Source organism: Bacillus mesophilum (genome assembly GCF_008923265.1).
In the GTDB taxonomy this organism is placed as follows: Bacteria; Bacillota; Bacilli; order Bacillales; family Cytobacillaceae; genus Cytobacillus; species Cytobacillus mesophilum.
The window spans coordinates 173,015-288,357 of record NZ_WBOT01000003.1 but is presented as its reverse complement, the minus strand read 5'-3'; the positions used below and the strand labels follow the sequence as shown (position 1 = coordinate 288,357).

At 38.5% G+C, this 115,343-nt stretch carries 85 protein-coding genes and 2 pseudogenes (1 of these 87 cut by a window edge); 28 read left to right on the top strand and 59 right to left on the bottom strand.

All coding sequences use genetic code 11. The features are described 5' to 3' along the window. The 3 genes from F7732_RS11065 to F7732_RS11055 all read right to left on the bottom strand — a co-directional run. Positions 1 to 959, bottom strand: partial view of a plasmid pRiA4b ORF-3 family protein gene (locus tag F7732_RS11065; RefSeq protein ID WP_151573924.1) — the 5' portion only. The gene continues 145 nt to the left of window position 1, outside the view; only the first 959 of its 1,104 coding nucleotides appear in the window; it begins with the start codon at positions 957 to 959; its stop codon lies beyond the left edge, outside the window. Between the two features lie 197 nt (positions 960 to 1,156). Further along, entirely contained in the window at positions 1,157 to 1,810 is a 654-nt protein-coding gene (locus F7732_RS11060) for a hypothetical protein (protein ID WP_151573923.1), read from the bottom strand. Positions 1,811 to 2,227: 417 nt separating this feature from the next. After that, positions 2,228 to 2,524 carry a hypothetical protein gene (locus F7732_RS11055; RefSeq protein WP_151573922.1) on the bottom strand — a complete coding sequence of 99 codons (297 nt, stop codon included), beginning with the start codon at positions 2,522 to 2,524 and terminating at the stop codon, positions 2,228 to 2,230. A gap of 379 nt (positions 2,525 to 2,903) precedes the next feature. Here F7732_RS11055 and F7732_RS11050 point away from each other — a divergent pair, with 379 nt between their 5' ends. The 3 genes from F7732_RS11050 to F7732_RS11040 all read left to right on the top strand — a co-directional run bounded on the left by F7732_RS11050 (position 2,904) and on the right by F7732_RS11040 (position 5,890). Beyond that, a complete protein-coding gene (locus F7732_RS11050; RefSeq protein WP_151573921.1) occupies positions 2,904 to 3,950 on the top strand; it encodes a tetratricopeptide repeat protein in 1,047 nt (348 codons plus the stop codon). Positions 3,951 to 3,965: 15 nt separating this feature from the next. Then, positions 3,966 to 4,856 carry a hypothetical protein gene (locus F7732_RS11045; protein WP_151573920.1) on the top strand — a complete coding sequence of 297 codons (891 nt, stop codon included), beginning with the start codon at positions 3,966 to 3,968 and terminating at the stop codon, positions 4,854 to 4,856. A gap of 191 nt (positions 4,857 to 5,047) precedes the next feature. Further along, a complete protein-coding gene (locus tag F7732_RS11040; RefSeq protein ID WP_151573919.1) occupies positions 5,048 to 5,890 on the top strand; it encodes a YwqG family protein in 843 nt (280 codons plus the stop codon). 151 nt (positions 5,891 to 6,041) lie between these two features. Here F7732_RS11040 and F7732_RS11035 read toward each other — a convergent pair whose 3' ends face one another. The 5 genes from F7732_RS11035 to F7732_RS11015 all read right to left on the bottom strand — a co-directional run bounded on the left by F7732_RS11035 (position 6,042) and on the right by F7732_RS11015 (position 10,516). Continuing rightward, complete coding sequence (locus F7732_RS11035; protein ID WP_151573918.1) at positions 6,042 to 6,494, bottom strand: helix-turn-helix domain-containing protein; 453 nt, start codon at positions 6,492 to 6,494, stop codon at positions 6,042 to 6,044. Positions 6,495 to 6,685: 191 nt separating this feature from the next. Next, a complete protein-coding gene (locus F7732_RS11030) occupies positions 6,686 to 7,147 on the bottom strand; it encodes a hypothetical protein (protein WP_151573917.1) in 462 nt (153 codons plus the stop codon). Positions 7,148 to 7,360: 213 nt separating this feature from the next. Beyond that, complete coding sequence (locus tag F7732_RS11025) at positions 7,361 to 8,473, bottom strand: hypothetical protein (RefSeq protein ID WP_151573916.1); 1,113 nt, start codon at positions 8,471 to 8,473, stop codon at positions 7,361 to 7,363. After that, entirely contained in the window at positions 8,463 to 10,103 is a 1,641-nt protein-coding gene (locus tag F7732_RS11020; protein ID WP_151573915.1) for a helicase-associated domain-containing protein, read from the bottom strand. Before F7732_RS11020 ends, F7732_RS11025 begins: the two co-directional genes overlap by 11 nt. An 86-nt stretch (positions 10,104 to 10,189) precedes the next feature. Continuing rightward, on the bottom strand, positions 10,190 to 10,516 hold the full coding sequence (locus F7732_RS11015) for a metal-dependent hydrolase (RefSeq protein WP_275670925.1): 327 nt from the start codon (positions 10,514 to 10,516) through the stop codon (positions 10,190 to 10,192). A gap of 306 nt (positions 10,517 to 10,822) precedes the next feature. Between F7732_RS11015 and F7732_RS11010 the strand changes: the two genes are divergently transcribed. The 6 genes from F7732_RS11010 to F7732_RS10985 all read left to right on the top strand — a co-directional run bounded on the left by F7732_RS11010 (position 10,823) and on the right by F7732_RS10985 (position 18,142). Beyond that, the gene (locus F7732_RS11010) at positions 10,823 to 12,964 is read left to right on the top strand and encodes a hypothetical protein (RefSeq protein WP_151573913.1); all 2,142 of its coding nucleotides are present in this window, start codon (positions 10,823 to 10,825) and stop codon (positions 12,962 to 12,964) included. Next, complete coding sequence (locus F7732_RS11005) at positions 12,945 to 14,846, top strand: GTPase (RefSeq protein WP_151573912.1); 1,902 nt, start codon at positions 12,945 to 12,947, stop codon at positions 14,844 to 14,846. The genes F7732_RS11010 and F7732_RS11005 overlap by 20 nt, the downstream gene beginning before the upstream one ends. Beyond that, a complete protein-coding gene (locus F7732_RS11000; RefSeq protein WP_151573911.1) occupies positions 14,843 to 15,664 on the top strand; it encodes a hypothetical protein in 822 nt (273 codons plus the stop codon). The genes F7732_RS11005 and F7732_RS11000 overlap by 4 nt, the downstream gene beginning before the upstream one ends. A gap of 1,133 nt (positions 15,665 to 16,797) precedes the next feature. Next, a complete protein-coding gene (locus F7732_RS10995; protein WP_151573910.1) occupies positions 16,798 to 17,214 on the top strand; it encodes a cupin in 417 nt (138 codons plus the stop codon). A gap of 15 nt (positions 17,215 to 17,229) precedes the next feature. Then, positions 17,230 to 17,610 (top strand): hypothetical protein, encoded by a 381-nt coding sequence (locus tag F7732_RS10990; RefSeq protein WP_151573909.1) that lies wholly within the window; start codon positions 17,230 to 17,232, stop codon positions 17,608 to 17,610. Next, on the top strand, positions 17,564 to 18,142 hold the full coding sequence (locus F7732_RS10985) for a macro domain-containing protein (RefSeq protein ID WP_151573908.1): 579 nt from the start codon (positions 17,564 to 17,566) through the stop codon (positions 18,140 to 18,142). Before F7732_RS10990 ends, F7732_RS10985 begins: the two co-directional genes overlap by 47 nt. A 382-nt stretch (positions 18,143 to 18,524) precedes the next feature. Here F7732_RS10985 and F7732_RS10980 read toward each other — a convergent pair whose 3' ends face one another. The 22 genes from F7732_RS10980 to F7732_RS10875 form a co-directional block, all read right to left on the bottom strand. Beyond that, the gene (locus tag F7732_RS10980; RefSeq protein WP_151573907.1) at positions 18,525 to 19,550 is read right to left on the bottom strand and encodes a GDP-mannose 4,6-dehydratase; all 1,026 of its coding nucleotides are present in this window, start codon (positions 19,548 to 19,550) and stop codon (positions 18,525 to 18,527) included. Next, complete coding sequence (locus tag F7732_RS10975; RefSeq protein ID WP_151573906.1) at positions 19,540 to 20,901, bottom strand: UDP-glucose dehydrogenase family protein; 1,362 nt, start codon at positions 20,899 to 20,901, stop codon at positions 19,540 to 19,542. Before F7732_RS10975 ends, F7732_RS10980 begins: the two co-directional genes overlap by 11 nt. A gap of 142 nt (positions 20,902 to 21,043) precedes the next feature. Beyond that, positions 21,044 to 22,555 carry a polysaccharide biosynthesis C-terminal domain-containing protein gene (locus F7732_RS10970; protein ID WP_151573905.1) on the bottom strand — a complete coding sequence of 504 codons (1,512 nt, stop codon included), beginning with the start codon at positions 22,553 to 22,555 and terminating at the stop codon, positions 21,044 to 21,046. After that, positions 22,556 to 23,497, bottom strand: a complete 942-nt coding sequence (locus F7732_RS10965; RefSeq protein WP_151573904.1) for a DUF6625 family protein — start codon at positions 23,495 to 23,497, stop codon at positions 22,556 to 22,558. A gap of 35 nt (positions 23,498 to 23,532) precedes the next feature. Next, complete coding sequence (locus tag F7732_RS10960; protein ID WP_151573903.1) at positions 23,533 to 24,444, bottom strand: ATP-grasp fold amidoligase family protein; 912 nt, start codon at positions 24,442 to 24,444, stop codon at positions 23,533 to 23,535. Positions 24,445 to 24,482: 38 nt separating this feature from the next. Next, the gene (locus F7732_RS10955) at positions 24,483 to 25,910 is read right to left on the bottom strand and encodes an O-antigen polymerase (RefSeq protein ID WP_151573902.1); all 1,428 of its coding nucleotides are present in this window, start codon (positions 25,908 to 25,910) and stop codon (positions 24,483 to 24,485) included. A 17-nt stretch (positions 25,911 to 25,927) separates the two neighbouring features. Further along, positions 25,928 to 27,013: a glycosyltransferase gene (locus F7732_RS10950; RefSeq protein ID WP_151573901.1), complete on the bottom strand. Its 1,086-nt coding sequence runs from the start codon at positions 27,011 to 27,013 to the stop codon at positions 25,928 to 25,930. Between the two features lie 27 nt (positions 27,014 to 27,040). Continuing rightward, complete coding sequence (locus F7732_RS10945; RefSeq protein WP_240056599.1) at positions 27,041 to 27,463, bottom strand: serine O-acetyltransferase; 423 nt, start codon at positions 27,461 to 27,463, stop codon at positions 27,041 to 27,043. A 17-nt stretch (positions 27,464 to 27,480) separates the two neighbouring features. Beyond that, entirely contained in the window at positions 27,481 to 28,353 is an 873-nt protein-coding gene (locus F7732_RS10940; protein WP_151573900.1) for a glycosyltransferase family 2 protein, read from the bottom strand. A gap of 1 nt (position 28,354) precedes the next feature. Further along, positions 28,355 to 29,479, bottom strand: a complete 1,125-nt coding sequence (gene wecB, locus F7732_RS10935; protein WP_151573899.1) for a non-hydrolyzing UDP-N-acetylglucosamine 2-epimerase — start codon at positions 29,477 to 29,479, stop codon at positions 28,355 to 28,357. A 3-nt stretch (positions 29,480 to 29,482) separates the two neighbouring features. Continuing rightward, positions 29,483 to 30,592, bottom strand: coding sequence for a capsular polysaccharide biosynthesis protein CapF (locus F7732_RS10930; protein ID WP_151573898.1), 1,110 nt, complete (start codon positions 30,590 to 30,592; stop codon positions 29,483 to 29,485). Between the two features lie 15 nt (positions 30,593 to 30,607). After that, positions 30,608 to 31,645 (bottom strand): nucleoside-diphosphate sugar epimerase/dehydratase, encoded by a 1,038-nt coding sequence (locus tag F7732_RS10925; RefSeq protein WP_151573897.1) that lies wholly within the window; start codon positions 31,643 to 31,645, stop codon positions 30,608 to 30,610. 3 nt (positions 31,646 to 31,648) lie between these two features. Further along, a complete protein-coding gene (locus F7732_RS10920) occupies positions 31,649 to 32,884 on the bottom strand; it encodes a glycosyltransferase family 4 protein (protein WP_151573896.1) in 1,236 nt (411 codons plus the stop codon). Further along, positions 32,884 to 33,762, bottom strand: coding sequence for an NAD-dependent epimerase/dehydratase family protein (locus tag F7732_RS10915; RefSeq protein ID WP_151573895.1), 879 nt, complete (start codon positions 33,760 to 33,762; stop codon positions 32,884 to 32,886). Before F7732_RS10915 ends, F7732_RS10920 begins: the two co-directional genes overlap by 1 nt. Beyond that, on the bottom strand, positions 33,759 to 34,418 hold the full coding sequence (locus F7732_RS10910; RefSeq protein ID WP_151573894.1) for a sugar transferase: 660 nt from the start codon (positions 34,416 to 34,418) through the stop codon (positions 33,759 to 33,761). Before F7732_RS10910 ends, F7732_RS10915 begins: the two co-directional genes overlap by 4 nt. A gap of 2 nt (positions 34,419 to 34,420) precedes the next feature. Next, positions 34,421 to 35,242 carry a formyltransferase family protein gene (locus tag F7732_RS10905; RefSeq protein WP_151573893.1) on the bottom strand — a complete coding sequence of 274 codons (822 nt, stop codon included), beginning with the start codon at positions 35,240 to 35,242 and terminating at the stop codon, positions 34,421 to 34,423. 21 nt (positions 35,243 to 35,263) lie between these two features. Next, a complete protein-coding gene (locus F7732_RS10900) occupies positions 35,264 to 35,944 on the bottom strand; it encodes a PIG-L deacetylase family protein (RefSeq protein WP_151573892.1) in 681 nt (226 codons plus the stop codon). 390 nt (positions 35,945 to 36,334) lie between these two features. Further along, complete coding sequence (galU, locus tag F7732_RS10895) at positions 36,335 to 37,216, bottom strand: UTP--glucose-1-phosphate uridylyltransferase GalU (protein WP_151573891.1); 882 nt, start codon at positions 37,214 to 37,216, stop codon at positions 36,335 to 36,337. 14 nt (positions 37,217 to 37,230) lie between these two features. Further along, positions 37,231 to 39,054, bottom strand: coding sequence for a polysaccharide biosynthesis protein (locus F7732_RS10890; protein ID WP_151573890.1), 1,824 nt, complete (start codon positions 39,052 to 39,054; stop codon positions 37,231 to 37,233). 156 nt (positions 39,055 to 39,210) lie between these two features. Next, the gene (locus F7732_RS10885; RefSeq protein WP_151574493.1) at positions 39,211 to 39,972 is read right to left on the bottom strand and encodes a tyrosine-protein phosphatase; all 762 of its coding nucleotides are present in this window, start codon (positions 39,970 to 39,972) and stop codon (positions 39,211 to 39,213) included. 101 nt (positions 39,973 to 40,073) lie between these two features. Continuing rightward, positions 40,074 to 40,769, bottom strand: coding sequence for a CpsD/CapB family tyrosine-protein kinase (locus F7732_RS10880; protein ID WP_151573889.1), 696 nt, complete (start codon positions 40,767 to 40,769; stop codon positions 40,074 to 40,076). Continuing rightward, positions 40,759 to 41,502, bottom strand: a complete 744-nt coding sequence (locus tag F7732_RS10875) for a YveK family protein (RefSeq protein ID WP_151573888.1) — start codon at positions 41,500 to 41,502, stop codon at positions 40,759 to 40,761. The genes F7732_RS10880 and F7732_RS10875 overlap by 11 nt, the downstream gene beginning before the upstream one ends. A gap of 385 nt (positions 41,503 to 41,887) precedes the next feature. Here F7732_RS10875 and F7732_RS10870 point away from each other — a divergent pair, with 385 nt between their 5' ends. Then, complete coding sequence (locus F7732_RS10870; RefSeq protein WP_151573887.1) at positions 41,888 to 42,682, top strand: hypothetical protein; 795 nt, start codon at positions 41,888 to 41,890, stop codon at positions 42,680 to 42,682. Positions 42,683 to 43,335: 653 nt separating this feature from the next. Here the strand turns inward: F7732_RS10870 and F7732_RS22635 are convergent. Together F7732_RS22635 and F7732_RS10860 are read right to left on the bottom strand one after the other, a co-directional pair. Further along, on the bottom strand, positions 43,336 to 43,488 hold the full coding sequence (locus F7732_RS22635) for a hypothetical protein (protein ID WP_161598865.1): 153 nt from the start codon (positions 43,486 to 43,488) through the stop codon (positions 43,336 to 43,338). A gap of 21 nt (positions 43,489 to 43,509) precedes the next feature. Further along, positions 43,510 to 44,154 carry a transposase gene (locus F7732_RS10860; RefSeq protein WP_338024100.1) on the bottom strand — a complete coding sequence of 215 codons (645 nt, stop codon included), beginning with the start codon at positions 44,152 to 44,154 and terminating at the stop codon, positions 43,510 to 43,512. 652 nt (positions 44,155 to 44,806) lie between these two features. Between F7732_RS10860 and F7732_RS10855 the strand changes: the two genes are divergently transcribed. The 3 genes from F7732_RS10855 to F7732_RS22630 all read left to right on the top strand — a co-directional run bounded on the left by F7732_RS10855 (position 44,807) and on the right by F7732_RS22630 (position 48,385). Then, on the top strand, positions 44,807 to 45,199 hold the full coding sequence (locus F7732_RS10855; RefSeq protein WP_151573885.1) for a hemoblobin-interacting domain-containing protein: 393 nt from the start codon (positions 44,807 to 44,809) through the stop codon (positions 45,197 to 45,199). Positions 45,200 to 45,447: 248 nt separating this feature from the next. Further along, complete coding sequence (locus tag F7732_RS10850) at positions 45,448 to 47,985, top strand: bifunctional 2',3'-cyclic-nucleotide 2'-phosphodiesterase/3'-nucleotidase (protein WP_151573884.1); 2,538 nt, start codon at positions 45,448 to 45,450, stop codon at positions 47,983 to 47,985. A gap of 247 nt (positions 47,986 to 48,232) precedes the next feature. Further along, positions 48,233 to 48,385: a hypothetical protein gene (locus F7732_RS22630; protein ID WP_161598864.1), complete on the top strand. Its 153-nt coding sequence runs from the start codon at positions 48,233 to 48,235 to the stop codon at positions 48,383 to 48,385. Between the two features lie 71 nt (positions 48,386 to 48,456). Here F7732_RS22630 and F7732_RS10845 read toward each other — a convergent pair whose 3' ends face one another. Beyond that, positions 48,457 to 49,095, bottom strand: coding sequence for a hypothetical protein (locus F7732_RS10845; protein WP_151573883.1), 639 nt, complete (start codon positions 49,093 to 49,095; stop codon positions 48,457 to 48,459). Between the two features lie 305 nt (positions 49,096 to 49,400). Between F7732_RS10845 and F7732_RS10840 the strand changes: the two genes are divergently transcribed. The 8 genes and pseudogenes from F7732_RS10840 to F7732_RS10805 all read left to right on the top strand — a co-directional run bounded on the left by F7732_RS10840 (position 49,401) and on the right by F7732_RS10805 (position 57,186). Then, positions 49,401 to 51,602, top strand: a complete 2,202-nt coding sequence (locus F7732_RS10840; protein WP_151573882.1) for an S-layer homology domain-containing protein — start codon at positions 49,401 to 49,403, stop codon at positions 51,600 to 51,602. Positions 51,603 to 52,019: 417 nt separating this feature from the next. After that, the gene (locus F7732_RS10835) at positions 52,020 to 52,355 is read left to right on the top strand and encodes a hypothetical protein (protein WP_151573881.1); all 336 of its coding nucleotides are present in this window, start codon (positions 52,020 to 52,022) and stop codon (positions 52,353 to 52,355) included. 454 nt (positions 52,356 to 52,809) lie between these two features. Beyond that, positions 52,810 to 53,022: a hypothetical protein gene (locus tag F7732_RS10830; protein WP_151573880.1), complete on the top strand. Its 213-nt coding sequence runs from the start codon at positions 52,810 to 52,812 to the stop codon at positions 53,020 to 53,022. Positions 53,023 to 53,422: 400 nt separating this feature from the next. Next, the gene (locus tag F7732_RS10825; RefSeq protein ID WP_151573879.1) at positions 53,423 to 53,701 is read left to right on the top strand and encodes a hypothetical protein; all 279 of its coding nucleotides are present in this window, start codon (positions 53,423 to 53,425) and stop codon (positions 53,699 to 53,701) included. Positions 53,702 to 53,719: 18 nt separating this feature from the next. Continuing rightward, a complete protein-coding gene (locus tag F7732_RS10820) occupies positions 53,720 to 54,547 on the top strand; it encodes a hypothetical protein (RefSeq protein ID WP_151573878.1) in 828 nt (275 codons plus the stop codon). A 365-nt stretch (positions 54,548 to 54,912) separates the two neighbouring features. Beyond that, positions 54,913 to 55,176, top strand: a pseudogene (locus F7732_RS23250) (hemoblobin-interacting domain-containing protein); the annotation flags it as partial. A gap of 531 nt (positions 55,177 to 55,707) precedes the next feature. Beyond that, positions 55,708 to 56,376: a M20/M25/M40 family metallo-hydrolase gene (locus F7732_RS10810; RefSeq protein WP_240056596.1), complete on the top strand. Its 669-nt coding sequence runs from the start codon at positions 55,708 to 55,710 to the stop codon at positions 56,374 to 56,376. A gap of 363 nt (positions 56,377 to 56,739) precedes the next feature. Further along, positions 56,740 to 57,186 carry a hypothetical protein gene (locus tag F7732_RS10805; RefSeq protein WP_151573875.1) on the top strand — a complete coding sequence of 149 codons (447 nt, stop codon included), beginning with the start codon at positions 56,740 to 56,742 and terminating at the stop codon, positions 57,184 to 57,186. A gap of 271 nt (positions 57,187 to 57,457) precedes the next feature. Here F7732_RS10805 and F7732_RS10800 read toward each other — a convergent pair whose 3' ends face one another. The 11 genes and pseudogenes from F7732_RS10800 to F7732_RS10750 form a co-directional block, all read right to left on the bottom strand. Beyond that, entirely contained in the window at positions 57,458 to 62,005 is a 4,548-nt protein-coding gene (locus tag F7732_RS10800; RefSeq protein WP_151573874.1) for an endonuclease, read from the bottom strand. Between the two features lie 92 nt (positions 62,006 to 62,097). Then, positions 62,098 to 63,906 (bottom strand): annotated as a pseudogene (locus tag F7732_RS10795) (bifunctional metallophosphatase/5'-nucleotidase); the annotation flags it as partial. 334 nt (positions 63,907 to 64,240) lie between these two features. Next, positions 64,241 to 65,794: a choice-of-anchor I family protein gene (locus F7732_RS10790; protein WP_420837685.1), complete on the bottom strand. Its 1,554-nt coding sequence runs from the start codon at positions 65,792 to 65,794 to the stop codon at positions 64,241 to 64,243. 1,185 nt (positions 65,795 to 66,979) lie between these two features. Next, complete coding sequence (locus F7732_RS10785) at positions 66,980 to 70,582, bottom strand: hypothetical protein (protein WP_151573872.1); 3,603 nt, start codon at positions 70,580 to 70,582, stop codon at positions 66,980 to 66,982. Positions 70,583 to 71,566: 984 nt separating this feature from the next. After that, positions 71,567 to 74,374 (bottom strand): Ig-like domain-containing protein, encoded by a 2,808-nt coding sequence (locus F7732_RS10780; RefSeq protein WP_151573871.1) that lies wholly within the window; start codon positions 74,372 to 74,374, stop codon positions 71,567 to 71,569. A gap of 720 nt (positions 74,375 to 75,094) precedes the next feature. Further along, positions 75,095 to 76,483 carry an O-antigen ligase family protein gene (locus tag F7732_RS10775; protein ID WP_151573870.1) on the bottom strand — a complete coding sequence of 463 codons (1,389 nt, stop codon included), beginning with the start codon at positions 76,481 to 76,483 and terminating at the stop codon, positions 75,095 to 75,097. A 74-nt stretch (positions 76,484 to 76,557) separates the two neighbouring features. Beyond that, positions 76,558 to 77,664: a glycosyltransferase family 4 protein gene (locus F7732_RS10770; protein WP_151573869.1), complete on the bottom strand. Its 1,107-nt coding sequence runs from the start codon at positions 77,662 to 77,664 to the stop codon at positions 76,558 to 76,560. Next, positions 77,661 to 78,572: a PIG-L deacetylase family protein gene (locus F7732_RS10765; RefSeq protein WP_151573868.1), complete on the bottom strand. Its 912-nt coding sequence runs from the start codon at positions 78,570 to 78,572 to the stop codon at positions 77,661 to 77,663. The genes F7732_RS10770 and F7732_RS10765 overlap by 4 nt, the downstream gene beginning before the upstream one ends. A 10-nt stretch (positions 78,573 to 78,582) precedes the next feature. Beyond that, positions 78,583 to 79,620, bottom strand: coding sequence for a GNAT family N-acetyltransferase (locus F7732_RS10760; RefSeq protein ID WP_151573867.1), 1,038 nt, complete (start codon positions 79,618 to 79,620; stop codon positions 78,583 to 78,585). A 17-nt stretch (positions 79,621 to 79,637) separates the two neighbouring features. Then, positions 79,638 to 80,351, bottom strand: coding sequence for a WecB/TagA/CpsF family glycosyltransferase (locus tag F7732_RS10755; protein WP_151573866.1), 714 nt, complete (start codon positions 80,349 to 80,351; stop codon positions 79,638 to 79,640). 17 nt (positions 80,352 to 80,368) lie between these two features. Further along, a complete protein-coding gene (locus tag F7732_RS10750; protein WP_151573865.1) occupies positions 80,369 to 81,646 on the bottom strand; it encodes a nucleotide sugar dehydrogenase in 1,278 nt (425 codons plus the stop codon). A gap of 419 nt (positions 81,647 to 82,065) precedes the next feature. Here F7732_RS10750 and csaB point away from each other — a divergent pair, with 419 nt between their 5' ends. From csaB to F7732_RS10730, 4 genes are all read left to right on the top strand, one after another. Then, on the top strand, positions 82,066 to 83,175 hold the full coding sequence (gene csaB / locus F7732_RS10745) for a polysaccharide pyruvyl transferase CsaB (protein WP_151573864.1): 1,110 nt from the start codon (positions 82,066 to 82,068) through the stop codon (positions 83,173 to 83,175). An 18-nt stretch (positions 83,176 to 83,193) separates the two neighbouring features. After that, positions 83,194 to 84,369 (top strand): glycosyltransferase family 4 protein, encoded by a 1,176-nt coding sequence (locus tag F7732_RS10740; protein WP_151573863.1) that lies wholly within the window; start codon positions 83,194 to 83,196, stop codon positions 84,367 to 84,369. Between the two features lie 84 nt (positions 84,370 to 84,453). Beyond that, positions 84,454 to 85,977, top strand: coding sequence for a murein biosynthesis integral membrane protein MurJ (gene murJ, locus F7732_RS10735; protein ID WP_151573862.1), 1,524 nt, complete (start codon positions 84,454 to 84,456; stop codon positions 85,975 to 85,977). A gap of 15 nt (positions 85,978 to 85,992) precedes the next feature. Beyond that, positions 85,993 to 87,573, top strand: a complete 1,581-nt coding sequence (locus F7732_RS10730) for a glycoside hydrolase family protein (protein WP_151573861.1) — start codon at positions 85,993 to 85,995, stop codon at positions 87,571 to 87,573. 63 nt (positions 87,574 to 87,636) lie between these two features. Here F7732_RS10730 and F7732_RS10725 read toward each other — a convergent pair whose 3' ends face one another. The 12 genes from F7732_RS10725 to F7732_RS10665 all read right to left on the bottom strand — a co-directional run bounded on the left by F7732_RS10725 (position 87,637) and on the right by F7732_RS10665 (position 108,490). Further along, positions 87,637 to 89,646, bottom strand: coding sequence for an S-layer homology domain-containing protein (locus F7732_RS10725; RefSeq protein ID WP_151573860.1), 2,010 nt, complete (start codon positions 89,644 to 89,646; stop codon positions 87,637 to 87,639). Positions 89,647 to 89,888: 242 nt separating this feature from the next. Beyond that, positions 89,889 to 90,881, bottom strand: coding sequence for a C40 family peptidase (locus tag F7732_RS10720; RefSeq protein ID WP_151573859.1), 993 nt, complete (start codon positions 90,879 to 90,881; stop codon positions 89,889 to 89,891). Between the two features lie 276 nt (positions 90,882 to 91,157). Then, on the bottom strand, positions 91,158 to 93,059 hold the full coding sequence (locus tag F7732_RS10715; protein WP_151573858.1) for a S8 family peptidase: 1,902 nt from the start codon (positions 93,057 to 93,059) through the stop codon (positions 91,158 to 91,160). A 213-nt stretch (positions 93,060 to 93,272) separates the two neighbouring features. Beyond that, complete coding sequence (locus tag F7732_RS10710; RefSeq protein WP_151573857.1) at positions 93,273 to 94,649, bottom strand: N-acetylmuramoyl-L-alanine amidase; 1,377 nt, start codon at positions 94,647 to 94,649, stop codon at positions 93,273 to 93,275. 569 nt (positions 94,650 to 95,218) lie between these two features. After that, positions 95,219 to 101,131 (bottom strand): SpaA isopeptide-forming pilin-related protein, encoded by a 5,913-nt coding sequence (locus tag F7732_RS10700; protein ID WP_151573855.1) that lies wholly within the window; start codon positions 101,129 to 101,131, stop codon positions 95,219 to 95,221. Then, a complete protein-coding gene (locus F7732_RS10695; protein ID WP_240056595.1) occupies positions 101,128 to 101,748 on the bottom strand; it encodes a class D sortase in 621 nt (206 codons plus the stop codon). The genes F7732_RS10700 and F7732_RS10695 overlap by 4 nt, the downstream gene beginning before the upstream one ends. A 222-nt stretch (positions 101,749 to 101,970) precedes the next feature. Further along, positions 101,971 to 103,110 carry a response regulator gene (locus tag F7732_RS10690; RefSeq protein WP_161598863.1) on the bottom strand — a complete coding sequence of 380 codons (1,140 nt, stop codon included), beginning with the start codon at positions 103,108 to 103,110 and terminating at the stop codon, positions 101,971 to 101,973. Positions 103,111 to 103,296: 186 nt separating this feature from the next. Beyond that, a complete protein-coding gene (locus tag F7732_RS10685; protein WP_151573853.1) occupies positions 103,297 to 104,304 on the bottom strand; it encodes a MupG family TIM beta-alpha barrel fold protein in 1,008 nt (335 codons plus the stop codon). Next, entirely contained in the window at positions 104,301 to 105,662 is a 1,362-nt protein-coding gene (locus F7732_RS10680; protein WP_151573852.1) for a PTS transporter subunit EIIC, read from the bottom strand. The genes F7732_RS10685 and F7732_RS10680 overlap by 4 nt, the downstream gene beginning before the upstream one ends. 72 nt (positions 105,663 to 105,734) lie before the next feature. Next, complete coding sequence (locus F7732_RS10675) at positions 105,735 to 106,589, bottom strand: MurR/RpiR family transcriptional regulator (RefSeq protein WP_151573851.1); 855 nt, start codon at positions 106,587 to 106,589, stop codon at positions 105,735 to 105,737. 30 nt (positions 106,590 to 106,619) lie between these two features. Continuing rightward, entirely contained in the window at positions 106,620 to 107,543 is a 924-nt protein-coding gene (gene murQ / locus F7732_RS10670; RefSeq protein ID WP_151573850.1) for an N-acetylmuramic acid 6-phosphate etherase, read from the bottom strand. A gap of 86 nt (positions 107,544 to 107,629) precedes the next feature. Next, positions 107,630 to 108,490, bottom strand: coding sequence for an HAD family hydrolase (locus F7732_RS10665; RefSeq protein ID WP_151573849.1), 861 nt, complete (start codon positions 108,488 to 108,490; stop codon positions 107,630 to 107,632). 421 nt (positions 108,491 to 108,911) lie between these two features. Here F7732_RS10665 and F7732_RS10660 point away from each other — a divergent pair, with 421 nt between their 5' ends. The 3 genes from F7732_RS10660 to F7732_RS10650 are packed head-to-tail and all read left to right on the top strand — an operon-like array spanning position 108,912 to position 111,750. Further along, positions 108,912 to 110,114: a glycosyltransferase family 4 protein gene (locus F7732_RS10660; RefSeq protein ID WP_151573848.1), complete on the top strand. Its 1,203-nt coding sequence runs from the start codon at positions 108,912 to 108,914 to the stop codon at positions 110,112 to 110,114. Next, positions 110,111 to 110,731 carry a TVP38/TMEM64 family protein gene (locus F7732_RS10655; RefSeq protein ID WP_151573847.1) on the top strand — a complete coding sequence of 207 codons (621 nt, stop codon included), beginning with the start codon at positions 110,111 to 110,113 and terminating at the stop codon, positions 110,729 to 110,731. The genes F7732_RS10660 and F7732_RS10655 overlap by 4 nt, the downstream gene beginning before the upstream one ends. A 17-nt stretch (positions 110,732 to 110,748) precedes the next feature. Further along, positions 110,749 to 111,750, top strand: coding sequence for an LTA glycolipid anchor biosynthesis glycosyltransferase, IagA/BgsA family (locus F7732_RS10650; protein ID WP_151573846.1), 1,002 nt, complete (start codon positions 110,749 to 110,751; stop codon positions 111,748 to 111,750). 74 nt (positions 111,751 to 111,824) lie between these two features. On the opposite strand, the gene F7732_RS10645 is transcribed toward F7732_RS10650, so the two are convergent. The 3 genes from F7732_RS10645 to F7732_RS10635 all read right to left on the bottom strand — a co-directional run bounded on the left by F7732_RS10645 (position 111,825) and on the right by F7732_RS10635 (position 115,118). After that, positions 111,825 to 112,559 (bottom strand): SIS domain-containing protein, encoded by a 735-nt coding sequence (locus F7732_RS10645; protein WP_151573845.1) that lies wholly within the window; start codon positions 112,557 to 112,559, stop codon positions 111,825 to 111,827. Positions 112,560 to 112,596: 37 nt separating this feature from the next. Then, positions 112,597 to 112,833: a hypothetical protein gene (locus F7732_RS10640; RefSeq protein WP_151573844.1), complete on the bottom strand. Its 237-nt coding sequence runs from the start codon at positions 112,831 to 112,833 to the stop codon at positions 112,597 to 112,599. Positions 112,834 to 113,108: 275 nt separating this feature from the next. Then, on the bottom strand, positions 113,109 to 115,118 hold the full coding sequence (locus F7732_RS10635) for a penicillin-binding transpeptidase domain-containing protein (protein ID WP_151573843.1): 2,010 nt from the start codon (positions 115,116 to 115,118) through the stop codon (positions 113,109 to 113,111). Positions 115,119 to 115,343: the final 225 nt, after the last annotated feature.

Genomic DNA, 115,343 nt, shown 5'->3' with positions numbered 1-115,343 from the left:
CCGACATCTTCTGGCGGTGTGTTTCCCTGTCCTTCAAGACAGATTGGATGGGGTGCATCATAGTCTTCAATTGTCTTCTCCACCTCTATTTCATGCTTCCAATCATCACCGAAGTCATATGTGTAAGTTAGGAACTGGCGGTCAGGCAGGTACTCCGAAAGTTTTATGCCCGATTCAAGCTTCATTTCATGTTGACTAGGATTATAATATGCCTCTTCACCACAAGCTAGCGTCAGTACAGGTTTTGGAAAGGATGTCACTTGGCCTGACTTCCCTCCCTCATAAAAAGTAAATTCATGAAGATGATAGTCCTTCCATCCGAAGGCGGCTTGAAGGATCTCATGCAGGTCGGTAAATGTCCGATGCAATGGAACAACCAACCGGCGCCAAACATTGTGTCCCTCTAACTGCAGGCTGACTTTTAATTGAACCGCTTTTAGTCGAAAGATCGGTTCTCCGGCAAAAGTCTCAAGGTGTTTAAACAATTCCTCGTGCGGATAAACGTAATCCGTCTTCCCATCGCTGACTAAAAACATACTAGCCAGTTTCCCTGCTTTTGGATTAGAGATTTTTTGAGTTTCCAATTCGTCCGAATACACTTGAACGTACTCGCATCCTTTATTCAGACGTGATACATGAGTACGGTCCTTTGTCTTCGTATACGTAACCTTATGAGCATGATTGATATACCGTTCAATCACCTCTTCTTTAATTCCTTCTTCATGAAGGGCGTCAGAAATCGCTTCTATTATAAGTTCGTCCATTCTTTTAAAATCCTTACTCATTAATCCGTATAAAACAACCGTATATCGGGTTAAATCATTGACCAGCACAACCGTTTTCCGGCGATTAATGGTGAGCAAATTAGCATGCCAGGAAAACAGCGGCTCCTCCTCAAATCCGGATTCAGCTTTCATATTTAATTGGTCTAATAATTTTTTTGTGCATTGAATGAGCATATTTTTTAACTCCTTAAGTGACGATTCTGTTCTAATTTCTTAAATGATTACCAAAATGAAGGTGAACATTGAAGACTCCATAGTTATATCATCCTGATGAAAATTCAGCTCCCTGCTGACTTTTGATTTAACCATACCACACAATTGGTGCCAAACCCGCATAAAAAAAACCCCACCAAAGGTGAGGTCAATTGAACTTAGTTTGTAACTAATACTATTAAATCTTCTACATTATCATGATCAGCTGATGTAAATGTAATAGTCCCATTACCGTTGTTTACTGCTGTATAACCATTAACACCGTTCACACCAATTTCTCCAAATACTTTGTCAGCAACTTCTGCTGCTGTATCTCCACCTTCAACTGCAACAATGAATGTCCGGAATCCAACTTGAACATAAATGGTACCTGTTCCAGTCGTTCCACTTAATTCAAGGGTTGCAATTTCAACGTTGCCGTTGCTGCCATCATGCACTTTCTTAAAAGAAGCAGAATCTAAAATAGCTTGTGGCGTTACACCATCAAGTGCAGTTGTACCTGATTCTGTCCAAGAGAAAGACAGATCCGATTGATTTCCGCTAAGTGTTGATGTGACCATAATATCACTCTTAGCAGTTGAACTATTGTATTCACTTGTCACAACATAATTATCCAACACAAGTTGGTTTGCGAATTTAGATGCCATTTCAGTACTCCACCCATTGCCATTGGCAACTTCAAATGTTTGTGTTGTTGCTGGATTCGCAGTGATTACATTAAAAGTCGCATTCCCTTTAACAAGTTGTCTGGTATTCGAAGTAAGCATGTAAGTCTCATTTTCCGCTTTTACACCTTGCTGTGTTACCGTCATGATACCTGTTACATTTGGACCGCTATTCTCGTCTTATACATTTCTTATATTGTTTTATAACGAGCCTTCACCATACAGGCGACTTTCATCGCATACGGCGATCCATCAAACGTAGTACTTTTTTCTTATTTCCCCTGAATTCTATTATATTTATTATTAAAGAAAAGTCACTTACATAATTCGACAATTTTGCTGAAATGGTTTAATAATCGGTAAAAAAGCTGATTTTCATGAAGTTAATCATAAATGTATTACTAAAACCGCCAGACAAAAGTATACATAATATTGATTTATATTTAATTTTTTAAAATTCCAGTCTCTTTTGTAAGTCAGGATGTAACACAGTTCATATAAATATCGATGTTCCAGAAAAAATGAGTATGAAAAAACCTCACCAATAGGTGAGGTTAATTGTTATTATATCCTTGGAAAATCAATTTCTTCTAGTGACCATGTTTGGGAAGTTGTGATATATGTTGCTTTATACACTAATTGATCTCCATTGTTTCTTTGAACCCCGAATTCAATAGCTACATTCTCAGCTTCTAGCTGAATGTCTACATTAAAAACAAAGTCGTCATAGGCAACTGTTGGATCAGGTCTATCTGGTGTATCAATGAGTAAACCGCTCCAATTCCCAGTCAATTTCATATTAACCGTTTCAGCAAAATCCACTGAAAAGCCAGTCGAATCATTTTTCTCTCCTAGTGTCACTAACGGTGTATCTACGCTATTCTCGTCTTATGCATTATAACGAGCCTTCACCGCACGGGCAGCTTTCACTGCATACGGCGATCCGCCAACATTAGTACTTTTTTCTCATTTCCCCTATATCTATTATATATAACGTTAGTAGATTGTCACTACAATTTTCGACAATTTTCGGATAGACCAAATAATATTTCCCAAGATCTTCTCCAACAATCCCTTATCGCGTCTTTGGTTCTTATTTTGGGTCAAGGAACCTGTCCCCAAAACCCACCTTGTCCCCTCCCTTTTTCTACGATAAAATATGTGTAAAAATGGAGAATTTTTCATCTTAAAATAAATAGAAAGAAACCGGCTTTCGATAAAGCCATAAAAGGGTGAGAACATGGAAACGATGGCAAGACCGCCACTGCTGCAGGTGATGGAAGTTCTTCCGGATCATAAGACAAGAGACTTTGAACTTAAGTTAACGAAGATGGCTGAAGGGCTGGAGGACAGCGAATATAACGAATTACATACCTTCCTCAGCCAAAATATTTATACAACCACCGAGAGTAAAGATATTCTTTTTTCTATTTTCGTGCTGCTGGCCACTTATGCACGGAGAATGAAGAATATCAGTCAATTCAAGGATTTAGTTGAGGTTTATGGAGAGCACTTTGTTGATTATCCGCTTTATCCTCATATCCTCTCACTCTTATATAAAGAAATTGGAACAAATGAGGCCATTGAGCAGGAAATGGCTTTTGCCAGAGAAGCGACACAGAAGCTGCCAAATCAGGTTGGAGTCCTTCATCATTACGCTGAAGCAGTAGTCAATTCAAGAGAACAAGGTCTAGCTGTTAGCACGCAAGATCTAGAGGAAGCCTACCAGACGATCAACCGTGTCGTTCACCTTTCTCCTCGTTATGCCAAGTTTCACTCCACGAAAGGGAGGGTACTGGCAGCACTAGGGAAATACCCGGAGGCCAAAGATGCCATCCGCAAAGCTATTGATATGGAGGAATCTACGAAAAAGGATTATGCGATCCGAATTAATGATTACCTATACCATTTAAATCGCATTCAGACTAATGAGTTTACAGACATGTTTTCTGAAAAAATTACGGTCACTGAAAAAAGCTTAGAGGAATCCAAGGTTGAAGTAGAAGAATCAATTTCGAAGCTAAAATCCGAGAACCTTCAAATGCTTGGTTTCTTTACGGCGATCATTAGTTTTACAATCGGGTCCATGAATCTATTAGAAAATCGAACATTCCTAGAGAGTGCTTTCTTAATTCTTATCCTCTCAAGTTCACTCGTATTAGCGTTCGTCGGATTCGGATTCCTTTTTCCAGTCAAAAAAACAAATCGGCGGAGCACCATTTGGGTTAGCATGGCAGCCGTGGTCACAATTATTGGTTCATTTCTAGCATACTATTTCATAAAATAGGCAGGTGACGGGAACATGAAGATTAGCACAGTGTATACAAAAGGAATTGGCGAAGTAAATGAAGATGCCATAGTCGTTAACAAGGGCGAGGATATTTTCGCCGTTATAGATGGAGCAACAGGTCTCGGTGGACTTTCAGGAGCGATTGCTGCAAATATTATAAAAGAAAGCCTGGAACAAGAGTCTGACCTCTCCCTGCTGGAAAGGGTAAAAGACGGAAATACCAAGCTTCATCAGGCTGTTGAACAGCAATACAAAGACATCTCTTTTGAAGAAATCCCTAAATACAAAAGAAGCTCTTGCGGAATCAGCGCTATTCAAATTCATAGAGATCCAAAGGGAAATCCAGCCTTCCTTGAATATGTGTCGGCGGGTGACTGTATGTTGTTCTTGCAGTTCTCAGATGCTTCTATCCGTCAAGTCACGTACGACCATCTCGACCGCTTAGACCTTGCTGCCATCAGCAAAATTGAAGCCAAATGGAGAAAACTTGAACAAACAGAACCAATTGAAACCCTTTCTCCTGAAAAAATAAAACAGAAACAAACTGAATTCAGACAGGAAGAAGAAGAACTCCTTCGTTCCAACCGCAATAAACTCAATACATATGAAGGCTATGGCATCATTGATGGAGATGAAAACGCCATTGAGTTCTTAGAATCCGGGAAAATTCCTTTAATCGCCATTAAAAAGATTCTATTACTTTCCGATGGGTTAAAAGTTCATGATCATCGAAACTATCCTAGCAAAAACACTTGGATTCAGTCGGCTGATAAAGCCTTTGCCAATGGTCTTGAAACACTGGAACAAGAGATTATCGAAACGGAAACAGAAGACCCGGCATGTATTTATTATCCTCGGTTGAAGCAGCATGATGATAAGTCTGGTGTTTTATTGACGTTATAGGCGGACATTAAGTACCGCAGATTCTGATTGAATTCAGGATCTGCGGTTTTTATTTGTTGAGGCGTTACATTGAAAAGTTATCAATGGGTTAAGGAACCTGTCCCCTAAACCCACCCCAATCCACTTTTTCTCTGTATAATAAAAGTACATAACAACTCAGCAGAAAACGAATCAACTAAGGAGGAGTAAAAATGAATTTAGCCACAGTGCTGGATGAGATGAAGAAAAAGGCAATAAAGCTTGAGCTGCAAACAGACCACAAAGAAGAATTGCCGCTCGGAGCTTCAAAAATCGGTGGAAACCCTGATCTTCCGAAAGACTTCAACTGGTTTTATTATGAGGGAGAAGCATACACCGGTGAAATCAAAAACCGTCCATTGAGTTTTCTGGCACAAATTAATTGTGGGGAAGTCAGAATGTATGATGAAGAAGGTCTGCTTCCGAAGAAAGGCATCCTTTACTTCTTTTATGAACTATTGACGATGACATGGGGTTATGATCCGCAGCACCGAGGAAGTGCAAAAGTTTTTTATTTCGACGGCGACCTTTCAGAATTATCGAGGACACCCTTCCCCGATGATATGGAGAACGAATGTAAGATACCAGAAATCCCCCTTCACTTTAGTCAAAAATACAATGTTCCCGATTATGGGGAATTTATGGAAAGGCATGATTATCGCAATTTGGAAGAATTCTTGGAAGTCAAAGCAGATCTAGGGTATGAACAAGAAGAGGTTATGAGCAAATTACTAGGTTATGCGGATATTATTCAGAATGGCATGCTGCTTCAGTGTGAGCTAGTAACAAATGGGACCGAACTCGGAATGGGTTATCCTGACATGAGCTCAGAAGAATATAAGATCTTGCAGCAAAAGGGCGAGCAATGGCAGCTCTTATTTCAGCTCGATACCGTTATAGAAAATGACTATGAACTCATGTTTGGAGATTCTGGTCGAATCTATTATTATATCAAAAAAGAAGATTTGAAAAACTGCAGGTTTGATGATTGCTGGCTGGTGCTGGAGTGTTATTAGATGGGGTGTTGACTCCAAATCTATTCTGAAAAAATGAAAACAATCCACCAAGCAGCTGTAAATGTTCCATACGCTAGCTTAGTGGGTTGTTTTATTAAACCCAAGTGAGCTTTACATGGGTTAAGGAACCTGTCCCCAAAACCCAATCATATTAATCCTCTTTATATTTATCTTTCACCACTCCTGACCCAATCCCTCCTCCAACCATCAGTAAGAGCGGTCCAAAATTCCAGAAAAATGAACCATCCAGGAAGATGAGTTCTAAAGCAGTAAATTTGTTTAATAGTATGATCCCTATCTTTAGAATTAAAAAAGCAAACCCAATTAAGAATACAACATCAAACAAAAATTTCAGCTTCGGATGAGCTAGCTGTTTACTATCTTTAATGACCTTTTCTGTTAATTCCTCATCGCTCCGCAATAACTCATCAATACTTATTTCAAAGAGATCACTCAAACGAATGATGATTTCAATGCTCGGATAATTCTGGCCATTCTCCCATTTGGAAACTGATTGCCGACTCACAAACAGCTTCTCCGCTAACTCCTCCTGAGACCAGCCTTTATTCTTTCTCTCCATTTTTAATTTTTCACCAAACACCATTTCATTAACCACCCTTTTAACATCTATGATTCCATATTGGTGAAAATTCTATAAAAAGTAAAGATCGTTGTCGTTGCGAGCTGGTGCAACTATTGGGTGCTGGTGGAAAAACGTTGGTATAATAGGGTTTTGCTGTTTGGTGGAAATATTGTGAAATTGAAGAGGCCACCATAAAAGTGACCTCACACCTCTTACAGATTCCTATTAAAGAAAACCACGTTTCCCCTCTTCCTATCAAAAATCTCTTTCAGCCTTAAAAACGGCATATCAGAATCTACCGTCTGCAGCTTTTTCAAGAACATCCTTCCTCTTTCTGTCCCAATAATAAATTCTTCTAATTTCTTGTCATCATAGTGAGGATGAGTAATTTGGTAGTACACAGAAATCCTGGTGAATTCATTCATAAAGCCGAAATTGTCAGCCTGATCATTACTGGCATTATAGATATAATAGTCATACTCTGTATGCAGGTTTTTCACCACACCAAGTCCTAAAATGACGGCCAATTCACTATCCATTTCATGATTTTCAAACTCAAAAGAATGTTCTACTGAATCCTCATCATATGGTGTATCTGTGACCACATCGAAATCTACCCCACAAATCAAATCCTCTGAATCAATTAAAAACAAATCCTTTTTTGGTTTATTCATTGCAAATCCTCCTCGCAAATTTTGTTCATATATTATAAATAAACGGGAGTCTTTGAAATCACACACTATGCAAGAAGGATTACGTTTTCTTTGAAAAGATAAAAAGCATTAATCAGCGTCCTGGTCGCCAAATTTAAGTAACCCACAAAGTTGATGTATAGAATCTTATACATCAACTTTGTGGGTTACTATGTTAACTATTTATATATCTTCTCATAATTTATCAATTGCAGTTTTAAGTTCATATTCAACTACATCCGGAATGATTGAAGCACATCCGGTTATAGTGTAATAAAATTCTTGTAAAACCTTTTTATTTTTCATTATCTGATCCAGTTCAATATCAAACACTAAAAAGTAATGAGAATCTTTCATTCTACATACTGGCGAAAGTTCAAATAGAATAAATGGATCATAATGATAAGGTACAAAAATTTCAAACGAAGCAGATACTAAAATTGCTTCTTGATTCCATAACGGATGAACTTGCTTTTTAGTAAGATACCAGCCCTCCGGCATCAATTGAGCATATGTTTTTCCTGACTCCCTAAGAACCCGTATTAAACCTAATTGCCTTGTTTGGTCAAATTCCATAGCCGTGTCTGAAATAACAGTCATATCAACCCATTCATCTGGATTTTCCTGGTATTTGGAGATTTTTTGTAAAAATAAAATCCCCCTCCTCCCAACTTGCTTCCCATAAAACGCTTCTAAAACCTTGTCTACCGTTTGCTTTTTCCATTTAGCACTAGCTGATACATTAAGTTCATAAAGATTTTTAGTTTTCTGGATCAATCCATAATTAACTAACGTATTAATTACTTTCCAAACTGTTTCCTTGTCCATGATTAACTCTTCTGTCAAAAGACGAACATTACGGTCATTTTTTCTCTGCGTTAATTTCACATTCTGCTCTCTTTCAAAGTAATTAAGTAATAAAACACATTTTAAAAAGAAGCTATGGTTAGTACCTTCACTAATTGATGAAAATGTTTTAACAAACATCGATCTTGACCACTGGATTAAACAATCTTTCAAATCATCTGGTAACTCACCCTCAACAAGTATTCCGTAATCATTAAATAACTGTGCTTGTTCATCATTAATTGGCTTTTGAATATGTGCAAAAAGAAGTAAGTCATTTATTGTCTTTTCACCAAAGCTTTGTATAACACGAAGAAACTTTTTTGAATCTTGATAAAATGCTGCGATATCCTTCGCAATCCATGATTTCGTAGCATCTTTAAAAGGTTCGATTTTTAATTTTTTCAGGATATCATCTAAATGTACTTCACCTAATTGCAATAGGGCTTCTTTATGATTCAAAAAACTCACCCCTATCCACTAACTCCTCAAATGTAAGAATTCGATAATGAAATCCATAATTGATAAGTCTTCGTCTTCTTTTGGAATAATGTCTTTCCTCATCCGTATTTAATGAAACGAGCGAGTACAATATAGCATCTTCTTTCCACTCTTCTGCCGGCAGTAATTTCCCTAGCCGGAGATATTCTTCCCTTACTGAGCCTTGTTGATGGGATAAGGCAATCATTACTTCAACCATGGAAAGTGGCATATTCTCAATAAGTTTTGAGGATGTTATTAATTTATCAATCTCTCTACTGTTAAATGAACTTATAAGGTGTTGTTGCTTTTCTTCAGCTAACTGACTTGTCAATGTATCTATTTCAATATGTTCACCACACACTGTTGTAACCTCATTGAAATAAGAAACTACCAATAGTCTTTTTGCTTTCTCTTTTTTTAATAAAATGGATAATGCCTTATATTTGTTAGAATTTAAAGTGTCTGGATTTAATTTCTTATTATGATCTCTAGCAATATATTCACGCCACTCATCTGGTGGTAAAGGGATTTTAACTTCTACACACCTCACTGGAACTTGGTATCCTTGGTTTACTAGGGTCCGGTGCATTATCTCATACCACCTTGGCCCAATTAATGCTAATACAAGATGGCCTTTGCCATCAGATCTCGCAAGAGTAGAGGCTAAAGCTAATTTGTTTGTTGCTTGAATATCTACTGTTTTTTCATGCGTTGGTGTTGGAAGTTTATGAGCATCATCATATATTACAAAACCAAAGCCCTTCAAATCCTCTACTTGATCAGAAAGAATTTCATATGTTCCAATTGTAATTGACTTTAAACTTGTGTCTTCCTTACTAAAGATTGTAATGTTGCTCTCAGACAGGTCTGTCTTTTCAATAAGTTCACATTTCCAGTTCTCTGCCCTATATTTATCTTCAACAATTATTAGTGTTGATGTTTTTAATTCCTCAATGATTTTAATTCCGACTTGGATCTTCCCTGAATTCGGTGGCATAATTATTGTTCCTCCACCACCTGCTTGGTGGTTAAAAGTTAAATACGACTCCACTGCAGCATGCTGGTAATCAAATAGTCGCAGGTTAATGCTCGTAATATCTAGTTCCTCTCCAACTTCATAAACGATATCTTTTGCAAAAAATTCTTGTTCAAAGAGTATTTTCTTAACCTCTTTTCGGTAACGAGCTTTAAACAATAATGTCTTCGGATCCGGATGACCTATGAGTTTATTATGAATTCCCTCAATGGCTTTAATTTCGCTTATTAACTCTTCCGTTCTTGCCCTTAATTGTAAACGATCATCATCCATTGAAAATTGTAATGCTCCAAAATGATTCATATTCTTTTTAATAGTTTCTTTTAAAGTCTCTGGTACTAAATTTTGTGCTTGTTCCTCTAGGAAGCGAATAATATAGTCTACTTCTATCCCTTTTGCCTTTGCAGTCCATAACACGTATGGGGTTAAAGCATATGTATGAACCTGCTCGGGTGCTTGAATTAAATCTGCAAATTCAATTAATTCCTGACCAACTTCACCCTTTTTATCTAAACCTTCTAACAAATAAATATTCCTGCTGTCAGGATGAATGACCAATGGCTTTTTATACACTACACCACTTCCTCAATTAGATATTGTCTTTAAGTAATCCATTAATATATGAATAATTGAAGAGACTAACTCTACTGTTGATTGAATCAAAAAGTGATAGAGCTTTCCGTATACAAAAACGAAATAGAAAAATAGAAAAGTAAAAATGTAGAGTAATATATCCTCAGTAATACTACCTGTTTTGTATGTGAAGGGAAGATTCCATATTTTTGTTTAACATATTTAGAAAGACCAAAGGATCTACGACCGATGAATGAACGCGGTTCATCGATATCCGGAAGCAAGCTACCAAAACAGAGCCCAATTACATATCCAATATGAAAAGGATAATTTAACATAATTGCCAAACCAGCACCTGCTGTTAACGAGCTGACGATGTGTGTTTTATAACGCAATATAACCAAGCTCCCCATATGATTTTATTTAATGGATATGCTTGGTTTTTTATGGATATAACTTTTTTACACTAAAACAGAGGGACAGGTCCCTTAACCCAAATGGGTCGGTCAATGAATCTGTCCCCGTCATTCTTAATTTTCCACACAGGGGCAAGCACTTTGTCCCAGTCTGAGACAGGTGTCCCCCATCTACATATTTTTTGCTAATTCGACATAATATGATAAAAATCATTATATTTATATAGTAGACTAATGCTTATATATAGGTACATATTACCTAGTAATTAATTCACATAAAATTATTTGTTAAGGGTGATAGTGTTGAACGAAATGAAGGTATTAAATCGTGACCCCGGAAAACTATTAAGTCTACTTGCAGATGATGTTCAGGAGTTAATGGCATTGATTGCTGAACTTCAATTACTTCCTCTAGACTCCGATGAGTTTAAGCAAGCCCAGTTGCTTAGTGGACGTTTGAATATGGCACGACAGATACAGGACAAAACAATCTTTTCTGTTACTGGTCTTCAAGGTGCAGGTAAGACAACTTTTGTGAAGCGACTTTACAATCTTCATGATGATACTTTGCCAATTGATGCAGGACGAAGCGAGGTTTTGCCTATCTTATTAACTGAATCAGAAGCGGTAGATCCTGGCGAGTTTATCTTTAAAGTAAGAAGGTCCCATATAGTTCAAGGGGAGGAACAGTGCAAGTTTGAGATTACGGATGAAATCATTCAGCATGATCAATTTTTAGAGATTGCTAGAAGACCTGATGTTAATGATTTATGGCTTGAGATTGAGGTCCCAGTCACTCATTTTGGTACGGGAATCTCATTAGCACTACTTCCTGGTTTTGAAAGAGATAAAAGGGAGCGTTCGCAGCGGGACTTAGATTTTATGCTCTCCCTTTCAACGTCTGTTATTTTTGTCATGAACTACCGAATGCTCGCTCGAGAGGATCAACGGGTAAAAATTCAGGACATGATTAACCGCTATAAAAATCATGCACCATTATTTGCAATTTCCTTTAGTGATGAACTAGATACGGAAAAACGAGAGTACTATGCTCAATTACTCAGTGAACATTTTGATATATCGGAAGAAGAACGAACTCGAATCACCTTCACAGGAAAAAGTGAAGATCTATCCAACTGGGAAGATCATATCGTTTCCTCCATCAATCGTTATGGAAAGTTAACTACTTACACATATAAAAAACAAATGGAATTGATGAGAGAACTTAGTACAAAGTCAATCCAACTAGCAGATGCAGTCAACGAAAGAATTCGCATGAGAAGGTTGGAAGGTGAAGAGAGCGAGACAAATATCCTTCAGAATTCAGAAGTATTAAACTCCTTTAGAAAGTACAAAAAGGAATTCATGGATGAATTTGAGAAGTCATTACAAAGTGAGCTACAGCAACACGCAAAAGATTGCTCTGACAAAATGGATAAGTATCTAGTAGCTGGAAATACAGGAATAGCAAACTCCTTTAAACAATTCTTTAAAGGTGATCAGGTAACTCTTAAGGAGAAAGTGGTTTTCCGCGAAAAGACCATGAGTATATGGAATGGTGAGGACAATCAAGCATCCGAAGAAGTCATTATGAGTGTATTGAATCGTATCTTTGATGAAAAAGCAAATGAATTAGGGTTTAATAAGCCTGAATTGATTGAACAAACAGAAGAACCCGTAGAGGATAACCCCTTTGCTATTTCGGTCTCTTCATCAACCAATTCCTCGGTGGCCTTTCAGCCGGGATTAATCGATGGACCCGCAGCTTTAGAGAGAGTAACACATTATTTGCAACCAGCGTCTTCCGATACACCAGTAGTATTAGAGGATGAGGATTTAAAACTTCTCCCCTTTCTAGCGGTTGGTTTTACACAAAGCTTACTAGCAGCAACGCCAGTTCTGCAACCATTATCAGAGATTGATCTTCAGTCAAGAGACAAGAATGTTCAATCATTGACAAACCATATTCAAAAGCTTCAATTTGAAGCCTCATCATTAGTAAAAGGTACCGCTCTTTTTATGGGAATTGATGCACTAGATGGAACCTTTGATACGTTTGGTGCTTTAACGGGCCTTTTAACAAAGTTTGGTGTTTCCGCCTCGGCAGCAACTCCAGTAGCTGGTTTATTAATCGGAGGAATTGCCGGTGGCTTAGCCGTTCATTCTGGCTTACAAAAAATTGAACAGCAGCGCCTGAACCAAAGTACTTATGCTAGCATGGCTTTTAATATGACCGCTCTTCAACAAAAGGAGTCTATACTTGCCACTATGAATAAAGTACTTGGAAAAATGGAAGCAAGACTTCAATCGGTTCATAAGTATCGAGACCACGGAGGAGCTTCATATGGAAAACTTGATACAGCAAAATATAAACTATCTCGTATCAAAGAACTATCAGGAACGATGCAGGGGATGACGTACCGAAATGAATTATATTTGGGATAGTGCTTATGTAAATCGTTGGAGTTGGGCTAAAAAAGCTGAATTTGAGTTTAAGCAAAATCTCCAAAAGTTAGATATTGATGAGCTTCTATTAAAAGAGGAACTAACTGAAATAACAATTGGAGTTTATGGGCCAACACAAGTTGGTAAGACAACCCTTATTTTACGATTACTAGGAGTCCGTCAAGATTCCATTGAGACCATTTCAGGTTGGCTCCGCGGAAAGAGAGAGCAAGGACATTCCGCTACTGTTACCGCTACGGAATATAAAAGATCAAAGGACAATTTTTTCCATCTTTTCACAAAGGAAAGTGGATGGAAGAAGAACTTAACCGGTGAAGAATTAGAACAAGCCCTCTATGATGTAAGAGCTCAGGTTGAAGAATGGGGAGAAGTTTCTACTGATCAAATGATCATAGAAATTGCATCTTCATTCTTCGAGGAAACTCTACCACCTGTAAACCTGAATTTCATTGATCTTCCTGGGATTCAATCTGCTGAAAAGGCGGAACAAAAACAAGTTCAAGAGTGTGTAAAGCGTTGGCTCCCCCTTTGTGAAATAACGCTACTAGTTGATGATGCCACACTCATTAATAGCTATGCTCAAATTGAAGATAAGAACGTAAAGGATTGGATGATTGAGTTGGATCGGTTTCGGATTATTCCAACTCATGCCCTTTCCTTAGAATCTCTCCTTTTAGATTTAAACGGAGAAATAGGAGTAGAGCCAGTACGTCATTATTATGCTACTGAACTTTCAAGAAGCTTAAATTGGACGCTGGACGCTCAAGAGCTTTCCTCTATTCTATATCCCATTGATATCGGAAGAACACTCGAGTCAATGAAGTCTTCAAACGAGGGGTTATATAAACGTGTTTATCCTATGATGGAGGAGATTCTTCAAGAGCTCCGAGATGACCTATGTTCACAAAAGCCAGAAGCTCTTCACTTTAAACACTTAGCTTCAATTTATAGCAAAGCCGAAAAGCACAAGCATGTGGAACTAGAACAAATTAATAGTAAGTTAACGGAAATTGAAGAGGAAATCTCGAAACAGCAGAAATTCATCCGAAGGTTACTTAACACACACTCTCGTAAATTAAATGAAAAAATAGCCTTGGCTGATGACCAAAGTGAAATCATTGAACAAGTTAAAGAGGTTTTAGATAAAATAAATGCATTTGATTGGGAAAGTGATCTCGAAGATAAGTTTGAAAACCCGGAAATTAAAAAAGCAAAGCGAGCATCAGAAGTGAATTCGGTTGCTTCCTCTTTCAGATTTGATTGGGAATTAAAAGTCGAACAGACCATTAATTCAATAAAAAAGATAGTGTATGGGACTCAATATAAAGATGAGATTAAACCTCCCGTTGTTAATGAATCCATCTATTTTATTGATAAAGTATGGGATTTTTATGTTTTCCAAGGTAAGTATGACGATGACCTCCATTATGTAAAAGAGACAGCTAGATGGTGGATTACAGAATTGATACAACAGGTAATATCACTAGTGGAAGATGTGATTTCTACCTTCGAAAAGGAAGTAAAAAAAGAAGAAAGAAAGATCAAACTTCAAGAAACAAAACAGCTACAGGAGCTTTCAGCCGAAGAAGACAAACTTCAGAAGCTAGTAGACTGGAAAGAGGAAGTAAAACAACATCTCAACCAAACGGATAGAGAATGGCAACAGGAGCTTGAATATTGTCAGACATTAGAGTACTTTTTCAAAAAAAATGCCGTATCACACTATCAATCTCTTAAAACCATGTTGAAGCAAGGGTCTACGAAATCAAAATGGAAAGCACAGCATTTACTATTCTTATTACATAAAGACAGTGAACTAGTGCTTACCTACTTAAAAGGAAAGGAATTAGGATCAAAATGAGTGTTCTAGATAAGGAAAAAGTAGATCTTGAATATACCGAAGCTATACAGGAACTGCAAAGTCTTTACGATGATTTATTTTATGAGGAATTAAAAGGAAAGATAAATGAAATTCTCCTAGACTTTCGGGACAATCAACATAACCTAGAAGACAAATTGAAAAAATCAACTGATGCGTCAAATGGGTTTCTGAGAGTCATACAGGAAGATCTCGAGAAACATATTACTCAAAAGCATAATGATACCCTAACAAATATCTCTAATTGGATACAACAGCTAAACAAATTTACAAATACTAGATTCGATCAACAAACCCTCCTGGTTAAAGAACAAATGAAGCAGGAACAAGAAGAAAGAGAATCCTCGATTCAAGCCTTTGACCAATGGAAAGATCAGTTGAGTAAACGACTGGATAAGGAAATAGCAACAATTGAAAAGCATGCAAATAACCTAGTAGAACAAGTAAATGCTTCAAAAGAAACACTCTCAGGCATTGTTACTAGTAATCAGACAGAAATAAAGTCCCTACTACAAACAATAAGAGAAGATCTAATACATCAAATTAAACAAATAGAAGAGTTAACATTAAAGGAATTAGAACAATTACAACAAAAAGAACTTGCAACAAGAGAAGAGATTGAACAACTTAGGCAAAAGATAACAGATATGAATGAGCAATCTGAAAGTAGAATTCATATACTTAGCAACAATGTGGAGAAGAGACTAGATAAGAACAAGATCCTGCTTTTTAGTATAATAGGAACACAAGCAGGGATGATTATTTTAGGGCTTGCAGCTTACTTTTCTTCAAATATATAGGAGAATTTCTTTCGGCATTATGAAACAGTATTCCTCTACCAAAAGGAATTTAAAAGTTTCAAACAAACATAATAAAATAGAACTAAAGAAGTATATCAATTACTATAACAACAAGCGATTAATTTGAAATCAAAGGGCATGAGTCCGGTACAATACCGATTTCATGCCCAGCTTGCTGCCTAATGAAGAAACCGTTCTCTAACTTTTAGAGGTCACTTCAAGCTAATATTATTCAGTGAGGTTTATTGCTGTCTCTAACTATTAATTAAACACCAACAGGTGCCTCTACTGTATCTTCATTCGTTTTTTTCAATAGTCTTTACCAGATAGTTAAGGAAATCATCACGCAAATCATCTCTTCGAAGAGCAAACTCTAATGTAGCTTGTAAGAACACTTGCTTGTCCCCAACATCATATCTTTTTCCTTCGAATATATTAGCATACATTTCTTCTCTTTAGGCTAATACTTTTAATGCGTCTGTAAGTTGAATCTCTTCAACTTTTCCTGGCTCAGTCTTTCTAAGATATCAAAATAGCAGGGGTAATTACATACCTACCAAGACATGGCTATATTAGATGTGTTCATCTAGTGCTGTTTTTTCTATTACGCCGTTAATTCTGTACACTGAATCCTCCATATCTACATACGATTTAACAGTTCATGCGTTCCTTCTAATTCTTTCGCTATATTTGAATAACTGCTACCTTTTTTGATAGCCTCATGTCTAATATAATTAATTCCGGCCACCGCCAACATCTCCTTATTACCTCCTGCACTTGATTGTCCCAACAGGAAGGTATGTGTACTTTGGAATGTTGGCAAGTGGTTTTTTAAATTTTTGCAAGCCCTCAATGCCTTCACAAATTAAATGCCAAACGCTAAATATTTATGATGCCATACCAGCAGAAAAAATTATTAAAAAATCACAGATTTTTGTAAATCTATAAAAGTATACTGCCATTATTTTCAATAATTTATTATAATAGTTATTAAGTACTAAGCAACCGGGCTAATGATGCATGAGAATTAGTTTTTTGTTATTTAAAAAATTAATTAGGAGCTGGTATATTTTTAATAATAATCTTATAGAATCACGTCATAATAATTTTGTTTTCAAATTGCGGAGGGCTATATGAGTATCAAAAAGATAAGTAAAGAAACGTTAGACAATGTTTTACAGTATAATGAGCGACAATATTTGGTTGGGAATTTGAAAATTCCGCAGATGTTGCAGCACATCCACGATAATAATATAGAAGTTGGTATTTCTCATTATAAGAAATTTACAGCTGATAAACCTCATATTCATATAGAGGTAACAGAATATCAAATGATTTTACAAGGGTATTCAGAAATTAAGGATATGTTAACAGAAGAAATTATAGAATTACATGAAGGTGATTTCTATATTGTAAATAAAGAGACACCCTATGCACAAAAATCAAAAGAAGATACTAAAATTTTATTTTTTAAATATCCAAGTATAAATGATAAGCAGATCATTGAGATTGATCAATCAACACAAAGTTGGTTGAATACCGAAATTTAAAAGGAGTAATTAAATGTGAAAAATAAAGATAGTATTGTTCTAAGGATTGGAAAACGAGTATTTCAGATGTTAGGTCAATGGAGTGTTCTTGGTTTTGTATTTACATTAAGTAAAAATATCGATAATAAACATACAGTCTCAATTATCGGTAGTTTTCTTATACTTTTCGCTATTGTTTTACTAATATATTATTTCATCACAAGTATAAACATACTTCGAGATCATAATCGTTTTAAAAGGAGCTATTCAAAAGCGTTAACAGGAAAAAAAGTATCAATTGGCTATGAAGTTGGCTCATTTTGGGATGTCGTTGATAGATTCAAAGATGTAGAAAAAGTTGCTGTAATAATTGGTATTAACAATCGTTTTTGCACTGATGAAGTTATCACAAGATGAAAGTCAGCAAGTGAACAGCACTATACATGATCAAACAAAACAATTAATAACAAGGCATGATCATAATAATTTACCTGTCTACCCGTATGGAACACTGTGTACATTAAAGCCAAATAGCGGTAATCATTACGGAGTGGGATTATTAGCTATGTGCGAACCAAATGATTCTAATCAACCAGGTAATTTTGCATCTACAAGAAAGGATTTAATTTTCTCCTTTGAAAAATTATTTAAGGAAATGTCAAATCATTATACGGAACATACATTAGTTATTCCCCTAATTGGTACAAAGTCATCAGGTGGGCCATTAACACATGAAGAAGTGGCAAAGTACCTAATTTCTGCCTTTGCAAATTACACACGTATTTACGAACGCCGTTTAGCAAGAAGATTAGTAGTTTCAATATATGATAAAGACTTTGAATCGGTTGAAGATATAATGGAAATTAAAAGGCATATTGACATGGAGTGTGGAATGGGCAGTTTTTCATACTCTAAAATCAAAAGTGAAATGGATGTACAAACAATTTGATAAATGCAAATGAAAGAGCATTCATCTGTATTTTCAAGCAAATTCATTGTGGAAATTGTACCACAATTTGTTTAGAGCAGTACTATTTTCTCCCACCATTGATTTAACTTTTGTCGATGTTGAGAGACAACAATTGCAGGATCAGGATCAAACATCCGAATTCATTGCCGCCAAATCCCTCACTGCTGTCTCAATCTATCCGTAATACTCAGCTTGGTATTAATGGTCATAAACCTTCGGAAATATACGGTAAGGGAGTAAGATCTTCGCCTACCGATTTCCAAAACAAATAGAAAAAAGTGAAATCAACAAGCGATTCCACTTTTTTCTTCAAACGAAACTATTTGTTCCAGCCTCTTCTTACTTTTTATATTTTTGAGAGTTACTTCACCCCATAATACCCCACATACCAATCCGCAAACCGCTGCAATCCTTCTTCAATAGAAGTCTCCGGTTTAAAGCCCACAGCTTGCTGCAATTGTTCTGTTGAAGCATACGTAGCTGGTACATCCCCTGGTTTAATCGGTTCATATATCTTCTCAAACTGAACTTCCTTGCCTAATGAATTGCTAAGTGCTTTCTCAAGTGTTTCAATAAACACCATTAATTTTTCAGGATTGTTGTTCCCGATGTTGAAGACTTTATGCTGAACTTCGTCTTCTGGAGGATTACTTAGTAATCGTTCAATCCCCTCAACGATGTCGTCAATGTAGGTGAAGTCGCGGTATAGGTCGTTTTCAAAGTCACCGTTGTTGAAGATTTTGATTGGTTCACTTGCAAAATATTTATCTGCAAAGCCGAAGTAGGCCATGTCAGGTCTACCCATTGGGCCGTATACGGTAAAGAATCGCAGACCTGTAGATGGAATCTTATAGAGATGGCTATACGTGTGTGCCATTAGTTCATTTGATTTCTTTGTTGATGCATATAGCGATACTGGGTTATCAACAAAGTCTGTTTCTTCAAACGGGACCTTTTTGTTGGCACCGTAAACAGAACTGGACGATGCATAGACAAGATGGTCGACTGGGTTGTATCTGCAAGCTTCAAGGATATTATAAAAGCCAATAATATTGCTTTGAATATACACGTCTGGATTTTCAATCGAGTACCTTACTCCTGCTTGTGCAGCAAGGTTAACTACGATATTCGGCTTGTACTCTTCAAACATTTTCATAACTAAATCCTTATCAGAAATATCACCTTTTATAAAAGTGAAATTCTCAAAAGGCTCTAACCCCTTCAACCGCGTGTGTTTAAGATTCACATCATAGTAATCATTGATATTATCAATCCCAATCACCTTGCAGCCCTGCTCCAACAACTTTTTGGATAAATAGTAGCCAACAAAGCCAGCTGCCCCAGTGATTAGATACGTTTTATTAGGATCGAGCGTTTTATAGTTCAAAATGATTCTGCTCCTTAATAACGTCTCTAGTTACAGCTTGTCTGCCAATCGAGTGATATTCAACGCCTGCAGCTTGCATGTCCTTCACAGCATAGATGTTTCTTCCGTCGTAGACCAACGGTGTTCTCATTAATTGCTTATACGTACCAGGAGTAATAGCCTTCACTTCTCCCCATTCAGTAAAAATAAAGCAAACATTAGCATTATCTAATGCATGCTCAATATTAGAAACATACGTAATGCTACCCTTTCCATTCTTATCTTCCGGATGAACTTTAGCAAAATTCTTAGCACCTACAGGGTCATAAGCATAAATATCTGCACCCTGTTCCAGTAATAAAGGAATATTCTCAAGAGATGCAGCTTCTCTCAAATCATCTGTACCTGGTTTAAAAGTTAAGCCAAGCACAGCTACCTTGAGACCGTTAAACGTAATCAGCCTCTTACTAGCTTTCTTATACAGCATTGTTTTCTGTTCTGTATTAACATCAATTGCTGCTTTAACAGTCTTAAGTTCATAACCGTTCTGGTTGGCAATATACTCAAGCGCCTTAGTATCCTTAGGGAAACAAGAGCCACCAAACCCGATACCCGCATTTAAAAACTTACTGCCGATCCGTTCATCAAAACTCATTCCTTTGGCAACATCCTGAATATCCGCCCCGACCAATTCACAAAGATTCGCAATATCGTTCATATATGAGATTTTAAGAGCAAGGAAATCATTTGATGCATACTTAATCATCTCAGCAGATCTTCTGTTTACTGAAACAATCGGTAAATGGAATGGTTCATAGATGTTCATTAGTAATTCTTCAGCCCATTTACTCTCTGTTCCAATAATGATTCTCTCCGCATGAAGAGTGTCATTAACAGCAGATCCTTGCGCTAGAAATTCAGGATTTGATGCTACTTCTACTTTTACATCATTAACTAAAAAGTCTTGAATAAACTGCTCTACTTTATCATTTGTTCCAACAGGGACAGTAGACTTTACTACAACAAGACAATCCTTTTCTACTGATTCAGCAATTTGTCTGGCAACAGTAGCTATATATGAAAGATTTGCGGAACCATCTGGTTGCTCTGGAGTACCGACACCAATAAAGATTGCATCCGCATCCTTGTAAGCTGATTTGTAATCAGTCGTATAATGTATTCTTCCTGCAGAATAGTTACTTTGCATCAGCTCTTCTAAGCCAGTTTCATAAATTGGGGACACACCTGATTTCATTAATTCTACTTTTTTTTCATCTATATCAACACAGGTTACTAGATGACCCACTTCTGCAAAACAAACACCTGCTACTAAACCCACGTATCCAGTCCCTGCTACTGCTATTTTATACATATTCACTCATCCTTTACTTTTAATTCATAAACATTTAAAAGCTTACAAATTAAGGTTTTAATAAAAAAATATAAGTATTTGGGAATTTAATAGGTTTTTTAACCAAATATCATTTTCAGCATCTTTTTTTGGTAGTAAATTATTAAATATGAAGTTTTTCTCTAATTAGAGTAATTTTCGACCGGATAACAACCTTCTGTTCTTTATTTAAAAAAATAAATACTATTGTGAAATATATAATTGTTAAAATAACACACTGTATTAATAGTGACACAATATTATTAATGCTATAATAATTCACTATTATAAGACCTATAGCGCAAGTTATAACATTACTAATTAGTGGTTTTACTAGACCTAGATAATACGTGTTAAGTTTTTGTCCTGTAATCTTTGCAGTATAAATTGGTAAAAGTATTAAATTATTTAAGGAGAAAGCGAGAGTCGAAGCAATAACTATTCCCCATAAACCTAACTTAATCGTTAAAATAATTGCTAATACTAAGTTAATGATCCCGCTGATTATAGCAAATAATGCAGGGACTTTAAGGTTATTTGTCGCCTGATTAACAACATTTAATTGAGACATGGACAGATTAATATTTAACGGAATCATCATTAGTATAATAATATATTTAAACTCACTGAAATCTTCATTTAACCAAATCGATAAAAAGTATATCCCTATACTCGAAATTATTGAGATTGGCCATCCGAGAATTGTGCCACTAAAATTAACTGCACTATTAGAATTCTTAACAACACCCCTCAAGTCTCCTCTAGCATAATGATTTATTGTAGTTGGACTAAAGGCAGAAGATAATGCAGTTGCTAGACTCCTAAGTGTATTAACAAATAACAATATAACTGCATATTTCCCCATTAAATCACTATCAATATATCTATTTCCTACTAATAAATCTATTTGGGTCATTAGATTTCTTCCTAAAAGTATTACAGAATTGAACAAGCCAGCAGATAATAAAATACCAACACATTTAATATCAAACAATTTAATTGAGAATTTAACATCTGGTATCAGTTTTCTAAATGTAATATAACCCAAGAAAATTATAATAATGTTTTGTACAATTGTGCTTAACCCTAAGTACCAGATATGAGCATCAAAAAACTTAAACAATAACACAATTAAGACTGCTTTACTAATACTTGCAATAATATTTACAGTATTACTAATCTCCAACCTATTTTTAGAATATGCTCCGGTTGTGAAAATTGAAGCAAATATACTTAACATAAACGTTATTGAACTAAGTAAAAATGCAAATTTCACATCTGCTACTAAATCTTTATCAATATTAATAAAATTTTCTAGGTTATAAGAAATTATGATTAATATTGGTAATAGGGCTACAGCAATAATAAAGCAGGTACCTAATGCACTACTAATATATCTATTAGCAAGGTTTTTATCCTCATTGTAAGAAACAGTATAAAATCTTCCCACCATTGAATTTAATGTATAAGTAAGAACCGTAAAAAAAGATAAGAAGTTTGTTATGATTCCAACATAACTATATGCTCCCATTCCTAAATTCTTTGTTAAAATGGGGGTCACTAAAAAATTTATAGAAAGGGAGATTATCATGGCTAATAAATTAGTGATTACATTTATTCTTATCCTTTTATTCAATCAATTCACCCTTAATTTGACCAATATTCTATTTAATCTATTGGTTAGCTTAGATCTTTCTTTTTCATATAACTCATACAGATATCCTCTATAGTTGTTATATTGTTTAATATCATTTATTTCAGTATTAAACTTTTTATCATAAAATCCACTGTTTGTAATAAAATAACTACAATAACTTTTTCCGCTTAAATTTATTTTTAAATTTTTTGGTTTTTTTATGTGTATATAAATAAATTCATCTTTTTTGAGAGACCCATTTTCAATATACTCCCTGTAAACTTTACCATTCTCAAAACAAAATATTTGATACTTATAGTTCATATCGTTTAAAGCCAGCCTAAATCTTTTGTATATCGATGAAATATCCGCAAATATTCGTTTCTCGTACACACTTAATTTATTTTTTTTGTAGATTTGAAGTACTCCTCTAGTTTCATCGAAAGCAAAGGACCTATCTGTTGAAAATACTGTTTTATAATCACCAACATTACTTCCAGGTAATTTAAACCTATTATTATTATCAATATTATTACTATATAAAGATAAATGACCTAATGGCAAAATTTTATCATAAGAATTTAGTAGGCTTTGAGTAAGAAATCCTCTCAAATCACCAAAAATCATATCAAAGTCACAGTGTCCCCAAAATTGATACTCTTTTAAATATTCTTCACAAATAACTCCAAAGGCTGGCTTGAAATCACAAATTTTATACGGAGCATTTAAAGCTATTTTAAATTCAAATTTACTTTGTACTAAATTTTTAAATTCATCAAAAGACATGTTTTTAATTTTTACATTATCAGGTTTCTCTTTGATTTCTTGATCCGTAATCATTAAAAAATCTATTGTTTCATTGTATTGGCATGATTTCAACCACAAAGGAAAGTATTCTGGTAGTTTACCAAAGTAAATTCCTATTATACATATTTTATACACTACTAAAACCTCCCCTTTTATGAGCAAATAATATATTACCGTATTTTTGTAGTTGGTAGCTCGAGCCATTCTCCAAAAATAGCATCATAATTATCTGGTTTAAATTTGCCAACTCCACCTTCTGGGTAGAATGTCATTTCACCAAAATATAATCTACTATTTATTGAATAAAAATCTATTCTTACAAAAGGATAGTTCTTAGCTAGAACTCTTGCCAAATTTAGCATATCGTTTAATCTTTTAGGTTTACTTATTAATGTTTTAGGATCGTTTGGATATCTAATCGCCGTTGGGAGTAATCCCCATTTTTTATCATAAAAATTTCTTTTATGTTCAATAAATCTATTAAAATCGACTTGTATTACTTCTGGCTCTCCATTAAAGCAAAATATTTTATAATCTTTTAATTCCTTACCCGATTCATCAACCATATACTTTTCACAAATGATCTTTGGCGTTAGATTTTTATATGGCCATTCCCTACATTGAAAAAAGTAATTTCTATTTAAACTTTTAGTTATTTTCTTTTTCGCTAATTCAATATCTAATTTGCCTTTATCTGTACAAATTACCATTCCTCCAGAATCATGTGTACATTTTAATACAAATTTTTCTGGCAAACTCTCAAAATCTATATCATCAAATTTATCCCATACACCTATTAGTGAAATTAAATATTCTTCCCCAATTGTTTCAGCTATATATTTTCTAACTTCATATTTGTCAACTAAATTTGTATAAAAACTATTTCTATCATACAACTTTAACCATTGTAATTTTTCATTAAAGGTTTTTGGACTTTCTAAATTCAATGACTTCCCTGTATAAATTTTATATAGCATATTTAAAAAAACACTATCGGGTAAAGTATTAAATATTGAAAGATGCGAGATTCGAATTAAGAAATCCTGCGGGTTATCCATTAATCGCTTTATCTTTGAAATCATATAATTTTATCTCCCTGTTATTATCAAGTTAATAATATTTATTTTGCTATATTCCTATTAGCAAATTTAGACCTATTAATGAATAAACAAAATAAACCTAGTGGCAATATCTGTGAAAATAATATACTAAAGAATGCGATTGGATTATATAATGTTGGTATTAATGCAATCCGTATTGACACAAAAATGTAAAAGAAATATATCCAAAAATCCTTATTTAAGTTTGCTTTCTTATGCATCTTTAATGCATATAATGATAAAATAACTGGAATGATTGGAGATAGCACTACTCCTAAATAATAACTGGTGTAACTGATATTCGGAATAATTTGGCCAGTGACATAATTTGATGTATTATACATTGATGTAGTGTTAATTTCTGTGGAAACCCCCGGAAATAAGGTCCCATTAAATGGTATGGTCCTTACCAGGTCAGAAACAAATGTTATCAACTTATTAGTAACATCAACATTATATGCTGCAGCAACGTTACCAACCCCTGGAAAATAGGCATTTAAAGTTAAAGCTATACTAGCTACGCCTGAAGTACCCTGCCAGTTCCCAAAGGAAAGTATCTTTTCAATTACCATGCCAACTAAGCCTACAACTCCTAAAATTCCTATAGTTGCTATAATCTTTCTCGATTTTGATGGATACAGTTTCAACATCATTAAAATATTAAACAATAATCCAAAAAAGGGCTGAATATTACTTTCACTTACAATTAAAAAAGGCGATAAGCAAATTATTATAGATAAAATAAACTTGAATCTCGATGGTCGTAATTTTAGATAAATTAACTGAAGCAAGTAAACGGGAATTATATAACGAAATATGTTAAAAATAAACACAAACAAAGTATTTAAAATCCTATCGATCGAGCCTCTTGAAGCAATATTATCAAAATCATAATCTAATTTTAAAGCATCCGTATTATTCGAAAAGAACGATGTATAATATTTACCTATTTCAGGAATGTACAGGTAAATACTAATACAGAATAAAGTAAGAATTATAAACATCAAATTAATATTTTTATAATTTTTACTATTAATCTCAATCCTCTTATTTTTATACTTCTTCACATTCTTATTAATAATTAAGTAAAATTCTATGCATAGAAACACAATAATAATTTCATAAACCATGAATATAATTGCATATTGTATATTCAAATCAACTAATGTATTAAAAACAGTTGTATAGTTTCCTAATGATAAAAATAATGGAGTTATTACGAATCTAATAAAATACCCAAAATATATAACGCTTAAAGTAATGTTATCCGCGAGATTTTTTAGAACATTAACTGTAATTAGCGATAAAACTAAAAAAATTAATGGTAAAACCCATAGATTATTATAACCATTAGGTTTAGAATCATATAATATTATTAAACAAGATAAAGGAGAAATTAATAGAATAAACATATAGATGTTAAAGGTTTTAAGATTTTTTATTCTCATAAATGATTTCTCCCAATTTAGATTTTACCCATCAATATATCATCAATAAATTCATCCCACTTATGAATTATTTTTTCTGGTGAATAAAGATTGACAATTTCCCTCGCATTTTCCCCCATCTCACTAGCAACTGTAGGATTTTTCAACATATATATTATTGAGTTAGCTAAAGCATCTATATCTCCTCTTTCTACTAATAAACCATTTATTCTATGTTTTATTAGCATTCTAGTTCCACCGGGGCTAGCATCAGTAGCAACTACCGGCAGTCCAAGGGACATCGCCTCAATTAACGAGTTTGAAATCCCCTCGTAATCGGAAGTTGATACATACAGCTTGGCATTTTTAACTCTACTTTTTACATCATCTATTTTCCCAGCAAAAACTACCTTATCTACCAAATTATTCTCAATAACCATTTTTTGTACTAACTTCATATCTTCTCCGTCACCATAGAATATCAATTTGATATCAGGAATTTCATTAACTACTTTCCTAAATGCCTTAACCATAATATCTTGTCGTTTTTGCTTTATTGAAAATCTAGCCACAAATGCTATTTCGTTTTTCCTCTCATTATGAATAACTCGCTTTTCTTCTAAAATTGTGACCGGATTAGGTATGATAACTGATTTTTTTTGTAAATTATTAGGATAAAACTCTTTCGCACCCTCTGTTTGAAATACTGCTCCATCTGCATATCTATAAAAATACCTTTTGAAATCTAAGAAAATTCCGCGTTCAAAATAAGGATCACTTCGTTCAGTAACTATAATAGATGACTTAGTAAAAAAAGATCCCGTGACTGAATATACATTAGCGTTAGGTAAAAAAGTAATAACAACGTCCGGCTTTACTTTTTTAATAGTTTTTCTGACATTAATCATTTGGTTGATTCGTCTAAACACCTTATTTTTACTTTTATTATTTGTAGGATAATAAGTTATTTCTTTATTAAGAGCATAACTTGGTTGATCACCCTCAAATGTAAATACGTAAACCTCATTATTCAATTCACTTAAACCGTTGGCCAGGAATGAAAACATTTTAGCTGCTCCACCGTAATTTATATCATGCATTATGAGTAGAATTTTTTTCCTCATTCTATCACTCTTTCTAAGTTCAAATATCTACTTACGATCTACTATTTTTGCAGGTATTCCTACTGCTGTACACCCTTGGGGAATATCAGATAACACAACAGCATTTGCACCAATTTTAACATTATTTCCTACTGTCACATTACCTAAAATCACTGCACCGGCGCCGATTAACACATTATTTCCTATAATAGGTGAATTCCCATCCTCACCAGCTATTGTTACATTTTGATAAATTTTGGTATTTTCACCTATTATAGAATTCTTGTGAATTACTATACCCAGACCTCCATGCATTAACTCAACAGAACCTGCTAGCTTACTTGTGGGAGGAATATCACATGAAAATAGGAACCTAATTACACGTGATATTAATTGAGGTAAGACTGGTACAGACTTTGTTTGCAATCTATGCATTAACAAATATAATTTCATAATTTTTGTCTTTTTCATTCAATCACCCAATGGTATTATTTAGCCCTTTTCGAGAAAATTTTAAATAATGTATAAGGGAACAAGTAAGAGATTTTAGATATAAATTCAATTACACTTTCTTTTTTAATAAATCTTTTATTAATAAAATTGACAATATTACTAGATATACTAGCAATTTGATATGCGAATAGAATAGGGGCTGGTAATAACTTTACAACATTCCTATCTTCTTTTATTTCATGCCACGTTGTTCGTTTATCATTTAACTGTATTATTGCTCTAAACCCTGCATTTGTCCCCCTTATTCTGAACCTTGTAAAAGTACCATCTATATATCCTAAGTTATACAATTTAGCTATTTGTCTATAAAAATCTAAATCCTGACCGAATCTCTTTTTGACTGGAAATCGAATACCGTTTTCAAGCAATAAACTACGCAACACAACTACACATGATGTTTGCACTTTAAAAGATATAAAAGTGTCTCTATACACATTTCCCGAATAAATGTGTGTATTAATTATTTTTGTACGATGTGAATTTTCCCAAAACATCTCATAGGAGTGCTGACTCCATACATAACCTTTAGACTCCATTTGAGCAATTTGATGAAGTAATTTTTCCGGCAGCCACACATCATCAGAATCTAAAAAAGCAATATACTTTCCCGAGGATTTTTCTATACCTAAATTTCTTGCTGATGCGGGTCCACCATTGCTTTTTTTTATTATATTAATTGATTTATATTTCTCAGTTAAATCATCTATATTTTCTTTCGAACCATCATCTATAACTAACATTTCTATATTTTGGTAGGTTTGTTCTAAAATACTATCTATTGCTTCTGTTAGCCACTTTTTACCTGAATAGAAAGGTATTACTACACTAACCAAAGGTTGCTCGTTCAAACTATCCCCTCCAAACCACTTGTTTCACGTAATCTGTATACGAAATAATTATCCTAAGAACCTTTTCTGAGACATTAGGCATACTATAATCCTCTACAAGCCTTAAAGTATCTTCACCTTGGGTTTCTAAGATTTCAATTCCTTGAAGAATTCTTTCTTTTCCTAAACCGACCATCATTACAGATCCTTCCTCCATGGCTTCGGGCCTTTCATGTGCCTGTCTGATATTAAGCGCTTTAAAGCCGAGAATAGAAGATTCTTCACTAATTGTTCCACTGTCACTAAGAACGACTTTTGCTTTGAGCTGAAGTTTTACATAATCATTAAACCCTAGGGGCTTCATAGTTCTCACTAAAGGGTTAAATTTAATCTTTTTAGCCTCAATCATTTTCCTAGTTCTAGGGTGTGTACTCATAATTACTGACATATTATATTTTTCAGCAATTGCATTTAAACTATCAACCAAGTCTAAGAAATTGACTTCTGAATTAATATTTTCTTCTCTATGAGCTGAAACTACAAAATACTTTTCTTCCTTTAAATCCAATCTTTCTAATACATCGGAATTCTCTATGTCGTCTTTTCTAGAATTTAAAACTTCAAACATAGGGCTACCTGTTTTTATTATTCTATCGGAAGGAATCCCTTCTCTTAGTAGATATTCCCTTGCAATATCACTATAGGTTAAATTAACATCTGCTGTATGGTCTACTATCTTTCTATTAGTTTCTTCTGGTACTCTTTGATCAAAACATCTATTTCCTGCTTCCATGTGGAATATAGGAATATGACGTCTTTTTGCTGCTATAGCACATAAACAGCTATTGGTATCTCCAAGTACCAAAAACGCATCTGGTTTTACCTCTTCCATTATAGGATCAATTTTAACTAGTATATTCCCAATCGTTTCAACTGCTGTCCCAGTGGCTGCATTAAGAAAATAGTCCGGCTTTTTTAAATTAAAATCCTTAAAGAATACTTCGTTCAATTCATAATCATAATTTTGGCCAGTGTGAACAAGCGTATGTTCAATTGCATTTGATTCTTCTAATTTATTTATAACAGCTGACAATCTAATAATCTCCGGTCTTGTTCCTACGACTGTCATGACTTTTAATTTCTTCATAATTTATACCTCCACGAAATAAGTGTCTGGTTTCTCTGGGTCGAAACATTCATTCGCCCACATAACGGTTACAAGGTCTGTTTCCCCTATATTTATTATTGAGTGAGTATACCCTGTAGGAATATCAACAACTTGTAATTTCCCACCACTTACTCGATATTCAATTATTTCTTCAGAATCTATCTTTCTAAAACGAATTAAACCTTCACCACTAACCACTAAAAATTTTTCGTTTTTAGTGTGATGCCAATGATTCCCTTTTGTAATTCCAGGTTTAGAAACATTGACTGATACCTGACCTCGTTCAGGTGTTCTCATAAACTCTGTAAAAGAACCTCTATGATCAATATTCATTTTTAGATTATAAGAAAATTGATCTTCTGGTAAAAAGCTTAAATAAGTACTATATAGTTTTTTAGTTAATGCATCTTCCATGTTTGGAATAGTTAAGTTTGCTCTATTTTCTTTGAAACTCCTTATAAGGTTAGCCAATTCACCGAGTTTAATATTATGTGTTTTAGGTACAACACAGTAATCATCATGCATAGTTGGCTTTCCCTCAAGAGCCCGGAAAAACTCTTCCAATACATCATCTATATAACAAAGATTCAGCTCTGCATTTGGATTATTTATCTGGATTTCTAAGTCTCTAGCTATATTATGACAAAATGTAGCTACCACAGTATTATAGTTTGGCTTACTCCACTTACCAAATAAATTTGGAAGTCGATATACATATACTTTGGCATCAGTCTCATAATAATGATTTAATAATAAATCTTCTCCAGCCTTTTTACTTACTCCATAAGGAGTATCTTTTTCTGCCTGTATAGATGAGGTAAGCAGAACAGGAGCCTTATTGTCATGCTTTTTTAATAGCTCTAGTAATTGAGAAGTTAACCCAAAGTTCCCCTCCATGAATTCTTCTTGATCTTTTGACCTATTAACTCCAGCTAGATGAAAGACGAAGTCACATTCCTTTGAATATTTTTCAAGTAGTAAAGGATCACTTTCCCTAGTAAATTCAAAAATATTACTATACCCTCTATTCTTAAGTTCTGCTATAAGGTTATTTCCTACAAAGCCCTTTGCTCCTGTAACAAGAATATTCATCACTAAAACCACCCTTTAATTCATAACATGAACTTTTTTATTCCATTCATTTAATTCGTTTTGTACATAATCTAATTCAAGTAGTTTTTCTTTAATTTGTTCAATGCTAAGAATTTGTGTATTATCCGAGTTATACTCTTCTACAGTAGTAAGTTTTTGATCTCCCTCCGCAAAGTACTTATCATAGTTAAGATCTCTTTGATCCGCAGGAACTCTATAGAAGCCAGGTAAATCTTCTGCATTTACATATTCTTCTTTTGTAAGAAGTGTTTCATAACGTTTTTCTCCATGACGGGTTCCAATAATTTTAATTTCATTTTCCGCATTAAATAATTCCTTTACAGCTTGTGCTAAATCACCAATAGTACTAGCTGGTGATTTTTGAACCATAATATCCCCTGTTTCAGCATTTTTGAAAGCAAAAATAACTAACTCGACCGCCTCTTCAAGACTCATAAGAAACCTTGTCATATATGGATCTGTAACAGTTAAAGGCTGACCACTTTTTATCTGTTCAATAAATAACGGAATTACTGACCCACGTGAAGCCATTACATTACCATATCTTGTACCACAGATTAGAGTTCTATCTGGAGAAACAGTTTTTGACTTTGCAACAAAAACTTTTTCCATCATCGCTTTTGAGATACCCATTGCATTAATTGGGTATGCTGCTTTATCAGTTGAAAGACAGATTACCTTTTTTACTCCATAATCAATAGCAGCAGTTAACACATTATCAGTACCCATTACATTAGTTTTGACAGCTTCAAGAGGGAAGAACTCGCATGATGGAACCTGCTTTAATGCTGCTGCATGAAAGATATAATCCACTCCATGCATAGCATTTTTCACACTAGCAATATCTCTTACATCACCAAGATAAAACTTTAGTTTTTCATTATTATAAAGCTTTCTCATATCGTCTTGTTTCTTCTCATCTCTTGAAAAAATACGAATTTCCTTAATATCAGTATCTAGAAACCTTTTCATTACAGCATTACCAAAAGAGCCTGTCCCACCAGTTATCAACAAGGTTTTATCTTTAAACATATTTTAGTCCTCCAGTATTCTCTTCATCATATTTACATACTGTTCAGTGCATTGATCCTTTGTATATTTTTCTAAGAATATATCTCTACAATTTTTACCCATGTCTTCACGTTTACCCTTATCAGTCAGGAGTTCTTTAATAGAATTAATCAGCTTTTTACTCTCTCCAACCTCCATCGCAAAGCCAGCATTGTTGTCAGTCAAATCTTTAGCTATATCCGAATCCTCCCCAATAATAGCAATTACTGGTTTGCTAGCCATCATATAACTGTAAGTTTTGCTAGGTACAGCTAGGCCAGTCAAGCCATCTGCTAAGCTCACGATGAAACAATCACTGATATTTAGTGCATCCTGAAAATCTTGCCCATGTAAAAAATCAAAAATGATAACATTATTTAAATTCTCTGTTTCTACAATACTTTTTAATGTCTTCATCTTATTTCCGTGTCCGGCAAAAACAAACTGAATTCTATTGTCATCTTTTAGTTCCCTTATTGCATCAGCAATGGTATCTAGATCTTGACATATCCCCATATTGCCAAAATAAGACACTACAAGGTTTCCACCTTTTTTAATTGAATTGAATAGTGTATTTTTAGATGACTCCACTTCATTAGACAATCCCTTATCCTCATACCAATTAGGAATTACTTCAATTTGCTGCTCAGATAACGATTTTCTATGTTTAAGTAGGTAAGCTTTCATTTCATTTGATAAAGCCACTACTTTATTTACATGCTTAAAAATACTTTTATTAACAATTTTCATCATTTTGCTTATAATACTATCCTCTGAAATAGTGTTTGTAATATATGCCATTTCAGGGTACACATCATAACTAACAAAGATTACCTTTGTATCAAATAATTTATTAGCAAGCGCCGCAATTAATGGTAGAACTGGTGGATTTGAATAAACAATAATTGCTTTATATTTTCTTAGTTGCCAAAATCGTAAAGCAACTGAAAGTGTAAATGAGAAATAATTTATTAATCTACCAATGAAGTTTGTACGCTTAAGTTGAATATATTTTAATCTCTTTATCTCAATATTCTCATGAGTCTCTTTCATTGGAACTTCATCAATTTGATTGTACTCTTTGGGATATCCAGACATCGCCTCAACAGTAAACCCAGATTTACTAAGAGCCAATGCAGTATCAAATGGTAGTGTAGCAGAGGAAACATATTCAGGATAAAAGTACTGACATAAAAATAAAATATCTTTCTTCTTTTTCATTACATTTGCTCCCTACCTTCAGTACGTATAATTGACTCTTCGAATGCAACAACCTCATAGTCTATTTTTTTAAAATTTATTTCAGCACCAGGACTTCCTGAGATTTCTATATCGTAAACAAACGATCCAAATACTTTCCTCAAAGTCCCTGACAGTTTAAGGCCTATTGCAACAGCCCAGTTAAAAACCTTTGATGTCTTAACCTCTTTCCCTCGAGCCTTTGCGATAAGCCTTACTAATTCAGTAGTATTCACATAATTCTTATTTTGGGGAAAATATATACCACCTTGGCTATTATCAATTATTATCCTTATAAATTCAGATAAATTATCAATATATATCATGCTTCGCTCGTTCTCTATATCTGGAAAAATTGGTAGCGATATAGCCAACTTTGCTAGCCTAACGTAGTTCCCAGGACATCCTCTACCGTATACAATCGGTGGACGTAGAATTGCCACATTAAAGTCACTAGAACTGATTTCTATTAAAAGCTGTTCAGCTTCATATTTTGACTGAGCATAAGTAGTCTTTGGAATTGGCTTAGTATCTTTAGTAATAGAGCCTATTTCCGTACCATAAACACCCATGGTACTTAAAAATATGAATTGCTTCACACCTTCTTTTTTGGCTTTCTTTGCAAGGTCTACTGTTAAATCCCTATTTACTTTAAAATATTTCCCGGTATCGTTTTCATTAACATGAACAATTGCTGCTGTATGGAAAATGGCGTCATATCCAGAGAATGACTTTTTCCTCCAATGGTCATCTCTTATACTAACAAAATCTACAGAATACTTATCAGGATATTGTGAAACCCATTTTTTAAATGAAGTACCTATATAACTATTAACTCCTGTAATAAGTATCTTTTTCAATTTAACCCCTTCTCCTCTTTAGTAGATGCTACTTCTGTAGATCCTAAATTAATATCTACCAAATACTTGTTAACATATCTATCTTCGCCCAATAACACAACACCAACAGTCCTAATAATTATTTTCAGATCAAGTAATAAGCTATAATGCTCTACATAATAAACATCAAACTTATATCGGTCTCCTAAAGAAAGATATATGTTACCACTAACTTGAGCTAATCCTGTCATACCTGGATTCATATTAAGCCTTTTAGAAATTTCTTCAGTATATTCAGCTAGGGATGCTACTCGTTCGGGTCTTGGACCAACAAGGCTCATTTCACCTTTTAATACATTTAATACTTGAGGTATTTCATCTATTTTACTTCTTCTAAGAAACTTTCCAATGGCCGTGATACGGTTATCGTCTTTCATCACTTCTTGACCTTTAACCATTTTTTCCGAACCTGGTCTCATCGTTCGAAATTTATAGACCTTAAAGATTTTCTTATTTAATCCCGGTCTATCTTGTAAGAAAAACACTGGCCCAGGAGAAGTAACTTTAATTAAAATTGCAATTAAAATCCATATAGGAAGAAAAGGAATAAGAACTATTAACGAAACAATAATATCAAATAAACGCTTAATTAATTTTTGAAATTTCTTATCCTCCATGACTATACCTCTATCTCATAATCAATTGGAATTAAATACCCATCGATAAGTTTTATAGACCCATCATCTTTATTTGTTTTTGCAGACCAAATTCTGTATGTTTTATCTCCATCTCTGTAGAAAGCACCTGGGTAAGGATGTGTAACTGCTCTTATCAACTTATCCGCTTCGTCCATAGTCATATTGTTTAAAACCTCGCCATCTTCAGGCTTTCTTCCAGGCCATTCTGTAGCTTCTAGTTCATCTTGTTTCGTAAGTGTAATTTTGTTATTAACTATATCTTCCCAGTACTTTGCAATTAGTGTAATATGCATGTCATCAACTTTTTGATAAAGTTGTGTTGCGGTAGTATTCTGATCTAATTTGATAACCCCTTGACCGATAATATTACCGGTATCAACACCTTCATCCAACTTAAACATAGTGACACCAGTTTCTTTTAACCCCTTGATAATTGCCCATGGTATTGCTGCTCTTCCTCTCCCAATTGGTAATAAGGTAGGGTGCATACCAATACAGCCATATGTCGGTGTTTCCAGTACATCTTTCTGAGCGATTTGGGACCAACCAATTATAAACAACCAATCTATCTGATGTTCTTTTAGAGCACTAAGAACCTCTTGATCGTTGATATTATCTATCTTCAAGAGGGGCGCATTATTTTCAGTTGCAATTTCATCTAAATAAATTCTTCCCGACTTATTCTTCGCTTTTTCGTCCTTAAGCGTGATAAGTAAATCTAAGCTACCATCAATGCGATATATTTCTTCAATACAACTCAGACCTAATTGTACACAAGTAGCAAAAGCTATTTTTTTCTTCAACTTACCTCATCCTCTCTTTATCTAGAATCCACGTCGAAATACACTTTCAAAGGCCTCAGCATAAACCATCCCAGCTTGCCCACCACGGTAGGCTGCTAATCCTTTGATTGCCTCATTACTTCTAGGATGAGGATAGTCTCTCATTACTCCACGATACTGAGCTAGAGCTTCTATCTTTTTATCAACACTTTCTTCACCAACTTCTATAAAAGTATTCGGTGAAAACTGATTCATGGTTTTGTTAAGTCCCCATTCTGTTGAGGATGGAACTTCCATGAAGAGTAGTTCTTTTAAGGGTTTAACATCACTTCTTCGTTGGAATAACCTAGATGCAGCTTGGCAAGCCAGAGAAGTGTGTAGGTGATCGTTATTCAAGTCCGCTGGATGGTGTGTAAAAATTACATCCGCACCAGTTTCAATAATTGCATTTTCAATAAACTGTACAAGTTTTAAATGTGGGACCATGTTAAATTCAATGTTTGGAAAGTCGCCCGTAATGACTCTATCAACACCTAGAATATTCATAGAACTATTTACATCTTCATTTAATTCTTCCGTGCTCGGTCTAAACTTTCTAACATTAACATCACCTGAAAGGATGCAAACATTTACGGAATGGCCTTCCTGTGCTAATTTATACATAGTAGCACCTGCTCCTAAAACTTCATCATCTGGATGTGCAATAACAACTAAATATGACATTTCATTACCTCGCTTAATTTTAGTAATTATCCTAATTTTAATAGTTTAGTTTTTAGTAGATTAGGACTTATTTGAAGTTTAAAACTGTCACTCCAACCAACTTCTAAACCACCAAAATTTAAACTTAGATATTCTTGATTGTTACCCATACCAAGTTCCTACATAGTAAAATAAAACACAGGGCATCCAACCCCACCTCACACCACACCACCGACAAAAAATGTCTAAGGTTCCCACCCACAGCGCAGCCGAGTGCCTCCATTGATAGTGGTCAGGAGACATCACCATGAGTTCTTTCAACAATTTGTTACATATTGAGACATGTTTTGGACAAAAAAAGGTCTAGATAAACTGTTTGTGTTGAGGAACAGCCTATCTAGAATGTCAGGATTACACGTTTAATGCTTTTAATTCATTTAGTTTCGTTTCCATGTATTTCACTAAATCGTCCTTAATTTCTTCGTTTTGCAGGGCGAATTCGAGTGTTGTTTTAATGAAGCCGAATTTTTCGCCGACGTCATAGCGTGTGCCTTCGAAGTCGTAGGCAAATACGCGCTGGATTTCATTTAGCTGCTGGATAGCATCGGTGAGTTGTATTTCTCCGCCTGCGCCTTTTTCTTGCTTGTCTAGGAACATGAAGATTTCTGGAGTTAAGACGTAACGGCCCATGATCGCTAGGTTAGATGGTGCCGTTCCTTGCTTTGGTTTTTCAACGAACTGGTTCACTTGGTAACGGCGACCATTTTGACTAGCTGGGTCAATAATGCCATAACGATGTGTTTCATTTTCTGGTACGGTTTGAACTCCGATGACAGAAGAGAATGTCTGGTCATATTCATTCATTAATTGCTTTAAGCATGGTGTTTCAGCTTGTACGATATCATCTCCAAGCAGAACAGCAAATGGCTCGTCACCAATAAATTTACGTGCACACCAGACCGCATGTCCTAATCCTTTTGGTTCTTTTTGGCGGATATAGTGAATATCTACTTTTGATGATTTTTGAACTTCATTTAGTAGCTCAAGCTTGCCTTTTTCGATTAGGTTTTGTTCTAGTTCAAAGGAATTATCGAAGTGATCTTCAATCGCTCTTTTGCCTTTTCCAGTTACGATGATGATATCTTCAATGCCAGCTTCAATCGCTTCCTCAACAATGTATTGAATTGTTGGCTTATCTACTATCGGTAGCATTTCCTTTGGCATTGCTTTTGTTGCTGGCAGAAATCTTGTACCAAGTCCTGCTGCTGGGATAATCGCTTTTCTTACTTTCATGGTTAGTGGCCTCCTTAGTTAGCTACTAGTACTGCTTCTTTGACTTTTACTCTGTTATTGGCAATATCAAGCACGGTTTTACTTAGGTCTGCATCGTTCATATCAAGATTAATAATCAGTTCTTTGACTTCATCTACATATAAATTAGCAGTTTTGCCTATAAAGATTTTTGGGTATATAGCTTCTGGATGTACTTCGTTGGCACCAAGCAGTTCTTCAAACATTTTTTCTCCCGGACGGATTCCAGAGTATTTGATTCCGATTTCTTCTATAGTATAGCCGGATAGTTGAATTAAGTTTTTAGCTAAGTCGACGATCTTGACCGGTTCACCCATATCCAATACAAAGATTTCACCGCCACCCGCAAGAGCTCCAGCCTGCATAACAAGCCTTGATGCTTCTGGGATGGTCATGAAGTATCTTGTCATTTCTGGATGTGTGACGGTTACTGGGCCGCCCGCTTGGATTTGTTTTTTGAATAGCGGGATGACACTTCCTCGGCTGCCAAGGACATTTCCGAAACGGACAGCTACAAATTTTGTTGCGCTATGCTTGTCCAGCTCTTGGATAACCATTTCGGCAATTCGTTTCGTTGAGCCCATGACGTTTGTTGGGTTAACAGCTTTGTCAGTTGAAACAAGAACAAACGTTTTAACAGAGAAGGTATCTGCTGCTTCGGCGACATTTTTGGTGCCGAGTACATTGTTTTTTACTGCTTCTCTTGGATTATATTCCATTAATGGAACATGTTTATGTGCCGCTGCATGGTAGACCACATCTGGACTATGAGTTTCCATTACCTCGAAAATGCGGTCACGGTCTTGCACATCAGCAATAACTGGTACAATTTCAATGTCATTTTTCATTAAGTTCCGAAGTTCCATATCTATTGTGTAGATGGAATTTTCTCCGTGCCCAAGCAAGATCATTTTTTTCGGCTTGAATTTATAGACTTGACGACAAATTTCAGAACCGATGGAGCCTCCTGCTCCTGTAATCATGATCGTTTTACCGGTCAATTTTTTCGAAATACTTTCTGTATTAAGAACGACTGGATCGCGGCCAAGTAAGTCCTCGACTTGTACATCACGGAATTGATTAACGGATACTTTGCCTAGCATGACATCTTCGATCATTGGCATGATTACGGTTTTGGCTTTTAGGCCAACGCATTTCTCGAAGATCCGCTGCATTTCAATTTTGTTTAGTGATGGGATAGCGATAATAATTTTTTGTATTTCTAATTTTTCCACTGTTTCTTTAATCGCTTCACTATTGCCCACAACTGGAACCCCGTGGATTTGGAGACGGTATTTTGAACGGTCATCATCGATAAACGCTACTGGCTTCATTCCTGCATCAGGATTATTCAGCAGCTGGCGCGCCAGCATGGTTCCGGCAGCACCGGCACCGATAATGAGCGCTCGCTCAGGTTCGATCTCCGGTTTGATGATACGGTCGCGATACACGCGCCATGAAAAGCGTGATCCTCCGATCAGGAGTACATGCATCATCCATGTCAGCATTAGCGCACGGAAGTAAATATCCTGGAATGCGAATTGCTGCACAATGGCAGTCATAGCGATTGATAAGCTGACCGCTTTAACGATGACCATTAGCTCTCCTACACTCGCATACTCCCATGCCTTACTATACAGTCGATAAACAGAAGCAAAAATATGATGGCTAAGCAGTAAGGTAATCGACGAAACAAGTAATGTTTCAAGGGTAAATATTTTCAGTGTCGGGTGCAGGGTCAGGTAGCTCACATAAATAGCGGATAATACGATTAATGAATCCAGCATGATTAATAGAGCCATTCTTTTTTGGTACGTCAACTCGAAAGCCCCCAGTTCCTAAAAAGCAAGAGAAAATTTTGGTGATTCATATGCTTTTTGACCTATTTAAAATTATAAAAAAGAAGTATCTAACGAGAACGTTGTCGCGTATTTCATTAGATACTTGTTACTGTGTTGGTGTTGGAAAGTAAGCGCTTAGAAGATTCCAAATAACTTCTTTCTTTTAACCTTTTCTGGTATTTCTTTGTAGACGTTTTGCCCATTTAAAAGCAGCTGGGCATTTTCCGTTAACAGATAGACCAGATCTGAACCATATTGCGACTGTATTTCCGCGAAGGCATCTGCCATTTGGAAATTGCGGTTGATCGTGTTATGGGCATCAGATGCTATAAAATGCGTTAAGTTCGCATCAATTAATTGGTTTGTGAATTTTTGTATGTTCTTACCAAAGTGTCCGTTTAGACTTGAGGCTGTTACTTGTGTAAGCGCCCCATTCTTTACAAATTGGTATAACAGGTCCGGCTGCTCCAGAAGCTGTTTGTTTCGTTCTGGATGGACAATGATCGGAGTAAGTTCCTGCAACTGAATGTCGTATAATAGTCTCTCGGTGTATCTAGGAACATGATTTGAAGGCAATTCAATAAAAAGGTATTGTGTATGATTTAAAGATAAGATTTTGCCATTCTGCAAATCCTCCAGAAGTTCCCCGTAAATTCTGACCTCCTGGCCTGGCAGAACAGTCAGCGGGATTTGTTCCTTATTAAGATGGTCTTGCAGCTGCTCTACGCTCGCTTTAATGTCATCCTTGTAATTCTGATAGGATGCATTTAAGTGGGGAGTGGCAATGATGGTCCGGATGCCTTCCTGCACAGCAGCTCTTGCCATTGCCAGACTATCTTCTATTGTTTGGGCACCGTCATCTACACCTGATAAGATATGACTATGAATATCTATCAATCTTTTCACCTTCTCTCCCACTAAATTACCAGATTTAAAAAGCTATTGTCATAGTACCACCATACTTTTGTGTGGTAAAGGGTTTATTTTGTCGAAAAATGTCAGTTTGCACCGTAATAATAATAATTATCGGTATCTTTCATCTTTTTATTGTTTAATACAACGCCTAAGATCTTCGCTTGTGCAGCTGTCAGCATCTCTTTTGATTTCAGAAGCTGTTCTTTTTCCGTCTTGCCGCTTCCGACCACTATGATTGTTCCTTCACATTTGTTAGCGAGGATTTGTGCATCTGTTACGGCTAGTACTGGTGGTGTATCAAACAGGATGATGTCGAATTCGTTTAATGCTTCTTCCATTACGCGTGTCATCGCCCTTGATCCTAAGAGTTCAGATGGATTTGGCGGGATTGGGCCGCATGGCAGGATGTATAGGTTCTTTTCATCGTTTGCTTTAACAGCTTCCATTAATGACATCTGATTGGTTAGGACATTGGTTAAACCTGTTGTGTTTAATGTGTTAAATGTATAGTGTACGGTTGGCTTTCTTAAGTCCGCGTCAACTAGAAGAACTCTTTTCCCTTGCTGTGCAAATACGACTGCCAGATTGGCTACTGTTGTTGATTTTCCTTCACCAGGACCTGAAGATGTGACAAGAATGGTACGAATTTCTTGGTCGATTGCTGAGAATTGAATATTTGTACGAATGGTACGGTATTGTTCCGCAATTGGTGATTTTGGATCGTGCTTTGTGATGAGCTTTCGCTTACTATTCATTAATTGCTTTTTCTTAAGAGCCAATTGATTCACCTCTTAATCGTGTAGTTCGCTCTGCGCGGTTTGCTGTTTCAGCTGTATTGTCAATCGTTGCAATTACACCGATGACTGGAAGTTCAGCGATCTTTTCAATATCCTGCTCCGTTTTGACAGTGTTGTCCATGTATTCTAGTAGGAATGCTAGTCCGACACCAGCCATTGCTCCTACTACTAGGGCGATTGCAATGTTTAGTAGTGGCTGTGGTTTGATTGGAGACTGGTTTTCCGTCACTACAGCCGGAGATAGGATCGTTACGTCATTAACATCTATGCTCATGATCGTTGCAATTTCATTTCGGAAGACTTCTGCTGTTGTATTGGCAATCTCTGCTGCTGTTGCTGCATTTTCATCTTGAACAGAAAGGTTCACAACTTGAGAGTTTTGCTCGTTTTGAACGGTTAATTTTGCATTCAATTGACTTGCTGACATATTAAGATTTAATTCATCGATTACTTTTTCAAGAATTACGGGACTTTTTATAATGATGTTATACGTGTTAATCAACTGTAGATTCGTTTGCACTTCATTTGTGCTGTATTGACCCTCTTCTGCTGTCTGATTCACGAGAATTTGTGTTGATGATTGGTAAACCGGGGTTAAAACAAAGTAACTAACGGCACCACTTGCCATCACTGCTACTAAAGTAATAATTATGATAAGAGCCATTCTCTTTTTTAACGTTTGAAATAGTTCTTTTAAACTAATCGTTTCTTCCATCGTATCCTCCTAGTTCTTTATAAAGTGCTAAAAACAAAAGTATTATACCATAATATATTGCTAATATTATGATTTATTGTCATAATTTGAATGAAATTGTAACGTTTGTCGCATTTAATCCTTTTTTATTTAACAATACTTTGTAAGCAAATGATAGTCTAAATAGCAGAATGGAAGTAATTTACTAAGAAAGTTGGGTGGGTTTGGTGCGTTAGTGGGTCTTTTGGCATGGTGGCTGATTGGTCCTTGACCCTGTTATTGATTATAGATGGAAGTGGGTTGTGAGGGACAGGGTCCTCGATCCATTCGTTGATTAGATTATAGGAAGAAGTGGGTTGTGGGGACAGGTCCCTCGACCCAGTATTAATTATAGGAGGAGTTTTTTATGAAGAATTTTCTATTAACTATACTTGCCGTTGGGTGTGCGGTGGTTCTTTTTTTAGGGAATATGCATTGGAAGGAAGAGACGGCTGTTTCGGTGGAGGATGTTGAGAGTGGCAGCGCTGGGGATTCGGTGGCTGAAAGCGACGCACCTGTTGAGGAAGAAGCAGATTCTACTGGGGATGCGGAGGCAATCCTGAAGCTTGCGAAGAATTGGCCTGAGGAAGCTCGATTACGATTGGAAGAACGGATTGCTGAGGGTGGTCCTTTTAAGATGGCTTTTGTGGGCTCAAATGCTTTAAATAGTTGGGCACCTCTATCCAAGGCGGCGATTGAAGAAGCATATGGCGAGGAAGTTGTGAGTGTTACTCTGCAGGGGTTTGAGGGAACTACGGCAGATTATACGAACGAGAACAAAGCAGCGGAATTGGCTGCTTTGGATGCGGATCTTGTTTTGCTGGAGCCATTCACACTTGCGGATAATGGTGTGATTCGGATTGAAGATTCGCTGCTTCATATCTCTAATTGGATGGATGCTGTTCAAGCTGAAAATCCGGATACGGTGTTTATGCTGCAGCCATCGCAGCCTATTTATCAGGCTGGTTACTATCTTACACAGTTGGATGCTTTGGAGCAGTTTGCGAATGAGCGGGAGATTGTGTATTTGGATCACTGGGCAGCGTGGCCAGGGACGCAGGAGGATGAACTGCTGGGCTACTTGACGGATGAGAATCTGCCGAATGAGGAAGGTGCGCGGGTTTGGAGTGAGTTTGTGAATGGGGGTTTTGTTGGGGAGTGATAGGTGGGTTATGGGGACAGGTTCCTTGACCCATTTTGGATTGGGTTTTAAGGGACAGGTTCCTCGACCCAGTTTGATTTGGGTTTTAGGGGCAGATTCCGCGATTCAGGTTGATTTTGGTGACGTGGATGAGTCCCTCACCCATTGTGTACTATAATGAATAGCACCTCGAATGGTTGGGAAGCCTGACCATTGAGGTGCTTTTTTATTGTCGGAAGTGATCTAATAGGACAAAGTTTTTTTGCAGTTCTTTTTCGCTGATGGCGATTCTGGTAGATAAGTCGATTGGCCGAAGGACATATTCTTTGATGCCGATGAATTCGGATTCGGCTATTAAGTAGAAATAGGTGCCTTTTTTTAGGCCTTGGAAGTTGTTTTTTAGTTTGTATTTTTTCATGGGTGATGGGGACAGGTTCCTCGGTCCAACCTCCTTTTCTTAGTTTTGGTGGATTATTTAAATATATCATGTTTGCTGTATTTTCATATTAAGCAGTTTTTTCGATTTATTTCATGGTGGTTATTTTAACAGATGTAGAGGTATTTTAGCGGATTCGAGGAAGAGGACGCAGTTTAAAGAGGTATTCGTTATTTTTTATTAAGCGAAATAGAATAAGAAGGAGCAGATTGCTGTGCTCCTCCTTTGTTTGTATAACTTAGTCAATCATTAGGTCTTCCCAATTTACTGAGAAGGTATCTCCTTGGGTTGTGAAGATGACTGTTGCGTTTTCTTCATCCACTTCAATTGCACTGACATAACGGTAGCCATCAAAATGGATGGGTTTATGGGGACAGGTTCCTTGACCCATTGTGGGTCGAGGAACCTGTCCCTATGATCGCTGTATCACACTTTTCGAGATCCCGGTGACTCTTGATATTTGCTGGATGGTGACGCCGTCTAAGGTTTTGAGTTTTGCGAGGATGTTGTTGCGGTTTTCTTTTTCCATTCGCTGAAGTATGGTGGCGTTGGGGTAGCCCCATTCTTTTAGGATGTTGATTACTTCGCTGTCGGGGATGAGTTTTTTGGCATAGTCTTCGAGGCAGTTGTCTTCGTTGTTCTGCTGCATATATTCATTAAATAGAGAGATGGCTTCGGTACGTTTTTTGGAAAACAAGTTAAACACGCGGGCAGTATTGATAAGCTGTTCTTTTTTGGTGTATTCGTAGAGGCTTGTCCATTCGCATTCGAAAACGGACTGGGCTAAGCCTGCTTTTAGGGGATTTTGATGAATGTACCGAATCACTCTCATGAAGTATTCTCTATTTTCTACGGGCTCGCTTTTGAATCGTTCTTGAAATAGGTGTCCGCAGCGTTCGTATTTCTTGTTGTACCAGTGGACATAGCTGGCGCTGATTCTTTGTACAATTTGAGAAACAGAATCGTCCTTTTCTTTTATTAATAGGTGAACGTGATTGTCCATTAGGCAGTAGCAATACAGCTCGAGTTTGTTTGCTTTAATGAATCTGAGTAGAATGCTCTAGAAGATTTGTTTGTCTTCGGTGTCCTCAAAGATCAGTTGGCGGTTTATTCCTCGGATAATGATATGGTAGATTCCGGTTTTGCTTTTTTTTCGGGGGAGTCTTGGCATGGGGGTCCTCCTTTTTGATGGCTAGGGTGGGTTTGGGGTCTTGCTTTGTGGATTTGTTGTTGATTGGGTGACTGTTTGTAGGTCGGAATCGTCTTATGAAGTGGTGATTTGGGGAAGTATGAGATTACTTTTTAATGTATAGGGATTTCAATGGGTGATGGTTGTTGTATGTTTTGTATTGAGGATAAATCCACGTGGTTGAAGGGTGCCTTAATTATGTCAGTGGTGCTGAATGGAGGTAAGGCTTGTTCTGTATATATATTCAACAGTGTGTTTGGGAGTTCCTGCTTTGGGGCGGCGTTGGGGCGGCGTTGGGCCGTCACTGTGACGCCCCGAAAAAACTCTAATTTTGTCGAACCTGTCCCCATAACCCACCATTTCCCTCTTCCCAATCCGCTCTTTATAAACTATAATCATTTCGGGGATATAAGAAGAAAGAACTAGTTTTGACGGATCGCCGTATGCAGTGAAAGCTGCCCGTGCGGTGAAGGCTCGTTATAAAACTTGGTTGTTATAAGAATAAGACGAGAATAGCGAATTGAAAGCTGCGCCTATTTTAAAATCCGTGACCGTTGAGTCTGTCGTTACACCTTTCTACTCTTTTGATGGAGGAGAAGACTGGATTAAGTCTATAAGTGAAGTAACATTAAATGGTGCTCCACTAACCGGGGTTTCAACAACAGATCTTAGTAAAATTGATGTTAATGATTATCAAAATGATGAAGCCCAATATTTAATTTCTCCATTACCAGAAGAAGGTTTTGATATAGATATTGAGGCAGAGAATATTATAATTTTTAATGTTAAATATCTTAATGAAGTATTTCAAGAGACTGGTACCCTAACCTTTAAGTTTGTTATTAAAGCAAACGGTTATGCTGACGTACCACTTGAGTTCGATTTAAGTCATTTGTTTGATTCAAACATTTAGATTGTAGCAGATTTGCGGGGCGTCACAGTGACGCCCCGCTTTTTGTCGATTTTGGGTCAAGGAACCTGTCCCCATGACCCACCCACCCAAAACCCACACCACCCCCAATTCCCTGCCCAACACCCCTGCCAAAAGTATCAGAATCTTCCCCATTGCCCTTAAATTTACATTGTTCTGTTGTTTCTGTCGAAATAAGTTGGTAAACTAGTATTGTTTTTAAAACCTATACCATATTAGGAGGATCTAGAATGAAACCATTCGTTCTAAAGTCTTTAGTCAGTGCAACGGTAGCTGCTGGCTTCTTTTTGCCTGCATTTGCGTCAACACCAGAAGTACAAGCTGCGGAGGAGGCGACGATTGATCTCAGAATTCTTGAAACGTCTGATATCCATATGAACCTCTTAAACTACGATTATTTCGTAGATCAGCCAAGTGAATCGCTTGGTTTGTCAAAGACAGCAGCATTGATTAAGCAAGCTCGCGCAGAAGAACCAAACTCTATTCTTTTGGATAATGGAGATCTTCTTCAAGGAAATCCGTTTGGAGACTACTATGCAACAGGCAAGGAATTAAAGCCTGGCGAAGTTCACCCTGCAATCAAGGTTTTAAACGAATTAGATTATGATGCAATGACTCTTGGAAATCACGAGTTCAACTATGGATTGGATTTTCTAAACGAAGCAATCAACGATGCCGATTTCGCTGTATTGAGTGCTAATATTTATAAACACGATCAGCAAGATGAAAACTATTTTACTCCATACACAATCATGGATAAAACAGTGAAAGATTCTAATGGTCAAGATCAAACGATCCAAGTTGGTGTGGTTGGATTTGTGGCTCCGAAAATCATGAGCTGGGATAAAGCACACTTAGAAGGAAAAGTCATTGCAAATGATATTGTGAAGGAAGCAGAAAAGTTTGTTCCTAAAATGAAAGAAGAAGGCGCTGATGTTGTTGTCGTTCTTTCACACGCAGGTCTTGGTGAGTTCGAAAATGGCGCACCTGCTCCGTATCAAGAGTTTGCAGAAAATGCTTCTTACTACTTAACACAAGTTGAAGATATTGATGCTGTTTTAACAGGACATGAGCACGGTACATTCCCTGCTGCTGATCCAGCATCTGCAGATTATCCAGATGGCCACGGTATTGACAATGCAAAAGGAACAATTAACGGTGTTCCCGTTACAATGCCAGGTTCTTTTGGTGACCACCTAGGGGTAATTGATTTAGAATTGAAGCAAGAAAACAATGATTGGGTTGTTCAAGAGGAAGCTTCTACTGCAACATTGAAGTCAATCGAGGGTGTTCAAAATGATGATTCTGTAAATGAATTATTAAAAACAGAGCACGAAACAACTTTAAACTATATTCGTGAAGCGGTTGGAACTACAACGGCTCCAATCAACAGCTATTTCTCATTAGTACAAGATGATCCATCTGTACAAATCGTTTCAAACGCTCAAAAATGGTATGTAGAGAACTGGGTTGAGAAAAATCCTGAATTCAAGGATACTCCTGTCCTTTCAGCTGCCGCTCCATTTAAAGCAGGCGGACGCAATGGCGTTGAGTATTTCACTGACCTTCCAGAAGGTGAAATCGCCATTAAAAACGTAGCAGATCTATACTTATATCCAAACACATTGTACGCTGTGAAAATCAACGGTTCTGAATTAAAAGAATGGTTAGAGTGGTCTGCTGGCCAATTCAACCAGATCGATCCGAACAAATCAGAGGTTCAATCCTTAGTAAACGCTGATTTCCGTTCTTACAATTTTGATGTTATCGATGGGGTTACATACAAAATTGATGTAACTGAGCCAGCAAAATACGATAATGGTCAAAAGCTTGTAAACGCAAATGCAAACCGTATTAAAAACTTAGAATACAATGGTAAAGCTGTAACAGCTGACATGGAGTTCATTGTTGCAACAAACAACTACCGTGCTTCTACAAACAGCATTATGAACGCTGACAGTAAGAATACAATTCTAGCATCTCCAGATGAAAATCGTCAGATCATCATCAACTATATTACGGAAACAAAAACAATTAACCCAGCTGCAGACGGTAACTGGACATTCGCTCCTGTAGCGAAGGACACAAAAGTTTCATTCGAATCTTCACCAAAAGCAAGAGACTATATTGCAAGCGGATCTCCAATTTCTTATGTTGAAACAAAAGATTCTGGATTCGCTACTTTTGAAACAGTTCTTAGCAGCGAAGGGTATGGAGAAGGAAATGAAGGAAGCAAAACATTTACAGATGTTCCTGCTGGCTTCTGGGCATACGATTACATTGCAGAACTAGCTGAAAAAGGCGTTATCAATGGTACAACTGAAACAACTTTCTCACCTGCTGCAAACGTAACACGCGGTCAATTCACTGCATTCATCGCACGTGCATTTGATCTGGAAAGCACGAAAAAAGCACCATTCACAGATTCTAAAGGTTCTCTAGAAAACGAGATTGCCGCAGCATATGAAGCTGGCATCATCAACGGTACATCTTCTACTAAATTCGAACCAAACAAAGAAATCACACGTGACCAAATGGCAGCAATCGCTGTGCGTGCATATGAGTACAAAACAGGCAAAAAAGCACCAACAACTACTTTAAAGTTCAAAGATAACAACAAAATCAGTGCTTCTCTTTACACTGAAGTACAAAAAGCAGCTGCACTAGGCATCATGAACGGTACTAGCGCAGGCACATTCGAACCACTAAAAACAGCTAAACGCGACCAAGCCGCTAAAGTTGTTTCTGAATTACTTGGTAGTTTATAAGAGTTGAAGAGGGACAGGTTACTGTCTCTCTTTTTTTGTGGGATAATGGGTTTTGGGGACAGGTTCTTCGGCCCACTTTGGGGTTTTGGTGGGTTTTTGGGGACAGGTTCTTTGACCCACATTTGTTTTTGGAAGACAGACTTTGATCCAATCTTCCGCCAATTGTATCACCCTGACGGGGTTTAGGGGCAGATCCACTCAATCCATAACTCTATTTCCTTTTGAACTCTTAGAAAGTGGTGAATATATGGCGAAGTTTCTTTATCTTTTAACGATCATTATAGGATTAGGATTTATATTATATTTTTATGGCCTGGAAACATTCATAATTGTATTTGCTTTGTTCCTTATTGTTTTTGTTCCGCTTGTTTATTGGATTTCAAAGACTCAAAAGAAATAAAAGGAGTTGGTTGTGCACCAACTCCTTTTTAGTTCGACAAATTTTGATGATTTTCGGGGCGTTTCGGGGCGTCACTGTGACGCCCCGTCGGACGCCATATCGGGCCCTTCGAAGATTTTGAAGTCAATCTGCCCTTCCAGGTTGTAATCCATTCTATCTCCTTGATTACCTTCTGGATCCCCGGTATAGAATTCTGCAGATCCGTTTAGAACATAGTATCCCTCAAGAAATCCATCTTCAATGAAGCTCTTCATGAATTCCGTATAGTCATCTTGCTTATCCGGTGAGTAACTTCCTGTTCTCGTGTAATCTTGCCGAACGGGTTCCCCTTTTTTAAGTGTTGTTCCCCCTAATGGTTCTGGCGTGGGGTAATCAATTTCATAATTTCTTGTTTTTTCAGTCATAGGGAAATAAAACGGCGACATTGCATGGTAAATCATTACTTCTTCCTGATCCCCTACGTACTCAAGTTCAGCGTAAATGTTTACTGGTTCATCTGTTGTGTACTCTGATTTTTCCGTAACTAGGCGGTAGATAAAGTCTCCCTCTTGTACTTCACTTTCGGTGTTTTCAACCTGGTATTCGTCTAACTTTGAATGGCTTTTTCCAACCTCGTAATCATCTGATTTTGATCCAGTGTTGTCTGTAGTGCCACAACCTGCTAATAAAAGGACTGCCATCATGAATGATACAAAAGTAAATCTTTTCAAAATAATTACCTCGTATATAAAGACGTGACAAATTGGGATTAAGTTACAAGTATAGTCTGCAGTAAGTTTTAGAATAAATTTCAAGAAGAAATAAAATGATTTGTTTCGACAAACTTCGAGGAATTCCGGGGCGTCACTGTGACGCCCCGAACGACGTCCCGAACGACGAACAAACACCAACCACCCCAACATTTACCACTCCACTCCCGCCTATTTCCTCCCGATATATAAGTTGATAGTATTAGGTCAAAACAACCATAAAAACATCCTGATTGCTATCGTATATTGAATTCGGAGGAACATCGATGAAGAAGACAGCAAGTTTTGTATTATCAGCAGCTATTTTGAGCAGTGCGTTTGCACCAACTTATTCTCAGGCTGCAGGCATGATCCCATTTAAAGATATTGAAGGTTCATATGCTCAGGCAGCAATTCTTGAGCTGCAGGAGAATGGCATTCTTCAAGGAAATGGGGCTGGAAAATTCAATCCAAAAGGTACCATCTCTCGTGAGCAATTTGCCATAGTATTAGCGAATGCGTTAAAGCTAAATCTTGAAGAAGCACCGGCAACTCCAACCTTTAGTGATATTCCTGCTTCACACTATGCTTATAAACATATTGAAGCAGTTAAAAAAGCTGGAATTGCTTTAGGTTATAAAGATGGTACGTTTAACGGTACTGAAAAGCTGAACCGTGAACAAATGGCCGTTTTATATGTTAGAGCATTAGGCAAAGATGTTGATGGCTATGATGCAAAGCTTCCTTTCTCTGATAAAGGGATGATTTCTGCTTTTGCACGTGATGCAGTTGGTTATGCTGCAGAAATCGGTCTTATTAATGGGTATTCAAACGGGACATTTGGCCCGAATAATTTTGCAACACGTGAAGCGGTAGCGAAAGTGACGCTGCCATTTATTAAGGTAGTTGAGAATTTGAAGCCGGTTAAACCTGAACCGACTCCAGAGCCGCAGCCTGAGCCAGAACAACCTGAAATTGAGCCACTACCTGAGTTACCTACACCACCAGTGACAGATGAAGTTAAATTTGAAGATATATCTCTTTTCATGAATGCAATTGTTCAAGAAAAATATGGCGAGTATGATGGTTGGGGAACAACGATTACTGCAAAAAGTTTCACAGATTTAGGCTTTCAAGGGGTTACAGAGGAAAACTTTGTCCTTGTTCTAGGTGCAGCAGCAATGTTCTTATATATGGCTGAAGATAAAGACCCCCACTTCGAGATGATTCTTGCTAATAAAGAAACTGTTCAACAACAACTACAAATGTTTTTCGGAAATATGACTCAACCCGATGTAATTGAAAACCTAAAAGCTAATTTTGATTATATTAATACTTCTTTAAGAACAAATGAATGGGTTGATCCAGAACGTTATGACATCTCTGAAGCAGATAAGATTCGTTTGCAAGAGGTATACAAAGGGAAAGATCTAACGCCTTTACAAATTGTTGAACTTAGTTACCTAAGTACAATTGAGCGTGAAGAAGAGACTGTAATTAATGAAGCACCTATTGCTAGAAATGTTATGATTAGCGGAAATTCACAAGTAGGACAAACGTTAATTGGCCAGTATGATTATGTTGATAATGAAAATGACTTAGAAGGAAATTCAACTTTCAAGTGGTATCGTTCTGATGATATCCAAGGAACCAACAAAGTTTTAATTGAAGAAACTAGCAATTCTTATACTCTAACAACCGCTGATGAAGGGAAGTATATTAGTTTCGAAGTTACACCTGCTGCCCTTGCAGGAAAAGCGACTGGCACAAGTGTTGTTAGTGGTTTCTTTGGTGAAATTCAATCAGTAGTTGAATCGACTAAATTTGCTGCAGGAGCAATTATTTTTGAAAATGGTATTAATAAAGATGGCGTCATCATGAGTCCTAGTATTAAAGATGGGGACTTGGTATCTATCTCCGAAAACGGCAGAGTCGTTGCACATGCGACGGTCGATCAAACAGGAGGGAGAAGCTACACCTTTAAGGATATGTATAACCCTGCTGATCAAACTCAAGTTACTAACCTAATCAACTTTATAAATTGTAATTTTGATGGATTCTACAACTATACCTCAGTTTACGAGATTACGATTAGTAAAGTGAAGACTAGCGTATCAGAGCCAGTAACGGACGAAGAGACTAGCGCAGTACCACAGCCAATAACAGATTTAGCCGGGATCATTGCTGGACATGGTCCTAGTGCAAGTGTGTTATTAGCCTTCACACCACCAGCAGATGCTACTTCTGTAGAAGTTCAATATGCTGAAGTTGGATACAATAGCCATACTGATAAATGGGAAGAGTATGCCGGCTGGAAAACAGCTAGTGTACTAAGCACCTCTAATGGAGATGCAATATTAGATAAAAATGATCATTCCGCACATGTAAAATTGTATTTTGGAGAACGTGTCCGTTATAAACTAGTTGTAGCGGGCGGTTCTAAAGCAGGCGAATCAAATGTTATTGAATTGATACCTCCAATGTTTTAATGTTGGTGCCTCACCGTTATTCGGTGAGGTTTTTTGTGTTTATTTATAGATGGTGGATCGTGGGTGGGTCGTGGGGACAGGTTCCTAGATCCATTCTTGTCTCACTCCCTCTATATCACCACAATAGAAAAAGAAAATTGACCCATAATCCAAAATATTTAGTGACTTTTCTTAAAATAATTATATAATCAAATAGGGGAAATAAGAAAAAAGACCTATTTTTGACGGATCGCCGTGTGCAATGAAAGTTGCCCGCATGGTGAAGGCTCGTTATAAAGCTGAAAAGTATAAAGCGAGAATAGCATCAATCCAGTAGATGAATTTGCATCATTCTATCGTGCAGTAGCTGACCAGCAAGCAGGAAATTCTGTTGAATGGGGTACAGAAATTACGTATAAAACATTAAATAATTTCGGTATGACGGCAATTAATGAGGACAACTTTGAAGATTTTATTGCAGGCTTCCTTCTTGAAGCTCAAGCTCTTAGTAAAGAAGAAGTAGAGGGTATTCTAGCGGACCCTGAAGACACACAGTTGAAAATCAATGTATTTAAGACTTTTGATAATGTTGCATTTCTAAATAACTCTAAGCAACAAACGTCTGAAATCTGGTCTATGTATGAAGAAGGCATAATGGAATTGTATCAGCCTCAAGCATATGAAATACTCAATAATGCTGTTGCTAAAAACGATGGGCAACCCCTATCACCTTTGCAAATTGCAATTACTTGGCTTACGTTTCAAAACAAATAATTTTTCAGGTAGGTCATGGGGACAGGTTCCCTAACCCATTCACCAAAAGAGAGCTCTCACTTAAGAGCTCTCTTTTGGTTTTCACAAATCACGAATACCTCGCTTCCCTATTTAAAAAAGTGGGTCAAGGAACCTGTCCCTCAACACCCATTTACCTTGAAAAAATGGAATATATTAAGCAGTGTTTATTTCCTAAATATCACTATAATTAAGTTTGGGGAAGTAAGAAAAAAGTACTATTGTTGACGGATCGCCGTATGCGGTGAAAGTCGCTTGTATGGTGAAGGCTCGTCATAAACCCTGTTAGGGATAAAACGAGAATAGCGGTCCAGCAACAACAGATTTAAAAGTTGTCGAAGGAGGCCCTGTCCTCTCAGTCGATAATGTTAACAAAACGATTCATGTAGTATTTGATTACGTAACATCTGATCGTTTCGGTGGAGCTAGTATCCATTTGACTACAGTAGAAGATGTTATTAATCACCTTGATCCGCTAGCTGAGTCAACTAGCCAAACGTATGCAGCATTTATGCTGGATGTAAATGGAGATCGCATGGTTCATGGAAATACTGAAACAGTTGGTCTAAATGGTCTAAATGGCGGTGTTTATCTAGAAGTTACAGCCTCCAATGGCAATAAAGCAGTTTACTCAATAAATGTTCAATAAGGGACTAGTTCTCTACTGATTTTCTGAATATTTATTAAAGCGAGTTCTCGATTGAGAGCTCGCTTTTTCTTTAACTCCGAACAGCACACTTTCGTAGAGATTGAAACCAAATGGGTCAAGGAACCTGTCCCTGAAAACCACCCTAAACCCACAAAAAATATTTTCTCATCTTTAACTAAACTTAAGGTTCATGTTCTATAATTAGATTGGGGAAATAAGAAAAAAGTACTAGATTGACGGATCGCCGTATGCGATGAAAGTCGCCTGTACGGTGAAGGCTCGTTATAAGGCCAATAGGTTATAAGACGAGAATAGCGTTATACCAGATACAACACCGCCAACGATTGTTGAGGCTAAATTAATTAGGGATTCCTCCAATGGAAGTTTCAATAAAGTTCAAGTGAAGTTTTCTGAAAATATTAAGGATAGTACAGTAGAAGCTGGACTGTGGAATTTCCATGTTGCGAATGATTCTTTTGGGATGCCTGTAGATGGGTTTTCTACTGAAAGATCTGACGGAACGATTGATACAGATGCAAATGATGAATATGTTACTTTATCTTTCAATTCAAAGGAATCTATTACAAAATTTAAATATGTTGAGAATAGTGAAAATGGTGAAGTGACCGATTTAGCGGGGAATAAACTTGTATCACAAGAAATAGACCCTGTTAACTAATTATAAGGAATGGAAAGTATGGTTGAACACAACAGGTTATATGTTAAACAAACTATTCTTATATCAAATGAAAATGAAGAATCTCTTTTACTTGAGGTAACGGATTCTAGTAAAGCAGTAAAATGTTCTTGTACTCTCCTTATTGATAAGAACGAGGCAGAAGTTCGTGATCTACATGAATTAGAAGAAGGAAATGAGCCGGTTTATCAAGTATTGTTCGAGGAAGTTGAAAGGATCAGTAAAGAGAAACAGTTATCTCTAATTCATTCAAACATTTCTCAATCAAACTTGGAAAACATAGATGAACAAACTTTTCTGGAACAGCAACTCCTTAGCATGAGTTGGTCGATGAGTGATCACCAAAATATCTTCATTCTTGATGGTAAGGAAATGGCTCAGGACAGTTGGTTAAACAAGGAACATTTAACTACCGATTTCACTATTGATAGTATTAGTACTATTACAAAGCAAGAAAAGGAAGAAATCGAAGTAGGAAAAAATGTTTGGTATCCGGATAGAGTGTACCCTTTTCAATACCCTTCCATTGGAAGAAACAGCCTTGTAATGAGATATAAAGGCCGCGTGATTGGCTGGTGCATCACAACTATTGCCGGCAGTAATTTACTTATGTATGATTGCTTATTCGTCAGAAGAGAATTTTGGAACTTAGGGAGAAGCATTTCCCTTTTTGGAAGCTCCTTAAAGATCCAATCTGAAGAATCCAACATCAGATATCTAACGTTTACAGTACATGGAGAAAACAGCCCGCTCCTTAAAATAATACAAAAACGAGCTGGCAGCTATATTGTCGATTTTAAGGAAATTAAGCTATATGTAAATAAGTGATTGGTGGGTCATAGATGGGTCATGGGGACAGGTTCCCTGACCCATTTCATTAGGAGAGAGTTCTCGGTTGGGAGCTCTCTTTTTTCATGCATCAAGTGTACCTCATCACGTGTACCTAAAACCGCATTTATAAAACAAGTGGATCAAGATCTTTCCCTGAGTTCGCAAAGATTGGAATAAAAACCCAGTGACATTCTAACCAATCTAGCTATAATTAAAAGTAGGGGAAATGAGAAAAAAGTACTATTATTGACGGATCGCCATATGCGATGAAAGTTGCCTGTATGGTGAAGGCTCGTCATAAACCATAAGTGGGATAAAGCGAGAATAGCGTATCTTTAACAAAAGCACCAAATTTTACTCAGAATATGTCATTCAATACGCCAACAATTAATTATTTTTCAGGTAACGATCCAGAATATTTTAGCAAAATCACTTCCATTTCATTAGATGGAATTGTTTTGACTGAAAGTGATTATACAGTTGATGATAGAGGAATTGAGGTTTTCTTTAGTTTTACAAGTAAAAAAGTAGAAGGCCAATTGGACAAAGAAGGTATTCACACCATCACCATTAAGGCTACTGGTTATGAAGATGCTACGGTAAATGTAGTTCCAGATTGGAGCTAAACCCCTTCTCTAATCATTATATTTGTATATTTATTTAAAAAGGAGCTCTCAGTTGAGAGCTCCTTTTTCTTTCCCACGTCCAAAACAGCTCAAAGTCTATACAGATAACACAAGTGATTCAGGGAACCTGTCCCCAAAACCCACTTTCAAGCCCCCAACACTAAAATAAATTAAAATTTTCAAACATTTATATTTATACAATTGAACTTATGTTATATAATGTGTTTGGGGAAATAAAAAGATACGTTTGTTGGCGGATCGCCGTATGCAGTGAAAGCTGCCTGTACGGTGAAGGCTCGATGCGAAAGCTATGTGATCATGGTATAAGACGAGAATAGTGAGATTGTTTACGGTGAAACTGCTTATGAACATTTAAAACAATTAAATACCTTTGGTTCTAGAGTTGCGGGTACCGAAGATGAAAGAGCTGCGGAAAGTTATATTAAGAGCGAATTCGAAAAGATTGGTTTAGAGACAAGTGTTCAGCCTTTCAGCGTTCCTCCAGGCGGCAGCAGTATTCATTCTGCAAATGTGGTTGGGTTCAAACAAGGAAAATCCTCCAAGGAAATCATTGTAGGGGCTCATTATGATGCTGTATCAGCTGGTAAAGGAATTGACGATAATGCTTCCGGAGTAGGTGTTTTATTGGAAGCAGCAAAGGCACTTCAAGATATTGAAACTCCTTATTCCATTAGATTTGTATCTTTTGGTGCAGAAGAAGTTGGACTTCAGGGCTCTAAATATTATGCAAGTCAAATGGATGAGTCCGAAATCAGTAATACGGTGGGAATGATTAATTTGGATAGTCTTGCTGCAGGAGATCATATGTATGTATATGGCGGAGCAGGCGAAGCTGGATTTATCCGTGACCTGGCTTTGGAGATCGTCAAGCAAAAAGATCTTAATATCGGTACAAACCCAGGTGAAAACCCTAAATATCCTGCAGGCACTACTGGTGATTGGAGTGACCATGCACCATTTAAAAAGATAGGAATTCCATATGGTTATTTTGAAGCAACGAACTGGGAGATTGGTGACAAAGATGGATATGTTCAAACGGTTGAACATGGGGCTATCTTCCATACAGAAAATGACACATTAGAATTTATTGAGAGTGCATTCCCAGGAAGAGTGCAGGAGCATTTATCAAGCTTTAGCTTGTTATTGCAGGAGCTTTTGAAATCGCTGGGCAGTAAATAAAGTTTGATAGTAATAAAAACTAGAAGCCTACACGAAGGGATTAAATCCGTTAGGCTTTTAGTTAACAATGTTAATACAAAAATAAACCCACAATTTAAGTAGGTTTATTTTTTTGCAGATTAATAGGACTGTTACTAATACCGGGTTAAAGATCCTATCCCCACCTCCCACTATAATAATCTTAGTGACATTCCTCCTGAAATATCTATAATAAAATTAGGGGAACTAAGTAAATAGAACTAATGTTGGCGGATCGCCGTATGCGATGAAAGTCGCCTGTGCGGTGAAGGCTCGTGATAAGCCCTTGTGGTATAAAGCGAGAATAGCGATAATAAAGCACCAAGTTTAACGAATGCAATATCTGTGAGTGTACCTGCTCATGGTGGAGCTGCTGAGATCAATGCAGCTTTTGATGAGAAGGTTAATGGATTTAGATTGCAGTATGTATCTCCTGACGGTGCTAAAAATGATATTCATATTACTGACTTAGCAACTGAAAAAGGCATTTATACATGGGTAAATCCGGGTGAGACAAAAGAAAATACTACTTCATTATTTAGTAGAACTTTCGATGATCATTACCAGGCTTACAATTATACATTTATGCGAAACGATGGCACTTTCTATGAACTAAGATTAAAAGCGGGAATTGATAACTCTATCTCCATTGTTTTTCTAAACCCTGGTCTAGATGCTGATGATGTTTATGCAAATCAAGTAAGATTCTTAATTTCTCAGACTACTTCTCACCTATATGTGACTGATACAGCAGGAAATGTTTCCGCTGATTTACTTCATATTGGAGAGTAACAAATAAGAAACAGAGTCATTCTCTAATTGAGCATTCTTGTTACGACTTAGAAATGGAAAGTTCTGGCCTCACCTTTAAAACGGTGAGGTTTTTTTGTTCTTTAATTATATATCTACTTTTCAATGCTCCTTATTGCTGATTTAATACTGTTAGAGTTGAAATAAAATAAACCCGCCATTAGGCGGGTCTATCTTTATTCTCAGATTGATCTGCTGTTGGGTTAAGGAACCTGTCCCCAAAACCCACCAAAAACCCACCTAGTGCCTAACCTTAGTTCCAAATAGACTCCGCCCACTCAGGATGGTCAATAAATGGGTTGCGGTTGCCTTGGATTTCGTGGATTTTGTCGTTTCTGCGTTGTTCGATTTCGTCCACTGGATCTTGCTTGTGCCATTCAAGGAGAACAGAAAGTTTTCCGTGGTATGGTGCACTTCCGTTATTTAGTCTTTCGTTTAATTCTAAGTCAACTCGGTCTCCAGCTTCGTAGCGTGTTGCCATGTAGAATAACATTCTAGCTACATCGCCTTTTACTCGATCTGGCGGCTCAAATGAATTTGAGCTTCTTTTGCAATCATCACAGTTCTTAACAGGATTTCCGCCATTATCAAAGTCTAAGTTTCCTCTTGAGCTATTCACTTGTACGTCCGTTGGTCGCAGGTGATGAATATCAGTTCCAGGACCGTTGCTTGTTCCAAAATTCCCATGAGATTTTGCCCAAACATGTTCACGGTTCCAGTCTCCAACCATTCCACCATTGCTGGATTTTGAACGTGCTTCTCCAGAATAGAACAACAATACATCGTTAGGGCTGTCTGGGTGCTCATCCGTTACCCTTAACGCTTCCCATACTTGAGAATAAGAAAGAACTTTTTGTTCAGATATAATATCATGAAGAGCTGATTTTAAAGCTTGGCCTTCCTTGCCGATAGCAGCCTGATAATACCCGCTGTTCTCATCATTAGCAGCTGTAACCGTTACAGTGAATCTTTCAGTTACACTTTTCTCTCCATCCGTTGCCGTAACAGCAACTAGGTGTGTGCCTTCTTCCAATTCTAAAGTTAAAGTATTTTTGTTTACATCACCTTTAGTAGATGTAAACGTTAACTGATCTTCATCTTGGTCAGAGAAATGCTCTGATAAATCAATAGTGATTGTTTCTCCTGCTGCTACAGTTTTGTTCGTAATTTCTTTCGATACTACTGGAGCATGGTTCTCACTTGGCAAAGGAAAAGAAGGACCTTGAATAAGGTCCCCCTCTAAATTATAGAAATCAATTTGTTCAGGATCGGCACCGTTGATATATTCAATGCTCTCGATATCTAAGTTGTCTGCGCCTCTGATTTCACTTACGTTTGTTCCGTCGATGATTAGCTTCTGTACTCCATTACCTTTGAAGTCAACGATTGCTCCAGCTTTTGCAGGGTTGATCGTCACATCATTTGTCTGGAAGCCTTCACCGTGGAATTCCGCATATTCCCCTGTAAAGAAGATGCCGTTTTTAATAACAGAAGCTGCATCTAATGTTAGAGAAACACTTGGTTTTGTGATTGTCAGTTTGCTTGTTTTAAAGTTTTTGAAGTTGTATTCTTTTTCTGCTTCGATTGGCTCTAGTCCTGGCTGTTCCTCATCTTGATTTTTCAAATCAATTTGAACCATTACCGGGTCATGGTCACTTGCACGGCCAGCCATATCTGTAAAGTCTGCATTGATGTGCAGAATATCCACTTCTGTGTTTGCTGCTAGGTTATTAGATACTAAAATATGATCTAATACTTGAGAGTTACCTTGGTATAGATATGTGTAACGATCAGATGCTTCAACTTCATTGATCATGTTAGTCATTAATTCACCTTCATGAATTTTAAGAGCATCTGCGAATTGATAGTCATTAAAATCTCCAAGAGAAACAATATTTGCTGATGGATTCTTTGTTTTCACATCTTCAATAAAGTCATAAATCACATTAGCAATTTGCTTACGCTGGATTTCACTATCGTATACTGGCGGTTGAACAGCACCGAATAGAGGCGTGTCACCAGATTTAGAATTCCAGTGGTTAGCAATGACAATTACATCTTCACCATCAAAAACAAATTCTGCTGCTAATGGTTTACGGCTATCATCAAATGCTGCATTGTTTGGATCGATTCTGCCTGGGTTAAGTGTTAAAGAACCATCTTCGTATCCTACTGCAGTAGTAGCATCTCCCGCTGGCTTACCTTCTTTCATCTGCACGCGTTCAGGATTGTACAGGAAACCTACGCGAATATTCGCATCTGGTGCTCCGCCATCTTGATTGTTTACAGGGTCAATATTTGCGTATTCATATGTTACGCCACTTTCAGCTTCAATCGCAGCAATCAGTCTTTCGTAACTTTCGTTTGCAGCTGAATTTCCTGCAGATTGGCCATTATTATCTTGAACTTCTGTTACACCTACAATGTCAGGTGTTTCCATATCTGTACCAATTGCTCTTGCTAATTTGCGAGCTTTATCGTCTGAAGAAGATGATCTGTTATTTGAGAAGTTTTCCAGATTATAAGAAGCAACCGTAAGCTTGGCGTCATCTTTAACAATCTTTGTTTTCTCAGGTACTACAGTTCCTTCTTGGTGTGCAGCTTCCATTTCATTTAACGGAACATAAATTTTGTAGTTTTGGTATGAATATCCAACAACACCTGTGATTGGACCTTCGAACTTATCGCCAGTTGCTACTTCAAAATCACGAGCAGCTCCATTTGGCTCCATACGGAAATGGATTCTGTTTGGATTCGCATTGCCTTCTTCATATAATACGCCGCCGTGAAGAGAATTTGTTTCTTCACTTTCAAGAACTGTAATAAGGTCGCCGTGCTCTTGTGGCGCTACTGCTTTAACTGTATCCAGTTCAACGCGCATGCTTTCAATGCTTTCCCAGAAATCAATCGCATCTACTTCAGGGTTGAAAGTGCCAAATTGATCGCTGTCAATGTGGTCAAAGTCAATTTTTGATTCATCAAGCTTAATTGGTTCTGGCAGTTCAACATTCTCATCCAGAACTTCAACCACTCCGCCTTGATCATTGCGGACATTGATTTGAGTAGACTTTAAATCTGTTGTTTGTCTGTCGCTATACCCATCATATGCATACTCAGAAACTTTACCAGTAACAGAAACTAAATCACCTACTTCAACCGGCCAATCTCTTGTCCCGCTATAAAGCAAAATACCTTCAGACGTGTTTGGATTCTCATCCGCTAGTTCATCTGGTGTTTGAATTGTGTAATAGTAACTTCCGCTTAATGTAAATGTATTTGTTACGATCCCTTGGATCCCGCTTACTGTTTCATTTATAAATGGTGAATTATGTCCTTCACCTTGTAAATCATGGATTTGAATTGCATCAGTGATTGTGTACTCATAAGTAGTAACTTCACTGAACTCACCAGTTGCAGATTTAACGATTGCTTTTAAGTCTGTATCTTCTGTGATTTCGATTGGTGCCTCATACTTAGTGCTCGCATCAGTAGGAGTTGTTCCATCTACTGTATAGAAGATTTCAGCATCAGCAGTCGTTGTGCTTAGTGTAACTTCAGCACGATCAACATAAGTTCCAGTTCCAGGAGACGCAACTGCTTCTTTTAAGATTGTGCTATCTGCAACGATATCTTCTTGAGAACGAGGAATGATTTGATAATCATCATCGAACTGCTGCAAAATACCTGTAATCGATTCATATGTTGTTCCAACAGTTAGATCAAGTGTGCCAGTTTCGTCACGTACAATGAAGCTAGTTCCGTCGTTAGCTGTATAGTTTGCCCAGCCGCTGTTTGAGTTTACACTTGTCAATTCAACATCTTTCACTGTAACAAGCTTAGACTCGTTTTCTTCATTTACTTCTGCACCTGTTACTACTTTAGGAGCAGGAGCTTCACCAGCATTTTTTTCAACAATTGTTGCTCCATCTAATTGAAGAAGTCCACGGTAATCAGCTAAAGTACCAGTTAATATCACTTCATCTCCTAGAGCTAAATCCAAGCTTGTTGGACGAACAGCAATACCGCCTGTTTCATCTTGAACAGAGAAAGTATTTTTCAAATCCCCTGCAACAACACCTTTAATCGTAACTGTTTCACCTACAGTCAACTCACGTGCTTCACCAATTGAGATTGTTGCTGGATCATCTGGTTGTCCCGGATCTGGATCTGGGTCTGGATCAGGATCTACTGGAGGATTTACATCTCCGCCTGCCATTTCATGGGTGCCTAGGTTGCTGAAGTCATCTTTTGGGTTTGTATTCCACTCTGTTGCAGCGTCAAAGCTATCAGTAGAAATCTTATCACCGGATAAAATATTGCTTTTACGAACTAAAGTTACATCTGTTCCGTAATTTGACTTGACTCCAACTTGTCCAAAAGAATCAATCACTTCAGAATCCTTTACTAATTCTAGGGCATCATCACCATTGAAGTTAACTGCACCACTAGCTAAGTCTCCCTTACTCTTTAAATCTGCACTAATCTGGTTATGGTCATTATAAATAACATAAGTCGCACCATTTTCTAATGTGCTAGATAGTTTTTCGCTAGTTGTTGTTGTTGTATTACCATTAGAATATAGTTTCAAAGTGTACTGACTCAAGTCAACTGCCTCACCAGTACCATTGTATAATTCAACAGCTTTATTATATCCGCCGCCCTCAATATACTCCGAAATAATCAAATCCGTAGCCACGGTTTCTGCTTTAGCACTGATTGGCAATGCCGGTACAGCTGCACTTACTAGCAATGCAGATGCCAATAGAGCATTTACTTTGCTTCTAATATATTTTGTGCCCATTAAGTCAAATCTCCTTTTCTGCTATTATGTCTATCTACTTTAAAGGAAGAAGGCCCTCAACCTTAAGCTGAAGGCCTCTGCTATACTATTGATTATAAAATTGTGTCACCTTCAACATTAATTCCATCAAGAATGACATCGCCGCCAAAGTCAGATAGATCTAGATCACCTGTTACTGTAATATTTGAGAATGTTGCTTCTTCAGATGGTGTACCTGTTAAAACTAAGTCACCATTTACAATAGCATTACTTAAGGAATCGACGTTTGTCGTATCAACAGTAACGTTCCCCTTATATTCTTTTGGCTCTTCAGTTGTACCAGAGAAATCTGCAGCTGGAACTTCTTTAACTAAAACATCAACGATTCTGCCTTCAATTTCACCTGCTACTGTTCCAAGAGATTTCAAGTGCTCTGCGAAGTTTTCCCAGTCAGATAAGCCAAGGTCTGTTACGCGTCCTTCTTGATAGATTTTCTCGAATACATCATAGCCGTCTCCGCCTTTAGCAGTAAAGGCATTTGTAGCCACTACATATTCTTCACCATCTTGAACTTCAACGTATTCACCTTGCTCATTCTTGTAAGATACACTTACAACACGCTCGCCTGCTGGTTTCGAAGAATCATATTCTACTTTTCCGCCCGAAACATGAAGGAATCCTCCATTTTCTCTTGGCAGATTTCCTAAGCTGATTTCAAATGCTTGTTTTAACTCAGCACCTGTGATATCCATCGTTGCTAGTGTGTTTCCGAATGGAAGAACGGTGATCACTTCACCATTTGTGATAGGACCAGCTTCAATGCCAGCACGGATACCGCCGCCATTTTGCAGCGCCATAATTACATTTTCTTCATACTGTTTTGCTTTTGACAGCATACCATCCGTAATTAAATTACCTAGAACTGTTTCATTTTTACGAACGCTCTCTTTTGTGTTATCTCCATCAGTACGCGGGTTAGCTAATGCTTCCGTTGCAGTTGCACCAATTTCAGTGTTAGACACAGTTTCTACTTGTTCTTTATATGGTTTTAAGATTTCAAGTGCTTCCGCATCTTCCGCTAATTCAGCTACATCAATTAACTCACCATCGTGTTCAACTACTACACCATTTTCATCAAATGTTACATCTAAAGTACCTAGGTATTTATGATACTCTTGACCTTGTACAATGACAGTTGGTTCTTTAGCTTGTCCACTTCCATTTTCAGAAATAACAACAGGCTTTTCTAATTTTGTATGGCTGTGCCCGCCTACGATCACGTCGATACCTTCAACAGATGCTGCCAAAGTTAAATCGTTATCATATGCTGGATTATCATCATACCCAATGTGTGTAAGAGCGATAATTTTGTCTACGCCTTTGTCTTCAAAAGCTTTAACAGCTTTTTCGGCTTCTTCTAAATAATCCTCAAATTTCACATCGCCAGGTGAAGAGATATCAGCCGTTTCAGCCGTTGTTAATCCGAAAATCCCAACTTTCTCTCCATTCACTTCTTTAATGATTCCGTTGTAGATTTTTCCGTTCTCTGGATCACTTGATTCCAGGTCTGAGAACAATCCTTTAAGATTATCGTCAGCTGAGAAATCAATATTAGAAGATACAAATGGGAATTGAGCACCCTTGATAAAGTCAGCTAACGCTTTATGACCTTCTCCATTTGAACCAAGATCAAATTCATGGTTTCCAAACGTCATTGCGTCATATTTCAATAGATTCAAGAATTTCAAGTCAGCTTGTCCTTCGAATTCATTGAAATATAATGTACCAGAGAATACGTCCCCAGCATTTAGCAATAATGCTTCTGGCTTATCAGCTCTAACCCCCTTCACAGCTGTTACAAATTTTGCAACATCATCTAAATGTGCATGTGAGTCATTGTTATGCATCAATGACAATGTAAAACGCTTTGGTCCGCTATTCTCGTTTTATACAGAGCCATTCGCTCTGATTTATACCGAGCCTTCACCATACAGGCGGCTTTCACCGCATACGGCGATCCGCCAACAGCAGACATCTTTCTACTTATTTCCCCACTGACTATTGTAATGTATTTCATATATTTTTGAAATGTTTTTAATATTAACTCTTTGTTAATAGTTGGTTAAAGTTTGGTTAATTGTAGTTTACAATCCAATTTTTGAGAGTATATAATAGTTACTCTTAATTTCCAAGATAAAAAAAGAGCAGAGAGACATTGCTGTCATCTCTGCTCCCTTCATTTATAAAACTGAAAACTTACTCAAACTCGTAAACTGCTACTGTACCAGAAACTTCATGTGTTGCTGCAAGTAACGCTTTACCTGTTGGGCTTTGGTTCGCAGGGATAAACTGCAATCCTTCAGGAGAAACATCTCCAGCAAATTTACCTGCATCATTGCCTTCAAGATCTCCAGCAAATTCTGTTACTGAGAAATCACGACTGGAAAGCAATGATACAAAGCTTGGTGAAGCTGGGTTTGATACATCATAAACCATAATTCCGCCGAAACGCTCTAATGCGATAAATGCATAAGTTTTTCCATTAATGACACCTGTAACAGCTGTTTCCGGCTCAGGACCTTTGCTGTTGCTTCGGTCATCTTTAGCTACTTCTTCATTGTCAGAGTTGAAGTACTCTGGAGCAGCTTCTTTCGTGATTGTTTCAAATTCATTGCCGCTGTCATATACCAATTCCATTGTTTCTGCATTGAAAATGGAGAAGCTGCGTCCGCCAAAGCCATATAATGCTTCATACTTTCCAGTTTCCTCATTGTATCCACTTTCAGTTGTTACTTTAAAGTCTTCTAAAAGATCTACATCAAATGCATCCAATTCTTCTTGTGTATAACCAGCATAGTTTTCTGCTTTTAATTCAATTTCCCCTAATTTGCCAACTTTCTTTTCCTCTGAGTATGCATCCCAATCGCGAGTATCTCCTTCGTTAGGAGTGATGATATACTCAGTTCCTCCAACTGTAAACGTGCTAATAGCATCCGGCAAATGGTATGTTAAAATTGGCTGTTTTTCAATTTTAATCTCGCCGTCTTTGATTGCGTCCATTTCATTTCCTTCGACAGAGTGATCAATGAAACCTAGACCTTTCACACTTACAATCTTTTCTTCTACTAAATCAATTGTAGCAATCGCATTGTTTTCTTGCATCGCAACATATGCTGTTTTGCTGTCAGCCGAGACCGTGATGTATTCAGGCTCTAATTGCTCTAGCTTTGATCCTCTTGAAGAAACGCGAACTTTTTCGTCAATTAAACCTTCAGTAAACGTTAATTCTTTTGCTGTAAAACCAGCAGGTGCACCTGTTACATCAATCACTGAGATGGATCCTTCAGGGTCTACACTATAATCTTGGCTTGGTTCGCCTTCGTTCGCTACAAGTGCTTTCGTACCATCTGGAGTAAATGTAACCATGTCAGGTAAAGAGCCTACTTGTACACTTGAAAGGAATCCACCGTTCTTGTTTACAAAAACGATATAGCCTTTGTCTGTCTTATCGTTTCTTGCTGCAGAAATCGCTACGATATCCTTTGTAGGATGTACAGCGATGCTCGTGATATCTTTAACATCTTCTACTCCGAAATCTGCTAATAGCAAACGCTTTTGTGATTCCACTTCTGTAAATTTACCGGACTCTAAATCAGCAAATGAAAGAATATCAAATCCGCTAACTGCTCCGTTTGTTACAAATGCTTTTTGCGTTTTTGCATCATATGCCATAATTTCTGTTCCAGCTGCACCTTTTCCGCTATCGTATCTAGCAATTTGAGATACTTTTAAAAGGTCACCATGCTGCAAAGTAAGTTTTAAAGCTGGTCCTTTGCTATTCCCGTCTTATACCAGTCTATCTGGCTTTCGCATCGGGCCTACACCATACAGGCGACTTTCATCGCATACAGCGTGCCGTCAATTGTACTATCTCTTATTTCCCCAGAATTATATTATCATTTTGTAACCGGCGAATTTTGGAGGTGGAGTTAAAATAGTGTAAATATGTGTAAATATATTAATAATAAAAAGTCACTGTTGCTATAGCATTCTGTTCCACTAATTATTTAATCCATATAATTAGACTCTAATAGATTTTTTTATCTTCCTTATACGTAAAAGTTAGTACATGAACCATGTCCATTTTACTACTTAACTATTAGTTTTATTTGAGCAGGATTTGCTAAATATATAGTGACTTTAAGTAAAATATCATTATAATTAGAACTTGGGGAATAAGAATAAAGAACTATGTTGATGGATCGCCGTATGCAATGAAAGTTGCTTGTACGGTGAATGCTCGTTATAAAACATTTAGTATAAGACGAGAATAGCTTCGACAGCTTAAAGCTTGCAGCCATAAATAATGCTGCAAAGGCAGGAAACTGGTATGGAATTACATCAGAAACATTTGAAGATGCTGGTTTTGGAGAACTAACCGAATTTGCTCTTTCCCCAGCTGCTATTGCATTAGTCACTTCTTACCAAACTAAAGGCAGTGACTTAACGTACAATGAAATCGCAAAAGACATAGAGGATGCTAAAGAAGTTGCCGAGCAGCTTGAGGTACTTAATAGTAACCCGGTTACAATTAATTTATCAACAATTAGTATTGGTGATGTAATTGAGGCTCCTCAGTCAACAAATACTGCTTCAATGTTTTGGGACAGTGCTCATTTTGGTACCTATATTACTGTGGAGAATGGAGTAGCTACACTTACAGGTACTCCTGTACCAACTACGCATCAAGAGGCACTTTATCTTAAGGTAGAGAAAGGCAATGCTTGGTCAATGGTCATTTGCCGCGTTCATCTACCACTTTAATGAGTAAACCGCACTAATTGGTGCGGTTTTTCTTATGAACCGAACTTTCTAATTCACTAAATTCTCTTTTATAAAGAGGTTTGTACTAAATTCAAAAATTCACTATAAATATTTATAAAAAAAGGACTTCCACCTAAGGATGTCCTTTTTTCCTTTATCAATTCAATTTTATTAAAACAATCGATCTTTATCATTACCACCAATAATAATATCGCTGCCTGGTACTTGAGAGGTAATTTTAAATTGTGCTGCGTTCATTTTCTCTGCTGTAGCTTGTACTCCGTCTGTGCTCAATTTTGAGTTTATTAGAGTTATGATTTGGTCTATGCTGGTAAAGTTTCCTGTCAATTGAATAGTGGATATTTTTTCTCCAACACTCACCGTAAAGCTGCGATTTTTAGATGTATCCTGATCTTTACCAATGCCGCTATTTTGATCGAAAAAGTAATCCCAATCATTTCCTTCTAAGCTGAAAGAGGATATGGAACCCGACTTAAATGATTGAATAGAGAATGTATCACCAAACCCCATAGCATAAAGCGGTCTGGTCATAAGCCCATTACTGCCGCCCTTTTGAGAATAGTAATCTTGTATATGGCTCTCAACCACAGAACCCATTGCTGCTCCTCTAGAGAAATCAGTGGAAAGCTGCCAAGAAACATTAACTGGTATTCTATCTTGTCCATACACAATTGTAAAACTTTTTGCGTTATTGGTAAAATTGTCTACAGTAACAGGCTTACTATCGAGTTTTGCTGTTGTTCCTGCTACAGTCGAAAAATCAAGACTTGTTAACATTTGACTTTCTACTGATGAGTGTATTGGCGCTTCTTCTACTACGACCTCTATCGTAATAGAGTTACCATTTAAATCTACATCAGCTGGTACTGCGACAACAGCAGTAAACATATAAGATCCACTCGCTGCAGGATCATAATGATCATTATCAATCCATGATGTAATATCCAAGATACGCGTTAATCCATTTGCCAAGGTTACCTGCGCTTGAGCAGGCAATGAACCTTTAACATCTTCAGGTGCATTTCCGGCTTTGCCCACTATAATAGTATTAGAGCTGCCTACAGATGAAACAAGAACTTTTAAATTATTTATTGCATCCTGAATAGCTTGCGTTTTTGCGATTACTTCATCGTTCGTTGTTTCGGGTAAATTTAGCGCATTTGTTATTAAATTGAAACTTTCTTGAGAGTAGTGCTCTTTAATCAGTTGATCTACTTGGCTTTTCACAGAATCCAAGCCTGATTGATCTGCAAAAATTAATCCTGCTAATGCTTCATTGATTGCTTCTGTTTTTGCAACCATTTCTGCATTGGTTGCTTCTGACATTTCCATTGCTGACTTTAGGGCGCTATAGCTTTCAGATGTGTAGTCAGCTTCTTCCTTTTCCTTAGCTTTAGCTTTTGCTGCATTTAAGGCTGTTTGGCCTGCAAACTCTAAGCCTACTAGGGCTTCTTCAATAGCTTCCGTTTTTGCTACTACTTCTGCATTTGTGGTTTCTGGCAGTTCTAATGCTGCTTTTAATAAGCTATAGCTTTCGGATGTGTAATCGGCTTCCTGCTTCTCCTCAGCTTTTGCTTTTGCTGTTTTTAATGCTGATTGGCCTGCGAATTCCAAACCTGCTAATGCACTTTGGATGGCTTCTGTTTTTGCTACTACTTCACCATTTGTTGTTTCTGTAAGTTCTAACGCTGACTTTAGTGCATTAAAACTCACAGAAGTGTAGTCAGCTTCTTGCTTTTCGTCAGCTTTTGTTTTTGCTGCATTTAAGGCTGATTGGCCTGCAAATTCTAAATTTGCTAGTGCATTTTGGATGGCTTCTGTTTTTGCTACTACTTCACCATTCGTTGTTTCTGGCAATGCTAATGCTGCTTTTAATGGGCTATAGCTTTCGGATGTGTAATCGGCTTCTTCCTTTTTCGAAGCTTTTGCTTTTGCGGCATTTAAGGTTGTTTGGCCCGCAAACTCTAAGCCTGCTAACGCTTCTTCTATAGCTTCCGTTTTTGCTACTACTTCTGCATTTGTTGTTTCTGGCAGTTCTAATGCTGATTTCAATGGGCTATAGCTTTCAGATGTATAGTCGGCTTCTTCCTTTTCCTCAGCTTTTACTTTTGCTGCATTTAAGGCTGTTTGACCCGCAAACTCTAAGCCTGCTAATGCTTCTTCAATAGCTTCCGTTTTTGCTACCACTTCACCATTCGTTGTTTCTGGCAGTTCTAATGCTGATTTAAGGGCTTTATAACTTTTTGAAGTATAATCCGCTTCTTCCTTTTCCTCAGCTTTTGCTTTTGCTGCATTTAAAGCTGTTTGGCCGGTAAACTCTAAGCCTGCTAGGGCTTCCTGGATCGCTTCCGTTTTTGCTACTACTTCAGCATTCGTTGTTTCTGGCAGTTCTAATACTGCTTTTAATGGGCTATAGCTTTCAGATGTATAATCAGATTCTTGCTTTTCCTCAGCTATTGCTTTTGCTGTATTTAAGGCTGTTTGGCCTGCGAATTCTAAGCCCGTTAGTGCTTCCTGGATCGCTTCTGTTTTCGCTATTACTTCTGCATTTGTTGTTTCTGGCAGTTCTAACGCTGATTTAAGGGCTTTATAACTTTTTGAAGTATAATCCGCTTCTTCCTTTTCCTCAGCTTTTACTTTTGCTGTATTTAAGGCTGTTTGGCCTGCGAATACCAATTCTGCTAATGCACTTTGGATGGCTTCTGCTTTTGCTACTACTTCAGCATTCGTTGTTTCTGGCAGTTCTAATGCTGCTTTTAATAGGTTATAGCTTTCGGAAGTATAATCGGCTTCTTGCTTTTTCGAAGCTTTTACTTTTGCTGTATTTAAGGCTATTTGACCCGCAAACTCTAAGTCAGCTAGGGCTTCTTTAATAGCTTTCGTTTTTGCTACTACTTCACCATTTGTTGTTTCTGTAAGTTCTAACGCTGACTTTAGTGCATTATAACTCTCAGAAGTGTAGTCAGCTTCTTCCTTTTCCTCAGCTTTTGCTTTTGCTGCATTTAAGGCTGTTTGGCCCGCAAACTCTAAGCCTTTTAAGGCTTCCTGGATCGCTTCCGATTTTGCAACTACTTCGGCATTTGTTGTTTCTGGCAGTTCTAATGCTGACTTTAGTGCATTAGAACTTTCAGATGTATAATCGGCTTCCTGCATTTCCTCAGCCTGCGCTTTTTTTGTATCTAATGCTGACTGTCCGGCAAACTCTAAAATTGATAGTACTTGATTGATTGCTTCCGTCTTTGCTTTAACTTCTGCATTTGATGTTACCGGAAACTCTAGAGCAGTCTTGAGCCAGTTATAGCTTTCTGTTGTATAGTCTTCGGGTGATAGAGCATATGCACTTTTCATGATTTCTTCAAGTTCTTTCTGACCTTCAAAAGCTACCTGACTGTCAATCGGGATTTCTAAAACTCTTCCACTGCCGCTTATATCTACGACTTGGCCATGTGATACTGCTAATTTCTTAATCGTTCCCTGAACATTTAGAGTTGTAGATTTTGTTACCACTACTTCTTCAATAGTTCCTCCTATTGTCACTTTGCCAATAGTGTCAATTGTCAGCAATCCACTAGTTCCATTATTGATAAATCTGGTACCATTTGAATCATTAATTCTGACCTTGCCTATTACACCGTTATTCGTAAATGTAGAAGCTGCTACATCTTCTATAATGGTTGTCCCAGTAACGGTTACAGATGGATCTAATACAACTGAAGCATTTGGTGTATTTATAATTAAATCTCCATTGATCATTAGATTCCTGAGATGTAGAGTTGAAGAAATTTCTCCATTTATGGTGACAATACCTTCAATTGTCCGAGTGCTTTCCTCTGGTCCGTAATAAATAGGATCTGTACCCTGGGGCTTTAAATTTAAGTTACCCCAATAGTTTCCCGCATTGCTTATAATCTCTTCAGCGCTATTCTTACCTTATAACCATATAATACGGTCTTTCGGATAAGCCTTCACCGTGCGAGCGACTTTCATCGCACACGGCGATCCGTCAATAATAATTTACTAACTCTTAGATCTAGTACTTTTATCACGATATTTCCCCATAAAAAAATGACCTATCAAAAGATAGGTCATTATCGAACTTATTTTGGGGAAATAAGTTGTTTAAGATACTACTATTGACTGGGTTTCTTCGCTCCCACTAGTTTTCTCCTCCCAACATGTTACCATGATGGTGCAAACGGCTAGCGATCGTCACTACTACAAACCCGCAGCCATCTTGTTATCATCACAGGTGCTAACTCACCTCTTATAACAAGACTTCAAACGTTCCATTACAGTTATCCCTGATTTTAATGGCCTTAGGTCCCCACTATTCAGGTATGAGAAAGATCAGTTTAATAGTCAATTCTCTGATCTCCAACTAATCATTTCAGATTAGTGGAAAGGCATTAAACTCCTAGCAATTCTTAATACCTTTTACCTCACCCTGCCTACACATGGGTTCGTCTCCTAACCATAGCCATTTTTTATGGAGCCCCGCCTCAACTTCATGAGTACGACTTCACCTGACTTCACCCCTTCGGCTTGTTAGCGCCTCAATGGATGCAGGAGGATTAGGCACATGTTCCTGACTATTTAACATGCAAGGGGATTTCACCCTTGAATTAACAGTAACAGTTCAAAGGTTGCCCCATGATTCAGATTGAAGCATGAGGCCTCATCTTTGACTTTTTTCACTTAACTTATCATTAAGTTTATAAAGTAACGTTTCGTTTCGTTTTATTGAGGAGTGTAACCAGTTACAGTCCAAGAACCACCAGCAGCAGAAATTACGCTGTTAGCATCAAGAATATTAGAAGCTTGCTTAACAGCTGGTTTAGTAGTTGTGTTATTTGCTTTAGCAACTACTTCTAAAGCGACAACAGTTCCTTCTGATTCAAAATCCACACCAGCAACTGTATAACCAGCAACTTCAAATGTTTGTGTAGAGATTGAAGAAGGATTTAAAGCTTCAGTAAATGTCAACTTAATAGTTGCTGCTGTATCTTTAGCTACATTTGTAACTTCATCACCAGCATATGAAATTTTAATGTTTTCAACCTCAGCAGTGTTTGAATTACTATCATGATCCCATGTAGCAATAGTTGCAGCAATTTTATCTGTTGCAGTCACTGCAGCATGGTCTGCTTTAATTTTCACACCAAATGCGTTTGCAGTATTGATGTTTTTATCAGCAGTTATTACTGTAAGAGTATCAATTCCAGCAACTTTACCGTTTGTACCAAGCTTGTCAACATTTGCTAACGTGTAAGTGATAACACCTTTACCATCTACATTAGAGAAAGTAACAGAAGCAGGGTTAATTGTAGCACCAGCTCTTTGTAATAAGAAATCATCAGCTTCGAACTTAGCTAGTTCTTCATCTAAATAAACTTTAACAGTTTTTGTGTCAACTGCTTCTACTTTAGAGATTCCAAACTCAGATCCTTCAGATAAGCTAACAGATGTATTGAATGCAGTAGTAAAGTTGCCAGATACATCTGCTACTTTACCAACATTAATAGATGTTGGGAATGAAACTTCGTTAGCTTCAATTGCATCAGTTAAGTCGATAAGTACCGCTTTACCTTCGTCAGTAACAGATACTTTTGCTTTAGTAGTATTTAGATATTTTCCAGCGATGGAGTAGTTAGATAGATCTAATACAGAACCATTTCCAGTTGTAGCCATAGGCTCAGAGAATGATACTTTTACAATGTTTTTGCTAGTATACTTAACTCCAGTTGAAGTTACAGTTGGAGCAGTAGTATCTTTAACAGTTACATTTACAGTAACATCATCGATTGTGTTGTCAGCTAAATCTTTGATATCTTCAACAGCAAGTCCATAAGTACCGCCAGTTAAAGATTTCCCAAGAGTTAGAGTAACTACTTTTCCATCTTCTGAAAGAACTGGAGCTACAGTTACATCAACTTTTTTACCATCTTTATCTAGTACTGAATAGTGACCAGCAGTTTCAGCAGTAGCTTTTGTAACTTTTTCAGAGAATGTTACTTTGAATTTGTTATCAGCTGTTGCTTCAACTTTAGAGATAGTTGGTTTTGTTGTATCAGCTACTACGCTTAATGAAGTGTTGTATGCTGCATTTTTGTTACCCCAGCCATCTGTGAATAAATCTTTTGCAATGTAAAGGTAAGCTGTTCCATTTGGAAGTTTGTTAGCTTCAGTAAATGAAATAGTAACCTTTTTGCCTTCGATTTGAACATTGTTAGCTTTATTAGAAGTGTTAGTGTGATAGATACCTTCAGCTAATTTTGATGCATCAACTGCAGATACATCTTCACTCATTTCTAATACTACTTCAGTTGGAGAAGCAGAAACTACAGAAGAAACAACTGGAGCATCTTTATCTTCAACTTGGTTGAATTTAACAGTTGTAGCTGGAGCTTTAAATCCTGCTAAGTCAGTTACGTTTGAAACTTTAACAGAGTATTCGCCATTAGCTAAAGTGCTGTATAGTTCAACTTCAACCGTGTTTAATGAAGTACGAGTTACGCTCTTAATGAAGTATTGACCATCATTGATAACGTAGTTAGAAGCAGTTTGAGCGGTTGTTAAATCAACTGGCTCGCTGAAAGTTACTTTGAATTTTGCTGGTCCAGCAGAAGCAACTGAAGTTACAGTTGGAGCTGTGAAATCTGCAAAATTAACAGTGCCTTTGTAGCTTGGTACAGCTGCACCAGCAGTTGTTTTAACGTTTTTAACTGTTACTTCTTTAGAAGTTTGGTTAGCAGCCTGTGTGTTAAGAGTGATAACAACTGATTGAGCGTCACCGCTTAATTCAACTTTATCATTATCAGCCAAAGCTTTACCGTCAAAAGTATAGTTAGACTTGTCAGTTGCAGTATCTTTATCAACTGCAGTGTTGAAGTTAACTGTAAATTGAGTAAGGTTAGCTGAGCTTACTCCGATTACTTCTGGAGTATCAGGAGTAACGTTGCTTGCTCTGTGTAAGAAGATAGCGAAATCGCCACGCTTAGCGTTTTGAGTTACTCCGAATTGAGTTGCAGAAACTCCGTTAGTGATTTCGTTAGCAACTAATGCTTCAACAGCTTCTGCATAACGATCAGCAACGTCAGTGAAGTTGTGGTCAGCAGAACCTTCTAGGTTGAATGCACGGTCGATCCAGATAGCAAGTTCTCCACGAGTGATAAGATCTTGCGCACCGAATGAAGTAGTTGATTTACCAGAAGTGATTCCAGCAGCTTTAAGTGCGTTAACAGCACCTTGAGCACGAGCTGGTACATCTGTGAAGCCTGCAGCAGGAGCGCTTTCAGTGTCTAAGCCGACAACTTTAGCAACCATAACAGCAGCGTCAACACGCTTGATGTTTTCGCCAGTTCCGAATTGAGTATCAGAGAAACCTTGAACTCCTTTTGATACTACGAAATCTACTGCATCTTGGTATCTTTCTGGTACATCTGTGAAGCTAGCAGCTGATACAGCTGGAGCTAGAACACCTGCTACTAAAGTAGCTGTCGCAGCTGTAGCTACGAACTTACGGTAAGACTTTGGTTGGTAAGCCATTGTAATATTTCCTCCCCGTTTTGTGAAAAAAGTTTGATTTTTCTAAATCGATGAGAATTCATCGCTTAGTAATGTAATTAACGTTTAACTCCTGTCCGCTCTTTTATAGGTAATAAATTCATTATAAGAACAATCTGGCAGACTTGGAAAATTAAACTTGTCTTTATTCTACCAAATTAGTACTATATTTCAACCATTTTTTACAACCTTTGCGGTTGAAATTATTACCATATGTATCTTGGCGAATCCTGGAGTTAAATATTCAAATAGTTTCCTATTTGATTCCACCTTTTTCATTATACATACTAGGTTCATAAATTGGAAGTTTTTTTATAAAAAAGTTAATGGATTCACAATACCCATTCATTAACATTCAGGTAGGTTAATAGCCATAGCTATTTGTAAATTTTCTGTTAAGAAGATGATTCTTTCCCTAAAGACTGTATATCTTATAAAAATCAAAGGGGCAAAAAGCTTATTTTGAGTTGTAACATCATGGAAGGCTGAAGGCACTTTTATGCTTCCAATACCGAATAAATTGGCTATTTTTGTTTAAATATACATAAATGCGAATCATTATCTGTTTTATGCCAGATCCACACGGGTATCAGTACTCCAGTAGCGGCTACTTAATCAATAGGAAGTTATACAAATGATCCCTTCTTCACTTGCAATTTGAAGCAATAAAAAACCCAGCACACAATGTGCTGGGCATCTAACTTAAGCAACTTCCTTCCGTTTCTTAGCCAAGAATGCCAGGACAAGACCTGCTGTGAGCCAGAAGATCATGTTCAGCTGCGGAATGAAGATTAGGTTGTTGGATAGGTTTTGAACCATGTAGCAGACACTTCCGACAAAGAGGCCCACTGCCATGACTTTTCCTAATACATTTTGTTTTTGATCCAAGTAAAGCTTAATGATCGTTAAGAAGTACACGATATAGATGAGAAGGAATGAGATTAGGCCAATAAAGCCTGTTTCTGCTCCAACCTTTAAGTAGGAGTTATGGACAGAGTAGCTGTCATGTCCAATGTATAGCTCCGGGTATTTTTCTACATAGTCCTTGTAGTTCGCTGTGTAGTTTCCTACTCCTAGTCCAAGGACAGGGTTGTCTCTTAGCATATACCAGCCTGTTTTCCAAAGAGTTGTACGCGAGACAACGGCACGGCTTGTTGTTGCGTCCTCTTCTACTTCTTCCTCTTCTCCGGCAACTTCGTCCACATCACCGCTGTCAGGATCGGCTGAATCGCCGCCTAAGCTGATGTTTGTGCCTTTCGGAAGCAGCTGTTCAATCGCGTAAAGCGCTGAGCTTGTACGGGACTGAACATCCGGCATAAAGTATACGACAGTAAAAAGAATTAAGAATGATAATAAAATATGCGGTTTGATCGCATTTTTAATAAATAATTTTGGCATTAAGATAATCAGTAAGATTAATGCACAAGCCATTGTGACCCAAGCTGCACGTGTATAGGTTAAAACAACGTTCGCAACGTAGATGGCAAACAGTGCAAACATAAGCAGCTGTGCTGTGCGGTTTTTAAAATAAACAACAGCAACAAGCAGAATGGTCGGAATTAGATAGTTTAAGTAAGCAGAATAATAGTTTGGATTGACAAGGGTAGAATCAACACGGCCCTTTGCCTCCTGCAGTGCATACAATCCTGCCTTGTTCAGGGAGAAATTAAATACATATTGCAGAACACCAAAAACCCCAACAATAACAACTGCAGCACCAAACCACTTAGCAAAGCTCAAATATTGCTTCTTTGTAAAGTCCACTTTCGCCACAATCAGAAACAGCACGACGTACGATAGATAACGGGCAGTCTCCATAATGGCAGATTTTAAATCGATCGCATTGACAATGGAGATCAGCGATACAAGTAAAAATAGTGCAAAAGCTGCCGTAAGAGGCCAAATTTTAAGATCATTCAGTCTGATTTTGCCTTTGAAAAATTCATATATAGCCGCAAGTGTAACAAGCGGAACGAGGATAACCTCAGCTGATAACGGCAGCGGGCCAATATATGTTTTGAAATATAGTATAGGAATAAAAAACAGGCACGCTATCACGAGGTAATATGTCAGTGTATTTTTATTAGCCATTTTAAAGCTCCTTTTTCATCTTAAATCACGCTTTCCCTGTATAAGGTTACAATATTCTGCGGCATGTGACAATTTTAATTTTTTCCTGCTGCTAGTTTTTTATAATAATTCATCGTTGAATCTGCCAGCTGCTGCAGGGAAAAATGGCTTGATGCAAAGGAATAAAGCTTCGTGCCCATCTGCTTCAGCTCGCCGCTTTCCTTTTTTTCATAGGCAGATGCAAAGGCGGTCGCAAGCGACTTGTCGTCTTTAATCGGTACAATCCAGCCAGTATTCCCTGGCTCCACCAATTCTTTAACGCCGCCAACGTCGGTTGTGATCAATGGGACATGCTGATTGGCCGCTTCCAGCAGGGCAAGCGGAAAGCTTTCACTGTATGATGCGAGCAAAGCGACGTCTGATGCTGCGTAAATGCTATCTACATCTTGGCGGAAGCCCAGGAAGGTTACTTGATCCTGAAGCCCTTCTTTTGCTGCCAGCTCTTCCAATTCTGCTTTGATGGGTCCGTCTCCTACTAAAATCAGCTTCATGTCCGGGTTATTAAGAGTTTTGATCGCCCTAAACACCACTTCATGTCCTTTAATCGGATGCAGTCGGGCTACCATTGTCATCACGAAGTCATTTTCATTGACGCCCAAGCTTTCTCTAGAAAGCGGAACCGCCTTGTCTGCCGTAAACTCAATGCCGTTATAAACGGTTTGAACTTTGGCAGCAGGAATGCCAAGACTTACTAGATTTTGCTTAAACGTTTCAGAAACAGCAAAATATCCATCCATTTTCTTTAGTGCAAACATATTCAGCTTCGTAAAGGCCTTCCCTTTCACACCCGTCTTCATAAAATCAAGCTTCGGATCACTGTGCACCGTTGTTACCCAGATAATATCCAGCCTGCTTTTTAAATACGTTCCAAAGAGGTTGGCGCGCGGTCCATGGGTATGCAGGATGTCAAAAGAGTTATCCTTGATAAAACGGATCAGTTTATTTAGAACACTGAGGTCGTACCGGGAGGATTGCTTAAAGACATGCACATCGATGCCTGCTTCCTCGGCTTCCTTTGACAGTGCTCCTTCCTGCAAAACAACGAGTGAGACAGAGTCTTTAGGAAGCTTGGAAAGCAGCGTAATCACATGCTTTCGGGAACCGCCTGTTTCTCCTCCGCTAATAAAGTGAAGTGTCTTCAACTTTGCTTCACTCCTTCCGCATTCCGGCTTATCTGATACCATTCTTTTTTAAGATCTGCATTCTTCATAATGCCCCATAGTAATGTTGCGGCTTTATTGACCTGTTTAAAGATACTGCTATATGAATGGCCTTCTGAGTCAATGACCCGGTATTGAGCCGGGAAGTGCTGCGCTGGAATCTCAAGAAAGGTTTCCACCGCCGCCGCCCCAGAATCTGCCAGCATGTTCGTTTTTATTTTGCTCAGTTCGATAAATCCATCAAAGTCGATTGCCTGCGATTGAAAAATATCAACTGCTTCTTCCTTCACAGCTGCTTCAGAAGAAATATCAATCACCGTATTAATCGCATTTGGCGAGATAGGGCAATTGATTTCGTATAAGCGGATGACCCCTTCATAGGAGGTGGCTGCAATCACATCAGCTAGTATTCTGCCTGTTGCGACATGGTCCCTGTGACAGTCAATAAAGGTTGTACAATAAATGATGCCTGGCTTTGTCTCATCTATGAGCTTCTCAACGGCCGCTCTTGTATGCGCATTGCTTTCAATCGCTCCATCCGGAAAATCAAGAAAAACAAGGTTTTGAAAGCCCAGCAGCTTCTGAACTTCATAAGCTTCATCTTTTCGCTTCTGCATCAGTTCGCTTTTGGAGAGGGAGGAAACACTACCAGCTCCATCTGTGATATAAGCAACCGTTACTTGCTGGCCGTTTTTCACATGCTTTAAAATCGTGCCGCCAAGACCAATCGTTTCATCATCTACATGCGGAGCAAGCACAAGTACATTTCCGTCACCGAGTTCGGCAGGTTTCAGGCTGTTCTGATAAAAGCTATTCAGTTTTTTGCGTGTATAGGGAAGGACAAGCGGCTTTGCCGCATTCAGTACAGTCCTTTTTAAATTCGAAGCCATAATGTCACCTCTAAAATGAATCTACATCTGCGGGCGTAATGTACCAGTTTTCGATTGAATCATCTTCATTCATCGAGTCATCCGCTGGTTTGCCGACGAGTGGCATCGGGTTGTCTTTATGAATAAAACGAAGTTCTCTTAATTGTTTAAAATAATTCGTATGCTCTAAAGCCCATGTTTGGATAATCCCGGCTTCCTTCAGCTGCTCTAAAGCAGCATCCAATAAAGCTGATTGGACTTCCTCACTGTTTACACTGAGAAAATCTACGATCGTTCCGTTTTTCACGGTGCCGCGGCCAAATGACTTTTCTTCTAAAGAAGTCACCGCATAGCCGGCGAGTTCTTCCTTAGCGTAAAGGGCAATCATATAATACTGCTTGTCCGGATGATGATGGAATCTCCAGTTCAGATAAGCTGCATCCCTTTTTAGAACAATCGGAGCAATGGTTTTTGCTTTTTCCCAGAGCACATCGAATTCTTCTGAACAGTGAGTGATCTGTTTTACGGAATATGGACTGTCTTTTCTCTTTGCAGGACGATGTTTAAATGGAAGGTCCACAATTGAGAGGAGAGGTTTCAAGAAGGAAAGAAACGGGAATTTCCCAAGCGCTAAGCTTGAGGGGCGATTAAATTTCATTAAGCGCGGTATTCTCGCGATCTCCTTTGCACCAGTGTAGCGAATAAATAATTGCTTCGCTTTTTCAGCTGGGTATCCATATAAATAATTCATTCCTCTTTCATTGGCTTGAACAAGCATCTGATTGTTCAGCTGCTTGTACAAACCTTTCCCCTGGTGTCTGGGAGAAACCATCGTATCTGTTCTGGCCCCAAAGAGAACTTCTCTGCCATGCCACATCGCTTTGGCCGGCATAAGGGCGACATGCCCTGCCACCTCACCGTCTTCATCAGCGATTGTCATGACAGATTCTCCAGCCGGGTTATGCTTATATTTCCATTCCCAGTGATGGGCACTGCGCTCTTTCCCGAACACTTCATGGAACAGTTTGTTGATTTCTTGCTCATCATGTTGTTTGTATGGACGGATCATCCTAAAAAAACAACTCCTTAACGGCTTCTTAACACCTTTAATAAAAAGATTGGCAAATTCATTTGGCGTTTAAGCCTTTTCGGCTCCTTCAGCAAACGATACAGCCATTCAATGCCAAACTTGCGGAAAAACGCTGGTGCTCTTTTCGTCTTGCCGGAGAAAACATCAAAGCTTCCGCCGACTCCCTGGAAAACCTTTACATTTAAAGAGCCCATATGTTCTTTAATCCACAGCTCCTGTTTCGGACTGCCTAGAGCAACAAACAAAAGCTGTGCACCTGAATCATTGATTTTTTTCACAAGTGCTTCGTTATCCTTCACATAGCCATTTTCATAGCCGGCTACATTTAATGAAGGAAAACGATCTTCAATCTTTGTTTTTGCCTCTGAAACAATCTCTTCTTTTGCTCCATAGAAGAAGACCCCAAGGTCCTCTTCTGCAGCAAAACGCAATAGCTGTTCCATCATATCGATGCCCGTCACTCGTTCAGATAGCTCGCCGCCTTTGATTTTAGAAGCGAGGATCATGCCGATGCCATCGGGAATTTGATAGGTGGAATCATTAATCAGCTCTTTGACAAGCGGATTTTGATTGGCTGTAATGACCTTTTCAGGATTTACAGCAATCACCGTTGACTGTTTTCCATCTTTGATACGCATGCGCAAGTCGTCTAATATTTCGCTGTACGTCATAACTGAAACGTTAACGCCTAAATATTGTTCTTTTTTCATCACGTATTCCTAGCTTTCTATTCTTGGATCGATTTCAGGTTCATTAAATTACCAATTCGATAAACCGTTAACTGTTCTTCGTCTAAGTGCGTGCAATTCTTCGTATCAAACACAACTGGTGTTTTCATTAATGAAGCTAATTCTTTACTGTTCAATGACTTGAATTCGTTATGATCGGCTAAAACAACAACCAAATGCGCATCTTTCACTGCTTCTTCAAAAGAAGATAGCGGGAATTCTACTTGTTCCTGCTGTACATGCGGATCATAAACCTTCAGATCATAGCGTTTATTGTCTAACAGCATTTCAACGATCTCGAGCGCCGGGCTTTCACGAACATCATCAATATTGCCTTTATACGTTAATCCGAACACAGCCACTCTTGGCTCATCTAGTTCTGCTGTTAAGCGATGCACTTGTGTTGTCACAAAATGCGGCATTGAGTTGTTAATATCACGGGAAAGCTTAATCAGCTTCGCTTCCTCTGTCGCTTTTTCTACGATAAAGTATGGATCTACTGCCAGACAGTGTCCGCCGACTCCTGGTCCTGGGTGGTGAATATTTACTCGAGGATGCTTGTTGGCAAGCTCGATGACTTTATGGGCATCAACGCCAAGACGCTGTGAAATTTTTGCCAGCTCATTCGCCAGGGCAATATTTACATCACGGAACGTATTTTCCATTAACTTCGACATTTCGGCTGTCACAGCTTCCGTTTCAAGTACATCGCCAGTGACAATTTTGCGGTATACATCAGCAGCTTGCTTCGCCGCTTCTGGTGTCGTACCGCCAACGATTCTTGTATTTTCAACAAGTTCGATTAAAATGCGGCCAGGCAATACACGCTCAGGGCAGTGAGCTAAGTATAAATCTTTTTCTGTATCAAAGCCTTGTTCCCGCAGGATTGGAGCAACGACATCATCCATAGTGCGCGGAGGAATGGTTGATTCTACAATGACAATATTGCCTTTTTTCAAGAATGGCGCGATCGCTTTTGTTGCGCTGATCACATAATCTACATTGGCTGTTAAATCCTCATGAATTGGTGTCGGCACAGCAATGATGAAGACATCCGCTTCTTCCGGTGTAACCGATGCACGAAGTTTGCCTTCATTTACCACCTGTTTCACGATTTCCGGCAGCCCAACTTCTTCAATATGAATTTCACCACGGTTAAGCTTTTCGATAACACGTTCGCTGACATCTACACCAAGCACATTGTAGCCTGCACGTGCAAAGATCGCAGAAGTTGGAAGACCGATATACCCTAAACCGACAACACAAATTTTCTCCATTTATAAGGACCTCTCTTTAATATGAAAATTTCTACATTATAGGAATTAATTTTGTTAGCTAATGAACATAGTAAAACATGTCATAGTTCGACACAAGTGAAGGTGGACTTAGTTCCAAATCACTCTCAGCCTGCAAAAGGTGTTACGTGCTGCAATGCGCAGAATGTACAGCATGCCTGCATTCCAGCAAGAAAACAGCCAAGCTATGCCGAAGTTCGACATAATCCTAACATAGTATAACAAATTCAACCAAACGTTGCACCAATTACATTGAATGTCCACCATGCTAATGTTAAAATAAAGTTTAGCTTTTTTATACTAACAAGCATTCTAACTTAATAAATAAGGAAAAAATTAGAATGAAGGTAAAGGAAAGCTATTTCCGTATGGATAAAATGACACAAGGAGGAAATACTTCTTTGAAAATAGTGATCTCTGGATTTTATGGACTTGGCAACACAGGTGATGAAGCGATTCTTGAATCAATTGTTGATAATTTAAAGGATGAGCTCGACCACCCTGATTTAACCGTCTTCTCTCTATCTCCGAAAAAAACGGCTGGAACTTATGGTGTTAAAAGCGTTTATAGAGGATGGCGCCATGATTTTAAAGGAAAAGTGAAAGCTCTCCGCGAAGCTGACTTACTAATCAGCGGCGGCGGCGGTCTTCTTCAAGATACGTACCCAACGAAGTTTTTGTTCGGCCCCCTTCCTTATTATTTATTAATTGTGTTTCTTGCCAAGCTTTGCGGCACAAAAGTTATGTTCTTCTCGCAAGGTATTGGTCCCGTGAACTCAACTTGGGGGAAAATATTAATGAAAGTATTTGCCAATATGGCAAACTTTATTACGGTTCGTGACCAGCACTCTAAGGATCTTCTCCATAAGCTCGGCGTGAATCGTCCTGAATCAGTCGTGACAGCTGATATCGTGTTTGCGTTTCAGAAAAAGGAGGATACAGCCTGCATCGATTCTCTTCCATTAAAGGGAGACGAGAAGCTTGTTGCTGTCTCTGTCCGTCCATGGTTCCAGCATACAGACCATTACAAACAAATTGGACGTGCACTTGATCAGCTGATTGAGGAAGAAGGCATCACACCGGTATTTGTGCCGATGGAAGGTCATCACGATGTTAAAGCTTCCAACTTTGTACTGGATCAGATGAAGCATGGTGACCGCTGCCATCTATTAGGACCAGACTTTTTGCCAAATCAATACTTAAACTTTATCAGCAATTGCGAGCTTACAATCGGACTGCGTCTGCATTCGCTTATCTTCTCCGCTCTTGTTGCTGTTCCGCATATCGGGATCAGCTATGATAAAAAAGTGGAAAGTTTATTAAAGCGTTCCGGCATGTGGTCATACTCTTTTCCGCTTGAAACATTAGATGCAGCACAACTGGTTGAAAACAGCAAAAAGGTTCTTGCTAATCATGCAGAACTGAAGGCAATGATTGAAACGAATGCACAGGGCATGCGCAGGGATGCTCTTGAAAATATTGACATGATGAAGGAACGATTCTTGAAATAACGCAAGGGAGAGGGCATTATGAAAATCCTAATTACGACTGTCTTCGATTACCCTCATGCTGGGGGATTATCGACACATGTAACAACATTAAAAGCTGGCCTTGAAGCAAGAGGACATGAAGTCGATGTTCTTTCCATTAGCGACGCGCCAGGCTGGCAAAAGAAATTCTATGCACGCGGACCAAGCTTTGTGTTGAACAAAGTGAAAAAAGGCAAAGGCATCATTTGGAGCCGAAAAGCACGCCAAAACATGCTTCACAAACTGATTGTAGAAAACAAATCGAAAAACTACGATATTATCAATGCCCAAGACGCGTTTGCTACGTTTGCATCATTGGAATCTGGCATTCCGACAGTTTCTACGGTTCATGGCTATATGGCTTTTGAAGCGGTCAGCGCCGGTTCTGTCATGGAAGGCAGCGAAGAGGCAAAGCTATTGCAGGAAATGGAGAAAAAGGCGTATAGCTCTACACGCAAAGTCATTACGGTTGATCAGCGCATTAAAGACTATGTGAAAAAGCAGGCAGGAGTGGACGGCACAGCAATCCGCAACTTCATTGATATTCACGATTTTAAGCCGGCAACTGATAAGAAAGCCGAGCTCCGCAAAAAGCATGGCTTCACTGATGATGATCTGGTCTTCTTTGTGCCGCGCCGTTTGACGAAGAAAAATGGCGTCATTTATCCGACACTTGCTTTTCCAAAAGTATTGGAGAAATTCCCGAATGCAAAGCTTGTTTATGCAGGAATGGGTGAAGCGTTTGAAGAGCTGAAGGCCTTAATCGCTGAAAAAGGACTTGAAAATCAAGTACAGCTGCTTGGCGCCGTTCCGCATGCGAAGGTTAAAGAATTCTTCGCGTTATCGGATGTTGTGCTAGTGCCAAGTGTCCACTCTGCTGGTGTAGAGGAAGCGACCTCTATTTCCGCGCTTGAAGCGATGGGTTCAGGGATTCCGCTTATTGCCTGTGCAGTCGGCGGTTTGAAGGAAATCGTCAACCATGAGCATGACGGCTTGCTGGTAGAAGAGAAAAATGTTTCAGAGCTTGAAGATGCGATGCTATTCCTGCTGGAAAATCCGGAAACGGGTGCACAGCTTGCGAAAAATGCCCGCCAAAAGATTGAAGATGAATACTCTCATTTGGCAGCAGCAGAAAAATACGAAAGCATCTATTTATCAGCATTAGAGAAAAACTAATTCACAGATCCTTTTATCAACTGAGACGTGCAGAGAATATGCTCTGCACGTCCTTTTATGAAATCGTCAGGAAGTGAAAAACGTATGGCTTCATTAAAAAAATCTGCTATTTTACTCACGTTATTAGCAATTGTCGTTAAGCTCTCAGGCTTTTTGCGCGAAAGTATCATGACGAGCCAATTCGGCGCCAGTCATTATACAGACGGCTACATTATGGCCTTTTCTTTTATTACCCTTGCTCTTGCCATGATTTCTGGCGGATTCAACAATGTGTTTCTGCCCCTATACGTAAAAAATAAAAAAGAAGATCCTAAAAAAGCAGAACAAAGCGCCAATGGCATTATGAATGCTACAGTCCTGATTTTCCTTGTTCTGTCTGTGATCGGCTATTTTATTGCTCCTTATCTTGTTCCGCTTATCTTCCCAAGTGCGCCAGCTGATACAGAAGCAATTGCAATCAGTATTACACAATTCTTTATTCTTTTTATCAGTGCGATTGCGTTAAATGGAATATTGGATTCTTATTTGCAGGGAAGACGGATTTTTGTTCCTTCGCAGGTATCAAAGCTTGTCGCTACCATCATGGGTGTTGTGTTTGTCCTGCTCTTTTCTGAACAATGGGGCATCAATAGTCTTGCTTACGGATTTATCGCAGGAACACTCTTAGGGTCAGCTATTCAATTTTACTATTTGCGGAAAAGCGGCTATCACTGGCAGCCTACACTGAAGATTGAAAAGAAATTCGGCAAGACATTGCTTGTTCTGCTTGTTCCTTCTTTGCTGAATTCAGTTGTTGGCCAGATTAATATGTTCGTCAATAAATCCTTCGCTGCCAGTACAGGGCTAGATGGAGTTGTCACCTATTTAAATAACGCTTCGATGCTTGTGACTATTCCTCATGCCATTTATGGAACAACGATTGCTGTCATTATCTTTACCCTTTTATCTGAGCAACTCGATAATCCAAAGAAATTTCAATCGACCTTTTTTACCGGCATGCAAATTTCGTTTGTCACATTAATGCCGATCGCTGTTGGATTACTGCTTGTTGGTGAGCAAACCCTTTCCTTTATTTTTGAAAGAGGAAAGTATACTGCGGAAGATACGCATAATGCCTATCTGGCTTTAGTTTTTTATGTGCCTATGATTGTCACACAAGGCTTACAGTATATCGTTTCAAGATCGATGTATGCCCGCGGCAAAACAGCCATCATTTTCCGCATCAGTGTGACGACTATTATCTTAAATGCTTTTTTAAACTGGCTATTATTAAAACCATACGGCTTTACCGGCCTTGCTTTATCCAGTTCCTTTGTATCGGTTTATTATTTAGTGGTTTCAGGCTTTGTCGTGTATAAAGACTTTGATCGTTCTGAACTGTTCAAACTGCTGAATCTGATTGTCCGTGTCTTAATTCCAACCGTGATTATGGCCGTGCCCCTCTATCTGCTGCAGAAATTCACGGCTATTACCGAGCTATACTCGCTTGTACAATTAATGATCTTAATTCCGCTTGGAGCTATTTTATATACAGGCGGGTTGTATGTATTTTATAAGGACGGCTTCAGACAGCTGCTTGCGATCGTGAAGAAAAGGAAAAAAGCGTAAAAGGAGGAATAACAGATGAGAAAATTACTAGCAGCTCTTATCCTCCTGATTGTCCTTTCTGGGTGTGAACAGCCAGAAGCACCGGAAGATTTTCGTCTTTCACTGGGGAATACAGATTTAACGATAGCCTCTGTTGTAAAAGAACAAGTCGACGATTCCAGCCTGCTCCAGTTTTATGAGGACCAAACCTATACACTGGAGCTTGAAGAGGCAGGAACTCTCGTTTTAAAATCGCGCCATATCGATAACGGAGATTTTCTCGTCACGGCCCAGCTAACAGGTGATGAATCCAAGGAAGCAGCCGTGAGCCTAAGACTATCAGTAGACGAAGCCAATCGGATTGAACTAAATGATTGGGATCAAACATTTATTGAGCGTCCTCATGATAAAAATACGGGTGAGGATTTAACCACCCAGCCAATTGGTTTATTTACTTCCAGTTCTTTTGAAGAGCAGCGCAGTCAAATTGTGCTGAGCAAACAATATGTCTCTACTGTCTTAACCGCAGATTATGAAAACGATCATAAAAGTACGGTTCGGGTGTTAGAGAACGAAACGAAGAACTACCAAGTGCAGCAGACTGATGAATCAGTTGCCCTGGAAATCGAGTTGAAAGCGGAGCCTGGCGAAATAGCGGAGAGCTGGTTTATGGTGTCTGACGAATCGTTCTTCTCTAATGAAGAAGAGGAAGAAAGCTGGATTACCTATATGCTTGAAGATTATAAAGAGGCAAATGGCTGGCTTACGATCGGCGGACCGATGAAAAAATTGCCTTGGTCCATAGAGCCTTATACTCAGGAAGGCTATGGCCGCAACCTTGGAGTCATGGTCGACCGGGAAGCCATTGACCGTTTTGGAGAAACAGGCGAACGCTACTATTATAATTTGATGATCAATAGTGCTGCAGATCTTTATGAATACCGGAAAGAAAAAGGCACAGACGTATGGGAAACCGAATACAGTAGCACGTGGCTAAAGGATGCATACGGTCTGACAGCTCCATATATTGATACAAGACATAATGAATTCATCGGTTTATATTTATCAATGATCGGTGATTACGCTGATTTGCCGGATTTAAAGCAGGCTCAATTGGATTATGCCGATTACCTGCTGGAGCAAATTGCGATTGACAATGTAATTCAAACAGAAAATGGCTTCTATATTGCCGATTATTTTTCGCCTTATGATATGAAGCAGAAAACACATGCTTCCATGAATCATGTGCTTGGCGGAGCCAATCTGCTGCTTGATAGTTATATAGCCACAGAAGATGAAAAATATTTAGAGGCCGCGAAAAAAATCCGTACAGCGATCGAGGATCTTGCGGATGAATGGGTTCGTGATACAGGCGACCTCTGGTATCAGGTTAATCCTGATCTAACCTTTTCCGGCAATGACTATGAACAGCTCACTTTACTTGATTTATTAAAGCACCAAACCAAATGGGAAGCTTCCGGCGATACCAAAAGTGCTGTCATCGATGACTTTATCACATCAAAAACAGCGTACTTATTAGAAAATGATGTTGTGCTGATTGATGAGGTGCAGGAGCTTTTAGAAGAGCAAGGTTTTGCTGAAGAACTGGGGATTTAGAAATTCCCCTCTATAGACAAAAAAGAACCAGATTCCCTTGATTAGGATCTGGTTCTTTTCATTTTAGTTCGTTTCAATTTTATCTGCTAAGTCAGAGCGGATATACGCGTATGGATTTTTTCCAGTCGTATCTGCATCAGATAAAATTTTATACCAGACATAGCCGTCAGCTGCTTTTTCTTCACCAACGATCACGATTGGCATTTTAGCTGCTTTGTACGTAAATACTAAGTTTGTTGTACCTGCTGCTGATGATGGCGTGCTGCGGATATTTGTACCAGGTGTATTTGTCAGTGCCACTACTTGCTTTTTATTGTAATCTTTAAAGCCTAACGCTTTGTCGATTCGGTACATATGGCCAGCTAGTTTAGAGCCCCAGTAAGCATCTGTTGCGTATCTTACGTTAAAGCCCATTCCTTTGTTTCCTGGCGCAGCACCGTTGCTTCTCCAATCGCCTTGGACTGCATATGCTTTGTTTAAATATTTGCTAACAAGCGCATCCACACTGTCAGTCGCCTTTGGATATGATACAGCTCCTTCTGGATTGCTGTCATAAGCCTCAATCCCAAAGAGGTTATTCAATCTTAACGCATTGGGGCTCATTCCATACTGGCTTTCGTGCATTGCCCACCCAAGAACTAAAAGTGCATTAATATTCGATTCAGCTTCAACCTTTTTCAGATATGAGCCAAGTCCTTTAACTTTGCTTTTTACTGTAGCATCTTTATAGACTGATAATCCCGTAGCTTCTAGTTCTGCTAGTTTATTATCAATGAAACGATCTAACTCTGCTGCCGTATAAGGTGTTTTTGTACGTGCAGATAAATACTGATAGTATGGGTAAAGTTCTTTTCCTACATAAGAAGTAGATGTGCCTAAATTGTTGGTATAGAACTTTGTGCCATCCCAGCTATAATATCTGACTCCTTGCTTTAGTGTTGAAGGTGCTTTACCAATCTCATAGGATCCATACTGTTTAGTACCAGGATTGTAAATACTGTGTACGAGTTCAGCTCTTGCATTGACAGTATAGTAGTTTTGATTTTTAATCATTTTGGCAGGCACAAGATGGATATCTGAGTGTTTCACATAAGCTGTTCTTCCACCAATATATACTTTAACAGCTTCTTCAGTTGACTCAATATATCTTAACTCTTCCTGAGCTGGCACTGCCGCATCAACAGTTCTGAAGTTCGCGCCGCTGTATAAGCTTGTTGTTGCCTTGCCAATTGAAGGGCTGGCATATGCTAAGCCTGAAGCCATTTTCATGACTTTTCCATTAAATGTGATGACCTCTGAAGAAGAATTCCAGCTTGCTTCAGCTTCTGCAAAGGTTTTATATTTTTTAGCAGATTCTACTAATTCGCCATTTTGATCAATGGTAGAAATCACATAAGGTTTTTCTTCAATAGGCTGTCCAGGTTCGCCCGGCAGCTGATTCTCAAAGTCTTCAATTGCATGTATCATACGAATGATAAATGCAGCTGCTTCTGCTCTGGAAGCCTGTCTTGCTGGTTCAAAACGATATGTTTTCCCATCACTGTTCGGAAAACCAATTGTAATGTTAAGCTTTACGCTAGCAGCGATCGCAAGACGTGAAGCGGAAGCTGTAACAGTATCAAAATCGGTTAAAATGGTTGGTTTTTCGAAAGGTACGTCAATATTTTTATAATCCAGAGCATTTTTGATCATGATGACCATTTGCTCTCGTGTAATTTGGTTGTCTGGCTTAAAGTTGCCATCTGTTCCGCCTGCGATAATACCCGCATCAGCAGCAGCATTGATTCCAGGTGCCAGTTTGGATGTTACAGCCACATCGGAGAATTTATGCGGTGCTTCCGGAAGCTTTAATGCACGTGCTAGGAAGGTAGCAAACTCGCCTCTCGTTACTTTATTATCCGGCTTATATACGCCTTCACTATATCCAGTTAGAATTCCTTTTTGAATCGCTTCTCTCAATTCAGCTTCGAGCTTAATACCGGTGATGTCATCGGTTGCAGCCTGTCCAATTCCTGCTGGCAATAACGACAATATAAGAGCGACGGCAAGCAACAGAATCTTTGCTTTTTTCAAAAGTATTTCTCCTCTCTTTTCCGTTGTAAATTGACAATCTAAAAATCACTAACTATAATTCTACCAGAAAATTTCCGTTTCATGGTCGTTTCTGGCTATTTTTTTATAGGGAAAATATCCTATTCTATTTTGAAACTTTTTTGCTCCTTCATACGTCTAATATAATAAGAAACAATCAAGTGAACTTTTTAAAAGAAAAAAGCCAGCTTTAGCAGTTGCCACTGCATGAGCCAGCTTTCAGATTATTTTTTCACATTCATAGAGTTGAAGATCGCTGCTGTAAAGAAAGCTCTTGTCGCACGGTGTGTTGCATAATAACGATCTGTATCAAAGATTGTCGTGCTATCGATACTGCTCATCGTTACGATTGCATCATGAGCCCAGTAAGCAGGAGTAATATCACTATATGAACTTGTATTTGCTTCAGCAATTTTCATTTCATTCAATTTAAATGCGCCTTCAAGAATCACAGCCATTTCTGCTCTAGTCATGTAAGCGTCCGGACGGAAAGTACCATCTTTAAATCCATTGATAATGCCTAATTCTTTTATAGCTGCAATATCTTTTGCAAAGCGTGAACCTTTTGGAACATCTTTAAATGCGCTAATATTCTTTGGAGTCTTCTTCAGTACGCGGTTAATGATTGCTGCAGCTTGTCCTCTTGTTACAGCTTGGTCTGGACGGAAAGTGCCATCTTCAAACCCTTGGATGATTTCGCTGTCGCTTAATGCATAGATTGCTTCAAAAGCAAGATCCTTTTCACTAACATCAGAGAATCCTTCATCAGCTAAAATTCTTGTTGCACCGTAATATTTTGGTCCCCAGTAAGAGCTGCTTAAAGAATCAATTTTAATGCCCTTGCTTGAAGTTGCGCTGATAAATTCATTATTACCTATGTATATGCCGGCATGTGTGATGCCTGCTTTGCTATATGTACGTTCAAAAAACACTAAATCTCCTGGCTGCAGATCTTTCTTCGCTACTTTTGTGCCAGCATGATACTGACTTGATGAAGTACGAGGCAGATCGTAGCCTGCTTTTCCGAATACATACCAAACGAATCCTGAGCAGTCAAAACCTCGCGGTGTTGTTCCTCCATATAAATACGGAACCCCAAGCTGTGCTTTGGCATTTTTTATGATTTCTTCTTGGGATGATTGTGCGAAAGCTGTCGTGAATGGAAGAACCGAAAATATCAATACTAGAAGGATCACCTTCGAAAACTTTTGTCTCATCTTGCCACCTCTGCTCATTTCATTTCATATTTACTCGTAAAATATCAAATCTTGGAGTATGTAGTTACATTCTACCAAATGAGGAAGGTAATTTATTTTACTATTCTATTACAATTGTAGCAGTGGTGTTTGTTTGTATGATGAGCGGGTATATACCCTTTTGAGTAAGGGATAAGCAGATTTAGGGGATTTATTTTCTCAATTTATATTACAGTTGTGTTACAAAAAACATACATAAAAAAAGATGCTGCCAAATTTCTGCAGCATCTTTCTATTTTAGTAGAGTCCTTCTGCTCTCGCGATAAAGACGGAGAATGTGGATCTTGCCATTTTTTCGTAAGGTCGGAATGTGCCGTCACTGTATCCTTCTGTAATGCCGTCGGCAGCTAGGCGGTCAATTGCCTCATAGCCTGTTACTTTTTCATTCACGTCTTTAAAGTTCATTGAGACTGATCCTTGCAGGTCATATGCATTGGCAATGAGGATGGCCATTTCCGCTCTTGAAACCGGCTCATCCGGACGGAATGTGCCGTCAGGATAACCTCTTAGTATATTATTTTGTGCTGCTGCCTCTATATACCCTGAAGCAGAATTGCCGCTCGCCACATCTTTAAATCTTGTTGATCTCTTCTCGCCATTGTAGCCTAAAGCACGGCCAATCATGGCAACAGCTTCCGATCTTTTTACAAGCTGTGAAGGACGCAGCTCATTTTGATCGTATCCTAATAGAATCGACTGATGATTTAAAAACATCATATATCTGCTATACCAAACAGAGTTATTAATGTCTCTATATGTTGGCTTTGCTACATCAACATTGACAACAATACCGGCTTTTCTTTGTTCAACACCGCTTTGCAGCGGAATGATGGTGTATTCAATCTTTCCTTTTAAACCATAATCTTCAAAGGTTTGATCAGATGCTGCAGCATTGATGACTTTATCAAAGCGCAGCACTTTATATTGGCTATATTGCTTAAGAATTTCGCCTAACTCTAATGTCACTTTTCCTTTTTGATCCACATGATAAGAGATGGTTTCAGTTCCGCCAGTATCTTGTTCTAATTGTGCTAAACCAAACCCATAAAAACGATCGCGTCCTGTAGGTCCGAGATCTTTTGCTGTTTCTTGAAGCAGCTGTCTCATTTCAATATGTGTAAGAAGTGGATATTTTTCTTTATATAATGCAGCTAACCCAGTTACAAACGGAGCAGCCATAGAAGTTCCTGTCATTTCTGCATATCCATCTGCCTTAAGCGCTGTTGGGTATGTACTGTAAATATAATCTCCCGGAGCCGTCAATTCCACTTCCATTCCCGTGGAAGAGGTTGGAATTCTCGTTTGATTTTTGCCGATCGCTGATACAGCAATGACATTGGAGAATTTAGCCGGATACATGACCGTTTCACTTGTCCCTGAATCTGTTCCTTCGTTCCCTGCTGCTGCAATTACTAGAATTCCCTTCTGGTAAGCCTTATCAATCATTGCCTTAATTCCCAGGTCTTCCACATCTGTTGTTAAGCTTAAATTGATAATGTCTACATCTTTGGATATTGCCCAATCAAGCCCTGCCATAAAGGTCGATGTGGTTCCTCTCCCTTTAGAGTTCAGTGCTTTAATTGTATAAAGCTCTGCGTCAGGGGCAACCCCCACAATACCAATATCATTGTCCTTTGCTCCGATAATGCCAGCTACATGTGTACCATGTCCATTATCATCGTTATAGGAATCTGTACATTGAGATAGAACACATACTCCATCTTTAATATTCAGATCAGGATGATTACGATCCACACCTGTATCAAGAATCGCAATCTTAATGTTTTTCCCTGTTAAAACAGTGGACTGCCTTTCTGGGATCTGCATGGTTTCATGTCCCCATGGTGTTACTTGGGCACTCGTTTGAACAGGCTGATCAGGTTCTGCTTTCATGATCATATTTTTATCCATTAGTTCCTGAATTTGCTCTGCCGTCGCTTTAACTGCTGCAGCATGTATGTTTTCAAAGGATCTAAGTACGGTAAGACCTTCTGCCTCAAGTTGAGAATCCTCATTATCTGCAGATAAGAAAACAATATAATTTTCATAGCTGGTCTCCGCAGACGCAGACGCCGTGCTTGAAGCAAACCATACAGCCAGCAGCAAGCCAGCTAGCATTCCTACCCATTTTTTCTTCAAAGTCCAGTGCCTCCATTTCTATTACGCTAATAATTTATAATAATAGCATATTTGTATCATTGCTTTGGTCTGCGAGGCAATGATTTTACATTCCTTTTCCCAACCGCCGCTGCCTGACATGAAAAGAAAACAAAAGGCTATCCAGTTGCCTAGAATCGACCCCAGCGGATAGCCTGTTAAGAGAAACGTTTATTCAGTTATCATAGAGGGTATTTAGTATAAATCAGAGACATCGAAGCCCTTAGCTTTATAGTAATCTAAAATACCATAATAGATTGCTTTTGCCGCTGCATCTCTCCACGAAGGTGATGCTAGCTTGGCGTTATCTCCCTTATTATCAATGAAACCTAATTCTGTCAGAACAGCAGGCATGCCGTTTTCGCGAAGAACATGGTAGTTCCCGTTCTTCACTCCTCTATCATTTAGCTTGCCGGCAGCAATAAGTCTGTCTTGAATTTTTGTGGCAAGCAGCTTGCTGTCAGCAGTGTTTGTATTTTTCGCTGCATAATAATAGGTTTCAGATCCTTTAGCCGAACCATTGAATGCATTGGCATGAATGCTGACAAAAACATCTGCATCTGCGTCTTCAGCAATGTCAATACGCTCATCTAAAGCAAGGTACACATCAGTTTCTCTCGTCAGTTTATACTGGAACGGAGATTTTGCTAACAATGCTTTTACCTTAAGAGCCGTGTTCAGGACAATATCTTTTTCTTTCAAACCATATCCTATCGCTCCAGGATCTTTTCCACCATGACCAGCGTCAATGACGATCGTTTGCTGACTTAATATATTATCATTCCCTGTATCAATGTCGGCATCCAAGTAAGCTGAATGAACCAATCCTTCCGTGCTGCCGGAACGAACATATAACCATTGGCCAACTGAATAAGCCACTTCTACCTTCGTTCCTTTTACTAGGCTGCCAACTGCAGGATAGGCCGTTGAAGGACCAGAACGCACATTTAAGGATGATGCTGTAACTGTTCTCTCAAGACTGAAATTTTCAGTCGGATTCAGTCTCAGCTTGTAATTGATGGCTCTGGCAAGAAACACAGAAAAGTCTGCCCGAATCGTTGCTAAATCTGATCCAAACGTACCATCAGCCATACCTCCTGAAATCCCTCGGGTCATTAGTGCTTTGGCTGCTCCAGATAAGGTGCCTCCAAAATTGTAGTTAAAGGCTTTGCTTAGGATAACGGCCATTTCACCGCGGTTCACTGGATTATTGGGCTTAAAACTTCCATCTTTGTATCCAGTAATGATTTTGGCATCTGCTGCTGCTTGTATGTAACCAGAAGCAAAATATTGTGAACCTACATCCGAAAACTGTGTGCTTCTTTTGGTCTCGTTCAGATTAAGGGCACGGCCGATCATTGCTGCCGCCTCACCTCTTGTTACAATCTTCCCAGGGTTAAAGTAGCCATCAAGCGATCCAGTGACAATTTTACCATCGAACAGATACTTAATTTCTTTGTAAGCACGGTGGCCAGTGCTCACATCATTGAAGGATGAAGCTGCTTTGGACACGGTTTCTGACAAAGGTAGAAACAACAAAGCTAGCACAACCGCGAGAACAATTTTCCTCATTAGCTTACTCCTTTCGGCATTTTCCTACATACTATCATACTATTATGATATTTTAAATCACACAAATTGGCTAGTTTTAGCAGAAATTTGTCTGATTCAGTCACTATCTATATCGACATTGTTTTTAAGAAATTTATAGGTATGATGGAAATAAGTAGATTTATTCCCTATGTAATATTTTCCATATTAAATATTTGACGAGTAAAAAAAGTGGCTGTATAAATCTTAAAATAATATTTTTAAAATCTAAACATTCAAAGTCATGGTTCGGGCAACAAGCCCGTTGCACCTGAGCTGCGGACACTCGCTTTCCGAGGGGAGGAAGCTGAGCCTCCTCGGAGCACGCTCCTGTGGGGTCTCAGCTTTTCCTCTACTTCCCTCCGGAGTCGAGTGTCCTCCGCTCCATTTCACTCATGTATTTTAAAAAATTGTTAAAATAACAATAAAAAAACTGAATGATTAGAAGAGATCTACCTTCTAACCACCCAGCCCCATAGTTGTGTTAAATACTTATGACCCATCTCAAAAAAATAACCAGCTTAAGAATATCTCAAGCTGGCTTTCTGCTATTATTTCATATCCGTTTTTCTGCGATTTGATACTAGCAGTGCTGCACCAATCAGCAAGAATAGTAAACCTGAATATACATAGATTGAGTTGCTTGCTTCCCCTGTTTGAGGAAGTGTTTTCCCTGGATTTGGTTTTTCATTTTGGTTATCAGGGGTTTTAGATGGATTTTCACTTGGGTTTCCTGGTTTACCTGGCTGTTCTGGTTCACTTGGATTCCCAGGGTTTACTGGTTCGTTTGGATTGTTCGGATTCCCTGGATTTCCTGGAGTGCCCGGTTCACCTGGTTCACCTGGTTCGCCTGGTTCACCTGGTTCGCCCGGTTCACCTGGTTCGCCTGGTTCACCTGGTTCGCCTGGTTCACCCGGTTCGCCTGGTTCACCTGGTTCACCTGGTTCACCTGGTTCGCCTGGTTCGCCTGGTTCGCCTGGTTCGCCTGGTTCGCCTGGTTCGCCTGGTTCGCCTGGTTCGCCTGGTTCGCCTGGTTCATCTGGATCTGGATAGACTGGGATAAGCTGATTGCTCATCGTTAACTCTGTTACAGTCAGCTGATTTTTTACGATTTTAAACTCAATTGGTGTTTTATCTACATAATAGCCAACTGGCGGCTTAACTTCAATCAGCTGATAAAAGCCTGGTTCAAGGTCTTCCACGTAAATCTCGCCATTTTCATCTGTGGTTAACTTAGTTTTTCCGTCAACTTCTTTATACTCTTCTGTCTCTGTTGCTTTATACATTAGGGTAAAGATAGCACCCTCTAATCTTGTTTTTTCATTATGATACGCAACTTTTTTCAGCTTAAATGCCTGCATAATTTTATCATTCTCGATTGTCATTGCATTTTCAGCTTGATCGATCGTAATCGTAAGATCAGCGTCCGCTGAAAGAAGGTAGCCATTTGGTGCTTTGATTTCTTTTAAAGTATAGTGACCGTATGGAATTTTTGACAACTCTGCTTTTCCATCTTTATCGGTTACTAATTTGCCAATAAGCTCATTATTGTTATTGTAAAGTTCAAACTCTGCACCCTCCAATGAAGAGCCTGTTGCTGCATCTACTTTATGAAGGCGTAGATCTCCTTTTCCATGTTCATTCTCTTTTTCCACCTGCACAATAGCTGTTTGCTGGCTCGTGATCGTGAATGGAACTGGCGTCTTATCTAAGTAGTAAAACTCTGGTGCTTTGACCTCTACAAATTGATAGTCTCCGGCTTCCATATCATTAACAATAATGCTGCCGTTTTCGTTAGTTTCATAGCTTCCGATCGTGGTATAGCCGCTGTCTGTTTTCTTCTGGAGCTCAAATTCTGCACCCTTCAGCATTTTCGTGTGATCTTCACTATCCACTTTCTTAAGCTCGACAGCACGGATAATCTTGTCGTTTTTCACAGTGATTTCCGGTGATGGTGCAGCAGAAGATAGCGTCACAGATTTCGTGTTTTCTGCATTAAACACATACCCTTCAGGAGCTTTTACTTCCTTCAGTGTGTATTGTCCGTATGGCAGATCTAAAATCTCCGCTTTTCCGTTTTCATCCGTCACTAACGTTCCGCTTAGCTCATTGTCACTATTGTATAGTTCGAATTCAGCTCCTTCTAATGAATTTCCTGTTGCTCCATCCACTTTATGAAGGGTTAACTTTCCGATTCCTAATTCATTTTCCTTTGTCAGCTGAACTTTAGCTGTTTGCTTTTCTGTAATCGTAAATGGTACAGGTTCGGAATCTAAAAGATAGAATTTAGGCGATTTAACCTCTACAAACTGATAGTCTCCTGCCAGTAATCCTTTTACTGCGATACTTCCTTTTTCATCTGTTACATAAGTACCGACAGTCACATAACCGCTGCCTTCTTTCTTTTGCAGCTGGAATTCTGCACCCTGCAGTAACTTGCTGTTATTTTTGCTGTCCACTTTTATAAGCTCAACATCACGTATGATTTTATCGTTTTTCACGAGTAGTGATGGTGAAGGTGTGTCAGATGAAACTATTATATTTTCTGCCTCAATTTTCCCGATCACATAGCCTTCAGGTGCTTTAACTTCCTCTACAATATAGTTGCCATAAGGCAGATCTAGAAATTCAGCGATTCCATCTTCATTCGTTTTCAGCGTTCGGCTTACATTATTCTGGCTGTCATAAATTTTGAATTCTGCATCTTTAAGCGGCTCTTCAGTAGCGCTATCCACTTTCTGAATCGTCAGCTTGCCTTTGCCGCGCTGATTTTGTTTTTTCACCTGTTTTGTTTGTATCTGATCATTATCAATAGTGAATGACACAGGGTCAGTATTTAACACGTAAAATTCCGGTGCTTTCACTTCTATAAATTGATAATCTCCAGGCTCCAGATCCTTTACGACGATGCTGCCGTTTTCATCTGTTACATAGGTGCCTTGCTTCACATACTTGCTGCCTTCTTTTTTATGCAGCTCAAACTCTGCACCCTGCAGCAATTTTTGATTTTCTTTATCTTCTTTTATTAATTTAACGTCGGTGATGATCTTGTCATTCTTAACGACCTTTTCATTTACCTCTTGTTCAAGCGTAACGGCTTCTGTGTCATTAATGCCGACCACATAGCCTTCAGGTGCCTGATCTTCTTTTAGCAAATAGGTGCCCAGCAATAAGCGATCAAATGTGATTTCTCCGTTTTGATCTGTTTCTCCGCTTGCAATCTCAGCTCCACTATCTGCGTCTAATAAAGTAAAGACTGCGCCGCTAAGCTTTTTGCTCTCATCATTTCGGTCTACTTTTGTTACCTTCAGGCTGCCAAGGACACCCTCGCCCGTTCCCATGCCGGTTGTTCGTTTAACGACGATAGATGAGACAGACTCTGTGACCTCGTCCGTGATTTCTTTTCCGGTAAAATCAACATCATTTTTAATCGTATCTCCAACTTTTGCGAGGATCATGGATTGATATTCCAGGATATATGGTGAGTCAATTTGATTCTTAAAAAGAATTTCAAACGTTTCTTCACCATTCTCCCCTTCATGAAAAGTTAAAGTATATTCTTCCGGATTAAGCTTTGCTCCTTTTGCAACATTCCCGCCGCTATTCACAGTCGTTTCATATAGTTCAAAGGATTTCTGTAGCAGTTTCTGGTTGTTGCTTGGTGTATCAAAGATTTTTACGTCTGATACCGTTGATTGGCCAAAGTTAATATTAACCTTCCAATCTATGATCTTTCCATTTTGTCCACCAGACTTTTTCGCATAACTTCCGCCGTTATTGACAGAAACAGATGCTGTTAAGTCTGTGACCTTTTCACCTTTATTATTCAGTGTCGCTGTGTTGCTGTAGCTGCTTTTAATCAGCTTATCTTCAAGGCTAGTATTAAAGGAAATTTGGTAAGGTGAGTTTATTGCTTCTTTAAACTTCACTTTAAACCCTTGCTTGTTCTCAGGATCCCACTCTACTGTATAATCCTCATCTTTTACAAGCTCTTCTTCCTCTGTTCCATTCGGACCGCCTGTCAGTGACATTTTTCTAACTGTAAGTGACTCTCTATCTAGTTTTTGATCATCAGAAATATAATCAACAACTTCTGCTTCTTCCAATTGCTTTAGGTTGTAGTTAATTCCTACCTTCCAGGTAATTTCTTTTGTAACCGCGTTATAGGAACCACTTTTAAACCCATTTGATTGTGTGTAGGTATCCGGTTCAAAGCTGGCAGTTGCTTCCTTGGATCGCGAATTATTTTCTTCATCTGTCCATGTCAGCAGTGCTTTGTTCTCAAGTTTTTTGCTGTTCTTGTCTTTACGGGCTTCATAATTAAAGGTTGTAGCATATGTGATTGCAACCTGTTCTTCTACCTTCTTTAGAAATGTGATTTTAAAGCCGTTATTAATAGAATCAACTTTATAATCGACACCTTTTTCATATTCCTTTGCTCCCTTTATAACAAGAGTGTCTTCTATAAACTCCAGTCCTTCATTTGGGAACGTATCTGTCAGCACAACGCCGCTCATCGGATACTTATCTTTATTGAATACAATTTCCCATGAAGCCCTTTTCGTCTGATAGTTAACGCCTTTATGGGCTTTTGAAAGGATCTGCTGGTTAATCCATCTTTTTCCTTCGGCACTTATATCACCGTAGGTTACTTTATTGGCGATTTCCGTGTTATTAAATACACGATCAATTGCTTTTGTTTGATACGTAATCTTGTATGCTTTATTTATGTTTTCCTGAAACTTAAATGTAAAGCCGTTTTTGCCATCTGCTGCGGGAAGCTTCGTTACTGCGTATGAATGTTCATCAACTGGAGCAGTTCCTGCTTCATTTCCATTTTGATCAATCGTGACTTCACGTACATCAAATGAATCTTCAATTAATGTTTGTGTGTCGTCAAAAAGATCTGTTAAAATGGCATTTCCAGCAGTAATTGGTTTTTCATTATAGTTGTATTTGATTTCCCAAGTGATTGTTTGGGAAATCGCATCATAATGTGTTGATCTTTTTTCAAGCGGTTTTCCTCTTTGCACACCAACGGTTGCTTCTGCTTTTTGCTCGGTATAACCGTCACCGCTTATGAATGCAGCATTTTTGAAGGATGTGCCTTCTTGGTCTGTAACATTTGTTTTAAATATAATCTGGTATGCGCTGTTAATGTTGCCAAGCTGAATCTGGAAGTCTTCGCCGCTCGCTGTTTTCTCTAGAGAAACATTTACCTTTTCTCCGCGTTCAACACTGCCATTCAGCTTTGTATTGAGTTTATAAACTTCAACGGAATTTTCCTGCAGCTGTAATCCAGTAGGAATTGGATCTGTAAATACAGCATTTTCAATGTTATTCAGATGTTTATTTACATTGACTGTCCATGTAATTTCATCTGTATTGTAGCTTCGGTTTGGAACACCTTGTTTATCGATTGTGTCTCCGCTTGGTTGGAAGTTGATCGGAATTTCTACCGATGCATTCCCTTCAATCGGTGTTACCTTGACAATTCGTTCTTCCGTAACTGTAGTCGTTTCCCGAATATTTGTTAACACTTGAAGTGTTCCTTTAATGTTGGAGCGTTCTTCAATAAATTGATTGAAAACAACCGTGGCATTTCCGGCCAGATCTACTGTAAAAGTACCGATCGATTGATCTTCAAACATGATTTCCGTATTAACTGCCTCATAAATGGCTAATTCAGAAGGAACCTTAAAATGGTATGTTGCTCCATCTGTATAGCCATGACCATTAGGCAGATCCCATTCATAATCTACAATAATCGTTGTCTCACGCGTAACTTCATTTACTGTTTCGTCATTGCTGTTTTTAAACGTAAGTGTAGCGTTTGTTAGGATTTCTTCGTTAATATCCGTGTTTGGTTCTCTTTGCAGCTGATTATCTTTTTCTTCTGCTTCATCTTTTATTGCATCACTATCTTCTGTACCTTCCTCAGCAGACGTCTCTTCACCCCCTGCAGGATCTGTTTCAGAAGGGTTTTCGCTTGGAGGCGTTTCCACACCGTCATTCTGTTCAGCTTCGCCTGGATCTTTTGGTTCTCCAGATTCTGCAGGAGGAGTCTCCTCATCCGCAGCACCCTCGCCAGTAATCGTGATTGCACCTGAACCGCTCAGTTCTTCTGTATGAGCCAAAACTGTTACAGAAATAGAACCATCTGTATTCACTGTATAATTTCCGATGATTTGCTCCCCTATTAGCAGATCACCATTTTGCTCATCAACACTCACAAACTCCTCTGGTGCATTGAAATTATACGGTTTATCTTCAGTTCTTTCTGCAGAACTATAGTTCCAAGTAAGTACTGCCGTCCCTTTTCCTTCTTCATCCAAGGTAAGATCTGATGGTGTCAGTGTAAAATCTTCCGGCTGGCTGTTTTCATTAGCCAGGGCACCAAGCGGACTTAAAAAACTTTGCAGAATTAATATAAACATAAGTAAAACTAAGCTTATTTTCTTCATACTTCCTCCTTATTTACCAGTTTTCCTTGTACAATTAAGCGATCAGTCGGATTTTCCTCCCCGATTGGTGTACATGTAACCAAGGTAAGATAAGGGCTCTCTTTATCTGAAAGGACATCCACCTGCTTTTGATCCACGACGAAAACTTTGTCTACAATAAATGTGTAGTCTTCCTGATCCATTTTCACATGGAGTTCATCTTGAACCTTCAATTCATTTAACCTATTAAATTGTTTTCCATATGTGGCTCCGCGATGTCCCGCAATACTTACATTTTGCACACCCATTTTTTTTTCTGGTTCAATGATGCCTGCTCCCTTATTTAGGGCATCCACACTGACTCCGTCGAAAAAAAGCATCTCAAGATCAATGGCAGGGATAGAAAGCATCCCCCTTGCATCCTTTGCCACCACATATTCGGCCTGTTGATTCTGCTCCAGATCTCCATCAGCTAATGCGGCTGTTTCCCATTCCCCGAGCTGTTCAAAAGCTGTAATTAATTCTTCCTGCTCCTCATGATAAGCCCTTTTTTCATACTGCGGGAACAAGAGAAGCAGCCCTCCAGCTAAAAGGAACACTACCCCGACGACTGAACGAATCTTCTTTTTGTTGCTCATTTTCTCTCCAGTAATCCCTCCTTGCTTCCTTTTATAAGGAAAACCTTTCATATAAATCGAAATGCCTTTCCCATCATACCGGTTCATTCTGAACAAATTTTGAACAATTGGGTGTGTTAGCTTTCTGGAGAATTAGCGAAAGGTACCCCGCTTCATTTCGAGTGAAATAGGTGGCTATTCGCAAGCGAAAAAATCCCCTCCTGTTATAAGGGGGGATGACAATCAGCTTTCAATCGCTTTAACCTTTGCCGGTTGGAATTTGCTATTATATGTATCAATAATCTCGTATGGAACTTCAATTCCTAATTCAGTTGTGTACATTCTCTCAATTTTCTGGTAGAGATTTAGCATTTTTGTAAACTGATTTGTTTGTGAGAAGTAGTTCATGTTGAGGAGCAAATATTCATCGTTGTATGGATCGAGCTGCTGCAGTTTTACCAGGCATTTTTCAACACTGTCTTCACAAGTTGTTTTTTCCCAGTTCTGTTGGAGATATTTTCTGAGGGTCTCTTGTACGGCTTTCTTTAGATCCTGCCTCGTTTGACTAGCCCAAAAATAATCTTCTTCTTCAAGATAATCAGCTTTATAGAGTTGAAGAATTTTCAACATATCCTTTTCTGCATACTGAGATTCAATGAGCAGTTTCTGCAGTTCTTGCCTGTCACTTTGAAAATCAGCTATTAAAGAGTAGGTATCATTTTTTAAGAGAATCGGATTCGCTTCCAGTCCAGCTTCTTTTAACGTTTTACGGAGCTGATAAACAGTTGTGTGAAGCAACGTCATCGCTTTATCAGCATCAATATCCGGCCAGAATTGATCTATTATTTTAGCTTTATGAATGGGATTTCCGCTGTTTTCCCATAGATATGCAAATAGCTCCTTTACTTTTTTGGTCCGCCATTTTATTTCATTCCCGTTATGGTTTACTAAACGCAAGGACCCTAAAGAGCAAATGCGCAAATTTTGTGTATCAGTCTTAATCTTCTTAAACTCTTTGGACATTTGAAGCTTTTCTCTTACTTTAGCTATTGCCTTTTCCAGCCGCATTTTAGACACTGGTTTTAATAAATAATCAGCAGCATTAACCTCAAATGCTTCCAAGGCAAAATGGGAATGGGCAGAAACAAAGATGACCTCTATCGGCAATTGTTCTTCAAGTAGTTTTTCAGCAAATTGAAGACCATGCATTCCTCCTAATTCCATATCAAGAAAAATAACCTCCGGCGGGTTGCGCCGCAGTTCAGGCAATGCAGTAAAAGGATCAGTATAACATCCAGTAATTTCAACCTCTTTCATGGATTTCAGCATTTTTTCCAGCATCTTAACGGCATATTTTTCATCGTCTATGATGCAAGCCTTCATTCTCTTTCCTCCCATCAGAAGTCATTTCAGTACCTTCAATTATAAATGAAAAACGCTGCGTTTTCCTGTATTTTCTTTTTTAATAGAACTTTTTAACTATAAAATTAATGATATTTCAACATTCTAAGGCTTGACATTACAAGAACACTCTTTTGAAACCACAAAAAAAGAGGAGAACCCCCCCCTCTAAATAAACAATAACTTATGCTTAGGCTTAATAAACTTCAATATATCTAAGTCTGCTTGGCTGATCCTTCCTATTACATTCACACGTTCATCCGCTGGAAGGTCATGCAGCGTAATCGCGACTTCTCCGTTATAGCGCCCGTAATGGATATTATCAACCGTAATGGAGCCTTTGAATCGTTCCAAACTGTCAGCAGGCTGAATCGGCTCAGTCGTTCTTGTGTTCATTAGACGCAGCACATCACGGGCAAAATCCGGTCTTGGAAAATAGACGCCTGCTGCGAAGGAAGAATCCTCCATATGCAGCGTAACAATGTTTTCAACTTCTAAAGCAATTAAGTTCTCCAGTAAACCTTCACCACTATCAGGGTCACCGATATAAATATCATCCACACCGGAATCCATCAATTCCAATACTGCTGACATTGGATTGTGCTGGCGATGCTTTTCAAGTGTTGGCAGGCCGTCAAATAGAGGACCGCGCTTTTCTCCAATACCTGGGATGAAGGCACTGATTTTAATTCCATAAGCTTGAAACAATTGATTTTGCTTTATAAAAAAGTTCTCATCCAAGCCTGTTTCTTTTTTCGGGTAAAAGTTATGCCAGGCGATGAGCTGCTCTGCTTTTAGTCCTCTTTCAAGCAGATCGATCAGTTCTCTTTCCGTCACTGTACTCGCATTAATTGCCAGCTTATACTGCTGTGCAAGACTGAGAACAAAATCAGTGTCGAAGAATTCATCAAGCCGCAATCCAGCAACACCCAGGTTCTGAAGCTTACTAAAATCGGAAATGCCTAAATGCTTTAATGTATGTTTCGAAACATCTGCATATACTTCCATTCCAGCTTCTTTCGCAGCGGCGAGCAGTGCTTTTGCCCGTTCTGCCAGGTTTCCGGTTTCTTCTGGGATGTGAAGCGAGGTAAACGCCTGCTTGACGCCGAGCTTTCCAGCTTCAGCAATGCGTTTCTCTGCCTTCTCATCGTTCAGGTAGAAGGAAATGCCGATCAATCAAATTCACCAGCCATTTCGTCTTTAAAGCCGAATAGGTAAGTGAAAATGAAGCCTGCTACATACGCAATCACTAATCCGATTAGATAGTAAATGACTTCTCCAGCATTTACGATAAAGACAAGCGGAATACCTGATACCCCAACGGCTACTGTTGCTACGTCATAGATCGCCTGGAAGGCACCGCCTACACCAGCACCAAGACATGCAGTTAAGAACGGTCGGCCAAGCGGAAGTGTAACCCCGAAAATAAGCGGCTCCCCGATTCCAAGCATTCCTGATGGAAGCGCCCCGCCAATCGCACGCTTTAAACGCTTTTTCTTTGTTTTGAAATAGATTGCGAATGCAGCACCAACTTGACCTGCTCCACCCATTGCAAGGATCGGAAGCAGCGGGTCATCGCCAATCGAGTTGATTAACTCAAGGTGAACTGGTGTTAACCCTTGGTGCAGGCCAGTAACTACTAACGGAAGGAATGTTGCGCCAAGAACAAAACCAGCAACAGCTCCGCCGATATCTAATACAGCTAAAAGACCGTTTGTAATGCTATCAGAGATAAAGCCGCCAATTGGCATAAATACAATATAAGTTACAATACCAGTAATCAATAAAGCAATAGTTGGCGTTACAATAATATCAACAGATTGCGGAACGAATTTACGCACATTTTTCTCAACAATCGCAATGAAAATGGCTGCCATGAGGACCCCAATTAATCCGCCGCGTCCAGGCAGAAGTTCTTCGCCAAATAGGGTGATCGTTGCTGCAGCCGGGTTAATGATGAGAATACCGGCCAAACCGCCCAATGCTGGTGATCCGCCAAATTCCTTCGCTGCATTTATACCGACTAAAATACCCAGATACGTAAATAGTCCGCCGCCGATGACGGTTAAAATAATAGCAATCTGTGAATCTGCCGCCAGCCACTCTGCCTGAATCATCGCTTTTGAAATACCGGTAATTAATCCGGAGGCAACAAGGGCCGGAATCAGCGGGATGAAAATGCTTGCAATTTTTCTTAGGAAAAGTTTAAAAGGTGTGGCATTCTTTTTATTAATCTCAGATTTTACACTGGCAGCGCGATCCTTCAGATCGATTCCGCCCTCTGATTCTACTAATTTACCAAACTCTTCTGTTACAGAATTGACTTTTCCAGGGCCGATGATTATTTGCAGTGTTTCTTCTTCAACTAGGCCTAGTACTCCGTCTATTTTTCTTAATGCTTCTTTATTGACGAGACTTTCATCGGATGGCTGAACACGCAAACGAGTCATACAATGTGTATAGCTTGAAATATTCGATGCTCCGCCAAGCTGTTCTAGTATTTCTTTGGCTAATTTCTGGTTTTCTCCTGCCATTTTTTCTTTTCCCCCTTTTTGATTTGTCCTTCATCTGTGTAAACAACGGATTATTTGCTTACACCACCCCCCTTATTGATGATCCTTTAGGAATTGAATCGCTTCTCTAGTTTTATCAATGTGCTCAATGGTTTCACCGTATTCAGCAGTGGCCATGCATAAGAAAATAAAATCAATGATCAGAAGCTGGGAAAGTCTTGATGTAGTTGCTGCTCTCCGGAATGGCGCTTCTGTTGAGTCAGAAGTATATAGATGAATATCCGCCATAGTGCTGACTGTGTTCTGCCCGTATTTTGTTAAGCTGATCGTTTTCATGTTTTGTTTCTTTGCCAGTGAAACGATGCTGACTGCCTCCGGTGTTTCGCCTGAATAAGAAATAGCGAACAGTACATCATCTTTATCAGCATTGGCAATGAGTGTTGCTACTAGATGAACATCCGTGAATGCTGTTGCCCGCCTGTTAATTCTCAAGAGCTTCTGCTGAGCATCAACTGCGATAATATGGGAAGCTCCGATGCCAAAAAAGTGAACATTTTTTGCCTTAAGGAGCACTTCCACTGCGGTTTCCAATTCATCATGATGAAGCAGCTCAGTCGTATCCTTCATGCTCTGTATACTGTTGCTCATCGTCTTCTGAACGATAGAGTAATATGATTCGCCAGGCTCGATATCACGATAGCCCTGCTCCTCAGGTTTCATAAGGTCGCCCGCTATGCGCATCTTTAACTCCTGATAGCCTTTTAAACCAAGTGATTTGCATAATCTAATGACGGCCGCACCGCTTGTATTGGCTTCTTGGCCAAGTTCGCTGACAGTACGGTCAATCACAGCCTGCGGATGCGCTATAATATATTCTGCAATTTTCCGTTCTGAAGCCGGCAGCTGCTCCAGTGTGTTTCGTATAATCTTTAATCCTCCGCTTGCCATTGGGTAACTCCTTTTTCCTGTGTTTCAGGTTTATTTTGAGGAAAGCTGGATCGCTTTGCGCACATAGCCGCCAGCTTCAGCGAGCAAGCTTTGTGCTTCTGCTTTACTTACGTCTGCAGTGATCATGATGATCGCTATTTTCACCTGCAGATCCGAGTCTGTCAGTGCCTGCTCAGCTTTTTCTCTATCTGCCTTCGTGATTTTTTGAATAATGCCAATAGCACGTTCTTTGAGTTTATGGTTGCTCACATGCACATCAACCATCAAATTTTCATATGCTTTGCCCATAAGGATCATGGAGGATGTTGAAATCATATTCAAAATCATTTTATGAGCCGTCGCAGACTTCAGGCGGGTTGAGCCTGTTAAGACTTCGGGGCCGACAATCACTTCAATATTAATTTCTGCTTCCTTCCCGATAAGGGATCCTTTGTTGCAGGATAACGCGACTGTGCCTGCCCCAATCGAACGGGCATATTTTAATGCTCCAATCACGTAAGGCGTTCTGCCGCTGGCCGCAATTCCGATCACCGTATCATTTGCAGTAAGACCAATTTCTTTTAGATCTGCTTCGCCTAATTCCGGTTTATCCTCTGCTCCTTCAACTGCTTTTGTAAAGGCTCTTTCACCGCCTGCAATGATTCCTTGAACAAGTTCAGGGTCGGTGCTAAAAGTTGGCGGACATTCAACCGCATCGAGGACGCCTAGTCTGCCGCTCGTTCCTGCACCGATATAAATGAGTCTGCCTCCCTTCTTAAATGACTGAACCACCTGCTCAACTGCTTTTTCGATATCTGCCGTCACTTCTTTAACCGCAAATGCAACCTTTTGATCTTCTTCATTAAAAATCCGTAAAATCTCCCCAGCGCTGGCTGTATCTATTTCCATTGATAACTCATTACGCGATTCAGTCGTAAGAGAAACTAGTTCACGATCCAATGTAAACGCCTCCATTTGTTCTTTCTAGCTGTTTCTGTTCTTGATGTTATTTTAACGTGATTAAAATATTAATTCAATATATTTTATTATATTTTAAAATTTTATTTCAGTATATAATTTTGAATGGCATAGGCAACTCCTGCCTCATCATTTGTTACAGTTGTGAAATTGGCTGCTTCTTTCACTTCTTCTGGTGCATTGCCCATGGCGATTCCCATTCCTGCTGCTTTCAGCATGCCAAGATCATTATAATTATCACCAATGGCTGCCGCTTCGTTTAAGGTGAAGCCCAGTTCTTCTACCACGGTTTGAAGTGCGTATTCTTTTGTGCCGTTTAGCGGTGAGATTTCTAGATTGGCATAATTTAAGCTGCTGCTGATGTGTATATCAAGCTTTTCCTCGTGCAGATCTCCTGCACACTTCATTGTTTTTTCTCTTTCAGCAAAAATGGCGGCTTTGCTTATGTTTGGTTTGTTTTTCTCTAAGTATGTGCGAAGGTTCTCCGTGTGCTGCACTGAACATTGGCTGCGGTAATAATCGCATCTTTCTTTGCTTGCGCCAGACTGCTCTAGTGCTAAGATATTGTGTTCAACCCAGCGCTCATTTCGGTTGTTTTTCTCCGATACAATCAGCTGATCACCTTCGTAGAGCTGTAAGTATAACCTGTTTTCCTCACAATAGGATGCTATTCTCATTAGGTCATTCTGTTTGAAATGGAGCGTGCTGCGAATTCCTCCATCATAGTTTTGAATGACGGCGCCGTTATAGGCAATGATGGGTTCAGCTAAGCCGATATATTCTGCCAGCCAGCGTGTTGAAAGAGGGGAACGGCCGCTGCACACAATGACATGCCCGCCTTTGTTCCGAAACTCCTGAATGGCTTCTACATTTTTTCTGTTAATCTCTCTGCTCTCGTCTAAAATAGTGCCGTCCATATCAATTGCTAATACATGATACTTCATTACCTCTCCACCTTCCGATCTGATCTGTCCATTTAATATGATGTATGCTGATAGTTAAACATTTATTTCACTATCAGCATAATAGCTTTGAAAAATTATTTCAAATTGCGATTGGCGTTTCAATTCCCTTTCAGCCAACTTAATCGATAGCGAACTGGAAGAACCCGTTACGAAATCCCTGAAACTTTTTATTTATGCATTTCGTTGTGTATATATAGGAAGGATTTGTTAAAAAAGAAGACTCACTGCCGGTGATTTTGAATTTTTTTCGTGCTGTGAGCTTTGCATGATATTGGCACAGAATTCCCTTCTCAAAATATTAAGAAAACTTCATATTAATTTAATACAGTGTTAAAAATACTGAATTATACTTTCTATGGATTATCTGTATTTTTTAAGCATTAAAACTGGAGGACTACAAATGAAAATTTTGATTACGACGGAATGTTATTCTCCTGTAATTAATGGAGTGGTTACTTCGATTGTGAACCTGAAGAAGGAATTAGAAAAAGCAGGGCATGAAGTCAGAGTTCTCACATTATCAGATCAAGCAAAATCATACAAAGCAGACGACGTCACTTATATAAGTTCTTTAGGGATTGACAAGATTTACCCTGGTGCACGCATCACGCTCTTTAAGAATTATAAATACCTTCAGCAGCTGATTGATTGGCGGCCGGATGTCATTCATACGCAATGTGAATTCAGCACCTTTCGTTTGGCAAAATATATCGCAAAGTGTCTTCGCATTCCGATTGTGCACACGTACCATACCGTATACGAAGATTACACCCATTATTTTTCGCCCAATCAAAAATGGGGCAAAGCGATGGTTGCCCTTTTTTCCAGAAAGGTTTTGAAAAACGCTTCTTATGTGATCGCACCAACTGAAAAAGTCAGCACTTTATTAAAGGGTTATCGGGTAACACAGCCAATTAAAGTCATACCCACTGGCATTGACTTATCGAGCTACACGCAAAATAAATTCATAGAAAACAAAAATAAAATTAGGGAAACACTGCAAATTCCCAAGCAGAGTCGCGTACTGGTGTTTGTTGGCCGTTTAGCTAAAGAAAAGAACCTGGAAGAAATCTTGTCTTATTTTTCACAAATTGACAATCAGAATTTGTCTTTACTCATTGTGGGCGATGGACCGCATAGGCAGTTCCTTGAAAAATATGTAAGGAAGCTAAACATTGAACATAAGGTGATCTTTACAGGGATGGTGGTCCCAAAGGATGTTCCAGCTTATTATCAGGCAGCTGATCTTTTTGTGAGTGCATCAAATAGTGAGACACAGGGATTGACGTATATTGAAGCGCTGGCGAGCGGGCTGCCTGCACTCTGCAAGAAGGATGCTTGTCTGGAAAATGTAGTGGATAACGGAGTAAATGGCTGGCTGTTCGAGACATTCAGTGAGTTTGAACACTATATGAATGATATTTTCATCGATCCTAATGAATACAAGAAGCTGTCCGCTAACGCTGAAAAGAAAGCTTTTGATCGTTACTCTTCTGTTTCGTTTGCCAAGCATGTTGAGAGTGTGTATGATCACGCCATCTCTTTCTATCAAAATCCCAGAAAGGATCTTGTTTACTTGAATCAAAGTGAATGGAATCAATGAATGAAGCACAGATAAAAATTAAAAAACAAAGGCAATTTAAGTTTCTATGGAACACCATTACACTTACTAGTTTAATAGGCTGCATTCTTTTTCTCATATACGGAGTGAAAACGGAGCTTTTCTATTCACAGGAAGCATTAGAAAACTTCCTAAAACCATTTGGAATTTGGGCACCGGTCATTTTTGTTGCTCTCCAGTTTGTTCAAGTGATCATTCCGATTATACCAGGCGGAATCAGCTGCCTAGGCGGGATTCTCATTTTCGGACCTGTTATGGGGCTGATTTATAACTATATCGGAATCTGTTTAGGTTCCATTGCTGTATTTTTAATCTCAAGAAAATATGGAAATAAAGTGATTCATTACTTGTTCAAGCCAAAATTACGCGAAAAATATCACCGCTGGACAGATGACCGGAGATTCGGAAAGTTTTTTACTTTCATGATTTTCTTCCCAATCGCTCCTGATGACTTTTTGTGTTATTTAGCAGGTACGACCAAAATGCCCCTATCAAAATTTACCGTCATTATTCTAGTCGGAAAACCCTTGCCAATTGCCATTTACAGCTTTGGTATGGAGTTCATTTTCCATTACATCGTTACTCTTTTCAGCAGTTAATCAAGGGGGATTTAAGTGTGAAAGTTTTATTGTACGCAGGGTCTTTAAACCTTGTGAATAAAAGCGGTATTGGGCAAGCAATCCGCCATCAGAAACAAGCATTAGAGCATTTGAGGATCAATCATACAACCGATGTGAAAGAGGATTTTGACATCGTCCATTTAAATACCATCTTTCCTAACTCTCTGTGGATGAGCTGGCGTGCGAAACGGAAGGGGAAAAAAGTTGTTTATTATGCCCATTCAACAATGGAGGATTTCCGCAATTCCTTCATTGGGTCAAATCTGATTGCCCCATTTTTTAAAAAGTGGATTTCGTATTGCTATAACAAGGGAGATATTATTATTACTCCAACAGAATATTCAAAATCGATTTTAGATACGTATGGATTAGCACGCCCTATTTTCAGTTTGTCTAATGGAATTGATACAAGCTTTTTTAAAAAAGATTCAAAAGCCAGAGAACGATTCCGCAAAAAGTATCATTTACAAGATCATGAGAAAGTCATCATTTCTGTTGGCCATTTCATGGAGCGTAAAGGAATTGATGAGTTTATTGAATTAGCAAAACAGCTGCCAGATTATACGTTTTATTGGTTCGGCCACACGAGCATGAACCTTGTGCCGGCAAAAATCAAAAAAGCCATGAATCAGGAAGTTCCGAACTTGCATTTCCCAGGGTTTATTACCCGCGAAGAACTTCGCGATGCTTATTGCGGCAGTGATTTGTTTCTTTTTCTAACACATGAGGAAACAGAGGGAATTGTCCTCCTGGAAGCTTTAGCGGCAAAAATACCCATACTCGTTAGGGACATCCCAATTTATGAAGAATGGCTGAGTGAAAACGTTCATGTTTATAAAGCCAATCAATTTCAATCGTTCAAGGAGCAGATTATCAAAATCGCAGAACAAAATGCACCTGACCTGACAGATAACGGATTCAAGCTAGCTCTGGAGAAGGATATTACCCAGATTAGCAGAAGACTGCTGGAGTTATATGACATGGGTGATCAGGCTTAAATCTTGGATATATGCGAATAAAAGAAAAGACACAGCTAGCATAGTGCTAATTGTGTCTTTTTCGTTGTCCATAGTTATTTCAATAAAGGGATTCTATCATGATATTTCTGGATGAGTTTTTCGTTATGTTCATCGGACCCATCGATGTTGCCGCTTAGGAAGATGGGCGGCTCGAAGCCATTGTCGGCCATGAGTTTGATGGCTTCGGCAAAGATGGCATTAAGGATGACGGATCCAACTGCGGTTGAGGTTGGAGCAAATGGCACCTTTACTTTTTCATAGGAAAGGATCGCGTCTCCTTTTACAGAGTAGTTGTCAATGGCTAAATCGACAGAATTATAAAGATGCTTGCCGCTATTGTGTCTGGACGGCTGACTCTTAGAATATTCCATCGATGTGAGAGCGATGACATATGCTCCTCTCTTTTTCGCTTGCAATGCTACGTCGACGGGTACAGGGTTTCTGCCTGATGTTGATAACACAAATACGATATCCTCTGGCCGGATTTCAAACTGTTCTAGAATGGGTGCAACATAATCATTTTTACGCTCTAACTGAGAAGATCTTAGCGCTCCCTCATGAAGCATAAGCGGCTCAATGAGAATAGGATTGATTGGCACAAGACCGCCTGCGCGATAAAATACTTCTTCTGTTAAAATATGCGAATGCCCACAGCCAAACAGCTGGATGATTCCGCCGTTTTGGATAGAAGCCGCTACCTTTTCAGCAGCCTTGATCATCTTTTCCTTTTCATTTTGCTGGACAAGCTGAATTCGTTGGATTGTTTTTTGGAAATATTGGTTGAGCATGTATGTATTCCCCTCCTCGGGTGGAAATTTTCTGTTTTTACTGAGCTGAATGGATGATTTTTGATGGTACTTTGGTTTTTAAATGACAGAAAAGCGCGTATCGATGGGGTTCGGTCATTTGTACGTGTTTTTCGGTCATTTGGGTTTGTATTTCGATCATTCCGGAGAGCTTTTCGATCATTTCACTTTGTTTTTCGATCATTTGTAAGGTTTTTTCGATCATTTTAACAGTTTGAGGTATTTCTTGGCTAATTTTATAAGCGATAGGGCTCAATTTTATTATTCTTCTCTAAAAAAACGGAATGATACTCCTTTTTAAGGAAGGGCAGGACTCGGTTCCTATCAATATTTTTGGTTTTTCCATCAAAATTCTCGGTTTTCCTATCAAAATTTTCGGCTTTCCTATCAATTCGCAGCCGTTTCCTATCAAATTTTTCATTTATCCTATCAAACTGCAAAAATCCCCTCCAACCAAACGCAAAAACATCTTCATCCGTTATCCCCCAACAAAAAAAGAAGCCAAGAGTTTTTCCCTCTTGACCTATCCGTTTAGAACCTTTCCATATTCTTCTCAAATACATTTTTCACTTTTTCTACAACGATGCCGGATCCGCCTGCGTCTTCTACACTTTCAATCATCATGGCAATGAGCAGCTTTGGCGAATCTGGATTGTAGGCAACAAACATCCCATTTTCCTGACCTTTCATGCCTACATTTAACTTAAGCTCGGCTGTGCCGGTTTTTCCGGCGAGCGGGTAATCATCCATTTTCGCAGCACGGCCTGTTCCGCCTGGCTCTTGGATGACTTTTCGTAAAGCCGAATTCATTACAGCTACGGTTTCTTCACTAATGATATTTTCTTTCCAAACTTGATTTTTTTCTTCGCTTTCTAGCAGTACCGGCTTAATGAGTGAACCTTTATTTATGAATGGTGTGTAGCTGGCAGCAAGGTGGAGGATATTCATTTCCACTTCTCCTTGGCCATAACCGGAATCAGCCAGTTTTATTTCAGTGTCCATATTGCCCGTATGTGAAGATTGAAGCGGATACACATATGGAATTTCTTCTTCAAAGCCGAATGCTTTTAAACCTTCCATGAAAGAATCCTTGCCTAACTGCAATGCTTCTTGAGCAAAATAAATGTTGTCAGAGTACATCATAGCCTGGTCGAAATTGACTGGTGAACCCGGATCCTTTACCCGTGTGACTCGATAACTTCCCCATGAGGTGTCCTTTTGCCAGCGCAGGCCTTTAATATTCTTTGTTTCGCCTGCTGTGGTGACTCCCTCTTCAAGGCCAACTGCTCCTGTGATTGGCTTCATAACTGAACCTGGCACATAGTTATGGCTGAAACGATTAAGGAGTGGTTGCTGCTCATTTTCTTCGAGCGTCTTCCACTCTTGTGCTGTTAAACCTAATGAAGCAGCATTTGGGTCAAAGCTTGGACTGCTTACTAACGCCATTGTCGCACCTGTAACTGGGTCAATGGCGGATGCAGTGCCGGCACTGCCCTTCAATTCCTCATATAGATCCTCTTGAACAGTTAAATCAATTGTCAGCTGAATCTTTTCTCCATTTTCAACCGGCTTCTCCGCCAGCACTATCTCTGATTCGTCTTCTTTCGTAATACTGATTTTAATCCCGTTTGTTCCTTTTAGCCGCTCTTCCAGTACTTGTTCAAGACCCCTTTTTCCGACTAGATCTGTACTGGAATAGCCTTTGCCTTCATTTTTTTCCAGTTCCTCAGCAGTAATGGGACCAACATACCCAATCAAATGTGCTGCTGATTCACCAGCTGGATAGACTCTGCCTTTCACATCCTGTTTTAAAACACCAGGCAGAGAAAATACTTCATTTAGAAGCCTTTCATTATCAGGGGAAACCCTTTTGATCGGTACAAAATGACCAGGTTGCACCCAATCAGCATTCAGGGCATTTTCAATACTCTCCTCGGAAATTCCTAAGCTCTGAGACAGTCCTTTAATGGTTGTTTCCTCAGTATTTCCCATTTCCTCTGGCACGATGCCGATTTCATATAGTGTGCCATTAAAAGCAAGCATATCGCCGGTGCGATCAATTATATCACCGCGCTGGGCCGGGATAGATGTATAGTTTATTTTGTCATTAGCACCGAGCTCCGGGAAAATAAGCGTTGTATCCCATTCTACAAACCAATTTACCTCATCCTCATGCTCTTCCTTTATAAGTGTTGCATCATGTGTAAATTCTATTTTTCCTGCAGCACTATTCATAGATGCATAAAAGGGAAGTGCTGCGCTTGCTTCCGCAAATTCCTGTTCTTCGTCTGCATTCGATGTAACCTCTACTTCAGAGATTTGCAGGTCTTTATACACTTTTTCATATCGATCTACAAAGTCATCCTCTGATATGGTTTCCTTTGCTTTTGCAGAGAGTAAACGATACATCTCGGTAAATTCTTGGTTATTCCAATGTTTAATATATTGCGAAAACTGATCTTGAGGCATAGGTTCTTTTGAACAGCCTGCTAAAACGATAAAAATAAGGAAAGAAGCAGCCAGTAACCATCTTTTTCTCATGAATCCCCCTCCTACTGTATTCTATTTTATCATTCTCATTAGACAAATTTCTACAAGTTGCTCATTCTGAAAATGAACGTATGATGAAAAGTTTTCACTAATGAAAAAAGCTGAACCTGCACAGGCAAATACTAGATGTCTGGGCAAGTTCAGCTATTATATATATGCGCTAATGGCATTCTTATTAATGAAAAATAGAGCAAAGTATAAGTTCAGTAAATTTAC

What these genes read in the sequence shown, in the direction of transcription:
- F7732_RS11050 (WP_151573921.1), top strand. Translation starts at nt 2,904, where the DNA reads ATGGAAACGATGGCAAGACCGCCACTGCTGCAGGTGATGGAAGTTCTT.
- F7732_RS11015 (WP_275670925.1), bottom strand. Translation starts at nt 10,516, where the DNA reads ATGGGGAGCTTGGTTATATTGCGTTATAAAACACACATCGTCAGCTCG.
- F7732_RS10710 (WP_151573857.1), bottom strand. Translation starts at nt 94,649, where the DNA reads ATGAGGAAAATTGTTCTCGCGGTTGTGCTAGCTTTGTTGTTTCTACCT.
- F7732_RS10955 (WP_151573902.1), bottom strand. Translation starts at nt 25,910, where the DNA reads ATGAGAATAAAAAATCTTAAAACCTTTAACATCTATATGTTTATTCTA.
- F7732_RS10875 (WP_151573888.1), bottom strand. Translation starts at nt 41,502, where the DNA reads ATGGAAGAAACGATTAGTTTAAAAGAACTATTTCAAACGTTAAAAAAG.
- F7732_RS10960 (WP_151573903.1), bottom strand. Translation starts at nt 24,444, where the DNA reads ATGATTTCAAAGATAAAGCGATTAATGGATAACCCGCAGGATTTCTTA.
- F7732_RS10950 (WP_151573901.1), bottom strand. Translation starts at nt 27,013, where the DNA reads ATGAGGAAAAAAATTCTACTCATAATGCATGATATAAATTACGGTGGA.
- F7732_RS10755 (WP_151573866.1), bottom strand. Translation starts at nt 80,351, where the DNA reads ATGAAAAAAGAACAATATTTAGGCGTTAACGTTTCAGTTATGACGTAC.
- F7732_RS10765 (WP_151573868.1), bottom strand. Translation starts at nt 78,572, where the DNA reads ATGGCTTCGAATTTAAAAAGGACTGTACTGAATGCGGCAAAGCCGCTT.
- F7732_RS10760 (WP_151573867.1), bottom strand. Translation starts at nt 79,620, where the DNA reads ATGATCCGTCCATACAAACAACATGATGAGCAAGAAATCAACAAACTG.
- F7732_RS11060 (WP_151573923.1), bottom strand. Translation starts at nt 1,810, where the DNA reads ATGACGGTAACACAGCAAGGTGTAAAAGCGGAAAATGAGACTTACATG.
- F7732_RS10930 (WP_151573898.1), bottom strand. Translation starts at nt 30,592, where the DNA reads ATGAATATTCTTGTTACAGGAGCAAAGGGCTTTGTAGGAAATAACCTT.
- F7732_RS10925 (WP_151573897.1), bottom strand. Translation starts at nt 31,645, where the DNA reads ATGTTTAAAGATAAAACCTTGTTGATAACTGGTGGGACAGGCTCTTTT.
- F7732_RS22635 (WP_161598865.1), bottom strand. Translation starts at nt 43,488, where the DNA reads ATGGGTCAAGGAACCTGTCCCCATAAACCCATCCATTTTGATGGCTAC.
- murQ (WP_151573850.1), bottom strand. Translation starts at nt 107,543, where the DNA reads ATGGAGGCGTTTACATTGGATCGTGAACTAGTTTCTCTTACGACTGAA.
- F7732_RS10690 (WP_161598863.1), bottom strand. Translation starts at nt 103,110, where the DNA reads ATGAAGGCTTGCATCATAGACGATGAAAAATATGCCGTTAAGATGCTG.
- wecB (WP_151573899.1), bottom strand. Translation starts at nt 29,479, where the DNA reads ATGAAGAAATTAAAAGTCATGACAGTCGTAGGAACAAGACCGGAGATT.
- F7732_RS10900 (WP_151573892.1), bottom strand. Translation starts at nt 35,944, where the DNA reads ATGTCATATTTAGTTGTTATTGCACATCCAGATGATGAAGTTTTAGGA.
- F7732_RS10780 (WP_151573871.1), bottom strand. Translation starts at nt 74,374, where the DNA reads ATGGCTTACCAACCAAAGTCTTACCGTAAGTTCGTAGCTACAGCTGCG.
- F7732_RS10775 (WP_151573870.1), bottom strand. Translation starts at nt 76,483, where the DNA reads ATGGCTAATAAAAATACACTGACATATTACCTCGTGATAGCGTGCCTG.
- F7732_RS10910 (WP_151573894.1), bottom strand. Translation starts at nt 34,418, where the DNA reads ATGGAGGATAAGAAATTTCAAAAATTAATTAAGCGTTTATTTGATATT.
- F7732_RS10785 (WP_151573872.1), bottom strand. Translation starts at nt 70,582, where the DNA reads ATGATCAATGGAGATTTAATTATAAATACACCAAATGCTTCAGTTGTA.
- F7732_RS10720 (WP_151573859.1), bottom strand. Translation starts at nt 90,881, where the DNA reads ATGAGACAAAAGTTTTCGAAGGTGATCCTTCTAGTATTGATATTTTCG.
- F7732_RS10635 (WP_151573843.1), bottom strand. Translation starts at nt 115,118, where the DNA reads ATGAGAAAAAGATGGTTACTGGCTGCTTCTTTCCTTATTTTTATCGTT.
- F7732_RS10695 (WP_240056595.1), bottom strand. Translation starts at nt 101,748, where the DNA reads ATGAGCAACAAAAAGAAGATTCGTTCAGTCGTCGGGGTAGTGTTCCTT.
- F7732_RS10680 (WP_151573852.1), bottom strand. Translation starts at nt 105,662, where the DNA reads ATGGCAGGAGAAAACCAGAAATTAGCCAAAGAAATACTAGAACAGCTT.
- F7732_RS10945 (WP_240056599.1), bottom strand. Translation starts at nt 27,463, where the DNA reads ATGAAAAAGACAAAAATTATGAAATTATATTTGTTAATGCATAGATTG.
- murJ (WP_151573862.1), top strand. Translation starts at nt 84,454, where the DNA reads ATGGCTTCATTAAAAAAATCTGCTATTTTACTCACGTTATTAGCAATT.
- F7732_RS10665 (WP_151573849.1), bottom strand. Translation starts at nt 108,490, where the DNA reads ATGAAGTATCATGTATTAGCAATTGATATGGACGGCACTATTTTAGAC.
- F7732_RS10700 (WP_151573855.1), bottom strand. Translation starts at nt 101,131, where the DNA reads ATGAAGAAAATAAGCTTAGTTTTACTTATGTTTATATTAATTCTGCAA.
- F7732_RS10675 (WP_151573851.1), bottom strand. Translation starts at nt 106,589, where the DNA reads ATGGCAAGCGGAGGATTAAAGATTATACGAAACACACTGGAGCAGCTG.
- F7732_RS11000 (WP_151573911.1), top strand. Translation starts at nt 14,843, where the DNA reads ATGAGTGTTCTAGATAAGGAAAAAGTAGATCTTGAATATACCGAAGCT.
- F7732_RS11030 (WP_151573917.1), bottom strand. Translation starts at nt 7,147, where the DNA reads ATGAATAAACCAAAAAAGGATTTGTTTTTAATTGATTCAGAGGATTTG.
- F7732_RS11005 (WP_151573912.1), top strand. Translation starts at nt 12,945, where the DNA reads ATGAATTATATTTGGGATAGTGCTTATGTAAATCGTTGGAGTTGGGCT.
- F7732_RS10740 (WP_151573863.1), top strand. Translation starts at nt 83,194, where the DNA reads ATGAAAATCCTAATTACGACTGTCTTCGATTACCCTCATGCTGGGGGA.
- F7732_RS10975 (WP_151573906.1), bottom strand. Translation starts at nt 20,901, where the DNA reads ATGTATAAAATAGCAGTAGCAGGGACTGGATACGTGGGTTTAGTAGCA.
- F7732_RS10660 (WP_151573848.1), top strand. Translation starts at nt 108,912, where the DNA reads ATGAAAATTTTGATTACGACGGAATGTTATTCTCCTGTAATTAATGGA.
- F7732_RS10840 (WP_151573882.1), top strand. Translation starts at nt 49,401, where the DNA reads ATGAAGAAGACAGCAAGTTTTGTATTATCAGCAGCTATTTTGAGCAGT.
- F7732_RS10850 (WP_151573884.1), top strand. Translation starts at nt 45,448, where the DNA reads ATGAAACCATTCGTTCTAAAGTCTTTAGTCAGTGCAACGGTAGCTGCT.
- F7732_RS10730 (WP_151573861.1), top strand. Translation starts at nt 85,993, where the DNA reads ATGAGAAAATTACTAGCAGCTCTTATCCTCCTGATTGTCCTTTCTGGG.
- F7732_RS10645 (WP_151573845.1), bottom strand. Translation starts at nt 112,559, where the DNA reads ATGCTCAACCAATATTTCCAAAAAACAATCCAACGAATTCAGCTTGTC.
- F7732_RS22630 (WP_161598864.1), top strand. Translation starts at nt 48,233, where the DNA reads ATGGCGAAGTTTCTTTATCTTTTAACGATCATTATAGGATTAGGATTT.
- F7732_RS10750 (WP_151573865.1), bottom strand. Translation starts at nt 81,646, where the DNA reads ATGGAGAAAATTTGTGTTGTCGGTTTAGGGTATATCGGTCTTCCAACT.
- F7732_RS10655 (WP_151573847.1), top strand. Translation starts at nt 110,111, where the DNA reads ATGAATGAAGCACAGATAAAAATTAAAAAACAAAGGCAATTTAAGTTT.
- F7732_RS11035 (WP_151573918.1), bottom strand. Translation starts at nt 6,494, where the DNA reads ATGGTGTTTGGTGAAAAATTAAAAATGGAGAGAAAGAATAAAGGCTGG.
- F7732_RS10820 (WP_151573878.1), top strand. Translation starts at nt 53,720, where the DNA reads ATGGTTGAACACAACAGGTTATATGTTAAACAAACTATTCTTATATCA.
- F7732_RS11045 (WP_151573920.1), top strand. Translation starts at nt 3,966, where the DNA reads ATGAAGATTAGCACAGTGTATACAAAAGGAATTGGCGAAGTAAATGAA.
- F7732_RS10870 (WP_151573887.1), top strand. Translation starts at nt 41,888, where the DNA reads ATGAAGAATTTTCTATTAACTATACTTGCCGTTGGGTGTGCGGTGGTT.
- F7732_RS10835 (WP_151573881.1), top strand. Translation starts at nt 52,020, where the DNA reads ATGACGGCAATTAATGAGGACAACTTTGAAGATTTTATTGCAGGCTTC.
- F7732_RS10800 (WP_151573874.1), bottom strand. Translation starts at nt 62,005, where the DNA reads ATGGGCACAAAATATATTAGAAGCAAAGTAAATGCTCTATTGGCATCT.
- F7732_RS10995 (WP_151573910.1), top strand. Translation starts at nt 16,798, where the DNA reads ATGAGTATCAAAAAGATAAGTAAAGAAACGTTAGACAATGTTTTACAG.
- F7732_RS10920 (WP_151573896.1), bottom strand. Translation starts at nt 32,884, where the DNA reads ATGAAAAAGAAGAAAGATATTTTATTTTTATGTCAGTACTTTTATCCT.
- F7732_RS11040 (WP_151573919.1), top strand. Translation starts at nt 5,048, where the DNA reads ATGAATTTAGCCACAGTGCTGGATGAGATGAAGAAAAAGGCAATAAAG.
- galU (WP_151573891.1), bottom strand. Translation starts at nt 37,216, where the DNA reads ATGAAAGTAAGAAAAGCGATTATCCCAGCAGCAGGACTTGGTACAAGA.